Here is a 113055-nt window from a genome sequence, read left to right as displayed (position 1 = left end):
AAAACTCTCCCCGGTAGCGTGCGAGTGGGTCGCTTGCGTCTCGCGTCTCCGCATAACCGCGTGTGAAATCTTGAACCATACCATTTCCCCCTTTGACTATCGTGCCATGCTGACAAAAGCGTAGCAATCGGACGCATACGTGTCAACACGGACCGACGCATCGAGACAGCAATAGAGCCGCCATGAAATCGGCGGCTCAGACAAACTCATTTGATTTTTTTGATGTTCTCTTGACGCAACAAGCTGAACAGCGTGTACACCATCAAGATTAGAATGATCGTGAACGGCAGGGCCGAGATCAAGGAAGCGGTCTGTAGCCCCTCGAGTCCGCTCGCGATGAGCAGGACAGCGGCGATGCCACCGAGCAAGATACCCCAGACGATGCGGACGGAAAGCGGCGGGTTCAAGCTTCCGTTCGTTGTCATACTGCTGATGATGTACGTCGCCGAGTCGGCCGACGTGATCAAGAACGTGAGAATCAATAAAATCGACAAGATAGACAGGATGAAACTGAACGGCAGCTCGGCAAACGTGACGAACAAGGCGCTCGTGACGTCGGCATCGACTGCCTGGGCGATCGATGTCCCTTCAAACAAGTCGAGATGAAGGGCGGTTCCGCCGAACACAGCGATCCACATGAGCGCGATGAACGGTGGTACGACGAGCACACCGACGATGAATTCGCGAATCGTACGGCCTCGTGAGACACGAGCGACGAACGCTCCGACGAATGGCGACCAGGCGATGGCCCATGCCCAGTAGAAAATCGTCCAGTCCCGTACCCACGTCCCTTGTTGATAAGGTTGGAGACGGAGACTATAGCGGATAAAGTTTTGCAAATAGTCGCCAAGCCCGAGCGTGAACGTCTCTAAGATGAAGATGGTCGGACCGGCGAAGAAGACGAACACCATCAATACGAGTGCCGTTCCAAGGTTGATGTTACTGAGCCATTTGATCCCGCGATCAAGACCGGTCGTCGTCGACGTCAAGAACAAGGCGGTCAATACGACGATGATGAGGACTTGGACGAGTGCCGTGTTCGGCAACCCGAAGACGCTATTCAGTCCGCCATTGATTTGCAGGACGCCGAGCCCGAGCGACGTCGCGACACCCATGACCGTCGCGATGACGGCAAAAATGTCGATTGTTTGGTTGAGCGGTTGTTTGTAAGGCCGCTCTTTGATGAGCGGAGATAAACTTGTCGAAATCCGTCCATCTGTATTCCGGCGAAACTGGAAGTAGGCGATGATCAATCCGACGATGGCGAAGACGGACCATTGACTGACGCCCCAGTGAAAGAACGAATAGGCCATGGCGAGTCGGGCTCCCTCGACTGTCAGTTCAGTCGTATCCGCATATGGGGGCGTGATGAAGTGACTCATCGGTTCAGCAACGCCCCAAAAGACGAGCCCGACCCCAAAACCAGCTGAAAATAACATTCCGATCCAAGTGAAGAACGGGTATTGTGGTCGGTCGCTGTCTGCCCCGAGACGAATCTTTCCGTACTTGCTGAAAGCGAGGAAGATTAAGAAGAGGACGAAAAAGAAGACGGCTAGTAAGTAGAACCAACCGAACGACCGGGTCGTGAAGTTGAAGATACTGCCGGCGATGTCAGCAAATAATGTCGGGCGAATCGCACCGAATAAGACGAGCAGGGCAATGATGCTCGCAGAGATGTAAAACACACGATTCAAACGCGGCTTTCCAGGTGAGATGTTCATAAAGAACTCCTTTCCGAACGGACAAATATTATTGAGAACTAATAATAAATTCCCTATTTTTGAAAGTGGGAAACCGGAGTTTTCATTTACTGTGCAATCTGACAGTTGAGACTGAGCAAATCAGGGAATTAGAATGGAGACAAACATGCTGAAAGGAGAGAATTAAATGAAATTGATTGCCATCGACTTAGACGGGACGTTATTGTCGCGCACCGGTGTCATCACGGAAGCGAACCAACAAGCAATCCGGCGACGCCAGGAGCGCGGTGATTTGGTCGCCATCTCGTCAGGACGCTCAATCCATGATATCGAGGAAATTTTGAAGCGGAGCGAGTTGACGTGCCCGATCCTTTCCGGGAACGGGGCGATCGCATTTTATGAAAATGAACGTATTTACTATCACGCCCTCCCGAAACAAGTCGTTCAGGAGTTATGGGACGTGGCGCATGAGCATGATACGTACGTCGAGTTTTATACGAACGCCGGTGTCAAAGTGTTGCGCACGGGTACCGACTTGTTAAAAGGCGAATTAGATGAGGTGTTGCCGCACGACCAGTCGTTCACCCGAGAGTGGGGCGAGCGGGAGATCGAGATTCAAAATGAACAGTTCGGCCTGACGTACGTCGATACGATTGATGAGATTGATTTTGAAGCCGATGAAGTGTACAAAGTGTTCATCTATTCGTTCGATCGTCGTAAGCTGCATAAGCTACGGAAGCTTTACGAGCCGCGGACTGATATTTTGATCACGACGGCGGGATGGACGAAGATTGAAATTGGACATCCGAAGGCGAGTAAAGGCATGGCGCTGAAGCAGCTCGCCGAGCATCATCAGATCCCGCAAGAAGAGATCGTTGCGATCGGGGACAACTTGAATGATATCTCGATGTTCGAGGTGGCGGAGACGAGAATTGCGATGGGCAACGCGGTCGATCCGCTAAAAGACATCAGTACCCATATTACGAAAGACGCCGAGGCGGATGGAGTCGCGTATGCGCTTGATCGTTATGTATGAGCTGAAATTTTGAAGAAATGGTGAACTAGGGTTCGTCGCTGGGCAGAACGGCTATTGTATTAATGTAGTCCTCATTCAACGTGTTGAGCTGAAAGGGGGCAACGAATGAAACAAAGATTCAGTCGTTGTTTGGCCGAGGCCGGCTCGGTGAAACGAGAGACAGCATGTCAGAAAAATCGACCTGTGTGACCGTCCTTCATATCCGATCTGTCGTCCACCTTGCGTATGTTAAAATGGCAAGGGGCAGACAAACATGATGCTTTGGGGAAGCAGACGTCAACAGGTATCGATTTTTCTGGAAACAGAGGTGAGCAGGACGAGGTTCGTGACAGATTTCATTTTTCACAGTCGAAGTGTCGGTAACATGCCAATCCGGAACCGATTTTTTGCTTCTGTGCCAGGCTATATCGACCTCTAGACGAACGTACGCTCAGAAATCATTGCGTGAATCGCGTCGATTTTCTAGCACGTATTTGACCAATCCGCTGGGACGGTCGATCGAGATGTTTCTCGATCGGGTGAAAGTCCGCTTTTTTAGAAAATGCTCACCGTTAAGCGCCACACGTGTGGCGCTTTTTCTTAGGTGATGGGTGAAGGGGTGAATCTATGCCGAAATTGTACTGGCTCGGCACGTTCGTGAGCGGACTGCTGCTCATGTCAATCGGAGAGGCGAGCGCGGTGCCGCGCGTCGTCCCGTATTTTTTGATGGCGGTCGGTGTGACCGGCTTTTTAGTCCAATCCTGGTTCGAACAAAAACGACGCCGTTGACACGGCGTCGTTCGTCGTTAAATCGATTCAAGCAACTGATTGAGCAGCGTATCGATGTCAGCTTGGAGCGCATCGGCTTGTCGTTGCAGCGTCATCAGTTCCTCGACGTCGTTCGTGTCGTTCATTTGAGTGAGTAGACTCTGATGATCATCTTCGAGCTGGTTCAATCGTGCCTCGTCGGCCGCGGTATCGACGGGCCGTTGCGGTTTGGCTATTTTGGCTTTCGGTTGCGAGACGGGTTCAGCGATGTGAGGTTCAACCCGTTTTTCAAGCGCGTAGGCGACATTTCCCGGGAAACGGGTGATTGTTCCATCGAGCCAATACGTGATTGGGAACAGTTTGTTCAAGAAGTACCGGTCATGGGAAACGACGACGAGCGTTCCGGTGAAGCGGTCGAGTGCTTCTTCGAGCGCCTCGCGCGCTTCGATGTCGAGATGGTTCGTCGGTTCGTCGAGAACGAGCACGTTCATGTCCTCGTGCATGAGGACCGCGAGCATGAGCCGCATCTTTTCACCGCCGCTCAAATTGCCGACCGGTTTGAACACGCTCGCTCCATAAAACAAGAACTGGGCGAGCAACTGTCGTGCCTTGCCCTCGTCGACGGCGATCCGGTCTCGGAACGCCTCGATCAATCGATGCCCGTCGTCGAACTGGACGTGCTGGGACAAGTAGCCGATTCGGGCCCGTTCCGCCCGGCGAACATCTCCGGAAGTCGGCTCGAGCTCGCCTAGCAATAGCTTCAAGAGCGTCGACTTGCCGCTGCCATTCGGTCCAACGATGGCAATCCGTTCCCCGTGACCGGCGTAGAACGAGACGTTTTGAAACACGGTCTGATCATACGTGACAGAAGCGTCTGTCACTTCAAACACATCACGCCCGGTTCGCCCGCTCGCGGAGAACGTGATGTCGGGCTGAATCGCCTCGAGTCGCGGTTTTTTGATCGTCTCGATCCGAGCGAGCGCCTTTTCCATCGATTTGGCGCGGCGGTAGAACTTTTCGTTCGGGGGATTGCCCTCGTTCGCCCATTGCCGCAACTGCCGGATCGTCTCTTTCATCTTCTTGATTTTCTTTTGTTGCTCGGTGTAGGCATGGAATTGGTCGAGCAACAGCTTCTCTTTTTGAGCGACGAACGAGCTGTAATTGCCGTCAAAACTCGTCAACTCACCGTCCTCGCATTCGACGATTCGTGTGGCGACGGCATCGAGGAAGACCCGGTCGTGCGAGACGAGCAGGAGCGTCGACGGGCTGTCCCGTAAGAACGACTCGAGCCAAGCCATCGCTTCTAAGTCTAAGTGGTTCGTCGGCTCATCGAGGATGAGCAGTTCCGGTTCTTGCAGCAGTGCCAAAGCGAGCCCGACCTTCGTCCGCTCGCCGCCGCTTAACGTGTCGAACGGGCGGTCGACAAACCGCGTGAGGCGGAGCCCGTCGATCATAGCGTTCACTTTTGAGTCGATTACATAGCCGCCGCTCTGCTCGTATCGGGTTTGGAGCGCTCCGTACTTATCTAATAACAGTTCAAGTTTATCGCTTGACGCCATCTCTGCCTCGAGCGCATGCATCGCCTCGCCGAGCCGAATCAGTTCGGCGAACGCGGTGTAGAGCACGTCGCGCCCGCTCTTGTCCGGATAGGCGGGCAATTGTGCCAAATAACCGATGTTGAGCCGTTGTTTTCGATAAATCGTGCCATCGTCCGGCGCCTCGGTGCCGACGATCAAATGGAGCAACGTCGTTTTACCGCTGCCGTTCCGTCCGACGAGTCCGATCCGCTCGCCTGCGTTCACGTGAAGATTGGCATCAACTAAGACGGCGTGGCCACCGAATTGTTTTTGAATATGTTGCATGTCGATCAACATGTAAGTTCCTCCTAAAGTCGAGGCCTATCAAAAAAACCGAGCGCAAACAAGCGCTCGGTAAGGAAGAGAGGCGCTTCGTCGTATTTTCAACAATGTCTAAAACAGGACAGACGGGTCCTATGGTTAAGCAACATCGTGAAAAATCGCACGCAAAATGTACAAATGTTCAGTTGACCAGTGCGTACGTCCGACAAAGTTCACCTTTCTCCCTCCTTTCGATCATCGATACAACTAGTGTAAGCGATTTCTTGAATTTCGACAACGGTTGAAAAACAGGAGTTCATTCGATGGACGTCGTATTAGTTAGGAATCAAAGGAGGGATGAAGATGCGCAAGGAATGGCTCGGTGCCATCAGTTTGGCGCTCGCCGCTAGCATTTGGGGCGGGATGTACGTCGTCAGTAAGTATGCGCTCGGGTTCATCGAGCCGTTCACGCTCGTCTGGATGCGCTACGCCGTCGCGTTCATCGTCTTGTTCGCGGCATGGTCGTTGTTCGGTCGTGAACAAGTGAGGCGCGAGGATTTGAAATGGATCACGCTCGTCGGTGTGATCGGTTACGTCGCCTCGATCTCATTCCAATTCATCGGCACGAAGCTGTCCGATGCCCACACCGGTTCACTCGTGACAGCAGCGACGCCGGCGTTCATGGTGTTGTTCGCCCGGTTGATTTTGAAAGAGCAGCTCACACCTGTCAAAATTGGGTCACTCGTCTTAGCGACGCTCGGCGTCATCATCGTCGTCGGCTGGCACGTCGATGGGACGTATTTGCTTGGCAGCCTCGTCTTGGTCGGTGCCGCCATCACCTGGGCGCTCATGTCCGTGTATGTCAAAGTCGCCTCGCAAACGGTCTCGTCTCTGACGATCACGACGTTCGCGATTGGGATCGCCTTCGTCTTGATGACACCACTCATGGGGCTAGAAGTCGTGCAGTCTGGCGTTCCAGACATGACGAGCGTCCTTTGGCTCAGCGTTTTATACGTCGGCATCATCTCGACGGCCGGGGCGTTCTTCTTTTGGAACAAAGGACTCGAACTGATGGATGCGAGCGTCGGGTCGTTGTTCTTCTTCTTTCAGCCGCTCGTCGGAGGTTATCTCGGTTGGCTCGTTCTCGGCGAACAGCTCGACCGAAACTTTTTCATCGGCGCTGCCTGTATCGTCACGGCCGTCACCTGGTCGACACTCGTCGAACGGCGCCAAAAGCGTCGCCTCGACGTGACGGCTTCATACGAACGAAACATTTTATAACACGAACGGTCGGCCCAATGAAGGGTCGACCGTCTTTTTAAAATCCGTGGTCATCCAATTTGTCCTGGTCGCGCTTCATCTCGAGTTCGAGCCGCTGGATTGCCAGCTTTTCTTGCTCGACTTTGAGCCGCAGCTCCTCGATGCGGGCTTTGCGCGTCTTGATGATTGTGTCCGAGGCGATGGCGATGACGGCGATGATCATGATGTAGAAAAAGAAATCCATCTGATTTTTCCTCCTCTCAGCGTCTGCTGAACAAGTCTGTGACTAGTTGTTGGGTGAGCAACGCCTCGCGTCCGTCCGTCAAAATCGGGGTATCGTCAGTCAGCGCCGTGATGAAGTGATCGATTGCTCCTTGGAAGCCGCGTTGCGTGAGCAACGTATCCCACGAACCAAACGTCTCGGTCGAATGCGTGCCGTGCTCGAAGCGATTGAGCGTCACCATTTCATCGACCGTCAAACGGAGTCCGTCCTTGATGGCGACGAGCCCTTCGTGATTGACGCCCGCCTTGCGGTGCATCGACGTCGTATGCAGGCCGTTTTCATCTTGCCAGACGTGACGTGCGAAATGGAGTCCGTTCGATGCGGTCGTCTCGATCTGTCCCGTCACGAGCCGTAAGTCACTTCCGGTAAAATAGCGGAGCGTGTCGACGACGTGCAAGTAATCGTCGAGTAACGTGAACCGGTAATCGTGTCCGCGCAAGCCGTCCCCTCGGTGCTTGACGAAGTCGAGCGAGTGGAACGGGGCCGCTGCCTTCACTTGATTATACATCGGGGCGAAGCGACGGTTAAAGCCGACCATCAGCTTGCGGTTCGTACGTTCTGCCGTTTCGACGAGCCGTTCGGCCTGTTCGACGGTTGCGGCGAGCGGCTTGTCGACGTACACGTCGACGCCGTGCGCGAGTAAGTAAGAAACGACCTCGTAATGCGTCTCGGTCGAACTATGGACGAACGCTGCATCGACGGACGAGGCGAGCGAATCGAGTCCCGTGAACGATTCCATCCGATATGCCCGACAAATTTCATCCCGTTTAGCCTGTGTCGGAGAGTAGGCGCCGACGAGTTCGAACGAGGTGCTGTTCGTCAAGATGGGCAAATACGCTTTTTGGGCGATGCCGCCGAGGCCGACGACACCGATTTTCGGTTTTCTCATATGTACCACTCCTTTCTCTCATCATAACGAAAAAAGAACCGGATGACACCTACGCTTCACGCGTAAAGTCATCCGGTTCTATGTCAGAGACTGGCACTTAACACGATGTCGCCCTCGGGTGTTTGATTGCCCCGTTCAGGCTCTTTCGTGACGGCGACCGTGTCCCAATCTGTCGCTGACTCGGTCGAGTCGAGCGTATAGATGACGGTACCGTTGCCTTTATCGTCTGTGACGAACGCACCGGTCGGAATCGGAGATTCGTCCTTGAGCAACCAGACTTGATACACTTCGTTCGCCTCGAGCGGTGCGAGGCCGTTCGTCTGGACGATGAGTTGGCGATCGCCGTCTTGTTCGGCCAAGTAGGCGACCCCTTCTGATTCGCCTTCGAGTGGCACCGTATCGGTCAAGGTAATCGCGGTCGGCTCGTCTTGATTCATCAACAGATAGCCGTTACCGACGAGTGAGAGGACGAGTGCGGCCGCGAGTGCGAGCGCTCCCCACGAAGACTTCTGCTTCTTACGGGTTTCCGTGAACGGTGTGACGGGAGCCGGTTCGGCTTTGACGAGCTTCGGTTCAGTTGTGTCTTCGGCAAAGACGTTGTCGAGGATGCGAGCCTTCATGCCGCTCGGTGGTTCGGTCGGCTCAGAGAGGAACGCGACGCCTCCGACGAGTGCCTCGAGTTGTTCGAGTTCTTCTTGGCACGTTTGGCATGTTGCTAAATGTGCCTCGAAGCGAATCCGTTCGTCTTCCGTTAAATGTTGGTTGAAATAGTCGATCAATTGGTCACAGGCGTTCATCGTTCCACCTCCTTATCTATATCGTCATGGGATAGATGTTTTCGTAACTGTTTCAGCGCTAATCGAATCCTTCCTTTTACGGTACCGAGCGGGATGTCGCACGCATCGGCAATTTTCTGCTGGCTGAGACCTTGGAAATACATGAGCCGGACGACTTTTTGTTGCTCGACCGGCAACTCGGCCATCGCCGTCTCGATTTGGGCCCGTTCTTCTTGCCACTCGACCTCGGTCTCGACAGAAGGGGACGGGGAAGGAATCGCTTCAGCATATGATTCATCGAGCTGTAAATCGGGTTTGCGTTTTCGAATCAAGTCGATCGTGACGTGTCGGCTCATCGTGAACAGCCACGATTTGAACTTGCCTTTCGACTCGTCGTACACACCGCCGCCGCGCCACAGCTTGATGAAGACTTCTTGCATCGCTTCTTCGGCGAGATCGCGGTCTTTCGTCAGTTGCATGACGAACGCGTATAAGATTCGTTCGTAGCGGTCATATAGTGTTTCGAGCGCTTGCTTGTCTTTTTTCCTGACGCGCTCATACAATTCAATATCAGTCATGGCGTTCTCCTTTACTCATGAAGGGAGTCCCTTGTATTTATCTAACGGATAGAATCGTCAAATGGATGCCTATTTGATTATGACTATTTTGTGAATAGTCGTATGTATCCATCGTGTTCAACGTGAACACGTGGAAGTTGCATCCCCGATTTGACGGAAGAGTCGTAAATTCAAGTAGGTGAGCAGCTGATGTGTCGCGTAGCTGAAGAGCGCCGCCGTGACGAGTGTCATGACAAGCGCGGGCCCGTTTGACAGCGACTGATGCCAGAACGGATACGTCCGCACGCCGGACAAAAAGGCGAAGACGAGGGCGAAACCGATCAGGATTCCGCTATACTGACAGTAGTACCGACTTAATCGATTTTTCATGTCGCTCATTCCTTTCGTCCTTTTACTATACGAGATGGGGTATGACGACACAAGGAGGATGACCATGAAACGATTTACGAACGAGGGGCGGACGTTCGTCTGTTTTGATTTCGACGAGACGTATTTCCCGCATGCGTGTACGGCTGAACAGCTCGAGCACTTGCGGCGGCTTGAAGATTTTCTCGAGCAGCACTCCCATCGGTTTTCGACGATGTGGGTGACGGGGAGCTCGCTTGAGACGATTGCTGAGAAGGTGAGGCGGGCCGACATGCGCTACTTTCCGCATCGGATCGCCTCGAGCCTCGGGACAGAGTTATACCATGTCACAACTGCAGGAGAACTCGAGCTAGACTCGAACTTCCAGTCACTGTTCCCGTCTGATTTCTCTCGCCGTGTCGAACAGGTCGTGACTCACCATGCGCTCACGATTGAGCCGCAGACGAACATGGGGACGAACGCGTGGATGCACAACTATTATTACTTCGGTGAAGATGAAGTCGAGCTAGAGCGTATCCAAACGGCCGCTCGTGATTTTGGGATCGCGGTCAACGTCAGTCGCTGCAATCCGCTCGCCGGAGATCCCGTCGGGGCGTATGATATCGACTTCATCCCACGCGGAGCCGGGAAGACCGCCGCGGTCGATTACGTCTGTACCCGCTGTGCATTTCAAGTGGGCGAAGCGTATGCGTTCGGTGACAGTGGAAACGACTTGGCGATGTTGAAGCACGTCGGTAACGGATACGTCCTCGGCAACGGGACGGAGCAAGCCAAGTCTGAGCACGATCGTGTGACCGCGGGAAGTTATGCGGAAGGAATACTAGAGGTGTTGATGCGGTTTGTGCAGGAGACACGGTCGCACTAGTTCACTTCATGCACTTTAAGCGAAACGGAGTGCCGATTGTTGCGCGCTCGCGAGCAAATGGGACCGAACCGTTCTCGTGGAAAAATCAAATGAGACGTGACTGTGCCAAAGATCGGTGAACACGGTCACGAGGGCGGCTTCCGCCAAGTCAGGGCGTGTCGTCAAACGCAGTGTGACGGCGTATAATATGCGTTCGTAACGGTTGTATAGGAGTTCTAAAGCGAGGGCGTCTTTTTGTTGGATGCGTTCGTACAATTCGCGGTCGGTAATAAATGACATTGTAAACTCCTTCAGAGGGTCCAGTTCTCTCATGTTTTGGTCGCGGTGGTCAATCGGCTAAATAAGTAATGATTATATTTCACTAATCACCGCGCCGTAAACGGTTACTTTGACCGCGGAGCACATTCAAAAACACCCGAAGAACCGTTTATGCGGGTCTTCGGGTGTTTTAGGTCAAAATGAATGATAGCAGTGGGGGCAGGTTTGGCTACTGCCCGGTGCCCGTTTGAACGTCTGTTTACAGTTCGGGCACGTGACGGTCTCGCTCTCTTGACCGAACAAGCTTCCGCGGTTGAATAAGACGTCTTTCAAGTTCGGCAACGCCTTGGCGGCAAAAATCATGGAAATAAATAAGAAGATGGCCAAAACGGCCAACATGACGTATGTCATGACGGGCGTACCCCTTTCACAAAAGATTCGTTTCTTCTAGCATACGGGAAATTACTCAAACGTACACCTTTAGATTAGAAACGGGAACAAATGTTCTGTATAATGAATGTAACAAAGGAGGGGGCAGGATGAAGGATGAAGTGACGCGTTGGATGCGGATGGGCCGGGTCGTCGAATTGATGTATGTGGATCGTCACGGGATCATCTCGAAGCGACGGGTCAAGTTGATGAAGCTACAAGGGGAACAAGTAATCGCATGGGACATCATGAAGCAAGCCCGGCGGACGTTTTGCATCGAGCGCATCCTCGCCTGCCTCCCGATGGTCGACCGGAAATTTGGAGGAGAAGAGGGAGTCGGATGACGCCACTCCCCAAATGTTCGGCGCCGGCAGAACGCGCACTGCCGCCTCTACTGATACGCTCGAACAACTCACGGCTTATCCGAGAATGAAGATCGCCGTGATGCATGGTGTCGGACCGAGTGTGTTTCGATTGTTAAAGAGTGCTTTCGCTGAACAAGGACTTCGGTTCACGGATAGCGAAATGAATTCCTAGTCCCGTTATGGGCTAGGAATTTTCTAGTTAGACGTATGTTTTCCTATGAAAGAGGGAAGTAATATATTTGTCATCTCTATTTCAGCCTAAAATCTAGTACCATGACGATAAGGTTTGTTAACCTAGCGACACCCATGAGAAAGGAAGTACACAGCATGAGGACGAAACATTTATCCGCCATTCTAGGAAATGAGATGGATGATATCGAATGTGATCCATGGGTGACCGGAATTGAAACAGATTCCAGAAAGGTCAGTCCAGGGAATTTGTTTATATGCATCCGTGGTTATACGGTGGACGGACATGAATTCGCCGAAGACGCTGTCTCTAAAGGAGCGAGCGCGGTGATTTCTGAATCTCCGCTTGACCTCGAGGTGCCAAACATTGTCGTTGCCGATACGAAACGAACGGCCGGAGTGGTGGCGAGCGCGTTTTACGACCACCCGTCCCATCGGATGCGAATTTACGGCGTCACCGGTACGAACGGGAAGACGACGACTGCTACGTTAACATATGATTTATTTCGTTTATCAGGACGTCCGGTCGGGATTGTCAGTACGATTGGAGCCCGTTATAAAGATAAGAAGTTAAAGACGCCTAACACGACGCCAGAAGCCGTCGTCTTGCACCGCATCTTGGCCGAAATGGCAGATGCCGGGGTGACCGACTGTGTCGTCGAAGTATCGTCGCACGCCATGATGGAAGGGCGCGTCGAAGGAGTCCGCTTCCATGCGGCGGCGTTTACGAACTTGACGCACGACCACCTCGACTACCACCGTTCAATGGATGAATACGCACGGGCGAAAGCGCGTCTATTCGAACAAGTTGAAACTACGGACGGCGACGCCATCATCTTGAACGCGGAAGACCCGGCGAGCGAGACGATGGCCGCATTCGCACCTACACGGCGGAAAGTCATGTACAGTACGCACGCAGACGTCCCGGCCGATATTCAAGTCATCTGGCTAGGTCACACCGTCCGCATCAAAATGAACGCGATGACAATCGAAGCACCTGTTCACTTTATGGGATCGTTCAACGCTGCCAACTTGGCCGCGGCCATCGGTCTCGTCTCGACGTCGGAGCTCATGCTTCGCGCGATTATCGATAATGTTCCAGGGCTCACACTTCCGAAAGGTCGTCTCGAGCGGCTTGACACGGAAGATGCGGAGATTTATATCGACTACGCCCATACACCGGACGGGCTTGAAAAATGTCTGTCCACTTTACAAAAAGGGGAGCGGCAGCTCGTCGTCGTCTTGAGCGCGGCCGGAGACCGTGACCCGACGAAACGGGCTGAGATGGGACGCATCGCGAGCCGCTATTCGGACGATTTGATTGTGACGGTACATGATGTCCGAACCGAAAATCCGAAGCAAATCATTGACGGGCTGCTCGAAGGGATCGACGCGGACACGCATTATGTGACGTTTGAAGCACGAAGAGACGCGTTGCACCATGCGGCCGTGCAAGCGCTCGACGGCAAGCGCATCGTCGTCGTCGGAAAAGGGCACGACCATGTCGAACGTGTCGGCAGCGAAGCGATCCCGTTCAATGAATCGGATATCTTGTTAGAAGAACTGAAAAAATTAAAAGGCCAAGAACCGGCCGTTTGAATTTCATTACCAAGCATACAGAAGAAGGGCTGAATCGTTGGATTCAGCCCTTCTTTGACGTTTAGTCGTTCATGCGGACGACGGTCCGGCCACTCAGCTCACCGCGCATCATCGCCTCGGCTTGACGCGGGACGTCATGGAGCGGGATCTCGTGCACCATCTGGTTGAGTACGTGCGGTTCGATCAGCTCGTGTAGACGCTCCCACGCCGTCACTCGTCTTGCGACCGGCTGCATGACCGAATCGATGCCGACGAGACGGACGCCTCGCAGGATGAACGGGTAGACGGTCGCAGGAAGTTCGTGCCCTCCAACTAGTCCACAAGCGGCGACGGTTCCTTCGTATCGGGTTTGGCTTAAAATATTTGCGAGTGTGTTACCACCGATCGAGTCGATCGCAGCATCGAACCGTTGGCGAGCGAGTGGTCGGGGGGGTCCTTCCAATTCACTGCGTGGTATTGTCTGTTCAGCACCGAGATCAGTTAAATAAGATGAATCTGTTTTTCCAGTCGAGGCAATGGCGTGATAGCCGAGTTTATGGAGCAAGGCAATCGAGAAACTTCCAACTCCTCCGGATGCTCCCGTGACGAGCACTTCTTGACCGGGATGAACGCCTTCGTGTTCGAGTGCCTCAATCGCGAACATGGCGGTCAGTCCGGGTGTCCCGATCGTGATGGCATCTCGCATGTTCATGCCTTTCGGTAATTTCACGAGCCAATTTCCTGGAACTTGTGCAAACTGGCTGAAGCCACCGAAATGACGCTCACCGATGCCAAAGCCGGTCGCGATGACTTCGTCCCCAGGCTTGAAATCAAGATGATCAGATTCGGTGACTTTCCCGACAAATTCGCAGCCTGGGATGAACGGATAATGGCTGACGATTTTGCCCGATCCGGTCAATCCGAGGGCGTCTTTGTAGTTGAGTGCCGAATAATGGACCTCGACGAGGACGTTGCCGTCCTCTTCTTTAGGTAGTGAGTCGAGCTCGACCTCAGTCACCTCGGAATGGAGTCGGTCGTCACGCTTGTCGAGCACGAGTGCTTGAAATGAGTCGTTCATTGTAAATTGGCCCCTTTCTGTATGGCAAATCTGTTCCCTTTGTATCATTACCCACTCTGGAAAATATATACGCGAATGTTTCGTTATAACGAGGTGTGGAATGGTACAATGTAGTAGATTCAATTAGAGTGAGGAGGAATGAAGCATGCGGCACGACGACTATGAGTTTGATGAAGAAGTAGAAGTAGAAGAAGGCGAATTGTTCAACGTATACGACATTCTGCCACCAGATGGAACTATTCTCGAAATGGCGACTGCCGAAGAGATGGTCCGCGCGGCGGAGCTTGAAGCGACACATAACGCGCTCGAGCGAATCCAAGAATCAAACTTCCAGTTGTCAGGAGTAACGTTTAAAGAGTTACTGACAGAGTTCGAACGATACGAGCAAGAATCGATGGAATTCTGGACGGGCGTATATAGCCGACTGCGCATTCCATGGGCATGGACGATTCGAATCGATGTGGCCAATGGCCCGATTCACGTCGTCAATGATCGTGACATCTTTATCGATGAGGCAGACTTCGAAGAGTACGATTTTGAAGAGTTTGCCGATGATGACTTTGAAGATGAGACCGATAACCAAAACTGAATCCAAAACGTCTTTCCCTTATTCAGAAGGGAAAGACGTTTTTTTGACTTCGCTCATGTCCATACGCATACGCATCACTTCCGTGGCACCGAACCAGAGTCCGACGCTACACAGCAGGGACACACCGCTCACCAACGCTCCGACGATCGCGATATCTCCAATCATCGTGAACGATAGCACGAGGCTGAATATCCCGAAAAACAGCAATCCTCCCGCTATAGTCTTCATACATCACGCCACCCTTTCTCATTTGATTTGACTCTAGTGTAGCCGGTCAAACGAGACAGGGTTGGTCTATTTTTATACCTGGTTGAAAATTAGATGAGGTCGTGGATGGTATACGTTTTTCCATTGACAAACGGCTTGTCGATCAACTGCTCGACGAGGACGCGGCCGACCGTCTCAGGCGAGCGGAGTTTTCCTTCCGTCTCGTAAGCTTGAAACTGTTCGACATCTTGAAACGCTTCTCGTGAAGACGCGCGGATCGTCTGTTGCATGGATGTGTCCATCACGCCCGGGTTGAACAAGGCGAGGCGATGTCTCGTTCCTTCTAGTTCGAGCGCGACGGTCTCACTAAAGTGGTCGAGTCCAGCTTTCGTGCCGCAGTAGGCGCTCCACCCCGAGATCGGACGTTTGGCGGCACCTGACGTCACGTGGATGAGCGAGACGGGCACATCGTAAGCGAGGACGGCGTTCGTGATCAGCATCGGGGCGAGCAGATTCGCCTGAACGTGAGCGGTGAGCTGCTCCGTGTCGAGGTGGCCGGCCCGATGAATCGGTTCGATCAACGCCGCATTTTGGATGATGAGTAGCGACGTGGCGTCAGCGATGTACGGCTTGATTTGGTCAAGGGCTCGAAGTGTACTCGATACGTCGGATAAATCGACTTCGATATGTTTGAACGTTAAATCGCGTGATTGCGAGCGTGATAGGTTGATGACGTCGTAGTTTCGTCTCGACAGTTCTTCGGCGACAGCACGGCCGAGACCGCGTGACGCACCGGTGACAAGGGCAAGTTTCAAATAAATTCTCTCCTATTCGTGAATCGTTTTTCGAAAACCGTAGAAGGGGCGGAAGTTCAAGCGTTCATAATACGTATGCGAGGAAGCGCTCGCGAGCATCTCGAGTCGTGTCTCAGGATAGAGTGCATGGACGTGTGTCAATAACCGTTCCCCGAGGCCAAGCCGGCGGTGCGAAGCAGCGATGAGCAACTCGCACACGTAAAGGCTGACTTTTGTGTCGGTCAAACCGCGAAGATAGGCGATCACGTGTCCCGTTTCAGACTCGATGACGAAAGCGATGTTCGAGCGGCGCCATGCTTCTTTTGTCAACTCATCTTGACGAACGAGCTGGTGCCAGCCCTCAGCTTCGTTCAACGCTTGAATCTGTTCAAAATCTCGTTCATCGTAAAGACGGATGATCATCAAGACGCACCCACTTTCACTTCAATCGCTTTCATCACATCAAACGCCCCCTCTGACTCGTTCGAACAGACGACAGAAGTGACTTCTAAAGCAGGGTAATAGGCGGAATGGAAGCTGACACCGGGATCGTAGCCCATCACGTGATATTTGAATACCTCTTCGTTAGGTTCGAGTTGAATCCAGACGCCATACCCGTAATGTCCGCCCCGGTCATTGACGGTCACGTGAGGTGTCAATAACCGCGTTGTCATCTGTTGACCGAGAAGACGATGCCTGAGCAACGCGTCCCATAGTTTGGCCATGTCGGCCACCGTCACGAACGCCCCTCCGTCCGAACCGCCTTTGACGGGAATAGAGTACTGGTTTGTCCGCCATGAACCGTCCGGATTGTTGATATAGCCGAGCGCCGTATCGGCAGGCAGGGCGTCAAGCGAGAAGTAACCGGAGTCGGTCATGCCGGCCGGTGTGAAGACGAACTGTTCGATGTAATCCGAGAACGTCAATCCGCTCGCTTGTTCGACAATGAGACCGAGCAAAATGTAACCGGCGTTATTATAGTGGAATTCGCCGATTTCATGTTTCATTGACTGTTGCTGGAACATGGGCAAAAAGTCGCTCAATCGTCTTAGCTGATACATCGGACGTTGTTGCCATAACTCTTCAAAGTCGTCCATGACGGATTCATCAAAATAGTCCGGGATGCCTGACGTATGAGTGAGTAACGTTTCGACTGTCACACGTGTATCAAACTTAGGTAAATCAAGGGATAGACAGTCTCGGAGCAGCGAAGTAAACGCCAGCTTCCCTTGTTCGACGAGCTGACAGATGGCGATCGCCGTGAACAACTTACAGCCAGAGGCGATCCCGAACCGAGTCACGTCACGGTTTGGCAGTTGTTCGGAACGATTCGCATATCCTTGTTGGCGTTCGATTAATAGGTCATGCTTTCGGACAGCGAGACATGTGCCTGAAAAAGCGGATGAGATTTCAAAATCTGACCAATTAGTATTCATGAGTGGACCTCCGACGTTTGGCTGTTCCTTTCCGTTTCTAAGTATGTAAATCATACCATTACACATTAACCTAAATAATGGAAAAATGATAGGTGTCATTCTTATGGTGAGGCGATTTTGCAGATGAAAAAACACCGTTCGAACTGATTCATTTCAGCAGGAACGGTGTTTTTGTAAAGAGGCAGGTCACCCGCCGCTCGCTTTTTCTTCGATCTCGGTTTCGGTCGTTCCAAGGTTGTTCAAGTACACCTCGTATCTCGGGAGCCAGTACCGGTACGATACCCAGACGAGACCGCTCGTCGCGGCGAACAATGTCAGCGTCGCTGGCCAGAACCAGCCCGAGACGATCCCGTCCGCATAGGCGAGACCGATCGGAGAGAAGACGAAGTAGACGAACACCATCGAGGCGACGAGGATGATTGACGTCGAGATCGCATGACGCCAAGGTTTCACCCGACCGAGGTCGATCCGGATCGGCTTGATTTGTTGCATCGGACGCAGTTTGGCGAACAACAACATGATACTCGTCTCGATGACGAACAAGATGCCGTAGATGTGGATGAAGTTGATGCCAAGGTCAAATCCGAACCACTGTTTCATACCCCAGACTAAGAAGTAGTACGTGATGACGTGGAAGCCGATGACGATTTTAGCGGCGATCGGCGGCACGCGCTTGACGAGCATGCCAATCAAGACGACGACGAGAATCGGGATGTTGAAGAAACCGGTGAAACGGCGAATCAAGTCCCAAAGACCGTCCGGCGCGTACATCAAGTTCGGTGCGACGAAGAACGAGACGAGCGCGACGAACGTCCCGAACCATTTGCTGACCCGGATCAAATCTTTGTCCGAGGCATCGGGTTTGAACTTCGGTTTATAAATGTCGAGCACGAACAGTGTGGCGATACTGTTCAGCAATGAGTTGAACGAGCTGAACACCGCGCCGAGCAAGACGGCGAGGAAGAAGCCCATGAGCCACGTCGGTAACAAATCGGCGATCAAACTCGGATAGGCGAGGTCTGCCTTGTCCATGTTCGTGCCGTATAAGTGAAACGCGATGATGCCTGGAAGCAGCATAAAGATCGGAACGAGCAACTTCAAATAACCGGTGAAGAGGACACCTTTTTGTCCTTCGGCGAGGTTTTTAGCCCCAAGAGCCCGTTGAATGACATATTGATTCAACGCCCAGTAGAACAAGTTCGCGAAAATCATTCCGGTGAAGATGGATAGGAATGGCACCGAGTCGTTCGATGACCCGATCGCGTTCAACTTTTCAGGGTTCGACGTCGCGATCGTCTTCATCCCTTCGACGACGCTGCCGTCACCGAGTGCGATAAAGCCGAGCGTCGGGACGAGGAAGCCGATGATGATGAGCCCGATGCCGTTGAGTGTATCCGACACCGCAACGGCGCGGAGGCCGCCGAAAATGGCGTAGATAGCGCCGATGATACCGATGAACCAAATGACGAGCCAAAGTGACTGTTCAAAGCTGATTCCGAGCAGTTCGGGCACGTCGAAGAGCTGAAGGACCGCGAGGCCGCCGGAATAGAGCATCGACGGAATCGTGACGCACATGTAACCGAACAAGAACAAGAGGACGGTCAAGCGCCGGACGTCCTCGTCATAGCGTTGACTTAAAAACTCAGGAATCGTCGTGATCCCGATGCCGAGAAAGCGTGGCAGTAGGAATAGTGCCATGATGATGGCGGCAATCCCGGCCGTCACTTCCCATGCCATCGCCGACATGTTGCCGGCGAACGACTGCCCGTTCAAGCCGATCAACTGCTCGGCCGATAAGTTTGTGAGCAGGAGTGACCCGGCGATGAAGAGACCGGTCAGCCCGCGACCAGCCAAGAAATAATCATCGGCGCTGTCGACTTTTCCTTTTGTCAGGCGATAGGATACGTAAGCGACGAGTCCCATGAATAAGGCTCCGGTCACTAATATGTATATAACTTGTTGAATCGTCACTATTTATCCCTCCTTGTATTACTTCTTATCTATAAGTACTTTTCGTAATTACCCGCCTGGCACGATAATTATTTCCCATCATCGCTTTTGTAAACAAACCGTAACAAAGCTCACACGAAAAAAGACACCTGAAACGTCAGGTGTCAGAAAAAGCGAAGCAATGAAGTGGCGACAGTGAAGTAGATGATCAATCCGAGATTGTCCACGACCGTCGTGATGAATGGACCCGAGGCCACGGCCGGATCGAGTTTCAGGCGGTTGATCAAGAGCGGGACGAGTGTACCGACAATCGTGGCAACGCTCAGTGAGGCGAAAATCGACAAGCCGACGATCATGCCGATCAAGGCGCTATCGTACAGGACCGTGATGACCCCGAAAATAACGACCATACAGGCGAGTCCAAGCAGGACACCGGTTCCGAACTCCCGGCGAATCATCTTGGCGACATTTTTCCGATTGATCGTGCCGAGCGCAATCGAACGTACGGCGACGACGAGCGACTGGGTGGCGGCGTTTCCGGCCGATCCCATGACGAGTGGCATGAAGACGGCGAGCAAAACGATCGTCTCGAGCGTATCTTCAAATCCACCGATCGTCGATGCGGTGATCATCCCGAGGAACATGAGGCTGATGATCCAAGGGGCACGTTTTTTCGCTGCCTCGACCGGGCCCATGTTGATGTCAGACGAGCCTTTCGTCGCGGACAGCTCTTCAAAGTCTTCGGTCGTCTCGCGTTCGATGACGTCCATGACGTCGTCGACGGTGATGATGCCGAGCAGGTGATCATCGCTATCGATGACCGGGAGCGCGAGCAAGTCATACTTTTGGACGGTTCGGGCCAAGTCTTCTTGATCGGTCATGACGTGGGCCGAAACGACCCGCCGCCCCATGATGTCAGCGATGAGATGGTCGAGCGGGGAAACGATCAAATCACGGAGCGACACAACGCCGACGAGACGTCGGTCTACATCGATTACATATAAATAGTAAATTGTCTCAGCTTCAGGACCGAGGTCACGCAACTCTTCGAGTGTCGCCCCGATCGTTTTGTCGGCCTGTAACACGATGAACTCGGTCGTCATGATGGCACCGGCCGTATCATCTGGATAGCGCATCAAGTCTTTGACCTCGGTCGCCTCGGTCTCGTCCATCTGTTCGAACAGTTCGTTCATGAAATCGTCCGGAAGTTCGGTCATGAGGTCGGCGGCATTATCCGAGAACATATCGTTTAAGACGCTGACCGCATACGGGCGTGGCATTTCTTGGATGAACTGCTGTTGTTCATCGAGCTCTAATTTTTCAAATAAATCGGTGTACTCTTCAGGTGATAAAGCGCTGTATACAAACGCCCGATCGGGTTGGTTAAGTTCGATGAAGATGTCGGCCTGTTCACCCGGGTGAAGTGTTAAAAACACGTCGCGGAAATCGACCGGATCCCCTTTTTGGATGAGCGCTGTCACTTGGGCTTCATGACGCGCGCGTTCTGTACGTTCGATGGCCATCGACTCACTTCCTTTTCTAAAGTCATTTTTCGTATCCTGTCGTTATCGTACCTTAATTTGAAAAGAAAAAATAATGGATTTTATTCACAGTTCATACATCGTGTATCCATCCCAACCGTTGCTCTCTCCTTGTTCATTGATTCACAACCGTTTGTTCATTCAGTTTGACTTATATTGTATCCATTTTTTTGTGGAATCGACCACAATCAGAACGTCGGAATTACCCGCCTCGGAATCGGGTAAGTTGATAATGTAAGGGTAGAAACACACCCGAATCACTAGGAGGAAGCGAGATGATATCGATGACGGATCAATTGACCGCACGGGATACAACGCTGAAACATCCGATTCACGTGTATTCAGAAATTGGTGAACTAAGGACTGTACTATTGAAGCGTCCAGGACGCGAACTTGAAAATTTGACGCCGGAGTATTTGGAACGACTCTTGTTCGACGACATTCCACATTTGCCGGTCATTCAAAAAGAGCACGACTACTTTGCGAGCGTGCTACAAAACCGGGGCGTCGAGGTGCTCTATTTAGAAAACTTGATGGCAGAGACACTATCGCTGCCTGGCGTACGTGAACGATTCGTCGCCGACATTCTTTCGGAATCAAAATCAAATATTAACGGTTCATACGAGACGCTCAAAGAGTATTTACTCGCTTATGATAACGAACAGTTGATCGAGACGGTCATGGCCGGTATCCGTAAAACCGAGATCAAGCGCGAAAAGCGCCGTCATCTGCACGAGATGATCGAGGACACGTATCCGTTCTTTCTCGACCCGATGCCGAACCTGTACTTCACGCGCGACCCGGCCGCGGCGATTGGGAACGGCTTGTCGATCAATCGCATGAAAGAACCGGCGCGTCGCCGCGAATCACTGTTCACGCAATATATTATGAGATACCATCCACGCTTTGCGAAGCATGATATCCCGATCTGGTCGGATCGTGACTATCGGTTCGCGATGGAAGGCGGGGACGAACTCGTCCTATCAAAAGAAGTCGTCGCCATCGGGATATCGGAACGGACGACCGCCCAAGGAATCGAGCGCGTTGCCCTCAACTTGCTCGCGAACGGGGGCACGTTCAAGAAAGTCATCGCCATCGAGATTCCGAAGTCGCGTGCGTTCATGCACCTTGATACCGTCTTCACGATGGTCGACCACGATAAGTTCACGATCCATCCTTTCATCCAAGGACCGGGCGGCAAGATGAACATCTTCGAGCTGACGTTGAACGCGGAAGGTGAGCTGCACATCACGCAACACACTGATTTGTTGAAAGTGTTGAAATCGGCTCTCGGCCTAGAGGAAATCGTGTTGATCCCATGTGGTGGGGGCGACCCCATCGCTGCGGCGCGCGAGCAATGGAACGATGGGTCGAACACGCTCGCAATCGCCCCAGGTGTCGTCGTTACGTATGACCGGAACTACGTGTCGAACGAGCTGCTCCGTTCAGAAGGGGTCGAAGTCATCGAAATCATGTCGAGTGAGTTATCACGAGGCCGTGGAGGCCCGCGTTGTATGAGTTGTCCAATTATCCGTGAAGATATTTAACGAGGAGGAGACACACATGTCCACAACGTTCAACTTTGATTTGAAAGGTCGTCATTTTTTATCGCTTAACGAGTTTTCGCGGGACGAACTGAACTACTTGATCGACTTATCAGCAGCGTTCAAACGTCAAAAGAAACAAGGGATTCCCCACCGGATTTGTGAAGGCAAGAACGTGGCGCTCTTGTTTGAAAAACCGTCGACACGGACGCGCTGTGCGTTCACAGTTGCGGCAATCGACCTCGGCATGCATCCTGAATACCTCGGGAAATCGGATATCCAGTTCGGAAAAAAAGAATCGGTCCGTGATACGGCGATCGTGCTTGGACGCATGTTCGACGGCATCCAATTCCGTGGCTTCGCTCACGAAACGGTGGAAGGTCTTGCACGGGATGGCGGGGTCCCGGTTTGGAACGGTTTGACGGACTTGTATCATCCGACGCAAATTTTGGCCGACTTCTTAACCGTCAAAGAACAAAAAGGTGATTTGGCTGGCATTCGTTTCGTCTACGTTGGAGATGGACGCAACAATATGGGCAACACGCTGTTGATCGGTGGTGCCAAAGTCGGCATGGACATGCGAATCTGTGCGCCGAAATCGCTCTGGCCGTCTGACGAGGTCGTCGATTACGCGCGTTCGGTCGCGGCTGAAACAGGAGCACGCATCACCTTGACGGAGAGCATCGACGAAGCTGTCGCTGATGCGGACGTCATCTATACCGATGTGTGGGTATCGATGGGCGAAGAAGCTGAATATGAAGAGCGGATCAAGCTCCTTCATCCGTACCAAGTGAATATGGACATGGTCGAGAAGACCGGAAATAAAGACGTCATGTTTCTGCATTGCCTGCCGGCGTTCCACGATTTAGAGACCGAGGTCGGGCGAGCGATTCATGAACAATATGGACTGAAAGAGATGGAAGTGACCGACGAGGTGTTCCGCAGCCGCCATTCATACGTGTTCGATCAGGCGGAAAATCGGATGCACACGATCAAAGCCGTCATGGCGGCGACACTCACCGATACGTTTGAATGGCTCGAACGCTGACGAACGAGGAGGCATGTCCTCCTCATTCGTACTAAACGGAAGGGATGAGTTATATGTCTACTAAATTAGATCATGACTCAGGTGGTTCGGCTGGTGCAAGTCCTGGCAAAAAAGATCAACGGTTAGGTCTTGGTGCACTGACAGCCCTCGTCGTCGGTTCGATGATTGGAGGGGGCGCCTTCAACTTGGCGGCCGATTTGGCCCAAGGCGCGAACGCCGGAGCTATTTTGATCGGGTGGGTCATCACCGGTATCGGGATTATCACGCTCGGTCTCAGTTTTCAGAACTTGACGATGCGTCGCCCTGATCTAGACGGCGGGGTATACAGTTACGCTCGCGCCGGATTTGGCCAGTTCGTCGGCTTCAACTCGGCGTGGGGCTATTGGTTATCCGCTTGGCTCGGTAACGTTGCCTACGCCACACTATTGTTCAGTTCGGTCGGTTACTTCTTCCCGATCTTTGAAGGTGGTCAAAACATCGCCTCGATTATCGGCGCCTCCATCATGTTGTGGCTCGTACACTCGTTGATTTTACGAGGCATCCACGAAGCATCGATGATCAACATCATCACGACAATCGCGAAACTCGTTCCGATTTTTGCCTTTATCACCATCACCTTGTTCTTCTTCAATATCGATAACTTCACGTTCGACTTTTGGGGCCAAGGCGGCTTCTCGTGGGGCAGTGTGAGAGACCAAGTCGTGTCGACGATGCTCGTCACGCTTTGGGTATTCATCGGTGTCGAAGGGGCGGTCGTCTTGTCGGGCCGGGCCCGTAAGCGCTCGGACGTCGGGAAAGCGACCGTCATCGGCTTACTCGGTACGCTCGTCATTTACTTGCTCATCTCGATCATGTCACTCGGATTGCTGAACCCTGAGAGCGTGGCGAACGCTTCGCAACCGGCGATGGCGTACTTGCTCGAATCGGCTGTCGGACCGTGGGGCGCGATGCTGATCAACGGGGGCCTCGTCATCTCGGTACTCGGTGCTTGGCTTGGATGGACGTTGCTTGCGGCGGAAATCCCATTTGTCGCCGGTAAAGACGGTGTCTTCCCGAAATGGTTCACGAAAGAGAATAAAAATAACGCACCGGCCAATGCACTCTGGCTCACAAACGGGTTGATTCAGTTGTTCCTCTTCACCTTCCTGTTCTCAGACGCTGCTTATAACTTTGCGTTCTCACTCGCTTCGAGCGCCATCTTGATCCCGTATGCGTTCTCGGCGTTCTACCAAGTCAAAGTCGCCAAAAACGGGATTGGCTATGATGCCGGGGAACGTCGGACGCGTGACCTTATTATCGGTGCGGTCGCCTCGATTTACGGGATCTGGTTGATCTACGCGGCCGGTATCGACTATTTACTGCTCACGACACTTCTGTATGCACCAGGGACGCTGCTCTATATTAAAGCGCAGCGTGAGAACGGAATTAAGACGTTGACGAAAACCGAATGGATCGTGGCTGGTATCTTGACCGGACTCGCGATCTTGGCAGTCGTACGGATTGTATCAGGCAACATCTCAGTCATATGATCGGGGGAATCGAGCATGCGTAACAAACGAGTAGTCATCGCCTTAGGCGGGAATGCGATTCAACAAGGAAAAGATGCGACGGCGGGCGCTCAAATTCGGGCCGTCGAGGCGACGGCCCAGTCGTTGGTCGCCCTTATCGAAGAAGGCGTCGACGTCATCATCACGCACGGGAACGGCCCTCAAGTTGGAAACTTGATTTTGCAACAGGCGGCCGCGGACAGTGCGGCGACGCCGGCGATGCCGCTCGACGTCTGTGGGGCGATGACGCAAGGGATGATTGGGTATTGGTTCGAGAACGCCCTCACGAAGGCGCTTCGGTCGCGCGGCCTCGAACGTTCCGTCGCCCCGATCGTGACGCGGTGTGTCGTCGATTCGAACGACAGTGCCTTCAGTCACCCGACGAAGCCGATCGGTCCCTTCTATTCAGAAGCGGAAGCGTCGGTGCTCGAACGGTCGACAGGTCATGTGTTCAAAGAAGATGCGGGCCGCGGTTATCGCCGCGTCGTACCAAGTCCGTACCCGACAGCGATTTGTGAGCATACGGTCATCCGTGACCTCGTCGACAACGGCCACATCGTCGTCGCGTCCGGCGGTGGCGGGATTCCCGTCATCGACACGCCAGACGGATACGTCGGGGTCGAGGCGGTCATCGATAAAGACTTTGCCGCCGCGAAGCTCGCGGAACTCGTCGAAGCGGACATGTTGCTCATCTTGACGGCCGTCGAGCACGTCTACGTCAATTTCGGGACGACCGAGGAAGCCGCGTTAACCGAAACGACAAACGAGCAACTCGAGACGTATATCGCCGAAGGTCAGTTCGCACCGGGCAGCATGTTACCGAAAGTTCGGGCCGCCTTGCAGTTTGCCGAGTCGGGAACGGGACGCGTATCCGTCATCACGTCGCTCGAGCAGGCGCACGCTGCTGTCCGAGGAGACGTTGGGACGAGAGTCCGGCTCGCTGCGACGCTCCAACAATGATCAACGCCGTAGACATCTCGTCTACGGTTTTTTTTGTGCATAACGCGGACTGGCCGTTTTTGAACCGCGAACAAGGGGAAGGGTTGTTGTATGTCAAACCTGACATTGCTATCATCATCTGTGTAAACGGTTGCAATAATATGGGGGAAGGATGTGACGAAGAGCGGCAACGCTCGAACTTATGCGTCTATTTGAACAGGAGAACGTATACACAAAGCAAATGAAGCCACTTGCAGATGAACGTGCCGTCGTCCAAGGGAGCTGCTATCGCTTCACGGTATTGACGAGCCAGTTGATCCGGATGGAGTACGCCGAGGACGGTGTGTTCGAAGATCGACCGACCCAAGTCGTTTGGAACCGGGACTATGACGTCCCTGACTTCCGGATCATCGAGGACGAGAGTGAACTGCAAATCATCACCGATCACGTTCATCTGTATTATACGAAAGGACCGTTCGCGCCGAACACGCTCTACGTCGACGTGAAAGGGAACTTTAGTACGTACTATAGCCGCTACACGTTCAACGGCCCGGAACGGACGCTGAAAGGGACGGCCCGAACGCTCGATCATGTCGATGGAGCGACCGAGCTCGGGGAGGGGATCGTCTCCAAGCAAGGCTATGCCGTCATCGACGACTCGGACTCGTTTCTCATGACAGACGACCGCTTCGTTGAGCCGAGACGAAAAGGCATCCATGATTTGTACTACTTCGGCTACGGGCACGAATACAAGCAAGCGCTTCACGATTTTTATAAGCTGACAGGTCCGACACCGATGTTGCCGCGAAAAGCACTCGGCAACTGGTGGAGCCGCTACTGGCGCTATGACGAGACCGAGTACAAAGGCCTCATGCGTCGGTTCAAAGAGGAAGACATCCCGTTCTCGGTTAGCGTCATCGATATGGACTGGCACGTCACCGACGTCCCTGAAGAGTACGGGAGCGGCTGGACCGGCTACTCATGGAACAAGAATCTGTTCCCGGACCCAAAAGGCTTCTTGACGTGGTTGAAAGAAGAGAACCTGCTCGTCACGCTGAACTTGCACCCAGCCGACGGGGTCCGGGCGTTCGAAGACCAATACGTGGAGATGGCCGAAGCGATGGGGCTCGACCCGTCGAACGGGGATCGCATCCCATTCGATTTCTCTGATAAACGCTTCATCCAAGCGTATTTTGAACAGATGCATCATCCGCACGAGGTAGACGGCGTCGATTTTTGGTGGATCGACTGGCAGCAAGGGTCGACATCGAAAATGGAAGGGCTCGACCCGATGTGGATGTTAAACCATTATCATGCGGCCGATATTTCCCGGGACGGAAATCGTCCGCTGATCTTCTCGCGTTATGCCGGACCGGGAAGCCATCGCTATCCTGTCGGTTTCTCGGGAGATACGCTCATCTCTTGGGCATCGCTTGCGTTTCAGCCTTACTTCACGGCGACGGCGTCGAATATCGGTTACGGTTGGTGGAGCCACGACATCGGCGGGCATTACCGAGGGTCGAAAGACGATGAGCTCGCCGCGCGCTGGGTCGCGTTCGGGGTGTTCAGCCCGATTATGCGCTTGCATTCGACGTTCAGTATCTTTAACGGCAAAGAGCCGTGGCGCTTCGGTCTCGAGTCCGAAAGGTCGATGAAGTCGTTTTTACGACTCCGCCACCAACTCATCCCGTATTTGTACACGATGAACCGGCGTAATCATCAGGATGCGCTCCCGCTCATCCTCCCGATGTATTACGATCATCCCGACGAAGAAGCGGCGTATGGCGTGCCGAATGAATACTACTTCGGCAGTGAACTCGTCGTATCACCGATCGTCGAGCCGATGAACAAGCGGCTTCACGTCGCGGCGACGAACGTCTGGTTGCCGACAGGCGATTGGTTCGACTTCTTTACGGGTCATCGCTACGAAGGTGATAAGTCGATCCGAGTGTTCCGTGGGCTTGACGAACAGGCCGTGTTCGCGAAAGCTGGAGCGATCGTCCCGCTGGCCGCTCATCGCTCTGGACGCAACGACACCGACAACCCGACCGATCTCGAAGTCGTCGTCTTCCCAGGGGCATCGAACACGTTCACGCTGTATGAGGATAACGGGACCGACCGGGCTTATGAGACCGGAGCTTACGCCGAGACGACGTTCACCCTCGACTGGGACGAGCGCAGCCTGCACGTTCATGTTACGGGTGACACGTCCGTCTTACCGTCAGACCGGACCGTCACATTACTCGTACGCGGGGTGACCGGTTCGGGTGAGTATAAACCGGAGACGCAGACGTTACGACTCGAACTCGGTAAAATTGATGAGGAAGTGACGGTGTCGCTCCCTGTCGAGGTGACGAACAACGGTCATCGACTGGAGCGCCTGTATCGCTTCATTGACCGCGCCGAGATATCTTACGATTTGAAAGACCGCCTCTACCGGATGGCGGCGTCGAAGACGAGACTCGAAGCGTGGCTGTTTGATCTCCATGCGCTCGAACTCGAACGCGATTTGCAAGATGCGATCATGGAATTGATGCTCGACTGAGGAGAGGGGGCAACCCCTCTTTTGTCTTGTCAGAAAACTGTCGGAATTTGAAAGCGTTTTCACAAGATGGGTCTCGTATACTAAAAGAAAGATGAACAGTTCGGGAAGCGAGGGATTGATCATGAGACAGCAATGGACAGTCGACGATTTAAGACAACTCGATATCTTCAATAAATGCACGAGCCGCGAGCTAGAGAGCTTGCTACCGCACGTATACTGTCGGACGTACCGCAAAGGGCAGCTTTTATTCATGGAAGGCGACCCGCGTGAGCGCGTCTACTTTTTAATCAGTGGGTATGTGAAGCTCGAGCGGTGCAATGAAACGGCGACCCATCAATACACCGACTACTTGAAGCCGAAGCAGCTGTTTCCGTACCGGGGACTGTTGACGGAAACGTATTACCAACATTCGGCGGAAGCGCTGACCGATATTGAAGTCATTTATATGCCGACGGATCGCTTTGAAGCGCTTGTCTCAAGAAATGCGACGATGCTCTTGCATATCGTCGGTCAGATGAATCGAATCCTTGACCTTCACGAACGCCGTGTTCAGGAAATCATCACGCCGAGCGCGAGCGACCGGGTGATCAATACGATCCATTACTTGATTGAAGACCTCGGAGAAAAAGAAGCCGACGGTGTGCGCGTACGTTGTCCGTTCACGACAGTTGAAATCTCGAGACTGTCGGGGACATCGCGCGAGACCGTGTCCCACATCTTGTCGCGACTGCGAAAAGAAGACATTCTCCAGTTCGACGCCCGTCAACTCGTGACGTTGCACCCTGAGTATTTCGAACAAGCGACACACTGACGCCACGCTGCATTCGTGGCGTTTTTTTTGCACGTCTCGATAAGCGAAGCGTTCGCTATGGACACTTACATCAGTTATAATTAGTGAGAATCATCACAAAGAAAAATTGTCATGCACGTTTAGAAAGGATGAACGCAGTGAAACGACTGCAAGCTCTCGCTTTGGCCGAGAAAGGACATATCGTCGGGCTCGTCATCGCCGCGGTGATGATCGGGTTGTCCATCTTGGCTCAGGCTTATTTGATCGTCGACGTCGTCGACCGAGTATTTTTAAAAAACGAATCGTTCCAAAGTGTCATCCCGTCTCTAGGTTGGCTCGTGCTCGCGTTGCTCGCACGTGCCTTGTTCGGGTATGTCTCGGGACGTATCGGTGCCAACTTGTCGGAACGGGCGAAGCGGACGCTTCGACGTCAACTGCTCGACCGCTACACATCGAATCCGATCGAGACGTCTCTATCCGGACAGTCCGGGAAGAAAGTCAGTGTCTATATGGATGCGGTCGATGAGGTCGATGCTTACTTTAGCCAGTACTGGCCCCAAGTCATCCAGACATCGATCATCCCGCTGCTCATTCTCGTCGTCGTCTTCAGTCAGCACTGGATCTCAGGTGTCATCATGATGGTGACCGCGCCGTTCATTCCAATCTTTTTCATCATCATCGGTATCGCGACCCAGAAGAAGTCTGAAGAGCAGATGGAGAAAATGAACCAGTTCTCGGGGAAATTTTTAGACGTCCTTCAAGGATTGACGACACTCAAGCTATACGGACGTGCCGAGCAAGAAGCGCAAGCAATCGAGAAGAGCAGTCTCGACTTCCGGGACGCGACGATGGTCGTCTTAAAGACCGCTTTCTTGTCAGGGCTCATGCTCGAGTTCATCTCGATGCTCAGCACCGGCGTCGTCGCTTTAGAAGTGGCGCTCCAGATGGTCGTTTGGCAAAACTTGACGTTTTTCGCCGGCTTCTTGATTCTCGTCTTGGCCCCGGAATACTATTTAGCGATCAAAGACCTCGGCAGCGCCTTCCATACGGGGCGTGGCAGCATGGGTGCGGCCGATCGCATCTTCGAGGCGCTCGACGCCCCGGACGATCGTATCAAATGGGGAGACAGACCGCTAACAAACCGGACGCCCGAACTCGTGCTCGATGCGGTCTCGTTCCAATATGAAGGGGGTCGCTTCACGCTCCACCCGCTGAGCGGGGTCATCCCGGCACGGTCACACGTCGCCTTGGTCGGCGCGAGCGGATCAGGCAAGACGACCGTGTTGAACGTGCTGTCCGGTCTTGTGAAACCGGACAGCGGCCGCGTCCTCGTCGACGGGGAGCCGCTCGAATCGTTCACCGATACGTCTTGGTACGGTACAATCGGGTATATTTCGCAAAACCCGTATTTGTTCGCCGGGAGTCTCGCCGCTAATATCGTCCTCGGTGAGACGGCGGACGAGACTGACATCATGCGGGCGGCTGAAGCCGCCGGCCTCGTCGAGGTCATCGCCAATTTGCCGGACGGGTTGAATACCGAGCTCGGAGAAGGCGGTTACGGATTGTCCGGTGGTGAGCGGCAACGCCTCGCCCTGGCTCGTGCCTTCTTGAAGCGTCCAGGTATCATCTTGTTCGATGAACCGACGACCGGTCTCGATTTGGTGACCGAGAGAATCGTTCGGCGCTCGATCGAGGAGTTGTCGCGTGACGCGACGCTTGTCACGGTCGCGCACCGTCTCCATACGATCAAGCAAGCGGACGCGATTTGGTTCATGGACGAGGGGAACCTCGTCGCGAACGGCACACATGAACAGTTACTCGCTGTCCCGGCCTACGCCGACTTGTTCACGTTACAGAAAGGGGTGAGAGGATGAACTCACTTTGGACGATCACAAAATGGATGATGAAAGAGAAAAAGGATATCATCCTCTCGATCTTCTTCGGTTATACGGCAGGCCTCGCGGCTGTCGCCTTGTTCGCGGCGAGTGGATATCTCGTGTCGCGGGCCGGCCTTGTGCCGCCCCTCTATGCGCTCATGGTACCGGTCGTCCTGATCAAGCTGTTCGGCGTCATTCGGGCGGGGAGCCGCTACCGCGAACGCTTGGCGTCACACCGGGCGACGTTCACGATTTTAAGCGAACTGCGCGTCCGGTTTTATCGCCAGCTCGAACCGCTCGTGCCGAACATCTTCGCCAAATACCGGAGCGGGGACTTGCTCGCCCGTGTCGTCGGAGACGTCGAAAGCCTTCAAAACTACTTTTTGCGGGTGTTTTATCCGCCAATCATCTTAGTGCTCGTCTTCTTGAGCACGATCTTCTTCGTCACGTTCTTCTCGATGACGGTCAGCCTTTGGCTCGTGTTCGGGGTGTTCGTGACCGGCTTTTTGATTCCGATCTTGTTTGCCGGCATCCGAGCGAAGCATGACCAGGAAATTAGGGCCTTGCGCGGCGACTTGTCGAGCGGGGTGACCGAGATGATGTACGGGTACCGCGATTTATTGTTGCACGACCAGCTCGGCCAGACCCGTGACGACTTGCTCGCTCGAAGCGATTGTTACGCCGCCGCACAGCGCCAAGACGTGACGAACCAGTTCTTCAACTCGTCGCTCGTCGTCGCCGCGTCACTGCTCGTGTCGTGGGGCGTGCTCGCGATCGGTGCCTACCTCGTCGTCGATGGCGAACTGGACGGCCTGTTCTTGGCCATGCTCGTCATGATGTCATTGACCGCGTTTGAGAACGTGACACCGATGGCGGTCTTCCCGGGTCACTACGCCGATAGTAAACAAGCGGCAAACCGCTTGCTCGAGGTCGTCGAACCAAGTGATCACCTCGTGGCGGCAGAAGCGGCCCGTGACGACATAGCGCTTCAGACGGCACCTGACATTTCGTTTGAACGCGTAAGTTACCGCTATCCGGATACGTTCCGTGCCGTCCTAGACACAGTTGATGTGACGTTACCTCGCGGATCGAAGACCGTGATCGTCGGTCCGAGCGGGTCTGGTAAGTCGACGCTCCTGCAACTGTTGCTCGCGTTTGTAAGGCCAGAGACAGGCGAAGTACGAATCGAGGGTCAGCGCTTGAATGAGGTCACACAAACATCGGTCTGGTCTCAAGCGAGTGTCGTCATGCAAGAGAACCACTTCTTTTTCGGTACCGTCCGAGACAACTTGGCCCTTGCCGGAGACTTCTCCGATGACGAGATGGAGCTGGCGCTGCGAAGCGTCCGCCTCGGTTTCGCGCTCGATGAGCCAATGCTCGAGAAAGGGGCGAACTTGTCCGGAGGGGAACGGCAACGGCTCGCCATCGCCCGGGCGTTGTTGAAGAACGGGTTGCTCTGGATTTTAGATGAAGCGACGTCGGCGTTAGACGCGCGGACCGAATCCGATGTGTTCGCTGAAATCTTCCGGAAGGCGGACGAGGCGACACTCGTCATGGTCAGCCATCGTCTGACCGGGCTCGAACGGTTCGACCAAATCATCGTCATGGAAGCAGGTCGCATCATCGAGTCAGGGTCATACGACGACTTGATGCGCGCCCGCGGCATGTTTTATGAGTTGAAACAAATTGAACAAGATGTGTTCGCCTGAACGAAAAAAACGAGCGGCTCCGTCGGAGAGCCGCTCGTTTTTATATGGCAAATCTGGGTGCAACAAATGGGGGTTGTCGCAATGCTTTCAAAAAGAGTGTCGTGGAGGGGAATCCACGGGCCGTAACAAGTTTGGGGAACGGTTACGTCCAGCTGTGGCAGCTACAACTCGAGTATAAGTGATAACGATTCTCATTGTCAATTAGAAAAATAAAAATAAACCGCAGACGGGATGTCTGCGGTCGAGGTCATACGAGTCGAGTCAGTTTGACGGGACGCCTTTACTGAGTGTAAAGCGGATCAAGCTGAACAAATAACGGATGTAGAACAAGGCGAACGCGTAAAATACAGCGACTGCCGGTGCGTTCAATTCGACACCCGGGATGTTCATGAGAAACTCCAAGATGAGAATCGACAGCAAGAAGACGTAGAGTCCAGCATCGAGATAGAGCGGCATCAGCTTGCCGCGTTGATGCCAAAACGTCCGGACGAGCGGGGCGACGATCATCCCGATGATGCGCTCGGCGAAGCCGATGCTAAGCACGGCGATCATAAAGGCGGCTACCGTCTCGAACGTCACAAGTTTTGAGAAGGCAAACATGGACATAAGCAGGAGCGGCCCGATGAAAATCATCATCGAAAGGGACGTGCGTAAAAAGATGAGTAGGTTCTGTTTGATTGTGTCGACTCCCCCAAAGAGCGACTGTCGGAACGTCTTGCCACGTTGATAGTCGAGGACGAACGATCCCACGAACATCAATCCGAATAGCGATAACAATATTGTCATGAAATGTGTTTCCCCTTTTTCTAGTCAAATCTATGATTAATTATGTTTATTCTAACCAAAGTCTAGCCTAGTGTACCGATTCGCTAGTTGAAAGTAAAGCGGGAAAACTGTCAAAGTTAGTAAAGTTTTGAGAACGTTATCGGCTTCATCAAGCCAAAATGAAACGGTTTCGTCCAGATTCTTTTGCGTGGTATAACGCTTCGTCGGCATGCTTCAAAACGCTATCGACTTCGATATCGTTCGAATGGCAGGCTCCGAGCGAGACCGTGATGTGAAGCGTGCCTGCACTCGTCTCGAATGGGAACGTCGAGACTTTTTCTCGTATAGATTCGGCGAGACGGGTCACTTCGTCCTTTTTGGCGTTCGGCATGACGATCAGAAATTCTTCACCACCGAAGCGACCGACGAGATGTCGGTCGTCACTTTCGGTGACGAGCAACATGCCGAGCTCGCGTAGTACGTCGTCCCCGACATCATGACCGTACGTGTCGTTGACGCGTTTGAAGTGATCGATATCGACGAGGATGAGGGCGTACGCTTCCGCCTCGACGGTCAAGTTGGCCATCGCCTCATTCAACAGACGGCGGTTGGCGATGCCGGTCAAAGCGTCGGTACGGGCGAGTTGCTGCTGATGCTGAACGTTCTCAAAGTGGCGTCTCAGCTCTTGGAGCAAGCGATAAGCGGCACAAGCCCCGGCGTAGATCATAACGATATAGACGAATAAAATGGGATAGAACAGCTCGAGCGGGAGGGCATAGTAGAGCGCCGAACCGAACGCGGCGACGCTGATCGTCGTGAAGACAAGGAGCGTGTTACGGGTGTTGTCGAGCTTGAGCCGCAACAGACTTGTCGGCAGGACGAGTGCGACCATCGTCGCGATAGCTAAGTAAAATCCGACGTATTCGCCATCCGTTATCATGAAAAAACGACCGATGAGAAACAACATACCGGCGACGACACCGCTCATCCATCCGCCGAACAAGACGGCGAGCATAATCGGGATGGAACGAAGGTCGATCAATATTTTTTCGAGATGAAGCGCGTTCGCGAGCAAAATCAAGGCGATGAGACCGCTCTGGATACCGAGCAGGATACGCAACTTTAAAGGTGACTGCGGCGTAATTCGAGGCCGGTTACGAAACGGCAAGAATGAGATGGTGAACAGGGTGAACAGAATACAAAGGTTGATGAAAAAAGAGTTGATGATGGTGAGCATACACGTGTCCCCTTGTGCGAGATAGAAATCATTAATTCAAGTATGACAACTGTGAATCGCGATGAATCGTCAAACTGTTACCATTCACGCCATTCCTCCGTGACGTCTTCATCGGTTTCATACCCGGCGATGGCTGCACCGGCTCGGATGAAGTCGTACAGCTCTTCACGCTCGAGCGTCTCGATAAAATGGTCGTGCTCTTCGTCGAGGCCGTTCAAACGCAGGACGACATCGCGGACTGCCGATAGGATCGAGGATTCTGTGCCGTCGGAATGTACCAACGCGCTCGTATAACGCCGGAGCGCGGCGTCGACAGCGAGGATCGCCGACAGCGTATAGACGTCGTCGCCTTCGTTCAGCCGGTCTTCCCACAACAAAGTCGGGCGGTTCGCCCACAACTGGTCAAAATCCATGGATGGGTCCTCCTTCTGGCCGTGATTGTATCTTCCTCTCTATAATAGCAAAAAAGTTTGGTATGATAGATGAAAAGGGGGACTGTCCGTGCGTTATTGGGATCATTTTAAACGAGCGTTCATTCCGATCGCGCTCATCTTAATCGGTTTAGCCATCTTTTACACATTATCGGCACGAAACAACCTGGTGTTGACCATACTCGGGGCAGCGATCGTCGGTGTGATTTTATTTTTAGTGATGCGCCATATGAACCGGGTCGAAGACTGAAGACGAGAACACGTTTGGGGTTCTCGTTTTTTGTTGTCGGCGTGCTTTTTTGGGTACACTACATAGTAAGGAGGGATTCATTATGGCAAAAGCTACATTTGCGGGAGGCTGTTTTTGGTGCATGGTCAAACCGTTTCATAAATACGAAGGTGTCGAACGAGTCGTGTCCGGTTACACAGGCGGACACGTCGACAATCCGACATACCAACAAGTCTGTTCGGAGACGACGGGTCATCTAGAGGCGATCGAGGTGACGTTCGACCCGGAGGTCATCTCATACGATGAGCTGCTTCGGATTTACTGGCGACAAATCGATCCGACAGACGGGGGCGGACAGTTCAACGACCGCGGCGAATCGTATCGACCGGCCATCTTCTATCATTCGGAAGAACAACGGGACGCGGCCGAACGCTCGAAGCAAGAAGTCGAGAATTCGGGACGGTTCGAACGTCCGATCGAAGTCGAGATCCGTCCGGCCAAGACGTTTTGGGAAGCCGAGGACTATCATCAAGACTACTATAAGAAAAATCCGTTCCGCTACGAGATGTACCGGGTCGGCTCGGGTCGCGCCAAGTTTGTGAAAGAGGCGTGGAGCGATAAGAAACAAAAACAGGAACTGAAAGACCGTCTGACACCGATGCAGTTCAAAGTCACGCAAGAGAACGGGACCGAACCGCCGTTTCAAAACGAGTATTGGGATGAGGAACGGGAAGGGCTGTACGTCGATGTGATCGATGGTACGCCGCTCTTCACGTCCCGTGACAAATTCCAGTCGAACTGTGGCTGGCCAAGCTTCGCGCGACCGATCGAAGAGAAGCGGCTCGATGTGAACATGGACACGACGCACCACATGGTCCGGACGGAAGTGCGTTCGAAGCATGCCGACAGTCACCTCGGTCATCTATTTGACGATGGTCCGAAAGAACTCGGCGGCTTACGCTACTGTATCAATTCGGCTTCGCTCCGATTCATCCCGAAAGAAGAGCTCGAGTCTGCGGGATACGGGGAATACAAACATCTATTCGACGCATGAAGGGGAGACAGCCATGTTCACATCCGTCAAACAACAAATTCGCCGTGATACGATCGCGACGGTTCTAGATTATTACGATCATTCGATCCGGAACCTGACCGAAACGGCGCGGCGTGAAAAGTACGACAAGATGAGTACGAGCCCGTTCTCGTTCTTTCGCGGAAGCTCGCATTTGTTCTATTACGATTTTGCGAAAGTACCGCTTGCTTTCGACACGAGCGAGGCCTATCCGACGTTCATTCAAGGGGATCTTCACTTTGAAAACTTTGGGGTGTTCGGAGACGGGGCTGGGACGATCCTTTATGATGTGAACGACTTTGATGAGGCGTACCTCGGTTCGTATTTGTTCGATGTGCTCAGAATGGCCATTTCTGTCGACTTGTTCGCCGCCGAATCGGGCTTCGATTCCAACGAAGCGATTGAAGTATACGCCGAGACGTATGCGCTCGCCATCAGACGGTACGCGAAAGGGAAAGACGAAGACGTGCAGTTCACGAAAGCGAATACGTCTAAAGCCATCAAAAAAGTGATCAAGAAGGCAGAGAAGAAGCAAGACGCGTTCATGTCGGAACGGACCGAAGTCCGGGACGAAGAACGTTACTTCGCGACGAGCGATGACTTAATACCGGTCAGCGAGAAGACGGCGACGAAAATCAAACAGGCTTGGCCTGAGTATTTGAACTCGTTGTCGGGAGAGCATCGCCATCACGCCGATCATTACGACATCAAAGACATCGCCATTAAACGCGAGAGCGGGACGGCCTCGATCGGGCTCGAACGTTACTATATCTTGATCGAAGGGGCCGACGAGGAACATGACGAGGACGTCATCTTAGAGATGAAGCAAGCGCAATCGGCCGTCCCGTCCTTGTTTTTGCCGACCCATCCGTTGTTCGAGGACGGCCTGTCCCATGAAGGTGCGCGGGTCATCGCTGCCCAACGTGCCATGGTGCATAGCCAAGACCCGTATCTCGGTTACTTCACGATCGACGGCAACGAGTATTATGTGCGGCAACGTTCGCCCTACAAACGGAAAGTGAAAGCGAAGCACATCAAGAACGAATCGTCGCTGATCGAAACGTTAAAAGTCCAAGCCGAGATCACGGCGAAAATCCATGCCCGGGCCGATGCGGACGCGAACGTTCTCGAGTATGAGGCGAGCGAACAGATTGCGGAAGCCATCGGGGACGCGCTGCCGTTGTTCGTGCGTCAAATCTCACGCTGGGCTCGTTTTTATGCCAATCAAGTCCGTTTCGATTTCGAGGCGTTCACATCATGGGTCGAGACACGGTCTGAATCCGACTGAGCCGAGCAAGACACTTGCGGCGAGGGACAGGTTTGCTTCAAAATGAGAGGGAAAAGGATGTGTTCGACCTATGATCACTGAGCAACAAGTCATCGCGCAAATGAAACACGTGATGAGTCAAATCGAACAGTCGAGTGGAGAGACGCAAAAGCGCCATCTGGCCAAGTTGATGGGTTACTGTGAGCTCATGTTGGCGGAGACGACACCCGCCGCACCTGTCGCACAGGCACCTGTCGTCTCGGCGGAGCCGAAGCAACCGTTAGACCGGCAAATGGCCGCATTCCTCGGCATCCCTCTAGAGGATGAAGACGAACCTAAAACCGATTCGCTGCTCGATTTCTAAGCTGTGCCCTCGTGGCATGGCTTTTTTTATGAGGCGTCCACATTGACTTATATACCATAGGGGGTATAATGGAGATACTAAAACTTTTAAACAACGGAGGCGTGCCCATGCTTGATTTTTTGTTTGTCGCAGTGGTGATCGGATTGATTTATTTTTGGTGGACGAAGCGAAACAGCACGAAAACAGTATCGACGGACGAGTTGAAGCGAAAGATTGCGGAAGAGCGCAACATTCAACTGCTCGATGTGCGGGAGCCGCACGAATATAAAGGCGGGCACATTAAACAAGCGAAAAACGTACCGCTCTCAGGGTTCGGTAACGCGGCAGCACAATACCCAAAAGATAAAGAACGTCCCGTTTACGTCATCTGTCAAAGCGGGATGCGGAGCCAACGGGCAGCGGCGATGCTGAAGAGTGCGGGCTATACAGACGTCTACTCGGTCAAAGGCGGCATGAGCTTCTGGCGCGGCTGAGCAACAACCGGTTGAACGATTTCGTTCAGCCGTTTTTTTGTGGGCTGATGTTTCTACTTTTGATTTGGAAGCGAGTCTGCTACGGTAGGAGAATAGGAAAGAGAGAGGGGATACCGACATGGCAGTCATTTTATTCGATATCGATGGGACGCTCGTTGACACGACCGTTCCGATGACGAAAGCGATTCACGAGGCGCTCGAACAGCTTCCGCATCTTGAAAAGCCGAGCGAGGACGCGGTCCGGTCTGGCTACGGTTTGGCTGGGGACGCCTTTTGGGAGCACGTCATCCCGGAGGCGACGCGTGAAGAGATCCGTCTCATCCGCAAACTTCGTCACGAGACGCTCGAGCAGGCGATGGCGGGGCAAAACGTCTTGTTTGACGGCATCTACGACATGCTTGAGACGCTTCGCGCGAACGGGCATACGTTGACGACGGCAAGCAACTGTGGCGTTCACTATATGAACTTGATTCTCGATACGCAAGGCATCCGTCAGTTCATGACGGCACCTGAATGTCTCGAATCGGTTGGTGGCGAGAAGAAGGCCGATATTTTGACGGCGCACCGCCTGCGCCACGGAGATGCACATTATGTCATGGTCGGTGACCGCAAGTCGGACGTCGAAGCGGGCCGGGCCCATGATTTCCCGGTCGTCTTGACCGGATTCGGCTTCGGGAACGAGGACGAGTGGGCGCTCGCCGATTATGTGATCGCGACGCCAAACGATTTGGTGACGTGGCTCGACAACTGAAAAAACGCCTGTTGAAAAAATTCAACAGGCGTTTTTTTTATAGTCCAAGCGAAATATATTTCACTTCTAAAAACTCTTCGATGCCGTGATGACCGCCTTCACGGCCGAGACCGCTCTGTTTCCATCCGCCGAACGGCGCTTGCGGGGTCGAAGGCAGGCCATCGTTGACGCCGACAATCCCGTATTCGAGCGATTCAGCCAAGTAAAGGGCCTCGTTAATATCTTGTGTGAAGATATAAGACGCGAGGCCGAACGGCGTGGCGTTCGCCCGCTCGATGACTTCGTCGAGCGTGTTGAACGAAGCGATCGGGGCGACGGGCCCGAACGTCTCCTCGTTCATGCAGAGCATATCTTCGTTCGCATAGCGGACGACGGCCGGGCGGACGAACAAGCCGTCAAGCTGTTCGCCGCCCGTGATCTCACCCCCACGGATTTGGGCGTCCTCGAGGTGCTTCATCACTTTCTCGACCGCAGCCTCGTCGATGAGCGGACCGATGTCGATGCCGTCGTCGAGCCCGTTCCCGACCTTGAGCGCTTGCACGGCCTCGATGAACCGCTCCGAGAATTCGTCGACGATCGAACTCTCGACGTAAATCCGATTGGCGCAGACGCATGTCTGTCCACCGTTACGGAACTTGGTCGCGATCGCTTGCGGGACGGCCTTGTCGAGGTCCGCTTTCGCCGTGACGATGAGCGGGGCATGGCCACCGAGCTCGAGCGAGATCTTCTTCATCGTGTCGGCGGCACCGCGCATGAGCGTCTTGCCGACTTCGGTCGACCCGGTGAACGTCAGCTTGCGCACACGTGAATCGTGCTGCCAAACGTTGACGATACGAGCGGCACTGCCGGTCACGAGATTGATGACACCTTTCGGGAAACCGGCCTTCTCGGCCAATTTGACGAGTTCAATCGCTGTGAGCGGTGTCGCCGAGGCCGGTTTCAAGACGACGGTGCAACCGGCTGCTAGAGCCGGTGCCAATTTGCGGGTGATCATCGCTGCCGGGAAGTTCCATGGCGTGATGGCAGCGATGACGCCGACCGGTTGTTTGATCGCGAAAATACGTTTCTCGTTTGAAGAAGCAGGGATCGTCTCACCATAGACGCGTCGTCCTTCCGCGGCATACCACTCGATGAATCCGTTGGCGTAACGGATTTCGCCGATCGCTTCTTTCAGCGGTTTGCCTTGTTCTTCGACCATCGTTCGCGCGAGCGCTTCCGTCTCTTCATCGATCAAGCGATGCCATTCGAGCAGTAGGGCGCCCCGGTCTTCGGCTGTCCGCTGCTGCCAGTCTTTTAAAGCGGCCTGGGCCGCGTCGACAGCGAGGCCAGCCTCGGTCTCGTCACTCTTTGTCACGGTTGCTATTACGTTACCGGTCGCCGGATTTCGGACCTCGATCGTCTCATTCGTCTCGATCCAGTCACCGTTAATGAAGTTGTTCTCAGCTCGCATCGTGTTCTCCCCTTTCATCTAGGTCACATTGTAAAAGTACCCGATTTCAAAAAACATACACAATTTTACAAAAGGGAGAGGTAAACATGTGGATTGTCGTCGTAGGCTATCTCGTTGGTAGCATGCTCGGCGGGCGATTATACGGGATGGTGAGTGGTCAAGATTTGGCTTCGAGCGGATCGGGGAATGTGGGAGCCCGGAACGCGTTACGGAGTGGCGGTATTTGGGCGTTTCTTCTCGTCTATGGCTTTGATGTCTTGAAGACAGTACTCGTTCTATCATTGAGTGGTTCCTTTTTTTTTGAGACGGCGCTAGCGCTGACGCTCGGACACATTTATCCGATTTGGCATATCCGAACTGGTGGGAAAGGATACGCTGTGTTTTCTGGAATTATTTTAGCGTATAACCCGATTTGGTTCGTGGGAGGGCTTTTGCTTTTATTACTTCTCATTAAAATAACGCGCAACTCGCGCGAAACAGGGCTCGTCATGTTGTTTCTGCTACCTCTTGCCGCTTGGGGAGATACGACGGATTTCGTATTGGCGGTCATGGCTCTTGCAGTCATCTTGTATCATCACATAAGGGGGACATCACATGGTTGAATTTCGAAAAGCGATGCCGAATGATGAGGAAGCGATTCACCGTTTGAATTATGAGACGTTCGTGGAAGAAATCCCGCAACATCAAGTTAACTTGGAGCGTCGTCTCGTCGATCGTTTCCATAATACGAATACATACTGGATTGGAGAAGCGGACGGGAAACTCGTTGCGATGTGTTCTATTCGTGACGAGCACCCGTTTTCGCTAGAACAGAAAGGAGTTACTCTACCACCGGGCGAGTGGATCGAGGTCCGGCTATTGGCCATAATTCCAGCCTACCGTAACACTCGGACGTTTGCCGGACTCATGCGGGCTATGCTCGCTGAGGCGATTGAACGTAATGTGGAAGGGATTGTGATTAGTGGAACGATCCGCGAACAGAAATTGTATCGACGGTTCGGATTTATCCCTTTCGCAGATCCGGTCGGGCCTGAGGAGGCACTATACATTCCAATGAAGCTGACGCGCGCGGCATTCATGGGGTCTGAGACCGCTCGAACGCTGCGTCCGAAGTTGCTCCTCGCTGGACCTGTCGAACTATCGAACGCGGTGCGCGCAGCTCTTGCCACCCAACCGTTATCACATCGTTCGGCCGAAGCAATTCGTGTACTTCGTTCGGTCGAGACAAAACTGAGTACACGCATCAATCTACCGCACATATACACATTGTCAGGGAGTGGGACAGTCGCAAACGATGCAGTCGCGGCGCAATTGACCGGCCGTGGCTTGATTTTTGATACGGGTGAGTTCGGGCGACGACTTATCGATCATGCCAGACGAGCGCGTCTCGAGTTTGATGTCCTGACACTCGAAACCGGTAAACGTCTCCCGGTGCAACAGATCGAGCGATACAAACCGGACTGGATTTGGACGGTCCATTGCGAGACGTCTACTGGAAAGTTAGTTGATGTGGAAGGATTGCGTCAGTACGTACACCGGCGCAAAACCATACTCGCAATTGATGCGATTAGCACGGTCGGGACGTTTGAGACGGACTATGCTTTCGCAAACATGGTGACGTTTGTATCAGGAAAAGCACTTCGTAATGCGCCTGGGCTAGCCTTTGTCGCGATGCGGGATCGCCCCATCCCGAACTCGTCGATTCCACGTTATCTCGATTTGGCGAGCTATAATCCAATCGCCTTCACACAATCCGTCCCACTCATTCAAGCTATGGATATTGCGTTGGACGAATTGACTGAAAAAGAGGTGAGTACCCATCAATCCAAGATGGATGTTTGCCTGAAGGAACTGCTAGGTCGGGGCGTAGCAATCGAAACTGGGGACGATCAATCGCCTGGTATTTTATCGATTATGTTACCGGAAGATCGGTCCTCGATCGAATTGGGACGACAATTAGCATATTACGGTTATCACATTCAGTACGAAAGTATGTATTTACAACAGTTGAACTGTGTCCAGGTCTCGACGATGGGATGGACGACCGAACGGGACATGCAACAAGTCGCTGCGTATATCGGGAGGTGGCTCCAGAAAAAAACCGTCACTCAAATGAGTGACGGGATCAGACACGAAAATCTTGACGGGCCAAATGGCGAATCTTTCGACCGAGGCGTCTTGAATTAAAGTAGGCGACGACGGCGACGACACCACCCGACCAAAATAGCCATTCGTCAGGTCGGATGTAGCCGAACAGACCGACGAGCAATCCGAGAACAATGACACCCGAGTTGAACGTCTGGCGATGGAGCAATTCTTTCGATTCGAGCTCGCGTTGGAACATCGCCTGCTCAGACAACCGTTTCCGGGTCGGCTCTTTCAAATAGTTCTCGAGCAACGGCGGTACGTTCAACAGTTTCTTGCCGTAGTTGAGCGCCGTCATGACGTAGCGGTTTTGGATTGTCGTCCCGTCTGATTCGAGCCATTGAATCACGATTGGTTTACCGAGCGTGAACAAATCGATTTTCGGGTCGAGAATCTGTAAAATCCCGAGCAACGTCGAGGCGGCACGACCGAAGAAGGCGAACTCGGCCGGCAGTTGAATCGGCTCGTTCTTCACGAGCAGTTGGATATCTTGGAGTACTTTTTCGATCAATTTCGTATCGACCGTATTAATGTCGGTCTCTAAATAGAATGTGACCGCTTTTTCGATCGCTTGGCGGATGTTATGTTTATTCGCTGTCGGCAACAAGAAGCGCAAGTCTTCGAGGGCATCGACGACACCGTCGTAATCGAGCGAGATGAACGCCTGCAAGATCTTCCGTATCGTCGCCATATCTTGCGCGGTCGACGAGCCGACCATGCCGAAGTCGAGCAGGATGATCGTTCCGTCGGCCCGGATCTGGACGTTCCCAGGGTGAGGGTCGGCGTGGAACTGTCCGCCGAATAATAGTTGTTCCGCGGCCATCGTAAATAGTCGTTCGGCGAGAGCGGAGCGGTCGATATTGTTTTCTTTTAAGAACGCAATATCGGTGATGCGACGGGCGTCGACCCAATCCATCGTCAATACCCGATTCGTACATAAATGGTCGTAGTAGCCCGGGATATAAACATCTGGATTTTCAGCATATTTCGCTTTGAAATACAGCGCGTTTTTTAATTCGGTTTGGAAATTTAGTTCATCCCCGATGACAAAAATCATTTGGCGATATAAGCTATCTAAGTCGGTCGATTTGGCGAGCGGTGTCCGTTTGAGCATCGTCGTGACGATTCGCATCGCTTTGAAGTCGGTACGGATGATTTTTTCGATGTCCGGGCGCTGGATTTTGAGCGCGACCCGTTTCCCGTTTTCAAGAAGCGTGGCCCCGTAGACCTCGCCGATCGAGGCGGAGGCGACGGCGTCGATGCCGACGTCTTTCACGACTTGGGTGTACGGTACGCCCCATTCGGCTTCGAGGATGGCACGAGACTTGTCCCAACCTGACGTCGGTACGCGGTCGACGAGCTCTGACAACTCATTAAGGACGGACGGCGGCAGCAAGTCGGCCCGGATCGACAAAAATTGACCGAGCTTGATCAACAGTCCCTCTAGGCGGAGCGCGTTACGTTTATACTCGCGGGCGAGCTGCAACATGAGCGCCTCGTACTCTTCCGGAGAGGCGAGACCCTGCTGCTGTTTGCGAGAGAATGAATAAATCTTAATGATGAATCGGGCGAACATTGTGACGATGATCCATATGCGGAACAAGGCGATTCGTTTCATAAAAATACCGACATCCTTTACAAGCAGTCGCTCGACTGATCTGATTTTTTGTATCTTTACTTTACCATATAATGCTTTCGAGAAAGGGCAAGGGATGTTTATGGAGTGGGAATTATTGAACGTCGTCGGAACGATTGCGTTCGCGGCGAGTGGAGCCATCATCGCGATGGACGAAAAATACGATATTTTTGGAGTTTGGTTGCTCGCCTTCACGACTGCTTTCGGCGGCGGGGCAATCCGCAACGTCTTGCTCGGCAACCCCGTCAGTTTGATTTGGCAACAAAACGATTTATTTATTCTCTGTTTTCTCGTCGCGCTCCTCATCTTCCTGCTCCCGAGCGTCGTCTTGCCGCATTGGGAAAGATGGGGCGTCATCGTCGATGCGATCGGCTTGGTCGCATTCTCTTTCCAAGGGGCGCAAGTGGCCATCAAATTGGATTTGCCGTTGTCAGCAGCGATTGCGGCAGCCGTCCTGACCGGAGTCGGCGGTGGTGTCGTCCGCGACTTGCTCGCGGGGCGCAAGCCGCTCGTCTTGCAGGCGGAAGTGTACGCGATTTGGGCAATCATCATCGCGGTCGTCACGTACTACTTCCGGCTCGAAGGCGGACTTCCGGTGTATGCGTTATTGATTGTCGTCGCGGCGCTTCGAGTGATATCCTACTATCGGAAGTGGAATTTACCAGCACGAAAAGTGAGATAAGGGGGAAACCATATGAAATTATTACTCATTACCGGTGCTGCCTTGATGGCACTCGGTGTCGCGCTCGGCGCGTTCGGGGCCCACGCATTGAAAGAGCGTCTGGCACCGAACATGCTCGCGAACTGGCAGACGGGGGTCTTGTACCACATGATCCATGCGATCGGCATCATTGCGCTCGCTAGTATTTTGACGAAAGTGAGCATCAGTCAATTCAACACAGCCGGTTGGCTCATGTTTGCCGGCATCCTGTTCTTCTCGGGCAGCTTGTATGTCATGGCACTTACAGGTATCACGAAACTTGGTGCGGTCACACCAATCGGTGGTGTTCTTTTCATCGCGGCGTGGGTGTTCGTCATCATCGGTGCGTTCAAACTTTAACGAAATGTCCATCGAGCGTTAACACTTCGTCTGTATGATTAGACGTGTGAGCCCCCTCGATTTCACACCCGCAACGAACATTCGGTCAGTCCTGTCATCTTCGCCTTGAGCGAGAAGTCAGACTGACCTTTTTTACGTTTTTTGGAAATGGATGAGTTTAGAAAAAATGCTGGAATATGCTTTTTTGAAATAAGGTAAATGATTTGCTATTTTCAGCTACTATGACAGAAACGTTTCAAGCCATAAAAAATCGAAAAAACGTTGAAATACAAAGAAGAGGGAATGCCAACGGCTTTCCCTCTTCTTTGTCGTAATCAAAGTGAAATATAACTTTAACAGGAAAACATTCGAGACTTCGATATAATTAGCCGTGTTGAAACTGAAAAATTAATCGTTTTTGTTACATAGCAAAACGACCGACTTAAATAGAGTATGTAAAACTAGACCGTCAAATTAGAAAGGATGTCTGCATTGATCAATTGGAAACGTACTGTCTCGACACTTACGCTAAGCGCCTTGCTTCTCGGCACGCACTCGGTAGCCGATGCCTCGACGACAATCAAAGAAAAACAAGAGCAACAGAAAAAAGTTAAAGAACAACGCAATAGCGTCAAACAGAATCAATCGAATACGTCTTCGAAAATCGAACAGAACACTAAAGAAATCTCGAAGGTACAAGAAGAAGTCAATAAGATGGACGCTCAGCTTCAAGACATCATCTACGACGTAGCGGCGAAACGCCAAGAAATCAAGCGTACCGAGATGAAGATTGAAGATCTCGAAGCGGACATTAAAGGTTACGAGAAAAAGATGATCGCTCAAGAAAAAATGATGAAAGAGCGGATGGCCACGATGCAAACGAACGGTGGCGGTTCAATCAACTGGGCAGAATTTATCTTTGGATCAAAAAACTTCTCTGACTTGATCACACGCATGATTACGGCTGGTACGATCCAACGTAGCGACCAAGAGTTGTTCAACGACTACGAAGCGACACGTCTGTCTCTTCAAGAAGCACAAGCCGCACTCAAAGCAGAGCGGGCCTCACTTCTAGAGCAACAGAAAGCACTCGAAGTGCGTCAAGCCGAACTCGAGAAGAAGATGAAACAGCGTGAAGCTCGCATCAAAGAACTCGAAGAGAAAAATATCGAATTTGAAACGCAAATCTTCGACCTACAAGAAATCGAAGCGACGTTGATCGCTCAAGAAGAAGCGATTGCAGCTGAAATCGAAGCACAGCGCCGTGAAGAAGAAGAAGCGCGTCGTCGTACGGAAGAGGCAGCACGTCAAGAAGCGGCTCGTAAAGCTGAAGAGGCACGCCAAGCTGAGGCTGCCAAAGCAGCGGCCGCGCAACAAGCCGAAGAAGCGAGAGCTGAAGCTGCACGTCAAGAAGAAGCGGCTAAAGCTGCTGCTGCACAAGCTGCTGCTCAGAAAAAGCAGAACAGTAATACTAATTCCCAGTCATCGTCGTCTTCAAACCAAACGACACAAAATAATGTGACAGCTTCTAAACCGGCTGCACCACCGGCACCTAAGCCTAAGCCAGCACCAAAGCCGACACCAAAACCGGCACCGGCTCCTAAACCGGTACCGACTACGCCGACAGCTTCGGCACCGGCACCATCGAGCGCGAAATTCATTCAACCGACGACTGGTCGTTTCTCGCAAGGTTTCGGACCGGCAAGCGGACAGTTCGGCTATTCGTTCCATAACGGTGTCGATATCGCCGGACCAGTCGGTACACCGATCCGGGCTTCGGCAACAGGAACGGTCATTCGGGCTGGATGGGGTGGCGCTTATGGGAACCACGTCATGATCGCCCACGTCATTGGCGGTCAAGTTTGGACGACTGTCTATGCGCACATGAACTCGGTATCAGTTAGCGCTGGTCAGCGTGTGACGCAAGGATCAAACATTGGAACGCTCGGGAACACTGGAAACTCTTCAGGCCCGCACCTTCACTTTGAAATCCACCAAGGCAGCTACTCATACTCGTCTTCGAGCGCCGGTAGCACCGTCAACCCACGTCAGTTCTTCTAATCCTAAACAAACGAGCACTCGTCAATCGCGACGGGTGCTCGTTTTTGCGAAAAAATAGTGCCCATCCATTGCGGATAGGCACTATTTTTAATTAGCTTGCTCGATGTCGTCTTGTTTTGTGTCAGTCTTACGGAATCGCTCGCGAACGAGATAGATGATCGTTAAGCCGACCAACCATGGGATCCCGAACTTGAGTAAGATGTTGAAATCGGTAAACCATGTCGTGATCATTAAGCTGAGCAGCAGACCGGCACCTAGGAGCGGTAAGAACGGATAGCCAATCATACGGACAGGGAGTTTACGTCCCGTCCATTTTTTGCGGAAGAATAAGTGTGAGACGAAGACCATGAACCATGTGAAGATCGCTCCGAACATCGAGATGCCCATGAGGAACGGATACGACGTCTCCATGAATACTTGAAGCAGTGCCGCGAGGACGATCCCGCCTGTCGAAACGAACAAGGCAGGCATCGGAATCCCGCTGGTGCTTACTTTTTTGAAGATACGCGGTGCGTCGCCGGCTTCGGCGAGCGAGTACATCATGCGCGTCGAGGCATACAATTGCGCGTTCATCGCCGACAAGGCGGCGACCAAGATGACGAAGTTCAAAATGCTAGCCGCGCCAGGCACGTCAAACTGCTGCATGACGAGGACGAATGGGCTTTGATCGATACCAGCCTGCTGCCATGGGATGAGCATGAGCATGATGGCGATCGTAATCAAATAGAAGAACGTCAAGCGGAACACGGTCGCCCGCAGCGCCTTCGGTACGGCGCGGTCCGGGTCTTTCGCCTCGCCGGCCGTGACGGCGACGAGCTCTGTCCCGAGGAAGCTGAAGAGCGAGATGAAGATCGTCACCCACATGCCGTAAAATCCGAAAGCGAAGAACCCTTCATTTCCGGTCGTGATCGATTCGATCGGTGAGCCCGGTTGACCGAACAGTGCGGCCGCACCGAGGACGATGAAAAGAATGATGGCAGTGACTTTGATGAATGATAACCAGTATTCGGTTGTCCCGAACGTATGGACGTGCCGAGCGTTGACGTAGATGAGCAATCCGCCGAACACGGCGACCCAGACGAATCCGTTCACATCCGGGAACCAGTAGCGCATGTAAATCGCGATTGCGCTCACTTCGACCCCGATTGCGAGGACGTTGGCGATCCAGTACGAGTAACGGACCAAGAAGCCGGCGAGCGGATGGACATAACGCTCGGCGATCGTGCCGAACGAGCCTGAAGTCGGATGAGCGACGGTCATCTCGGCGAGACAACCCATGAGCAAGAGGACGATAAACGCCCCGATGGCGTAACTGACGAGCACGCTCGGTCCTGCCGTTTGGATGGCGAGGCCGCTTCCGAGGAAGAGGCCCGTTCCGATGGCGCTGCCAAGCGAGATCATCGTGAGCTGTCGGGTCGACAGTTCACGTTTTAGTTTGCTAGTTTCCAAAGTCAAATCTCCTTTAGTTGAGTGAAGTGTTGTTGGGGACGACTATAGCAGACAAAAAAATCACGTGTCAACTTGCGACGTTCTGAAACATGCGGTCGATTCGTCCGCACTTATAGAAGCAAAGTTTTTTTTGCACACTTTTGTTTGACAGGATGAATCGGGAACGGTATAGTACGAGTTAACTTAACTGAAACGAACAAAAGCGTCGACGAAGAGAAGTAACGACGGTCCCCGCATGACAGAGAGCTGATGGTTGGTGTGAATCAGTATGTGGGACGTCGCGAATGGACTTCCGAGCTCTAAACCGAAATTTTTAGTAGGCTTTAGCGGGTTACCCACCGTTATCACGGGGAAGCGGATGATTGTCCGTGAAGTGGGTTCGACATGAACCAACGAAGGTGGCACCACGGGGTTACTCGTCCTTCTCATAGCGTGAGCTGTGAGTTGGACCGAGTGACCCTTTTTTGTTTTTTAAATTGAATCTTAAATCGATGATTGAGAAGAGTAGCGTGAAGAAGTCTCGTACAGAGAGTCAGGGGTGGTGGGATCCTGACCGAGACCGTCACGTGAATGGGCTCATGAGAGCACGGCTGAATGTTAGTAGGCCGTGACGGCTTCCACCGTTATCAGGATACGATGTGATAGCATCGGAAAGTGGGATCGATTGATCCAACGAGAGGTGGCACCGCGGTCCATACCGTCCTCCATACGACAGACGTCGTATGGAGTTTTTTTATACCCAAATCGCTTAAGGAGGAACGGACATGTTAACACGACTACTGACGAACCAAGTGACGACGACCGAGATGAAACAGGCGGCTTCCGAGTTGTTTCAAGCGGATGAAACGCAAATCACCGAGGTGCTTCTCGCATTGAAAGCACGCGGCGAGACGGCCGAAGAGATGGCGGGGCTGGCCGATTATATCCGTGAAGCGGCGACGTTCCCGGAGACGACGCTCCCTGTGCTCGACGTTTGTGGGACCGGCGGTGACGGAGCGAACACGTTCAACATTAGTTCGACCGTCGCGTTCGTTCTCGCCGGACTTGGTATCCCGGTCGCGAAACATGGGAATCGGAGCGTGTCGAGCCGGTCGGGTAGCGCCGATGTGCTCGAGGCGTTGAATATCCCGATTGTCCAAAGTGCTGACGACGTGTTAGCTGAACTTGAGCGGACGAACTTGAGCTTCTTGTTCGCCCAACATGTCCACCCGATTATGAAACATGTCATGCCGGTGCGAAAACGGCTCGGGACGGCGACGATCTTCAATCAAATCGGTCCGCTGACGAACCCGCTCAAGCCGAGACGGCAATTGATCGGCGTCTACCATCCAGACTTGATTGAGAAGATGGCTACGGCGATGCGCCATCTCGGAGTCGAACGGGGCATGGTCGTCCATGGGGCCGGCGGACTCGATGAGGCGAGCCTCGTTGGTGCGAACGAGGTACTCTTCTTTGACGGAGAGCAGACGGCACGATATCAAGTCGACCCGCGAGACGTCGGGTTGATGCGGGCACCGCTGTCGGCGCTACAAGGTGGTACACCCGAAGAGAATGCGAAGACGCTCGTCGCCGTTTTGAACGGCGCGGCAGGACCGGCGCGGGACGTCGTCTTGTTGAATGCGGCACTCGCATTATGCACATACGGCGCCGTCAAGACGTTACGTGAAGGTGTGGCCGAGGCGAGCCGAAGCATCGACGAGGGCCACGCCGTCCGCGTCCTTAAGCAACTACAAAAAACGGAGGTGGGCGCATGAGCTACTTGACGAAAATTATTGGGACGAAAATCGAAGAGGTCAATCAGATGCAAGACGTCACGGTCACGGCGACAGAGCCGATCTCGTTACAGAGGCTGGTCGCGGACGGGTTTCATATCATCGCGGAAATTAAGCGGGCGTCCCCATCAAAAGGCGTGATTCGAGCCGAACTGGATGTGGCCGAACGGGCTCAGGTTTACGAACGGGCCGGTGCGACGATGATTTCGGTGCTGACGGATACGACGTACTTTAATGGGTCGTTCGATGACTTACGCCAAGTCGCTGACGCCGTCGATATCCCGGTCCTGTGTAAAGACTTCATCATCGATGAACGGCAGCTCGATCGGGCGAAAGCGGCCGGCGCGAGCGCGGCGTTGTTGATCGTCGCGGCGCTGCATCCGACTCGCCTGCACGCGTTGAAGCAACACGCACGCCTGATCGGCCTCGACGTGCTCGTCGAAGTGCACGATGAAGCCGAGCTCCAGACGGCGCTCGAACTTGAGGACGTGCTGATCGGCATCAACAACCGGAACTTGAAGACGTTCGACGTATCGCTTGAGACATCGATTGAATTGATGAAGCGTTATCCGAACGTGGCGTTCGTCAGTGAGAGCGGAGTCAGCACCGGCGAATCAGCGAGCCGACTGCGAGACGCGGGAGCCAAAGCCATTCTCGTCGGAGAGGCGCTTATGCGACAGGATGACCCGACGGCGTTGATTGAGGAGCTGAAGACGTGTTCGTTAAAATATGTGGATTAAAAACAGAAGCAAGCGTGACGGCGGCGGTTGAAGCCGGGGCCGATGCGATCGGCTTCGTGTTCGCGAACAGCTCACGCCAAGTCGATGTGACGACGGCGAAACGGCTACGGCAGTTGATCCCGAATCACGTCCGTGTCGTCGGAGTGTTCCTCGACCCGACGCTTGAGGAGGTCGAGACGGCGATCACGTGTGGATTGACGGATATCCAACTGCACCGGCGCACGTTGCCGTTTGAATCGTTCCGGCAGTTCAATCTGCCGATCATCGAAGCGAGTAGCAAGACAGAGGCAGATATCGTCTTACTGGATGCACCGACGCCCGGAAGCGGGGAGACGCTCGACTGGTCACAGTTGGAACGCCCCAAGCGAACGTTCTGGCTCGCCGGTGGTTTGACGGCCGATAACGTGAGACAAGCGATGCATGACGTACGGCCTGACGGGGTCGACGTCTCAAGCGGTGTCGAGACAGATGGAGAGAAAGATATCGATAAAATTCGCACGTTCATCAGACGTGCCAAGGAGGAAACACCATGTACACACAACCAGTGAACGGAAAGTTTGGCCCGTACGGAGGAAAGTATATACCGGAAACACTCATGCAAGCAGTTGAAGAACTCGAGGTGGCTTATGAGGAAGCGAAGTTAGATCCTGAATTTCAAGAACGCTTCGACGAGTTGCTCAGCGAATACGTCGGACGGGAGACGCCGCTCTACTATGCGGAGAACATGAGTCGACGCCTCGGGACGAACGTCTACTTGAAACGTGAGGATTTGAACCATACCGGTGCCCACAAGATCAACAACACGATCGGGCAGGCGCTTCTCGCCAAGCGGATGGGGAAACAGAAAATTGTCGCTGAGACCGGTGCCGGACAACATGGTGTGGCGACGGCGACGGTGTGCGCGCTGCTCAACTTAGAATGTACGATTTTCATGGGTGAGGTCGATGTCGAGCGGCAAGAGTTGAACGTGTTTCGGATGGAACTGCTCGGGGCGACGGTCATTCCGGTCAAGTCAGGCAGCCGAACATTGAAAGATGCGGTCAACGAGGCGTTACGCTACTGGGTCAAACACGTTGACGATACGCACTACGTCATGGGCTCTGTACTTGGACCACACCCATTCCCGACGATGGTACGTGACTTCCAAAGTGTGATCGGAACAGAGACGCGGCGTCAAATTTTAGATAAGACCGGACGCTTGCCGGATGCCGTCATCGCTTGCGTCGGTGGTGGCAGCAACGCCATGGGGATGTTCTACCCGTTCTTGAATGACGAGGATGTCGCCTTGTACGGTGTCGAGGCAGCAGGAAGCGGCGTCGATACGGACAAGCATGCGGCGACGCTCACGAAAGGTGAGGTCGGCGTGCTCCACGGCTCGCTCATGTACGTGCTCCAAGATGGGGCCGGACAAATCCAAGAAGCGCACTCGATCTCGGCCGGCCTCGATTATCCTGGGGTCGGACCAGAACATAGTTTCTTGAAAGACATCGAGCGTGTCCGTTACGCGGCGGTCACCGATGAGGCAGCGTTAGAGGCATGTATGTCACTCAGTCGACATGAGGGCATCATTCCGGCACTCGAGTCGTCACATGCGCTCGCCTATGCCGAGACGCTCGCCGCGACGATGGACGAGGACGATTTGCTCGTCATCTGTCTGTCAGGCCGAGGCGATAAAGATGTGCATACGATTCGAGAAAGGGTGGGACGGAAATGAGCTTAGAGACAGCGATTCGAAATAGAGACGGGGCAGCGTTCGTCCCTTACATCATGGCCGGAGACGGCGGACTCGATCAACTCATTCCGACGATCGAACGGCTTGAAGCGATGGGCGCGACGGCGATCGAGCTCGGGATCCCGTTCTCAGATCCGGTAGCGGACGGGCCGATCATCGAGGCGGCGGGGATGCGTGCTCTCGCGAACGGCGTGACGCTCTCTAGTGTGTTGGATTATTTAATAGAAGGAACTGAGCGTTTCTCAGTCCCGATCGTCCTCATGACATACTTGAATCCGGTGTTCCGGTTCGGAATCCAACCGTTCTTCGACCGTGCGGCCGCATGCGGCGTCAGCGGTGTCATCATCCCCGATTTGCCGTTCGAAGAGAGCCTCGAACTATTCGCAGGGATCGAACGGAACGGGGTCGCGGTCGTCCCGCTCGTCACATTGACGAGTAACAAACAACGAATCGACACGATCTTAAGTCAGGCCGAGGGGTTCGTCTACGCGGTGACGCTCAAAGGGACGACCGGAAAAGTCGACGCGTTCCCGGACGAACTGCTCGCCCATTTGCGCTCGTTGACAGAACGGTCTCCGGTCCCGGTACTCGCCGGATTCGGTGTCCATCGGGAAGACCAAGTACAAGCGCTCGGTGAGGCGTGTGACGGGGTCGTCGTCGGCAGTTTCATCGTCGAGGCGCTCCACGCCGGACGCGAGCAAGACGTCGCCGATTTGATCGCAGCGGCGCGTCGAGTCAAAGCATAAAACAAGGACCGTGCCTCGGGCACGGTCCTTGTTCGTTCATAGCTCGACGCGTTCAAGCCCGTCTTCGCCGAACTTGCGATCGAGTTGGTCGTGACGATACGTCGAGGCGAGGACGTACAATAAGTCGCCCGGCTCAATTTTCGTTTGACCCGTAGGCGGGATGAGGTAGTCTTTGCGGACGATCGCATTGACGACCGTGTTCGGCGGTAACGTGATGTCGGCGAGCGTGCGTCCGATCATCGATGACGTTTCTGTCGCCACGTACGGAACGAGCTGATGCTGCGACTGTTTACTCGACACGAGCGCGATCGTATACGGTGAGCGAATCTTATCCGGCCCGAGCAGGTTCAGTCTGGCCGCGAGCGGTGTGAGCGTCGTTCCTTGAATCAACGCGCTCGTCACGACGACGAAGAAGACGGCGTTGAAGATGAGTTGGCTGTTGTCGATCCCGGCGATGAGCGGAAACGTCGCTAGCACGATCGGGACCGCTCCTTTTAGGCCGGCCCAGGAGATGAACAGTTTTTCCTTATGCGTGAACGGCATCGCGATCGTCGATAAGTAAACGGCGATCGGACGGGCGACGAACATGAGGAAAAATGAAATCAACAGCCCTTTCCAAATGAGTTCTGGGTCGAACAGTTGTTTCGGATAGACGAGAAGGCCGAGGATGACGAACATGATAATTTGCATGATCCAAGCGAGCGCCTCCGAAAATTGGACGATGGTCACTTCGTGGGCGGTGTGGGCGTTCCCGACGATCATCGCGGCAAGATAGACGGCAAGCAAGCCGCTGCCGGCGAAATAGGCGGCCACTCCATACGTCATGAACGCCATCGAAATCATGAGGACGGCGTGCAGGCCGCTCGACTCAAGGCGCAAGTGATTGAGCATGAGCCGTGACAGGTTCCCGAGCATGTACCCGGCGAACGCCCCGACGATGATCTGGAGGATGAACATCCCAATGCCGTCCCAAATCGTCGTGTCCGGTTTCAACATGAAGTCGAGAGCGAGGATCGTTAAAAACATCGCCATCGGGTCATTCGTGCCGGACTCGGCTTCGAGTGTCGCGCCGACTTTCGGTGCGATATTCTTTCCTTTAAAGGCGGCGAATACGGCGGCAGCATCGGTCGAGCCGATGATGGCACCGAATAGGAAAGACTCAATCCAGTCGAAACCGAATACGAAACGAACGGCTACGGCGACGAATCCGGCCGTCAATAAGACGCCGATCGTCGCGAGCGAGGCGGACGGAGCGAGGACACTCCGAATCGAGGCCCATTTCGTCTGCAGACCACCTTCGAACAAAATAACGATCAGAGCGGAGATTCCAATCATCTGGGCAAGGTTCGAGTCATCGAAGAAGATTAAGCCGGTGACGTCACTGCCCATGACCATGCCGATCCCCATGAACAGAATCAACGCAGGAAGGCCAAAACGGGTGGACACGCGCGTGGCCAAAACTCCCGCGACGAGGAGGAGACCGAACAAGAGGATTGAAACGTCTGTACTTAAAATAGGTGCAGTCAAACACATCACTTCCCTTTGAAATTGTCACTTTTCACATAGATTATTAAGTTCATTATACCATGAAACCGTTATGAAATAAGAATGAACGTATCGTCAATTATGCTAATTGGAATAGTCGGATATCGGTGTGGTACATTAGGAGTATCAAAGGGGGATTCATATGGCTAAAATTCACGTCTTGCATGAAAACAATGAGTGGACGGACCATCTCGTCAAACGGCTCGAGGAGTTATCGCTTCCATATGAACTGTGGCATTTAGATGAAGGAATCATCGATATTGAAGCGACGCCGCCAGATGGTGTGTTCTATAACCGGATGAGTGCGTCGTCACATACGCGCGGGCATCGCTACGCGCCAGAGCTGACGGAAGGGGTACTTGCCTGGCTCGAGGCGAACGGACGGACCGTCTTCAACGGGACACGGGCGATTCGCCTCGAAGTGAGCAAGGTCAACCAGTATACGGCGCTTCGTCAAGAAGGGATCCGTGTGCCGAGGACGATCGCTGCCGTCGGAAAAAAACAAATCATCGAGGCGGCCGAGAAGCTTGGCATGAGCCCGTTCATCACGAAGCATAACCGGGCTGGTAAAGGGCTTGGCGTGCAGCTGTTCCATTCGATTGAGGCGTTGAAAGGGTATGTGTACGGACCGGCGTTCGAGGACTCGGTCGATGGCATCACGCTCATCCAACAATATATCGAAGCGCCGAAACCGTTCATCACGCGCTGTGAATTTATCGGCGGAAAGTTCCTCTACGCGGTACGGGTCGACACGTCGGAAGGGTTCGAACTATGCCCGGCGGATGCGTGCTCGATTGAAGACCAATTCTGCCCGGTCGGCGAGACGCCGCCGGCCAAATTTGAAATCGTCGACGGGTTTGCCGATCCGATCATCGATCAACTAGAAGCGTTCTTGGTAAAAAATAATATCGCAGTCGCGGGGATCGAGATTATCGAAGACCGTGACGGTAACGTCTATGCGTACGACGTCAACACGAATACGAACTATAACTCGGACGCGGAAGCGAAGGCAGGTCAATACGGCATGCTAGAACTCGCGACGTTCCTTGGCGACGCGCTTCACGCGAAGACAAAATAAGGGTCAGGCTTTCGCCTGACCCTTTCGCTGTGTATGTTGTAATTGTTGTTCAAATCGAATTTGGACTAGCTCTGCTGTCGGGGTCATTCGTTCAATGAACGAATCTAAACGTTTTGCAGTGTCTCGATCTGATTCCTTGAACACGCGCATCGTTGTTCACCTCATTGATCATTGTTGTAAGTGCCTCTACAACGATGTTTCCCGAGGGGGTCGATGCGTAAACCTCAATCAACCGAGGAATGTGCCGAGTTCTTCTTTTGGAAGGATGTTTCCGACGTAGAAGTCACCAAACTCCCCATATTTGGCGCTGACTTCATCGAAACGCATCTCGTAAACAATCTTCTTAAATTGGAGCGAGTCTTCCGCGAAGAGCGTGACGCCCCATTCCCAGCCGTCAAATCCGGTCGATCCGCCGATGAACTGCTGGATCTTGCCGGCATAGCTGCGGCCGATCATGCTGTGACGGTACATGAGGTCTTTCCGCTCGTCCATCGACAGCGTATACCAGTTGTCCTCGTCACGGCGCGCCTTGCTCATCGGATAGAAGCAGATGTGGGCTGCTTTCGGCAACGTCGGGTACAAGCGCGAGCGGATGTGCGGGTTCTCGTATGGATCTCCGTCACCAGAGCCACGGTACATGCCGAGCTCGATGACCGAGACGTAAGAGTACGATGGGATCATATAGTCGTACAGTTTCGTCTTACGAAGGGCGAGTTCGACTTGCTCGAGCTCTTTGAACGTCGGACGAAGGACCATGAGGACGACGTCCGCTTTTTGACCGAGGATTGAATAGAAGGCGTGACTGCCTTCTCCGCGTGTTTCGACGTCTTCAAGCGAGGCGAGGAAGGCGACGAACTCCTCAATCATTTCTTGACGCGCCTCTTTGTCGACTGCTTTTAGGCGTGTCCAATCGATCGAGCGGAAATCATGGAGCGTATACCAACCGTCTAATGTGGCGGCTGCGTGCTGTGTTTCGGTTGTCGGTGCTGGACGTTCTGACATGAAAAAACTCCTTTCAAGACTTGGCTTCGCTGTTTATTTTACCACAGACACTTTACCGCCTGGCAAATTTGGCGCTGTCTGTGAGGGTAATCACAATCGAGACCGGGGAAAGGAAAAAGCGGACACAGAAATGTAAACGGCTTCACAGCAACCTGTATCAGTCATAAATACATAACTGTTCTATTCATATAATGACTGATTTCAAGCGATTTATGACGATATGGGCAGAATAGTTTATTTTAAAAAAAGGACTGTGTATAATAAAACACGCATACGGACAATTGTGTCCTAAAGAGAAAACATAGATATCTTCCAATCGAAAAGGAGTTCACTTACCATGAAATTATTTGACACGTTGAAGCAAAAAGTCAGCCCGATTCGTCCGACCATCGTCTTAGCAGAAGGCGTCGATGAGCGCGTCCTTGGAGCTGCAGTCCGTTTAAAAAATGACGGCATGGTCAACCCAATCGTCGTCGGTCCGAAAGCGGACATCGATGCAGTCGCAGCGAAACACGGCTTTGATATCTCGAACTTGACACAGTACGACCCAGCGACATACGAAGATATCGACACGCTCGTCGAATCGTTCGTCGAACGCCGTAAAGGCAAAGCGACGGCTGAACAAGCTCGTGAATTGTTGTCGTCAGATGTGAACTACTTCGGTACGATGCTCGTCCATACGGGCAAAGCGGAAGGTCTCGTCTCGGGTGCGATGCATGCGACGGCCGACACGGTCCGTCCGGCACTTCAAATCATCAAGATGCAAGAAGGCATCAAAAAGACGTCAGGTGTATTCATCATGGTACGTGACGATGAGCAATACGTCTTCTCGGACTGTGCGATCAACATCGCACCGGATGCGGCCGACCTTGCCGAGAACGCCTACTTGTCAGCGTTGACGGCGAAGACGTTCGGCATCGAGCCGCAAGTCGCGCTCCTCAGCTTCTCGACGAAAGGTTCGGCGAAGTCGCCTGAAACCGAGAAAGTCATCGAAGCGACGCGTCTCGCCAAAGAGAAAGCGCCAAACCTTCCAATCGATGGTGAGCTTCAGTTCGACGCAGCGTTCGTCCCGAGCGTGGCAGCGAAGAAAGCACCGGGCTCTGACGTCGCCGGTAACGCCAACGTGTTCGTCTTCCCGAGCCTCGAAGCCGGGAACATTGGCTACAAGATGGTTCAACGTTTCGGCGGATTCGAAGCGATCGGACCGATCTTGCAAGGTCTCAACAAGCCAGTCAATGACTTGTCGCGTGGCTGTAATGAAGAAGACGTCTATAAATTGACGCTCATCACAGCGGCACAAGCGATTGACGAGCGCAACGAAGCGTAAGTCAGAAGCATCTTCCCACAGCGGAGGATGCTTTTTTTGATGCGTAGTTGTAAACTATTGGAAAAGGAGGCGGTCACATGGAGGAGATTGAGGGAGCCATCACTTTACCGGAAGGACATCGCTACGCCATGTTCGGCGGTGGAGATGATTTTCCGATTAAAACTTACTATGAGGGTGTGTTTGAAGAAGTGTTCGTCGCGTACCATCCGTTTCTCGGACCGATAGAAGATCCTAAAGCAATTGACCGATATGTCGAGATGAACAAAAACGAAGTGGAACAGCATTTTCGTGCCGTCGCATGGGAAGATATGCGCCGCCAACTTGGTTTTGAAGACGTCAAACGTATCGATCACGCACTCCGAACGATGATTGGGGCGTTGAAACCGCATGCCGAAGATAAAGAAGGCGCAAATCGAATCATCGAATTTTGCGAGCGCGAGAATTTACTCCCACCTGGCGAAGGCGAGCTGTCTGATTTCTTAAAGAATCGGGTATTAAGGGCGCTTCTGGAGACGGGAGAAGAATGGATATGGAGCGGCGACGAGTTTTGTACGGAGCGCCATCTTATCAACATTCGAGAAGTTCTTGCAGCCGATACATGGGACATGAATCATCGCACGTTTTTCGGCTATCAGCATGATTGGCTCATCGTACCGCCGTGGGATAGCCACTTCACTTTATTTTGCGGCAGTCAGTCTTGGGTAAGTGACATGGTCGAACGTTGTGGTCTGAAAGGTTTCTACTGCGATGACGAGACGACCATCAATTGGAGTTTGTCCGACACGAAACTGAGGTAAACTAGTAGGGGATAACAATTTAAGGGGGAAACAGCATGCAAAGCATCCATGCAACCGAATTACGTGAAAAGCTTGAGAACGGGGAGTCGCTCCACATCATCGACGTGCGCGAACAAGACGAGTACGACGCGGGCCATATCCCGAACGTGCCGCTCTATCCGCTGTCTGAATTCCCGGGCGTGACCGAGAAGCTCGCGCAAGACAACGTCTATCACGTCATCTGTCGCTCGGGCGGACGCAGCCAGACGGCGTGCGACTATTTGGAATCGGAAGGGTTCAAAGTCGTCAACGTCGAGGGCGGCATGCTCGCTTGGGACGGTGACGTCGAAGCGTGATGCTCGACAATCCGTGGGTCGTCATTCCGCTCTTGATCGTCCTCTATTTGACGGTGTACGCGTTCGTGAAGCGTCTCGACTGGAACAGATGGCGCACCATCTGGGCGGTGTGGATCGTCCTGATCGTCCTTTTGTTGACGATCCGCCTCATACAAAGTGTGTAAAAAAACGAGTGAAGCCAAGTACATGGCTTCACTCGTTTTTAGTTGTCACGTTTATCGAACGTGATTGACGCGATCGCGTCGTGCTGGTGGATCGACTCTTCGTTTCGGCATTCGACGAAGAAGTTGACGACTTGTTTCATCTCGTACAAGTCGGCTGCAATCAAGCGGACCATATCTTCTACGAAACGTGGGTTTTCGTAAGCGATTTCTGTAGCCCGTTTCTCATCCGGACGTTTTAAGACCGGGTGAAGTGGTGCCGATGCGTTCGACTCCGCCGCATCGAGCAATGCGAGTCTCCAGTCGAAGCCGTCGAGCGACGCTTCGTCAAGACCGGCTTCGATTGTGATGTAGCCGCGCTGGTTATGGGCGCTGTATTCGCTGATCTCTTTTGAACATGGGCATAGCGTCGTCACGTTGATGACGAGACCGACCGTCACGCTCGCCATACCCGTCTCGAGGTTGTACGTCACGTTGTGCATGACGTCAGCGTTCATAAGACCGCTGAGGCCCGTCGCCGGTGCTTTCCGGCTGAAGAACCATGGGTAGCGGACCGTCAATTGACCTTCCGTTTGTTCCATACGCTCGGCGAGTTCTTGGGCGAACTCGATGAGCGAGCGGTTTGATAACGTCCAGCCTTGCGTATGGTACGCGTCGAGCTGTTCCGTCAAGCGGGACATGTTGATGCCTTTACGATCTTGGACGAGTGATGTCGTTAATTCAAACGTTGCGACCGTCGCTTGGATGCCGTCTGGAGTTTCGATGTTGACGGGATGTTTGACGTTCGAGATCCCGACGCTGTCGAGTGCGAACAAGAAGTTCTTAGGTGTATTTTGAAGATCGACCATTTTATCTTTTTCTGTCGGTTTCGTACCTTTGACCGGCGGGACCGAGCCGAATAGTTTATGTCGTTCTGCTTTAGTAGGTAAAGCGACATGGCTTGTAGACATAATCGGATTCTCCTTTTTTAAGAGGGCAAATGACCGCCACTCGTTCTTGTTAGGATTTTATCACGAAATGGATACAAACTGGGTATCATTTTGCTTCGCGAACGTGCTTTGAACCTGCTCCGCGGAAAAAACTTCAGACATTGAATAAAAGAAGATTGATTTAATTTGCGCACGGGAATAAAATGTTCCTGTGAACTTAAAAATAGATCACTGTTAAATATGAAGGAACACAAACAAAAAGGGGATGTTTTAATGGATTGGCAGTTAATCCTGCAGTACGCCTGGATCATCGTCGTACTCGTCGGTCTTGAAGGGCTACTATCTGCAGACAACGCGCTCGTGTTGGCCGTCATGGTCAAGCACTTGCCGCGGACAGAACAGAAGAAAGCGCTATTCTACGGTTTATTAGGAGCGTTCGTCTTCCGCTTCATCGCATTATTCTTAATCTCGTTCTTAATCAACGTCTGGCAAGTCCAAGCACTCGGTGCCCTTTACTTGATCGGGATGAGCGCGCGACATCTATATATGACGTATAAGGCGCGCAAGATGGATCCAAGACAAGACCTCGCTGCCGAGGCGAAAGAAGAGACGGCAATTACCGAGAAGCCGGTCACGAAAAAAGAGTTTTGGTGGACGGTCGTAAAAGTCGAGTTCGCCGACATCGCTTTCGCGGTCGACTCGATCTTGGCAGCGGTCGCACTCGCAGTCAGCTTGCCGCCGCTCGGTCTTGGAGAGATCGGTGGAATCGACTCAGGTCAATTCTTCGTCGTCTTGACGGGTGGACTCATCGGGGTCATCTTGATGCGATTCGCGGCCCGCGTCTTCGTGAAGTTGCTGCATCAACGTCCGACACTGGAGACGGCCGCCTTCCTCATCGTCGGCTGGGTCGGTGTGAAGTTGACGGTACTCGTCCTCGAACACCCTGGCTTCAAGGAATTGATTGCCGGTACACCGTTCGCGTTCATGGGTCTTCCAGACGGTTTCGTCCACTCGTTAGGTTGGACACTGTTCTTCTGGTCGGTCATGGTTGGGATTGCTGTTTGGGGTTGGTTCTCTTCCAAACCGACAGCGGTCAAGCATTAAAAAAAATCCTGTCTTTCGCGTATGCGGAAGGCAGGATTTTTTGTTAGGCAGTCACGTCTTGCTTCTCGTAGATCGGCACCCAGCCTTCTGTTGTCACGAAGATGCGGACGGCGACGACTTGGCGGTCGTCTTGGAGCGTGAAGTAGTGGCGCGTGTTCACCGGGACCGAAATCAAATCGCCCGGATTGAGTTCGATGTTGAAGTAGCCACGTTCGGCGTCGTCGATGGCGAAGATGCCGTGCCCGCTGACGATGAAGCGGACCTCGTCGTCCGTATGATGGTGTTCCTTTTGGAAGTTGACAAGCAGTTCGTCCAAGTTCGGTGTCGCGTCAGACAGCGAGATGACGTCGGCCGTTTGATAGCCGCGGCGCTCCGACACGTCTTGAATCTCGTCACGGAACGTTGCGAGGATGGCTTGCTTGTCGTCGTCCGTCAGTTCGTAGTTTTCTTGAAGCGCGATCGGAAGTTTAGCGATGTCCCACTGCTCATACAGGATACCACGCGATTCTAAAAATACGTTCACTTCAGTTTGGTCGACGAGACGCTCTTCAGTTTGTTGAAAATAGACAGTTGCCATAGATAGTTCCTCCTTATGAATGGACGCCTAAGGCGCGTAGTTTTAGCGTGTAGCTGAACAAAAATTCGTATGCTTCTAAATAGCGCTTCGCCGCAGCCGGCGTCTCGCCCCAGACCGTGATGCCGTGATTACGGATGAGGACGGCACCGGCGCTTGAATGGACGTGAGGCGCGAAGGCGGCCGCGAGCGTCGGGATGTCGGCATGATTGTCGATGATTGGGACCCGGACGACCGCGTCCTCTTCCCAATACCCGAGTGCCTTGATGATCTCTTGCCCCGTGAAGACGACCTCACCGTTCACGGCATGGAGCTCGGAGATGACGTTGTTGTCGACCGTATGTACGTGGAGTGAACACGCCGCCGCGGTCTTGTTGAACACCTCGACGTGTAACAGCGTCTCAGCGGACGGTTTACCAGTTTGTTCGCCAAGTAACCTGCCGGCCGCGTCGACGAGGACGAAATCGTCCGCGGTCCGTTTTCGTTTATCGCGTCCGCTCGCCGTGACGAGGAAGGTCAGCGGGTCGTCGGAGACACGAATCGCCAAATTGCCACTCGTTCCGGGGAACCAGTCGCGCGCGGCGAGTTCGTCTTTAATGTCGGCGAGTTCAAGCCAACGTGCGGTCACGCTCATACGTGCACCTCCTTCATGTGATGGGTGATGTCGTCGAACGTCTCGAACGGGGCGTAGGCGATGCCTTCTGCTTCACAGAGCGTGATGAGTTGCCCACGGGCGTAGACGAAATCGGCCCGTTTGGCGATCTCGAAGTCGGTCACCGAGTCACCGATGACGATCAAGCGATCAACGGGATCGACGATCGTCCGGGCGATTGTCGGTTTGCAGCAACCACAATCATTCGTGCAATGCGCGTCACAGGCGTAGGGCCAGTCGACGCGTACCGTCTCGCCTGAGAAGTCGGCGACGTTACAGTAGATGTGGTCCGGCGCGACGTGGTCTTGCAAGATCGGGTGCACGAAAAAGTCCATGCCGCCGCTGACGACGTCGAACTTCCAGCCATGTTCTCGGATCTCTTCCAAAAATGCTGGGAAACCTGGGCGCAAGGTGATGCGGTCCAGCAAGTAGTCACGGTACGCCGAAGCGTCAGCGCTCGGCAACAGCTGGAACATCTGCCCGACCCCGGAGCGGATCGAGATGTCTTGAGCGAGCACATCGTCTTTGAGCGCGTGCCATTCGGGCGGTGCGAACGCCCGCATCAAAGCGATGATGTTGTCCTCGGCCGTGATCGTCCCATCGAAGTCACACAAGATGTGAATCGTCATTGTTTTGACCACGCCTTTAACGCGGCCTCGAGCTCGTTCGTCTGGCTCGCCACGCCCAATACTTGCTCAATCGCTTGTCGGAACGCCCGGGCCCCGGCGGCCGCGCCGTCTGGGTGACCGTGGATGCCGCCGCCGGCGTTGATGACGACGTCTGTGCCGAAATCACGGATGATGTCCGGGACGAGCCCCGGATGGATGCCGGCCGACGGGACCGGTAGAATCGGCTTCGCCCAGTGCGGCCGAGCACTGCTATCCCGAATCGCGAACGCCTCATCGGATGGTGTCGCAAGTGAACCGTATGGGGACGGGAACAGCGTCAAGTCGGCCCCCGCGAGGCGGATCAATTTTCCGAGCAAGAGCGAGTGGCTGATCGAGCCGGTCAAGGCGCCGGCGAACGCCGGGTGCGCCAAAATCGGGACGTTAATTGTTGGATCGCTCGCGAGTTCGCGGAGTGTGTCGAGCCCGTATGTATAGACGTTGAACAACAGTGCCGTCGCGCCCGCCTCGATCAAGCGGAGCGCTTGGTCACGCAGCCCGAACACCGGACCGCTGAGCGTGATGGCATAGAGCGAACGTTTCCCGGTCGTTTCGAACTGTTCTTGGATGACGGCCGCTCCGATTTTAGCTCGTTCAAGCGACGGAGTGAGCGGGTTGTCGTATAGGATTTCATCATCTTTGACGATGTCGATGCCGCCGGCGAGCTGGTCTCGAAGTTGCTGTTCTAAGAAGCGTAAATCACGGCCGATGATCCCTTTAAAGATGCTCATGACGAGCGGGCGATCATGGACGTCGAGCAACTCACGAACGCCTTGAACACCGAACTTTGCTCCGGGGAATTCAGATGCAAGCGTTTCGGGTAACGTTAAGTCGATCAAGCGTACCGAGTCATCGAGCGATAATTTCCCGAACGTCGTCGTCAAGATGGATGAGAAGTCGGGCGTGACGTTATGGAGCGGATAACGGATTGTGAAGCGGCTCGTCGTTTCCGTATGCGTCGTTGAGACGATCTCGCCCCGATACGCCTTTAATTGTTCTTGCTCTAGGTGAGGCAGTTCCGTCCACGTGCCGACGGTCAGTTCGAGGGCGATTTTCTCGGCGACAGTCGCGACGCGGTCCGTCCGGCTGATTTCATATGTGGCAGTAATACTCATGTTCGTTCCTCCTTCCGGTCAAACAAAAAATGACCCCATGCCGAGGCAAGAGGTCATCATAAAAAAATGAACTCTTATCTCTCAGCTTACGCTGCAAGAATTAGCACCGTGCCCAATCGGGTCGGTTGCTGCGACATCATCGGGCTTGTCCCCTCCGTCTGCTCTTGATAAGAATGTATTTTGAAGTTGTGAAATTTAATTGAATTTTGTCACACAATATCCGGTTCGTCAATTCCTTTTTTTGAGAAAAAAAGTTTGAGTTCGTTGTTACCATATATGCATAAAAAAAGTGACCGTTGCTCCAGCAAATTGCCGTTGACAAAGGTGGGGTCGAGTCCGTATTATTCATCACAACAAGTTCACACAATCGAATACGACACTCTTATCGCGAGTTGGCAGAGGGAATTGGCCCGATGACGCCGCAGCAACCGACCAGTAGGCACGGTGCTACATCCACCAGACATACGTCTGACAGATGAGAGGAACAACCGTTACGGCTGTGCCTCTTTCTCGCGGAGAAAGGGGCTTTTTTTGTGGGGAATATACCGAAAGGGGAAACAGACATGGCTTATCAACCATTTACAGAACAGACAGTCGTCGAGCACGTCAGAACGTTAGGGTTACTCGAAGATGGGGGCATCGCGCATTGCGAGGAGATCGGGGACGGCAACTTGAACCTCGTCTTCCGCATCCGTCAAGGCGAAACGAGCCTCATCGTCAAGCAGGCGCTACCGTATGCGAAAGTCGTCGGCGAGAGTTGGCCGCTCACACTTGAACGGGCGTGGATCGAGCAGCTCGCGTTGCGCGAATTCGCCAGCGTCGTCCCGCGTTTCGTCCCGGTCGTTCTCGGCAGTGACCGGACGCTCGCCTACACGATTTTAGAAGACTTGTCCGACTTTGATATCGTCCGGACGGGCTATTTGGAAGGGAAAACGTATCCTGAACTTGCCCGTCACATCGGTGAGTTTTTAGGACAGACGTTGTTTGAGACGTCCGACTATGCGGCCGGCCCGATTGAGAAGAAGCGGAAAGAACGGGATTATTACAACCCGGAACTATGCGATATCACTGAAAAACTGATCTTCACCGATCCGTACAAAGATGCCGAATCGAACAACATCGAAACCGCGCTCCGTCAGGACGTCGAAGCGCTTTGGCGTGACCAGAAATTGAAAGTGGAGGTCACGAAACTGAAAGTCGGTTTCGTCACGAAACACGACGCGCTCTTGCACGGGGACTTACATACAGGCAGCATCTTCGCGACGCAACAAGAGACGAAAGTCATCGATCCGGAGTTCGCTTTTTATGGACCGTTCGGCTTTGACATCGGGCAAATCGTCGCCCATTTGACGCTATCGACGTTCCATGACCCACTCAAACGGTTCGAACGGTTCACGGACGTATTGACGGTATGGGAGACGTTTGAGAAGACGTTCCGGACGAAGTTTGAGACGGCGGTCGAACCGTTCAACACGGACGGATTCGTCGATGAGCTACTTCAAACCATCTTTAGCGACACGATCGGCTATGCCGGATGCGAACTGATTCGCCGCGCCATCGGCCTCGCAGGAGTCAATGACCTCGAGACGTTACCGGAAACGGTCCGGCTCGAGCGGAAACGGGAAGCGCTCACGCTCGGCACGACGCTCATTAAACAGCGCCACGATATCCGTTCGATCGATGATTTAGTGACGCTGTTAGCGGGGGTACGCGTATGACAGTCCAAAACATTCGCTTCGACCCGAACCGGGACGAGCTCGTCATTTTAGACCAAACGTTACTGCCCCATGAGGAGCGGTACGTGACGATCGCGACGCTCGAACAGGCGGAGCACGCCATCGAGACGTTACAAGTCCGAGGCGCGCCGGCCATCGCCTATTTCGGCGCATTCGTGCTCGCGAAAGAAGCGGTCCGGCTTCAAGATGACCCGGACTTCACACGCCGGCTCGACCTCGTCGGCCGTCGGTTGATCGCGACCCGTCCGACGGCGGTCAATCTGCAAAACGTGATCGAGTCGCTTCTCGGATTCAACGTCGGAGACGACTTTGAAAGGATCGCGACTGACATCAAACATCGGGCCATCGCGCTGTTCGAGCGAGACGTCGACACGTATCGGGCCATCGGGGAGCATGCGCTCACGGTGCTGCCAGCAGGGGGGAACGTCTTAACGATCTGTAACGCCGGGGCGATCGCGACGTCGCGTTACGGGACTGCGCTCGCTCCGTTTTACGTCGGGAAAGAGCGAGGTATCGCGTTTAACGTCTTCGCTTGTGAGACGCGGCCGCTCCTCCAAGGGGCACGCCTGACCGTCTGGGAACTCGACCAGGCCGACATCGACGTCACGCTCATCACCGACAATATGGCCGCTTGGACGATTCAGGCGAAAGGGGTCGACGCCATCATCGTCGGCGCTGACCGCATCACACGGACGGGTCACGTCGCCAATAAGATTGGCACGCTTCAGCTCGCCGTCCTGGCTAAACATTACGGGATCCCGTTTTACGTCGCGGCCCCGCATTCGACGTTCGATTTGACGGCGGACGATGTGATTCAAATCGAGGAGCGGAGCGCGCTAGAAGTGACCCATATCGGCGGACAACCTACGGCGCCGGTCGGGATCACCGTCTTTAACCCGGCGTTTGACGTCACACCGCCTGAACTGATCACCGGACTCATCACCGAAGCGGGCGTGTTCGAGCCGAATGAAGCAGCGATCACACACCATGTAGGGGGAACGGTTCACGTGTGAAACAGCAGCTCCGTGCTTGCCCGAACGATGAAGTGTGACCGTCTTGGTATGAGACGGGAATGGCCAGATTTACTTAGTCGACAAAGGCACCGGGCAGCAGAAAAGCCCTCAGAATCTATCCTGAGGGCGCTTTTTGCGTTCTAATGCGATGAAGTCGAACGTACTCCCGTTCGTGTCTTGTTGAAACGAAGCCACTTGTCGAAACCCGCAAGCTTCATACACGCGAATCGCCCGCGCGTTGAACGTGGCAACCGACAAGGTGATACGATTTGGGTCGAACGTAGATTCGATGAAATCAAGAATCGAGGTGACGAACGCTCGTCCGGTCCCGTTTCCGGTCAGACCTGGCTTCATGCCTAAACCGAGGTCAATCGTATCGGCGTCTGTTTGATGCACGCTAACGAAACCGACCAGTTCGCCATCGTTCGTGATGGCGAATACCGATTGCCCTCGTTGTTCGGTGTCTAAAAACTCGGCCAAGTCGTCTTCGTCAGCCTCCATATCGTAAAAAGCATACTCTCCATCGTAATGCCAACTGAAGGCGATTGTTTCGGCCTGCGCTTGTGTCATCAAAGCGAACTTATACGTCATAGTGATTTCCTCGTTTCAAAAGGATAGATAGGTGCTACACTTTCGATAGTACCATCAATTCAAGAAGTGAGGTGACCACATGGGAATCAAACTAGATATGGTCGGCATCGTCGTCGAGGATATGAAGCGAGCGCTCGACTTCTATCGGCTGCTCGGACTGTCGATTCCAGTATCAATGAACGGGGAAGCGCACGTTGAAGTTGACGAAGGCGGCGTCCGGCTCGCCTTTGACACAGTCGAGGTGGCGGAGTCGGTGTATGGGGAATGGAAACCGGCATCGGGGCATCGGGTCGAGCTCGCTTTCCTGTGCGACAGCCGTGAAGCGCTCGATACACTGTTTGAAGCTATCTTCAAACAAGGATACGTGATTCATCGTGAGCCGTGGGACGCGTTTTGGGGACAACGTTACGCCATCGTCGTCGATCCGGACGGGAACCTCATCAGCCTATTCGCGTCATGACAAAACCCTCGCCGGAAAACTTGGCGAGGGTTTATTCGTCTCGGGTTTCGCCCCAAGAGCAGAGCGCCTTCATCGCTGGTTGCAGGCTAAACGCCTCCTCGGTGAGGGAGTATTCGACGTGGAGCTGTTTGTCGGTCGAATAGTCGTCGCGTCGGACCATGCCGAGCTGTTCGAGTTCGCGCAGTTGGTCGGTCAACACTTTGCGGCTGACGTCGGGGATGGCGCGCTGAATCTCCGAGAAGCGGCGCGGGCCGGTCTCGAGCGTGCAGTACACTTGTGGACGCCATTTACCGCCGATGATGTCGAGCGCCTTGTTGACGGGGAACGGGGTCGTCATGTTCAGTTCGCCTCGCTTTCGGGTAGTTACTTCAATGTGCGTACTTTTTTTCTTGCTACGATGAAGGTATCTTATCGTTATCGACCCAAATGAGCAACCAAAAAGGAGCGGATCAATTTGACTTATCCACGTACATTCTCACATATCGGGCTATCAGTCCCCAGTGTGACGGAAGCAGTGAAATTTTATGAAGACGTGATGGGCTGGTACACGATTATGCAACCGTCGGACGTCGTTGAGGATGACTCACCGATCGGCGTCATGTGCACCGACGTGTTCGGCCCGGGCTGGGGCAAGTTCCGCATCGCCCACATGTCGACCGGTGACAAGATCGGCATCGAGCTGTTCGAGTTCCCTAACAACGAGAAACCGGAGAATAATTTTGAGTTTTGGAAAACAGGCATCTTCCACTATTGCGTCCAAGACCCAGACATCGAAGGGCTCGTCGAGAAGATTGTCGCCCACGGTGGCAAACAACGGATGCCGATCCGCGAGTATTACCCGGGCGATAAGCCGTACCGGATGGTGTACTGTGAAGATCCGTTCGGCAACCTCGTCGAGATCTACTCGCATTCGTATGAACTGACATATTCGGAAGGAGCGTACTAATCATGAAAGCATGGCTACTTGAACAACCTGGCTTAGAAAATATGCACCTCGGGGACATCGAACGACCGACCCCGGGCGCGGGCGAACTGCTCATCAAAGTCGAAGCGGTCGCCTTGAACCCGGTCGACTATAAAGTCGGCACGAACGGCAACCCGAACTGGGCATACCCGCACATCCTCGGCGTCGACCTCGTCGGCGAAGTCGTCGAAGTCGGCTCGAGCATCGCCAACATCATCACCGGCTCACGCATCGCCGTCCATACGAGTCTCGCGAACAACGGAGGTTTCGCCGAGTACGCTGTCGTCGACGCGCGTGCTTGTGCCGTCGTACCGCAAGACGTGAGCGACGAAGCGGCAGCAGCCATCCTCTGTGCCGGCATGACGGCGTATGAAGCGGTCATGCAGAAGCTGAACACGCGCGATAAAGAGACGATTCTCGTCCACGCCGGAGCGGGCGGGGTCGGCGGCTACGCGATTCAGCTCGCGAAAAAGCTCGGTCTCAAAGTATTCACGACGGCATCGCCGGAAAACTTTGAATGGGTCACATCACTCGGCGCCGACGTCGCAATCGACTACAACGTCGAGGACGTGACGGAACGAATCATGGAACTGACGGACGGCCGTGGTGTCGATCTGATTTTGAACACGGTCGGCCGCGACGTGGCGACAGCCGATCTCGATCGCCTCGCGTTCAGCGGACAGCTCGCTCATATCGCCGGTCCGCCTGACATGTCGAACATGAAAGGGTTCACGCTGTCACCATCGATCCATGAAGTCGCCCTCGGTGCGGCCCATGCGAGCGAAGACGAGCGCGCGATTCGCAACTTGGCGTATATGGCTGAGGAGTTGATGAAACTGCTCGAAACGGGTGAACTGAACGACCTCGTCACCGACGTATTGCCGTTCGACCGCTTGAAAGACGGACTCGAACAGCTTCAGACGCGGAAAGTACGAGGCAAGTTGATCGTCCGCGTACGCGACTAAATCTTGGCCTCTTGTCTCGTGACAAGGGGCTTCTTTTGGAGGGGATGACATGGATTTACGGACGTCATATCAACAGACGACGCATCAACTGAGCGGGCACGGGAAACGGAACGTCGGCGTCTTACAGCGCGCGTTCGAGCAAGCCGACCCGGAGCAAACGAGCGACCATTATGGGACGGGTGAGGTCATCGAACAATTCGAACAAAAGCTCGCCACGCGGCTCGGGACGGAAGCCGCTGTTTTCTTTCCGAGCGGCACGATGGCACAACAGATTGCCTTACGCATCTGGTCAGACGAGACGGCTAATCGAAGCGTCGCCTATCATCCGCTCTGTCACTTGGAGATTCATGAACAAGACGGGTTGAGACAGCTGCATCACCTCGAGCCGCTTTTGATCGGGGGAGCGGACCGATTGATGACGCTTGAAGAAGTGAAGGCATTACCGGACGTCGCTTGCCTGTTGGTCGAGTTGCCGCAACGTGAGCTCGGCGGTTATTTGCCACCGTTTGATGAGCTTGAAGCGATCAGCCGGCACTGCCGGGATCGGGGGATTCATCTGCATCTCGATGGGGCCCGCCTGTTCGAGACGTTACCATATTATGAGAAGACGGCCGAAGAAGTATGCGCCTTGTTCGATAGCGTCTACGTCTCGTTCTACAAAGGGATCGGCGGTGTCGCCGGGGCGATTTTGGGCGGACCGAAAGCGTTCTGTGACGAGGCAAGAATCTGGAAACGGCGCTATGGCGGCGACTTGATCGGCTTATACCCGTACATCACCCCGGCCGACTACTACTATGAGCTCAGGAAAGACCGAATGGGAACGTACTACGAACATGCCAAAGCGCTCGCAACCCGGTTCAATGCGCTCGACGGTGTCTGGACGACGCCGGATGTGCCGGTGACGAACATGTTCCACCTTCATATGAATGGGGACGCAGAAACCGTCTCGAATTGGATCGAGCGTGTCCAAACGGAGACAGGCATCGGCATCACCGGGTACGTCGTGCCGCATGACGGTCATTGTTCGACCGAGATCAGTGTCGGGGATGCGTTTTTAGACATCGATACGTCTCGGCTCGACAAGTTGTTCGAGGTACTCTCCCATCAACAATAACAAAAGCCCTGAAGAAACAATCGTTTCGACAGGGCTTTTGTTGAGGAACGATGCTTACGCGGCCTCAAGTTTGGATACGTTTTTTCGTAGTGAAAGGTGTTTGACCGACAGTGTGATGAGCCATTGGATCGTCTTCGCTTGGACGAATACGAGCGGTGACAAGATGACGTAGTGCATCAGACTATGCGCTGTGATGAAGTCGTTTTGAACGAGTCCCCAGTGGACGAAGAACATACCGAGGACAACGTAGGCGACACCTGGGCAGATGAGGCCGAAGCTCGCCGCGCCATCAGGCTGTTCGTTGAAATAGTCGAGACGACGCAATACACGGAATCCGATCAAGCCGACGGCAGTGCTCGCCATGAACAGGAAGCCGAGTACGACGAACAGTAGCGCCGTGTTGACATGTGTCTCGAGTAGCCGGTGCGACACCATCGAATAGATTCGAACGAACGTGATTCCAGTGAGCGTGAAGATCGGAATCAGTAACCAGACGGTCGGTGCGCCAGGTTTGGCCAGACCTTTCGCCAATACGGCACGTAAACTCATACCGCCGAAGAAGAGGAGGATACCGCTGACGAGCGCTAAGAACAAGAGGGAGGCGACCGTCGATGTGACATAGACCCATGGTGTCGTCGACATCGCGGCAGGGCTCGCTAAACCGACAGCGACCATGACAAACGCGAACGCTCCTAAAAATTGTCCGAATTGATTCAAGTTGTCGACCGGGAATTTACCGTTCGCCATAACGTTGGAGATGTACTGAACATAAAGCACGAGCGCGTAGACGCCGATTGCCAAGAATGCGAGCAAGGCGAACGGGAAGAGTGATTGGACGTTGGCCCATAGTCCAGGGACGAACAAGGCGCCGAGAATGAACACGACGTTGACGCTCATCGCGTATGTAAGCGGTTCGGCCATGACCGCCACTTCACCCGGAGTGCCTTTGAGAGCCTGATAAGCCGACGTTCGCTTGTACGTGTGGAACGAGCGGACGTTCCAAATGAGCAGGCGGAAATGGTTCACCGCGAGCGCCAAGATGATGAGGGAGACAGCGACAACGAGAATTTGCGCAGTTCCTCCTTTCTCAAACGTGGCCCGCAAATGATCGAAATGGGGGAGTGGTGAATCCGGATGCGGAATCAAAAACATGAAATACATAAAGAACGAGACGGCGAGCCCGCCGTTACCGAGTGCTGATAAGAAGTAGAGCGGATGATAAGGTCGTTGTGTCATTGTGAAAAAGTCCTCCTAAAAAATTAGATAACCAATTTATACCCCCTATGGTATAATGGAGTCAATACTTTCCTCGTCAAATGAGGGGAATCCCCTATGCCGTTTTGATGAGGAAATCACGTCGGGTGAAGTGATTTAACTCACAGATTGACCCAGGAAAACAACTGGGGCACTTCATGACTAGATGACGACGATCATAGTTGCGTCCTATAGTCCGGGAGAAATTGAGGGACTTCCCCTATATAAGTTGTATGCGCTTTCAACTATGCTGAAGGCGTGGGTAAGTTCACTGAATTGACATAATTTTGTCGGTCATCTACGGAAACGAAAGGGGAATTGCTTTATGCGTACTCATTATCGAGTTGTCATCGTCGGAGCCGGTACCGGAGGGATTAGCGTCGCTGCTCGCCTGCTTCGTGAAAAACATCATTTAACCGATGAGGTTTTGCTGATCGACCCTGAAGAGAAACACTACTATCAACCACTTTGGACGCTCGTCGGAGCCGGTGCCGCGAAAAAAGAAGAGTCGGAGCGAGACATGGCGACACTCATCCCAAAAGGTGCAAAATGGCTTCAGGACAAGGTGATCAGCTTCGACCCAGAAGCCAATCAAGTCGAGACGGCTGTCAACGGGACGATTTATTACGACTACTTGGTCGTCGCGTCGGGGATTGAAATCGATTGGGGTCGGATCAAAGGGTTAGAAGCAGCGCTTGGGACGAAACAAGTATGTAGCAACTACTCGTATCAACACGTCGACTACACGTGGGATACCCTTAGGGGTTTTGAGGGCGGGACCGCGTTGTTCACGCACCCGGCATCACCTGTGAAGTGTGGCGGGGCCCCGCAAAAAATTATGTATATGGCAGAAGATTACTTTGTGAAAACAGGTGTCCGCGATAATAGTAAGATCGTCTTCGGATCGGCCAACCCGGCTATCTTTGACGTTGCCAAATATCGGACGGCGCTCGAAAAAGTACTCGAACGAAAACGGATCGACACACATTTCCGTGTCAATTTAATCGAAATTAAAGCAGATGACAAAGTCGCTGTCTTTGAACAGTTAGATAGCGGTGAAACGTTCGAGATGCGCTATGACATGATTCACGTCACGCCACCGATGCAAGCACCGACATTCATTCGAGAAAGCAAGCTTGCGGACGCGGGTGGATGGGTCGATGTCGATATGTACACGCTTCAACATAAACAGTATAAAAACGTCTTCGGACTCGGTGACTGCACGAATTTACCAACGTCGAAGACCGGGGCCGCGATTCGGAAACAAGCGCCCGTCGTCGCTAAAAATGTGGGTGACCTCATGTATGGTCAAGTCCCGGTCGCGTCGTATGACGGCTACTCGTCTTGCCCGATCGTCACAGGTTACAACAAACTCATCTTGGCCGAATTTGATTACGAGAAAGTTCCACAAGAGTCGATGCCGTTCAATCAAGCGAAAGAACGCCACAGCATGTACATCTTGAAAAAAGACTTTCTTCCAGTCATGTATTGGAACGGGATGTTGAAAGGGACGATGTGAGAAAGGGGGAGAAGACGATGGAACGTACACCAACGAAAGAACAGACATTAGAATCTGTGTTGACGCGGCCGGACGTCGAGCAAGCGCTCGTCTCCCTCGTCGAACGATTGCCCGAGATTGAGAAGTCGCTTCGCCGCCTCGAAGACGCCGTCGATTTCGGGATGGCGACGTTGAACGACCAGCAAGTGAGACAAAAAGTCGACACGCTCCTCGACTCATCGAATTTACAGGTCGAGACGCTCGAGGCGGCGGTCAAGCTCGCCGAGAAGTTGCCGATGTTGCTCCAGGTGACGAACCAGCTTGAACAAGTGCTCGCCTTCGCACAAGACGTCTACGCGGACGAGCAGACACGAGAACTGATCGGTCAACGGGTCGATGAATATGTCGCACCGGTAAAAGAAAAAGCCGACGCCACGCGCACGATGCTCACCGAAATCCGAGCACGGGCCGAACGCGACGACCGCAACATCACGTTGTTCTCGCTCGTTCGTTGGCTGAAAGAGCCATCGGTCCAGCACGGCCTCAAGTATATGCAGGCGACGGTCGAAGTATTGTCCGAACAAACAAAAAAATAATGAACCGGTCCGGACGTGAATGCATCACGTCCGGTTTTTGTATGCTCAAATAGTTGGCAACAATTACCCGCGGGGGTATGATGGGGGAAACGAGAAGGCAGACAGAAAGGAGGGGGCGGATTGGCACTTCAAGATTTTGAACGCCAGATCTTAAATGTCCTAAAAGACGGGGTCATCGTGATGGACCATGATCGAAACATCATCACGATGAACGAGGCAGCCGAACAATTGACCGGGTGGCGGCTAGGAGAACCTGTCCCGTACTGTTCATTTTGTCAACGACGTGAAATCGGTCCGGACGAAGATCGATGCTACTTGATCCAACATGAGCGCTCCCCGTACTTCACGTCAGAGATGCCGACATATTCGGGAAAGATGGTCGACGTGGAGATGAATACGGCGCGAATTTTGAACGATCCGATATCGGGTGCGACGTACTATTTGCTCGTGCTTCGCGATTTTACGGAACGCAAGCGCCGGGAAGCGCATGCGCTTCGCGAACAGATGGTGCGGGAATTGATTCGAGCCCGGGAGGAAGAGCACGAACGGCTCGCCCAAGAACTCCACGACGGGGTCGGTCAATCGTTGTTCAGCATCGCCCTCGCCCTCGGTGCGCTCCAGTCCGATGTATCCGACCCAGACAAAAAAGACTACATCGAATCCGTACTCGCCGAAGTGGGCCGACTGATCGATAACGTGCGCGGCTATTCGAAACAACTGCGCCCGATCGAGCTGGATCAATTCGGACTCGGCTCGGCGTTGAACGTGTTAGTTGATAGTTTTGCCACCAGATACCCGCTCGTCACGTTTCGGACCGACATTCGTTTAGCTGACCGCTATGAGCGCGTCATCGAAATCAACGTGTATCGCATCGTCCAAGAGGCGCTCGTCAATAGCATGAAGTATGCACAGGCGAGTACGATCGATTGCCGCATCGTCGAGCATGACGGACAAATCGATGTGCTGTTTAAAGATGACGGGAACGGGTTCGATCAACAACGAGTGGCGAAAGGATTAGGGCTTCGTCATATGGAAGAACGGACGAAAACGATTCACGGTACGTTTACACTCGAATCAGTCATCGGACAAGGCACTGAAATTTCAGTGTCCGTTCCGATTGAGCGAGGTCGCTATGACACCGATTGATGTGCTGATTGTCGATGACCACGAACTCGTCCGGCGTGGATTGAAGTTGATGTTTCGTCCCTATAAAGACATCAACGTTGTCGGGGAAGCGGCCGAAGGGACGACAGCCATCCAGGAAGCGATGCGGACGATACCGGACGTCGTCTTGCTCGACATCACGATGCCGAACGGACTCGACGGATTTATGACGGCAAAAGCGTTAGCGCAAGAAGTACCGACCGCCAAAGTCATCCTGCTCACGATGCACGATGAGGAGCTTTACATCAAACGCGCGCTCGAGCTCGGTGTGCCCGGCTATTTATCCAAAAATAGTGATCCGGCCCAGCTCGTCGACGGCATCAAGCAAGTGATGGAAGGGAAGCGTTACTATGCAACGTCTCTGTCGGAAGCGTTTATCGAGAAAGCAGCATCGCAAAAGACAGAGTCGGTGCTGACGCGGCGTGAGTCGGAAATTGTACGTTTGACAACGCTCGGTTACGGAAATATCGAGATTGGAGAGAAACTCGGCATCAGTCCGAAGACGGTCGAGAACCATAAAGGACGCGTCATGCAGAAACTTCAAATCAAGCATCGACACGAGCTCGTCCAGTTCGCGTTGAAAAATCGGTTGATCGACTACGACGGCTAGAAAGAGGGGAAGTTATGAAACTAGATTTAGAGAAGACGGTCGATTCACAGTACATTCAACAGCACCTCGCCAACGAGCGGACGTTCCTCGCCTGGATCCGGACGGCCATCACCGTCATCGGGATCGGCTTCCTCGTGACGAACTTTCATTACTATCGAAGTGAGAACTTGAGCGGGGCCGAGCATCAACTGATCACGGCGATCGGCATTTTGTCGATCATCTTCGGTATCGCGACGATCCTCGTCGGGACACGGTCGTACTTGAAGAAAGTGCACACGATCAACTCGCAGCAGTTCAAGTCGGCGAAGATGAGCCTCGTCGCGCTCGCCATCGGGATGGTGTTCATCTTCACGCTCATCTTGATTGTCAGTTATTTTCTGTTTTAACAAAAAACCGCCCGCATCTCAACCGAGGTGCGGGCGGTTTTGGTTATCTCGAGACGATGGCGTTGAGACGATCGAGTTGTGACGAGAAGCCTTCGACGGCGCCCATTTCGACGACCTGTTTGAGAGCAGCATCGTCTGTGAACTCGGAGCGGCTGACGAGCAACGTCCCGTCCGGAATGTCGATAAATTCGTTCGTGATCGTCATGACCGGGAAGTCGGGATTGACGTTCCCCGCCTCGTCTGCAAAAGCATCAAGGTAGACAATCCGGGAATGGGGATCGATTTCAAGGAACGTCGCCTTGCCCCATGACTCCATCCCGACATAATCGACTTGGTCCTCATCGACACAGGTCATGCAATAATGCCATGTCCCACCCGGTTCAAACTCAAACGTGCGGATGTCTGTTTTCCATCCCGCAGGTCCCCACCACGCCTCTAAGTGAGCCGGGCTTGAGAATGCCTCGAACACGAGCTCACGTGGCGCTTTGAAACTCCGCTCAACAACCAACGTCTTACCTTCGACGTGCGATTTGACCGTTCCCATTTGAAAGACTCCTCTCTAGAGAAAGTACGGTACACCGACTTGAAACGATGTAGTCCTTATTCCCGAATTGAGCGTCCTTCCAACCTGATCAGTCAAACAACAAATCGAGCACCGTCTCGCCGATGGGACGTTCTTTCCCTTCGTACGGGAAGGAATGGATATGGATGGCCGGGTTGAAGTTCAATTCGATGATGCCGTAGTCATTTTCTGCGTCAAGCGACGGGATCATCATATCGACGCCGCAAATCGTGGCACCGATTGCTTTCGCCGAATCGACCGCGACCTGTTTATAAAAGTCAGAGATTTGGTCCGTATAGTCGATGCTGTCGCCACCTGTGCTAATGTTCGAGTTCTCGCGCAAGAAGACGCGTTCGCCGTCAGCGAGGACGCTGTCAGGAGTTTTGCCTTGCGGACGCAGGAACGATACGACGATGTCGTCGATCTCGATCTTCTCGAGCGGTGTCTTATAGCCTTTGCCGCGGAGCGGATCCTCATTTTTCTTCGCAACGAGCTCGCGGATCGTCGAGACACCGTCCCCGGTCACATTCGCCGGGACGCGGTGCAAGATGCCGGCGACCTTATCACCGATGACGAGGAAACGATATTCTTTCCCCGGTAAAAACGTCTCGAGCAAGACGACGTCGTCGAACGTGTTGGCATGGCGGAACGCCTCGAGCGCCTCGTCGAGCGTCGTCCCGTCTTTGAAGATGTGGATGCCGATCCCGAAGTTCGTCGATTTCGGCTTCAGGACGATCGGCTGAGCGGAAAACTCGGACCAGACGTTACGCAAGTCGTCTTCACTGCGCAACTCGACACCCCCAGGGACGTGGATGCCGTGTTCGGCGAGCACATGTTTTGTCACCGTCTTGTTTTCCATCATCAGCACCGACACGTAGTTATCTTTCGACGTTTTCGTCGCTTGTCTGACGTACTCGACCCGATTGCCGTGACGAAGACGGATGAATTGGTCGTCCCGGTCGACGACATCGACCGCGTAACCTCGTTTTAAGGCCGACTTCATCAAAATTTGCGTCGACAGTTCCATGTCCGTATAGCCGTGCATCCGGAACCGGTTGGCGAACGCATCTTCATAATACGTCTCGGCTTGGCGGAGTGACCAGGTCGTATAGCCTTCGTCGGTCATGACTTTTGTCAGCCGGGCCGAGTAGGTCGCTTCGACGTTGTTAATCCGTTCCCGGACGGACGCGAAGACGTCAGCAAAACCGAGGTCGTGTTGCGCGTTGAACGACTCGATGTCAGCGACGAGGTCACGGGCGAACGTTTGCAGAGCGACCGGCTCGCCATCACGTTCGAGGACGAGTGACGGCGATAGGCCCTCTTTGGCGACGAGCTGTTGGTTACGGAACGCCTCGGCTTGCCAGTCCGCGAAGTCAGTCTCGTCTTTCAACGCTAAATAGAGCAAGAAGACGTGCAGGAATCGCAAATCATCGAGTGCGATACCGGTCTTCTCGAACGGATTGAGGTCGATGTTGCGAATCTCGATATAATCGATGCCGTTCTTCTCGAGCCGGTCGAGGTCATTTCCGCCGCGTGACGTCTTCAGTCGAATCGGCGAGTACAGCTCGTTCGGGTTGGCGATGTCGCCTTTGGCGATCAACCGGCGGACGCTACTCGCATAGTCTGGGAGCGTCGCATAGTTCGGATAGAGCGGTTCGACGTTCGTATAACCGCAGTCACTATTTCGGTACGACAGCGCCGTCGTATTCGAGTAGACGTCCTCGTTCAACGCCTGCATTTGGCTGACGCAGCGTTCCTCGTAGCTCGTATGGACGGCAGGCGTTCCGCCGAGCAAGTAGACAGCGAGCCAGCGCAGGCGCAAATAGTTGCGGACGAGCTTCAAATAGAGCTCGTTTTTGAAGCGGTCATATTGCTCGGGAGACCCTTCATATAACGCGGCGATCAACTCGTCCGAGAACGAGAAGTTGAAATGGATCCCGGAGATGAGCTGTTTTTTCGCCCCGTACTTTTGAAGCAGATGTTCACGGTAACGGCCGGCCTCAATACCGGAACTGCCGAAGTCGGCGAGCGGGATGACGCCGCCGTCCGGCAACGGGCACGGCATCGACTGTGGCCAAAGCCGCTCGTCGCCGATATTTAGCGCCGTGATGTCATAAAGCGTCTCTAAAAAGTTATGTGCCGCTTCGACGGTCGGGAACGTCGGCGTGATCAGTTCGATCTGGCTCTCAGAAAAATCGGTCGTAATATACGGGTGCGTCGCTTTGTCACCGAGACTTGACGGATGTTTCGTCACGGCGAGCGTCCCGTCTGTTGTCACACGTAGCATTTCGCGTTCGATCGCGAACCGTCCGCTCGTGAGAAGTTGCTTGGATAATTGCTTAAATCGCTTCTGCAAGTGAAGTCACTTCCTTTTTCTTTAGTCGAACAAACAGTGCCGAGACGAGCCCTTTGACGATGCTCGAGATGGCGATGCTCCACCAGATGGCGTCGATGCCGAGATACGGCTCGAGGAGGATGGCAAGCGGGATCCTCGCGACGGTGAAGACGATAGAGATCATCGCCGGGATCTTCGGCAGCCCGAGTCCTGAGAAATAACCGTTCCCGATCATCTCGAGCGAGGCGAAGATGAGGGAGACGCTGATGATACGTAAATAGCTGGCCCCGATCTCGATCGTAGTCGGATCATCGACGAAGGCGCGGATGAGCACGTCCGGGAAGAAGAGGAATACGAGCGTGATTAGCCCGGTATAGAGCATACCGAGGTGCGTCGTCACGCGATACCCTTCGTGCACGCGTTCAATCTGTCGGGCGCCGATATTTTGGCCGGTATAGCTCGCAATCGCCCCGTTCAGTCCGCCGATCATCATGTAGGCAATCGACTCGATCTGTAGGCCGATGCGCTGGGCGGCGATCGCTTCCGTCCCGTACGATCCGATCATGCGGGCGAGAAGAATGCTGATGACGGTAAAGAGGACGCGTTGGGTCGCCATCGGGAAGCCGAGGCGAACGATCTCTGTATAGTCGGCGCGAACGGGTTCGACCGTCTCGTCCCAGTCAAAGAGCGCGCGAGCCCGATGCCAGAAGAAGCCGAACATGACGGCGTTGGCGACGAGTGTCGCCAGACCGGCCCCGAGCACGCCGAGACCGAGCGGATAGATGAAGAGCGGCGACAAGATCATGTTGAGCGTGACCCCGGTCGCATTGATCCGCATCGCCGCCGTCGTATTGCCGAAAGCGCTGAATATGCGGGCGTACAGCAAGTTGAAGAACGAGAACAACAGCATCGGTGCGCTTACGAGCAAGTAGCTGTAAGCGAGCCGCTCGACGGTTGGTGCGTTCATATTCAAAAAGCCAATCAGCGTCTGACCAAAGGCGACGAGGAGCGTCAAGAAGAACAGGCCGAGGACGAGGTTACCTCGTTTTCCGGCCTTGACGTAACGTTGAATCAACTGTTGGTCCCGCCTGCCAACGGCTTGCGACACTTTGATGCCGGCGCCGACGACAAGTAACGATTGAATCGCCTGGCCGAGCATAATATAAAAACTGGCCGCACCGATACTGGCGACGGCGTCGCTACCGAGCGCACCGACCCAAAACATATCGACGAGACTATACGTGAACTGTAAGAGCGAGCTGCCGACGAGCGGAAGGGCGAGCGCCAAGATGACGCTCTGCACACGTCCGGTCGTCAAATCGACGGTTTTCACAAGACAAGACTCCTTCAACGAATTAGTATATAACCATTTAGTTATATATAAGCACGACGAGCCAAAATTGGCAATCACGACGCCCGACTCGACGAAAAATCGACACAAAAAAAGGAATTCGAGGTGAATTCCTTACTGTCTGTAAGCGCGGATCCATGTCGTCATATACACGAGCGTCGCGATGACGAGCGTCGAAGCGAGCGCGAATACCGGATACGTCGGCCAGGATTCCTGGAAGACCGGATAAAAGAAAAATGTGAGCATGAACAACGGTACCGAGATGTTGAACGAGACGTAGGCCGCTTTCGTCGCTTTCGCCGTGATCAACGCCTCGCGTTCGTCGACTTCGCTGAACTCGGTCATGCGGACCGACCATTGGCCGAAACTCATCTTTTGGTTCGGGCGTGTCTGGAACGAGTATACCGTCCAAACGATAAAGAAAATGATCAATAATAAGAACGGTAAAAAATTGAACTCTAGCTTGAACACTCCGGCTTCAAAGGACGCCATCGACTGTGTGACTCCTGAAGCGAATGACACGATAGCGAACGCCATCAGTATATACAAGATGATGCTCGATATTGATTGAACGATGATGTGTTTCATTCTGTTTCCTCCTCAATCGTAAAAATCGATTCGACCGGTTCCTCGAACACGCTGGCAATGTGCATCGCCAGTAGGAGCGACGGGGTGTAGCTCCCTTTCTCGAGCGAGATGATCGTCTGTCTCGTCACGCCGACCTTGGCCGCAAGGTCGCCTTGAGTCAATTGATGCCGGGCCCGCAACTCTTTGACGCGATTGACTAATGGCATAGCGCCACCTCATTTCTTGTTTCTATTCACAGTGTAAAGCAAACTTTACTTAATGTAAAGCTGACTTTACTTATTTACGGGTGGTACAATAGAATCAAATGTGAAAGGGGAGAGGTCGATGAAGGCGATTTTAGGACATCATCACGTCTCGGCGATGACGGGGAATGCCAAGAAAAATTTACGATTCTACACGGAGATTCTCGGGATGCGGCTCGTCAAAAAGACAGTCAATCAGGACGATCCGTCGATGTACCACTTGTTTTATGCGGACGAGACGGGCGCACCGGGGACGGATTTGACGTTTTTTGAGCTACCGTTTCTCGGGCAGACGTATCGAGGAAGCAGCAGTATCTCACGGACGGCGCTCCGGGTGCCAGCAGGGGCGTTGCCGTACTGGCTTGAGCGGTTTGCTGCGTTCGGTGTGCTGCATGACGAAGTGACGGACGTGCTGGGCCGGCCGACGCTCTACTTTGAGGATGAGGAGGGGCAACGGCTCTGTCTCGTGGAAGGTGGTACGGGTACGCCATGGAGACAGGGACCAGTCCCTGTTGACGCTGCCGTCTTCGGTCTCGGATTTAGCGAATGGACGGTTCGGCGGCCGGAGAAGACGGAACGGGTGTTGACAGAAGTGCTCGGCTATCGCTTCTCGACCGAGTTCGAACGTGACGGTCAAGCGGTGCGTGTCTTTGAGACGGGCGACGGAGGTGTGGCGACGGAGATTCATCTCGTCGGTCGTCCCGATCTACCGTCGGAACGGCCAGGACGGGGCAGCGTCCACCACGTCGCGATTCGCATCGAGGACGATGGCGAGATGGGGCGTTGGGTTGAGCGACTCGATGCGTTCGGCATTAGCCATTCCGGGCTGATTGATCGCTATTATTTCAAGTCGATTTACTTCCGCGAGCCGAGTGGCATCTTAGTCGAGCTCGCGACCGATGGACCGGGGTTTGCGACCGACGAGCCGGTCGAGACGCTCGGGGAACGGCTGGCGTTGCCACCGTTCTTAGAGCCGAAACGAGCGGAGATTGAGAGAAAACTGAAGCCGCTATAAAATGCTGTGAGGCGAATAAAGGTGAGAGGATGAACAGGTTGGACGATTTTATCGAGCTGACATCCCATGAGCTATATGCTCAAAAAATCTTGAAGCGATGGTGGTAACCACTATACAAAGCGCAGTCACGTTTGAGAGTCACCTGTACAACAAAAGCCGGCGGACTAAATGTCCGTCGGCTTTTGTACGCCAAGTAACAGCGCTAGTTCATTCGTCCGGTTCGCCATAAGGTCGGCGATTGTGTAGCGGTCGAGCACGTGCAGGAAAGCGAGCATCGCCTCGTTCAAGACGCTCCGAAGGTCACACGCCGGTGCGATGACACAGCGGCCTTCGCCGAAGCATTCGACGAGCTCGAGCGGCTCCATCGTCCGGACGACGTCACCGACGTTGATGTCTTCCATTGGGCGGGCGAGCCGGAAACCGCCGCCGCGGCCGCGGACCGATTCAAGATAGCCGTGTTTGCCGAGCTCATAGACGACTTTCATGACGTGGTTCTTTGAGATCTGGTATTGGTCAGCCACTTCTTGGATCGTCACGAGACGATGGGAGAAGGTGGCGCTGTACATTAATGTTCGGAGTGCATAGTCGCACGTTTGCGTGAGCCGCATGATCGTTCACCTCTTATCCGTCCATTGTACAGGACATTCCTCGAAAGCGCGATGTCCGGAGATGTGAAAAAAGCGTGGCGGAATCGAGGCGGAAAGTTGAACTTACGTTTAAACAAGTATTTTATATATTGCTTTTACCGTGACGAAACTCACATAATGTATGTGTACTTTCAAAAAGGGGGAAATATTTATGTTAGATCAACAAACGATTGAAATTGTCAAAGCGACGGCACCGGTCTTGAAAGACCACGGTGTCGCCATCACGAGTCATTTCTATAAGCGCATGTTCGCAAACAATCCAGAAGTTCGTCAGTTCTTCAACCATACGAACCAACAACGCGGCCGCCAGCCAGAAGCGCTCGCCAACGCCGTCTACGCGGCCGCCGTCCATATCGACCGTCTCGAAGCGATCTTACCGGCGATCCAACCGGCGCTTCATAAACATCAAAGCTTGAACATCCGCCCGGAACATTATCCGATCGTCGGCGCTAACTTGCTCGGCGCAATTCAAGACGTTCTCGGAGAGGCGGCGACGCCTGAGATCATCGAAGCTTGGGCAAAAGCGTACGGTGTCATCGCCGACGTCTTTATCTCGCTCGAGAAACAAATGTACGCCGATGCACCATGGATCGGCTTCAAGCCGTTCACGGTCGCTGAAGTCATCGAAGACACGCCGGAAGTGAAACGGTTCCGTCTTGTCGCGAACGACGGTGTCGTTGGTGTGGCTATTCCGGGCCAGTACATCTCAGTCCAAGCCCGCATCGAGGGTGAAGAAATTTTACATCACCGTCAATACAGCGTCGTCGAGACGACAGAAGACGGCTACTGGATTGCGCCGAAAGCGGAAGGGCTCGTCTCGAACTGGCTTCACGAGCAAACAGTCGGCACAGAGATTCCGATGAGCGCGCCAGCAGGCGAGTTCACGATGGAAGACACGGACCGTCCGCTCACGCTCGTCGCTGGCGGGATCGGTATCACACCGCTGTTCAATATGGCGAAGACAGCGCTCCGTCAAGGTCGCTCGGTCACACTGTTGCACGCCGCCCGCAGCACGAACCTCCGTCCGCTCGGTGAAGAGCTCGACGAACTCGTGAACGAGGGACTTCAGCTCATCACACACATCGACGAGGTGTCTGGCTGCATGAGCGCGACGCAGCTTACAGCACTCGATGTCGACGGTCATGACGTCTATACGTGTGGCCCGACCGCGATGATGGAGACGGTCGTCCAAACGATTCCACAAGCACGTTACGAGTTCTTCGGTCCATCGGCCGTGCTCGCCAAAGCATAAGAAAAGACGATTGCGAAAACAGTCGTCACATCACCGCGAACCGGTCATCGGTTTGCGGTTTTATAATTCTTCCGCGTGCATCACATTTCTGTCGCCGTCAAGCGTCTCAAGTGTCTTGAATCTACCCCGTTGTGATTCATCGAGCGTGATCAAGTAAGACATGACGTATCCTTCGTCTCGAGGGTCGTTCACGGTGTATGTCTCGCTCCAATCCGAACCGCTTAGTCGCACGTAAGCCACATCTTCCGGTTTTTCGTTGAAGCGAATACCGATGTATTCATCAGTCGTATTGCCAAAGTGAATCGAATCGAACGGTTTTTCTTCAATCGTGTCCCATGTCGACGCGCTGAAGCCTCCATCTGAATTCATGATACCGAGACCGAGAATCGTCTCGTCTTCATTCGTAAATAAGACGACGGTGCTGCCTTCTACGTATGTGTACCAGCCTTGGGCGGTCATGTGCTCATGCAGTTTTTGTTGCGCCTGTGCCAAAGGTTGTTTTCGTTGCTCGTCCTGATAATACCCGACGCCGGCCGTGACTGAAATGGCGATGATGATGATCATACCTGTAAGGAATAACGCGAGTCCTCGTTTTGACATCTTGCCCCTCCTTGTTCAGTTTTTCATAAGTCGATGGAGTCAAGTACTTGCTCATTTTGATCTAACGTTTGAAGGATCCAGTCGGATGTTGGACGGTTTCGCAACTCGATGATGTGTGTGTCAGCATAGTCACTATCTTCGGTACGATTGAGGATGTGTTGTTCTTGTATACGATCTCCGATGATACGGAGATAGGCAACGTTCTGAGGTTGTTTGTTAAGGCGGATGCCTAAATAGTTATTGGACTCGTCACTCGAATAGATATAGTCAAACGGATCCACGTCGAGGGTCTCTATAGTTCCGTAACCGTAGCCGTCCACACTCATTTCAGCGAGGCCGAGCATGGTCCCATCTTTATTTGTGAAGAGGGCAAGTGTCGCGTCATCTGTTTTGTGATATTCGTATGCGTGAAAATCATTGTCTGCCAGGTAACGTTTCAATTGGTGTCTCTCATAAAAATAACTACCGATTCCTGAAAAAATGACGACAATCGCGATGCAAATCACTAAAGACCAAATTAGTTTTCGTTTGAACATCCAATTCTTCCTTTCTATATGAAACAGCCCATGTCTCTACCTGAGCGCATGGGCTGTTTGTTTAGTACGTCAAACTCGCGGCGACGATGATGCCGACGACGAGCGAGGCCGAGAACAGGCTGACACCGACGGCGAGGTTGCCGTTTTCGACTTCTTTCTCCAAGTTTACGCCAGGCGTGAGCACGTACTCAAACGTCCAAAAAGCGAGCACTTGGGCGAGGATCCCGACGAGTCCCCAGATGAAGGCGTCGAGCAGGTTGACGCTGTTCGCCCAAACTGTGTAGATGACGATGGCGAGGCCGAGCGCTTTGCCCCAAAGTTTGAGGGCGACGGCGACGTTGCCAGCTTTGATGAGTTTTCGTTCCGAATATTTTGTCGTCAGGGCGAACACGACGAGTCCTGCTAAAATAAGTCCGAACCCGGTACCGAGGTGAGCCAGGAAGCTCAAGATTGAATCGAGCGTGATAAATGTCATGTGTTAATCTCCTTCGTGAGTTGGTGTGCCGATGGCTAGGTAGTAGGACTGGTTGTTCGTGATCATGCTTCCGGCCCGGGCGCCGAGCGCCGACGGGTGGCCGTTCAGACAAAAGCAGCCGATCATGTAGTGCGTCGCAAGCGGACCTTTGACCGTGTTCGTCGTTCGCGTCGGTAGCTCGTTGAATTGTTGATACACGGCTGTTTCTTCGGCATACGTCTGCAGTACTTCTTTATGGAACGGGACGCCGTCTTCGGTATACAAAATGACCGAGTCGCCTTCACGTCCGAAGGCGGGTTTTTGCACGTAAGCGCTCTGGCCTAAAAATGGGTCCGCCTCGAGATAAGTCGGTAACAAGTGAGTCCGGATGACCTGGCGCTCCGCTGTGTCAAAATATGTATCCGTCTCATACAGTTCCCAAATGAGCGCTTGGACGCCTTTGGACTGCATGAGAAATGCGGACAACGGGTTGAGGAGCGACACGTGCTTCGCTTGATTCAACTCGAGCAGCCGGATGCCGATCAAGTCGCCGTTCGGCGCCCGGTCGTCGACCAAGTGCTCGATCGGATACGTCTGGCGGTACAAGACGTCGACCCGTTCGCCCGACGGGGTATAGACGCCGTCTACGTCGACGAGCAACCGGTCGAGCGGGACGAATTCTGACGGCAAGTCGAGCGTCTCTTGGAGGAAGCGGGTCGTCCATTTGTCCTCGATGTTGTCGTCATGTGACGTGAAGACGATTTTTGGTGTCCCGTCGCGATTTAATCGTTGCCACGCCGCGATGACGGCTTTACGGAGTTCGGTCTTCAGCTCGGCTGTCGCGTTCGCGTTCGGGTCGTTGAGTCCGAACGCGGTCGTAACATACCGGTTCACATCGAACAGTTCTTTGATGAACGTCGGCGTGTCGGCGTTGAACTCCATCAGTTTGATCACACCGTCTTTGACGATCCAGTCATAACGGCCGATGATCGTCTCTTGCGGGAGCGCTTTGTCACGCAAGAACGGCAAGCTCGCCTCCGGATAACCGAGCAGACGGAGCGTCTCGTCTGGGAGCGTCCGCAACAATCGATTGGCTTTCCGGAAGATGGCATCGACGGCGCGCGTCGCTTCCCGGATGCGGTCGACCTCGTCTTGCGTGTAGACGAGGCAATCGTAGAGTGCATATTCTTCGTCGTTCAAGTCGGGCCAAAAGTAAGGGATTTGGCCGAACAAGTCGTGCCGATTCATCCCCCGAAGCCGCCTTTTGAGCCGCTGCCGAGTCCTGAGTTTGACCCTGAATTCGATCGGTTCGGCGTGATGCTGCTCGCGCCACCGTTCGAGCGGTAGTTTTTATAAGCGGACGAGTTTTTTAGCGAACTCTTTGAATTGAACAGACTGCCGAGTAAGAAGAAGCTCCCGAAGTGCGGGGACCGTCTGTCGTCGCAGTAATATGATTCCGTTTCATCGTCCCATTCCCAGTCGTCACACTCATAGCCGGTTGGCTCTTCCGGTAACGTCGCTTGTTGCGTTTCGTCCGTACCGCACGCCGCGAGTGACGCTGTCAAGACGGCGGCCGAGAGACCGCTTAAAATCTTCTTGCTTGTTTTCATGTTGTTTCCTCCAGTGTATAGCCAGTCGGGGTGACATAGATGACGTAGACGCCACGGTCCTCGTCCGTCTCGGCCGAGTCGCGCGCATATTCGTTTCCGGCGACGTATAAATACTCGCTGCCGAGCATGGCGAGCGCGTCAAGGTGGCGGTCGACGAAGTACGCTTCGAGCAGCGGGTTGTCGAACCGGTCGTCGAGCGTACGAATCTCGACTTTGATGTCGTCAGTTGCTTTCTTATCCACAGGTCCTTCCGTGTATCGGTCGACGTAAATCAAGAAATATTGATCGCCTTCGAGCGCGGACGAGCGTTGTTTGTACGTCATGCCGTCTTTGACGAAAAATTCGCATTCGCGTCTAGCAAGTACTTCATCAAGCCCGAGCGATGTATAATGGTAAAGTGGCTCGAACGAGATCTCATTTTTATAGAGTCGGTATTCTAAAACGATGGAGTCCATAGGTCAGTCCTTTCTTTTTTCTTTCTATACGGAACCGAACACAAACGGGTTTCGTAAATCAATTGAGTTGTCTCTAGTATATAGGAGAAAGGGAGTGATTTCAGTGCATATCTTTTTTCGAGTGTGGCGCGGGTTATCGAAATTATCGTTTCTGAACGTCGTGTTGGCATCACTCGTCATTATTTTGACCGGTACCGTCCTCGGTTACTGGCTCGAGCCGGAGACGTTCCCGTCGATGTTCGATTCGTTCTGGTGGACGATGACGACGCTGACGACGGTCGGTTACGGTGATTTCTTCCCGTCAACGGTTGCCGGGCGTTGGCTCGGCATTTTCCTGTTCCTGTTCGGGATCGGGATTATCGGGGCTTTGATCGGAAAACTCGTTGAGGTCGGTGCGACGTTTCAACGTTTAAAACGGGAGGGAAAGCTAGTGTATCGAGGAGAAGGGCATTACGTCTATATCGGTTGGTCGCCGAAGACGAAGAAAGCGATCGACGAGGTGCTCAGCTATGAGCCGAAGGCGGAGATCGTGTTGATCGACCAATTGAAAGAAGAACCGTACGATCATGACAACGTCCATTTTGTCCACGGTGACCCGTCCGATGAGGCGGTGCTCCTGCAGGCGAACATTTTGAAAGCACGCCGGGTCGCCATCTTCGCGGATGCGCAGATCAGCGAGACGTTGCTCGCCGACGGGAAGTCGCTATTGATCGCGTCAGCCGTCGAGGCGCTGTCGTCGGAACGAAATGTTGACCTACATACGGTCGTCGAAGTATGCGAAGAGCGGAACATCTCAAAGTTCAAACACGTGCGCATCGACGACTTTATATTGGCGAACGATTCGGTGTCGCTCCTCATGGCGAAAGCGACGTTACAGCCGGGCACGACATCGATTTTCCGGCAACTGCTCAGCAAGCAGTCCGGTGGCAACATTCAAGCGCTCGCGCCGAGACCCGAGTGGAAAACGGTCCGCGAAGCTGTCGAAAACTTGTTGCGCCAGGGCGTCACGTTGATTGCCGTCAACGACCGTCTCGATTTCGCGACGGCGCTCGACACAACGCTTGAGCCGAACGACACGCTCTACATCGTCTGTCATGACGATGCGTGGGAACGTTTAAAGCAAGGAGGAATTTGATGCATAATGGAACGTTTATCCGCAAGATGACACGTATGCAAAACGTGCAACGGTGGGACGAATACGCGCCGCACTATCACGACAACGCGGCGAGCCATAGCTTCCGTGTCGCCGTCTTCAGTTTAATCGCGGCCTATTATGAAGAGAACAACGGACAGGACGTCAACTTGCTCGATGTGCTCGGCAAGGCGTTGTTCCACGATATGAACGAGGTGCAGACCGGCCCGATCATGCACCGGACGAAAAAAGAGCCGACGCTCAAAGAACATATCGAACGGATGGAACGGACGGCGAGCCTCGGGTTGGTCGACTTGTTGTCACAGTCGCTCCGGCCGCACTTTTATCGTTTTCTCGTCGAGGCGGAGGACGATTCGTTCGAAGGACGGATTGTCGACGGGATCGATTCGTTCGATGCGATGCTGTTCGTGCGGCGTGAAGTCGCACACGGATCGCCACACTTCGTCGAGAAGCTCAAAGAGATGAAGGCGGTGCTCCGCGACCATCCGCTCGAGTCAGTCCGCTGGCTCTATGAGCAAGTCGAAGCGGAGACGGACGTCGCGACGTTCATCGAGAACGTCATGCGGATGGATAGCGTCCGGCGCTGGAAAGGCCGCTTCAACACGATTGACGACAACGACGCCATCCACGGCTTTCGGGCGGCGGGCCTCGGTCTGTTCAGCGGCTTGCTCGAGCGTGAGAAGTACGGGGTCGAGGTCGATGTCGCCGAACTGACGGCGCGCTTGCTCTGTCACGACCTCGTCGAAGGCGTGACCGGGGACGTGCTCGGTCCGGTGAAGCACTCGACGGCCGAGACGGGTGCTGCGTTCGAAGCGTATGAACGGGCCGAGAGCGAGGCGTTATTGTCGCTCCTCCCGGAATACATGCAACCGGCGTTCCGGCGTTACATGGCCGATTCGAAAGACGCGACGTACGAAGGGCTGCTCGTCGATATGATGGACAAGCTTGACGCCTTGATCAAGATGAACATGGAGCGGAAGATGAACGGGGCCGAGTACGAAGTCACGTACCGGGAACAACTCCGGAAAGTCCAGTCGCGCTATGAGAATCCGAGTATGATTTTCTTCCTTGCCTACATTTTGCACGATCTCGATTATGTCACGAGCTAAACGAGTCGCAGACGACCTGTCTGCGGCTTTTTTTATATCATTCATTGACATATATCATTCAACGATATATATTAGGAGTAAGAAGTATATCGATGAATGATATAGGAGGCGAGACGATGCCACGGAACGATACGATCGGGCTCGGGGAGTTGACCGATAGCACATTTTACATCTTGCTCGCGCTGACCGAGCCAAGGCACGGGTATTTGATCATGCAGTTCGTCGAAGAGTTGACGAACGGGCGGATGCAAATCGGTCCGGCGTCGATGTACACGATCATCAAAAAACTCGTGAACGCTTCGCTGATCGAACCGCTCGACGGGGACGGCAAAAAGAAGAGTTACATCATCACGGACATCGGGCGCGAGTTGTTACACGAAGACGTGAAACGGCGCCAAGCGATGGTCGACGACGCACGTTTCATTTTGGAAGGGGAGGGCCACAGATGAACCGAAAATATATGGCGAGTTGGGGCCTCGCGTTCGCTGAAGAGCGTGAGATGGAGAAGTTGGGACGAATGGCCGCGCGGGGTTGGCATTTAGAGAAGTTCGCACCGCTTGGCTATACGCTCGTCGAAGGGGAGCCGGTGGACGTCCAGTATAGTCTCGATTATCGTAAACGACCGGACGAGGATTATTTCGAGCTGTTCCGCGCGAGCGGCTGGGAACACGTCACGTCGAGCGGGGACGAGATTCACGTGTTCAAAGGTAGTCCGGACGCGCGACCGATCTACTCGGACCGTGAGACGACACACGAGAAATACGCTCAAGTCGAAGGACAGATGGGGAAAGTAGCGTTGGCACTGCTCATCTTATGGATCGGCCTGTTTATATTGCTTGAACTGGATTGGTCGGGACTCGTCGAGACGGGACTGATCATGGTCCAGTTGCTCGTCACGATCGGACTCGTCTTCACAGGTCTCCCGTATTTAGGCTATCTCGTGAAGCGAAAACGGCTCGATCGCAAAGGATGACTAGGCGGATGGCACAAGCCATCCGTTTTTGTTTTGGACGACTGAACTATTCAAGAAAAAAATAGTTAGGTGCAGAGAACTGTTTTTCGGAAATCCTCTGTTCAACTAAAGCGGAATCGTTCATGATAATTAATGAAAGCGATTGCATTTAATTCGATAGGAGGAAAACGCATGATGAAGAGACGACAAGGGTTTGCGGTCATCGCTGGAGTCACGGCGATTGCGCTGCTTGCCGGGCAACCGGTCGCACAAGCGGCGACACCACAAAACGGCACGATGATGCAGTATTTTGAATGGTACGTCCCGAACGACGGCCTGCATTGGAATCGGTTATCGAACGACTCGCAGAACCTGAAAGATATCGGTGTGACGACGGTGTGGATCCCGCCGGCGTATAAAGGGACGTCGCAAAACGATGTCGGTTACGGGGCGTACGACTTGTATGACCTCGGTGAGTTCAACCAAAAAGGGACCGTCCGGACGAAGTACGGTACGAAAGCGCAGCTCCAATCGGCGATCTCGAACTTGCGTGGTAAAGGTATCGGTGTCTACGGCGATGTCGTCATGAACCATAAGGGCGGCGCCGACTACACCGAGTCCGTCCAAGCGATCGAGGTCAACCCGTCGAACCGGAACCAAGAGACGTCAGGGGAATACGGCATCTCGGCCTGGACCGGCTTCAACTTCGCGGGCCGCAACAATACATACTCGCCGTTCAAGTGGCGCTGGTATCACTTTGACGGGACCGACTGGGATCAGTCACGCAGCTTGAGCCGGATCTACAAGTTCAAGAGTACGGGCAAGGCGTGGGACACGGACGTCTCGAATGAGAATGGCAACTACGACTATCTCATGTATGCCGACGTCGACTTCGAGCATCCGGAAGTCCGTCAAGAGATGAAGAACTGGGGCAAATGGTACGCCGACTCGCTCGGGCTCGACGGGTTCCGCTTGGACGCGGTCAAACATATTAGTCACGCGTACTTGCGTGAATGGGTGACGAGCGTCCGGCAGACGACCGGCAAACAGATGTTCACCGTCGCCGAGTATTGGAAGAACGACCTCGGCGCCATCAACGACTACCTCGCGAAGACCGGTTACACGCATTCGGTGTTCGATGTGCCGCTGCACTATAACTTCCAGGCGGCCGGCAACGGCGGTGGCTTCTATGACATGCGCAACATCTTGAAAGGCACCGTCACCGAGCAGCATCCGACGCTCGCCGTGACGATCGTTGACAACCATGACTCACAACCTGGGCAGTCGCTCGAGTCGACGGTCGCCAACTGGTTCAAACCGCTCGCCTACGCGACGATCATGACGCGCAGCCAAGGTTACCCGACGCTCTTCTACGGAGACTACTACGGGACGAAAGGGACGACGAACCGGGAGATCCCGAACATGTCGGCCTCGCTCCGACCGATCATGAAAGCACGTAAAGACTTCGCCTACGGGACACAGCACGACTATCTCGATCATCAAGACGTCGTCGGTTGGACACGCGAAGGCGTGAGTGACCGGGCCAAGTCGGGTCTCGCGACGATTTTGTCTGACGGACCGGGCGGCTCGAAATGGATGTACGTCGGCAAGCAGAACGCCGGTGAAGTGTGGAAAGATATGACGAACAACAACAATCGTCTCGTCACGATCAATAGCGACGGCTGGGGCCAGTTCTTCGTCAACGGGGGCTCGGTGTCGATTTACACTCAACAATAACGAATTCGAACAGAGGGACGCCATCCGTAATGGATGATGCCCCTCTGTTTTCATGTTTGCAGTAGACGTTGCACGAGCTTCGTATTCCACATCCCGCGGGGCAAGGGTAACAAACGAAAGTTCGCCATTTCTTCAGGTTCGTCGGCCCCTTGTGCGGGTATCGGATGATAAAGGATGATGATCACGACACCGACCGCCATGGAAGGGAACAACGAACACCACGACGTCTTCCACAAGCTGACGAGACGCATCGTTGACGAGAACCAAGTCATTATCGTGGAGACGCTGAAGTTGATTCAGGACGCCGGATGGGGCGAGCTTGGTCCATAACCGTTGCTAACAAGAGCGCGGTCTTCCCAAGCAGCGCCGACTTCAGGTTGCGCTTCACATAAGTGGTGAGTAGTTCACAAGCGTATACTTTTCTGGTGTAATACATGGTATAATTACCTGGTATTAGTTTAGGTGGGGAAAATAATCATATGGATACTATGAATTCACCTTCACGCACGTCGGTTGTCGGTTTCATTTCATATCATCAATTTAGAAGCGTCGTGAACGCTGTCGAATTCAAGGAGGCTCACATATGAGTAAAGAAAAGATTGCCCAGCTACGTAAACACGTCTCGCCCTTTGAAAAGGCAGATGTCAAAGTCAGTGTCCGGCAGATGATCAACACGATCCTGCCGTTCCTCGTCGCCTGGTTCCTTGCGTACCAAGCGCTCGAAGTGTCGATGTGGCTCACGATCCCGCTCGCGATCATCGCAGCCGGGTTCGTCGTCCGCATGTTTATCATCTTCCATGATTGTACGCACGGTTCGTTCTTCAAAAACAAGAAAGCGAACGCCGTCGTCGGAACGATCATGGGTGTGTTGACGCTGTTCCCGTACGAGAAGTGGAAGCGGGAGCATTCGATCCACCACGCGTCGAGCGGTAACCTCGATAAGCGCGGTGTCGGTGACATTTGGGTCATGACGATCGAGGAATATGTCGAGGCCTCGAAATGGACGCGTCTTCAGTACCGCCTCTATCGCAACCCGCTCGTCATGTTCGGTATCGGACCGTTGTTCTTGATTCTCGTCACGAGCCGGTTTAACCGCAAGGACGCTCGGAAAAAAGAGCGGATGAACACGCATGTCATCAACCTCTCGCTCGTCGTGCTGTACAGTCTGATGATTTATTTGGTCGGCTGGCAGGCGTTCTTGATCATTCAAGGGACGACGATGTTCACGGCCGGTGTCCTCGGGATTTGGCTGTTTTATGTCCAACATACGTTCGAAGACTCGTATTTTGAAGATGAGAGCGAATGGGATTACGTCAAAGCGGCGATCGAAGGCAGTTCGTATTACGAGTTGCCGAAAGTGTTGCAGTGGGTGACAGGCAACATCGGCTTCCACCACGTCCACCACTTGAGCCCGCGCGTGCCGAACTATAACCTCGAAAAAGCGCATACGGCGACGCCGCCGCTACAAAAAGCGACGACGATCGGATTGTTCTCTAGTTTAAAATCGCTTCGTTACAAATTGTACGATGCGAACAATATGACGTTCGTCACGTTCCGCGACATTAAGCATCTGTTGCGCGACCCGAAGACGACTTTATAAAAAATGTCCCGCTGAAGCGCTTCAGCGGGACATTTTTAGTTCACATATTTTAGCGTTTCCAGACCCAGTCGTCACTCTCATACTTTTCAACTAAGCGAGCGATCTCATCTTGCTGTTCTGACGTGAACACGAGCGGCTCGAACGTCAGTTGAAACGCGTCGCGGAACCCTTCCTCGAACGCCGCAGCGACTTCGTCGAACGTCACGAAGCGGCCGAGCGTCTCGTTCAAAGCGACCGCTTTGCTGCTGAACCGTGCTTTCGCTTGTGCTTTCTCGTCTGCTTCCATCTTAAAGCAATCGAACAGGACATCATCGTCGATCGATAGTGGGATCGACCCGTGCTGTAAGACCGCCCCTTGGTGCCGGACTTGAGCACTACCCGCCACTTTACGGCCGTCGACGGCAAGTTCGTAGTAAGAAGCGGCGTCGAAACAGACGGCCGACTTCGGTTTCCGCAATACTTCACGGTCGTCTTCGGTCAACGGTACCGAGAATTCGGCCGGGACACCGAGCGCTCGGTAGCCGCGCCGGACGCCTTCGGTCAACAGGCGATAGCTCTCGATGACGTTCGTCGGGAGTGTCGGCGTCGTTTCGGGCAAGATGACGCTATACGTCAATTCGTCGGCGTGTAAGACGGCCCGGCCCCCGGTCAAGCGGCGGACGACGGGGATGCCGTTCGCTGCGAGCGCCTCACGGTCAAGGTCACGCGTCGCCCGTTGGAAACGCCCGACGCTAATTGCGTGCGGGGCCCATGAATAGAAGCGGAGCGTCGGCTTCAGCTCGCCGCGGGCGACCCAGCCTGAGACCGCTTCATCGATCGCCATGTTTTCAGCCGGGGCGAGTGATTGTGTCGTTAAAATGTGCCATGTTGTATCAGTCATCGTGTCTCTTCTTTCTCTCAATCGATTGGCAACATCGTATGGCGACGTGCCTTATGGACTTGTTCGTCGGCGTGATATGACGAGCGGACGAGCGGACCGGCCTCGCAATGTGAGAAGCCTTTTGACAAGGCGATTTCTTTCAACTCGGCAAACTCGTCCGGGTGGTAGTAGCGCTCGACGTCGAGGTGTTTCTTTGTCGGCTGTAAATATTGACCGAGCGTCAAAATATCGACGTCATGGGCCCGGAGGTCGTCCATCGCTTGAATCAATTCTTCTCTTGTCTCGCCAAGACCGAGCATGATCGACGACTTCGTCGGGATGTCCGGATTCAATTCTTTGGAACGTTTTAGGAATTCAAGGGTGCGGTCGTACGTCGCTTTGGCCCGGACTCGCGGCGTCAAGCGGCGCACCGTCTCCAAGTTATGGTTCATGATGTCCGGCCCCGCGTCAATCAACGTCTGGAGTGCCGAGAAGTTGCCCATCATGTCGGACGGCAATACTTCGATCGACGTTTCCGGGTTCATCGCGCGTATGGCGCGGACCGTCTCGGCGAACACGGTCGCCCCGTAATCGTTCAAGTCGTCGCGGGCGACGGCGGTGATGACGACGTGTTTCAAGTTCATGAGCCGAACCGACTCGGCGACGCGTTTCGGCTCTTCCCAGTCGAGTTCGTTCGGTTTCCCGGTCGTGACCGCGCAGAAGCGGCACGCCCGTGTACAGATGCTTCCGAGAATCATGAACGTCGCCGTGCGGCGGACGGCCCAACACTCATGGATGTTCGGGCATTTCGCCTCCTCGCACACTGTGTTCAAATTCTTCTCCCGCATCATCTTTTTAAGGCCGGTATACGTCTCGTTCGTATTCAATTTGATTTTCAGCCATTCTGGTTTTCGTTTCAGTTCCCCTCTTGCCACTTCGGATTCCCCCTTTATCATGTCAACCCCTAACGAAATGAGTTTACCAAAAAACAAATGAAAATCGAACCACTCAAATTATTGGCTTTGCCAATACAGGTGGAACGTGTTCCAAGACAGGTCAAATGTTTCAAAATGGTTACGCTTTCATCAAAGTCATTGTTTCCCATTTTTTGAATTGCTATACTGACGTTGACCACCTGAATAATGACCATATGTAACTGATTCGATCAGGCATGGGGTGAACGAGCGTTGGTGAGGCAACGCTTATTCCTCCATGCCTTTTCGTTTGTGGTCGGGGGAACTTTCAAAAAGGAGTGAAAACATGAACAAAGTACTGAACTGGACAGCAACACTCGGATTGACGACAGCGTTACTCGTCTCGTCCGTCCCGATGGCAAACGCGGTCGTGGCAGAGGAGACGCCGACACAATCGATTGAAGCACGGGTGAACGCGCAACTCGAGGCGATGACGCTTGAACAGAAACTCGGACAGATGATCATGCCAGACTTCCGACTTTGGAACGGGGCGAACCATACGGCACTCGCGCCAGATGTGGCACGGGTCATCGACCGGTTCGACCTTGGAGGCGTCATCTTGTTCGCGGAAAACGTGACCGAGACCGAACAGACGACGAAACTCGTCCACGACCTGCAAGAAGTCGTCAAGCAAGACGACAGCAACGACATTCCGCTCTTCATCACGATCGACCAAGAAGGCGGGATCGTGACTCGGCTCGGAACCGGCACGAACTTGCCGGGGAACATGGCGCTTGGGGCGACGCGGAGCAGCCAATACGCGTATGATGCGGGGAACATCATCGGGTCAGAGTTGAATGCGCTCGGGGTGAACGTCAACTTCGGTCCGGTCTTAGACGTCAACAACAACCCGGCGAACCCGGTCATCGGGGTCCGCTCGTTCTCGAGTGATCCGGAACTCGTCGGTGAACTTGGCTCGGCGATGACGCAAGGGATTCAAGACCAAGGCGTTGCCGCGACGGCGAAACATTTCCCGGGACACGGCGACACGGCCGTCGACTCGCACTACGGCTTGCCGATCGTCGATAAGTCACTCGAAGACTTGCGCGGGCTCGAGCTGTTGCCGTTCAAGCGGGCTATCACGGAAGGTATCGATATGATCATGACGGCCCATATCGGGATGCCACAAATCGAGGACGAGGTCGTCAACTCGCCGCGCGGCACGTTCCCGCTCCCGGCGACGCTCTCTGACGACGTCATCACCGGCGTCTTGCGTGACGAGATGGGCTATGACGGCATCGTCATCACGGACGCCCTCAACATGAAGGCGATCACGGACAACTTCACAGAAGCCGAGGCGGTCATCAAGACGTTTGAGGCGGGTGTCGATATCGCCCTCATGCCGACGATTTTACGGTCGAACGCGGACGTCGTGAAACTTGAGACGATCTTTGAAGACGTCATGGCGGCTGTCGAGAGCGGCCGTTTGCCAGAAGCGAAGATCGATGAAGCGGTCGAACGGATCTTGAAGCTGAAAGCGGAACGCGGCATCTGGAGCGAGTCAATGGATACGACGACGCTCGAGGCGAAACTCGCGGAAGCAAATGCGGTCGTCGGTAGTGCCGAGCATAAAGCGACAGAACGTGAGATTGCCGAAGCGGCCGTCACACTCGTGAAGAACGACGACAAGACACTTCCGTTCAAACCGAAAAAAGAGGATACGGTGCTCGTCATCTCGCCAGCAAAAGATCAGACCGACAGCATGGTCAAGACGATCAAATCGCTTAAAAAGAACGCGGGCAACATGAAGCAAGTGAACGTCATCACGGCGAACTATACGGCGTCGACACCGCACCTTGACCAAAACCCAGATTTAAAACAAAAAGTCGAGGCGGCCGACTACATCATCGTCGGCTCGAACGTCAACAACAGCGCCAAGCTGAAAGCGACGTCAGCGGACAATTATGTTCCGGCAGAAGTGTTCCGCTATGCCAACGAGACGGGCAAGAAATCGGTGTTGCTCAGCCTTCGTAACCCGTACGATGTGGCCGTCCAACCGGATGCGCCGGCCCAGCTGCTCATCTATGGCTTCAAAGGTGACCCGAACGGACCGGACTCTGAAGCAGGTAATGGCAAATCGGCTGGACCAAACCTTCCGGCTGGCATCCGCGCCATCTTCGGTGAAGTCAAACCAGGAGGCAAGCTCCCGGTCGACGTCCCGACGTTTGAGAACGGTATGTTCGGTGACGAACTCCACTTCGAATTCGGTGACGGCTTCAAAAACTGGAATAAATGAAAACAGCGAGCGCCCTTGAGGGTGCTCGCTGTTTTTAGTTTTAGTTTACGCCTCGAAGTAACTGACGACAAGGAGTCCAGGACCTGTGTGCGCGCCAATTGCCGAACCGACGATCGTCTTCGTCACGCTGGCCGGATTCATCTGTTCAAGTAGCAATGCTTCCAACTGATCAGCTTTGGCCGGGTCATCCCCGTGGCCGATAAAGATATGATGTCCTTCGATGAGCGGTTTTGACTCGGTCATCCACTCGACGATGCGCCGCATCATTTTTTTATGACCGCGAATCTTTTCGATCGGGACGAGCTTACCATCTCGGACAGTGAGCAGCGGTAAAATCGTCAACAAGTCCCCGATGAACGCGCTCGCTCTCGAAACGCGGCCACCGCGCATCAAGTACTCGAGCGATTCGACGGTGAACAAGTGGCGGATCTTCCCGACGAGCGACTCGGCGTAGGCGATCGTCTCCTCGTACGAGTGGTCTTGGCCGTATTCGGCGACCGTTCGGACGAACAATCCTTGTCCGACCGACGCGGTCCGCGTGTCGAGAATATGGAACGTGCTGTTCGGGTATTCTTCTTTAAGCAAGTTCCCGACCATGACGGCCGTCTGATATGTACCGGACAGTTCGCCCGAGAAGGCGAGGTAAAGGAACGGGATCTCAGACTCGAGATGTTGACGGAAACAGCGCTCAATCCGGGCCGCCTCGATTTGGAACGTCTTCGGCGTCTTGCCGACACGCATCGCGTCATATACTTCTTTCGGCTGAATCGTCTCTCCGTCTAAAAACTCTTCGTTGTCGATGATGACCCCGAGCGGTAACATCTCGAGGCCGTATTCGACGATCTGGTCTTGCGTCAAATCAGCACCGGTATCGGTTATGATTTTGAACATGGTTGGATCACTCCTCTAGTAGTTGGTGTTCAATGTCGCGGATCGGTTCGTTTCGCTGCCACATGCGATCGAGCTGAACGACGAGCGTCGCTTGTTCGTCTGTGTCGAGCGTTGCCGGGACGAGTCGGCTCGTCTCCCCGAGCACGTCATAGGCGCGGCGGAGCACATCGTTGACGGTGAGCGGGATGTGAAGCAAGTCTTCGAGCGACGCCATCGTCTCCGGGACGATGGCCGGGTACGTGAATCGTGTCGCTTCGCCTTGGATGGCACGGTCGTAAAAGTCACGGATGAGGGCGGCACGAGCGCTTCCGCTCTTGCGGACGCTCAAATAAATTTGGACGGCGACACCGCCACGGACACGTCGCTGCGAGATGCCGGCGAACTTTTTACCGTCAATCGATAGATCGAAGCTACCCGGGCAGTACGAACCGACGATTTCTCCAGGCACGATTTTGTCCGTCACGTCTTTGAACATATGTTGAATGAGCGACGTCATCGCCTCATAGCCGCTATCGATTTGAATGCCGTCATTCTCGGGTAGAATAAGAGATAAGTTCAATACATCTTCGTCGAGGACGACCGCAAGTCCTCCCGAGTTACGGATGACGGGACGATAGCCATGTTCATGCAGCAGTCGAATCCCGTCGCGCAGATGAGGCAGCCGCGCGTCTTGAATCCCGAGCACGACTGTGTTCAGATGGACCCAGGCCCGAAAGACGGCGCCTTGGTGTTTTGTCGACGCGCACAGCGTATCGTCCGTCGCGAATGATTGCTCGGCTTGAAACGCCGCACCGAGCGATGATTGGTCGATCAGGCGGTAGGTCGGTTGCCGTAAAAGTGGATGGATCATATGCATAATTCCTTTTCAAAAAATAATGTCTTCCTCATTATAGCATGGAGGGAACGACTCGGAAGAAGTCGAATCAGTACAATACATAAAACGCAGGGGGCACCAACATGTACACATCACGAGGTCAGCTATCTGGGTCAAAAGTGTTTAAAGACCCGGTCCATCGCTATATATACGTCTACGATCATCTCATTTGGGAGTTGATCAACACGAAAGAGTTTCAACGGTTACGTCGGATCAAGCAGCTCGGGACGTCGTTTTTGACGTTCCACGGGGCTGAACACACCCGATTCCACCATTCGCTCGGCGTCTATGAGATTGCCCGGCAGTTGATCGACCAGTTCCGCGACTATCCGGAATGGGACGACCGCGACCGGGAGCTGTTGCTCGCGGCGGCACTGTTGCACGACGTCGGGCACGGCCCGTTCTCGCACGCGTTCGAGCACGTCTTCTCGGTCCGCCATGAAATCTGGACGGAACGGATCATCTTAGGGAACACGGAAGTGAATAAAGTCCTCTCCGAGATGGGCGTCGGGTTCCCGGAAGAAGTCGCGGCCATCATCAACAAGACGCACCCGAACCGGCTGATCGTCAACATGCTCAGCTCACAGCTCGACGTCGACCGGATGGACTATTTACTTCGCGACGCCCATTTCGCCGGCGTCAGTTACGGGAAGTTCGACCTCGAGCGGATGCTGCGCGTGTTGCGGCCGGACGAAGATCAAATCGTCGTCAAACAGTCGGGGATGCATACGATCGAAGACTATATCATGCGGCGCTATCAAATGTATTGGCAAGTCTATCTGCATCCGGCGACGCGTTCGAGTGACTTGTTATTAAAAGCCGTGCTCGAGCGGGCCCAAGAACTGCATGAATCGGGTTATGTGTTTGAGATGACACCGAAGCATTTCTTGCCGATCTTCAACCATGACGAGATGACGCTCGAACACTATTTGAAGCTCGACGAGACGATCGTCTACTTCTATTTCCAAGAATGGATGGACGAGGCAGACCCGATTTTGGCCGATCTGGCGAGCCGTTTCGTCAATCGTCGCCTGTTAAAGTACAAAAATTTCCCGGAAGCGAACCGCGTCCGCTATATGGATCGGTTACGGTCGACGATGGAAGCGATCGGGTTGCCGACGCGCTATTATTTGCTCGAGGACCAGCTCAGCCAGCTGCCATATGATCTATATAAAGGACACGGCACGTACGAAGGGATTTACCTGCAGATGAACGACGGCGACCGTCGCGAGATTTCAGAGGTGTCGATGCTCGTCCAATCGATTTTGAATTCGCGACAGTCGGACGAGAAAATCTATTACCCTGAGGACGTGCTGTTGAACTTGAAAGACCACGCCTCAGAAAAATCATGGATGTTGTCAACGTTACGCGGCGATTGAATCGCTTGAAAAGGATGTGACACCATGGGGATTGGGACGCTCATCGGCGGAATCGGCATCTTTTTGTTAGGGATGATGCTGTTGACCGATACGTTGAAAAGCTTGGCCGGGGAAAGACTGCGAGAGCGGTTGAACCGCATGGCGGAAGGACCGGTGGCAGGGGCGTTTCTCGGTGCGACGATGACGGCGTTGTTCCAGTCTTCGACTGTGACGACGCTCATGACGATCAGTTTCGTCAGCGCAGGGCTGTTGACGTTCACGCAGGCGCTCACGCTCGTCATCGGGGCGAACGCCGGTAGTGCGACGACGGGATGGATCGTAGCGCTCCTCGGCTACAACGTCGACATTCGGGAGCTCTTACTGCCGCTCATCGGCGTCGGGATGGCGCTCCGCTTGATCGGACGACGGGTCAAGCGGATTGGGATGTTGCTCGTCGGTCTCGGACTTGTTTTTGTCGGCATCGGAACACTTCAAGAAGCGATGCGGGAAGTCGTCACGTTCTCGTTTTCGGGCTGGGACACCGACACACCGCTTCATCAATTAGCCTTGCTCGGCACGGGCCTGTTCATGACCGTCGTCTTGCAATCGTCGAGCATCGGTCTCGTCTTGACGATGACGGCGCTCGCGACCGACACGGTGACGCTCGCGCAGGCTGCATTCCTCGTACTCGGGCAGAGTGCCGGGACGAGTCTTGTCGTCGCCCTCGGCTCGCTCGGAGGATGGAAATCAGCGCGGCGCATTGTGCTCGGACACGTACTCGTTCATAGTTCGATTTTGTTGATTGGCTGGCTGACGTTCCCGCTCTTGTTTGGTGTCGTCAATCGCGTGGCCGACTGGTTGAATTGGAATGAGCTATTGCGGCTCGCATTGTTCCATACGTCGTTTCACTTGCTTGGCGTGTTGACGTTTCTGCCGTTTTACGAAGCGTTCAGCCGGCGGTTGCTCAAATGGGTGCCGAGTCGGTCTGAAAAGCTGATCCGTTTCCTCGACCCGAACATGTCGCGGATTCCGACGGTCGCACTCGAGGCGGCAAGACGTTCGTTGATTGAAATCGAGCGCTATCTCGGAAACGAGACGAAACTGTTATTGACGGAAGCGCGCAAGCGGGAGGACGAGTTGCAGCTCGTCGAGAAGACGCTCGGTGACGTCCGGGTGTTTTTGAGCACGATTCAATTGGAAGAAGGACAGGGCCGCAACGACTACGGACAACACTTGTCACTGCTCCATACGATCGACCATTTGGAGCGCTGGCTGTTCGTCCTGCGCGAAGTCGATCCCGTCGACGCCCTCCGCGACACTGACTTTTTAGTCGCACGTCAGCTCGTCTTGCACGAGCTCGAGCTTGTCGATGCCCTCAACCATCACACGCCGCCGGAGGATTCGAAACAATGGAAGACGGCGTCGAAGCAGCTCGCCGAGTACCGGAAAGCGCATCGGGCCGAGATGTTAGAGGAGACGGCGGCGAACCAGCTTGAAATGGAGCAGACGATTCGCAAAGTTCAAGCGCTCCTTTGGCTCGACCGGCTTGGTTATCACGTCTGGCGGGCGACCCGGCACTTGATCAAGCCGACCGTCCCGAGCGAGCGGTTCGAAGTGAACTTAGAAGACTGAAAAAACACCCGCGCGTCCAACTGGATGCGCGGGTGTCTGGCGTTATTTTTTGTCGGCGTGCATGACACCGGCTTGACCGTAGTTCGTCGCGTCCATCTCTTCGATGAAGACGGTGATGTTTTCTTTCGGTGCGTTCGTCGTCTCTGAGACGGCGTCCGTCACTTTCTCAATCAAGGCACGTTTCTGTTCAACAGTACGGCCCGGGAGCATTTTTACGGTAACGTATGGCATATCATTTCCTCCTTTTCTAGTTCTCTTCTATTTTAGAGAATCACTAGTCGAGAGGAAAGCGGAAAATCAATGGAATGCAGCTTCGATGATGTGAGGCGCACTCGATTTCGACAAGTTTTTGTGCACGACGCGCTCTGGTTTCGTCCGCAACTCGTCACGGAACGAGTTGGAAAGCTCGGCTTCTCCGATGACGACAAGCGATTCCCAGTCGTGTGCACCTTTCATCTGTTCGACAGTTTGGGCGAGGTCACGGTAGAACCGACCGAGGTTTTCGGCAAGTCGACGATCGAATTTATCGACTTGCGAGCTGCTCGACGCCATACGGTCACCCGAAGCCGTCCCTTCAAACCGAACCCACTCCTCGGTCTCAGGGTCGAACGCGAATTCGAACGTCGCATCGATGTGCCCGAGTGAGGTATCGAGTACCGTCACGTGGTCGAGGTTCGTCAAAATAATACCGGTGGACGGAAATTTTTGTTGTAACGCCTCGAGTGGTTCAAGTACTGGCTTCGTTTCCCAGTGGAACGACGTCTCGACATCGTGTTGAAGGTAGTATGTTTCAAATAAATCGTTTTCTTCCGAAGCAAAAATGATTAGGCTTCGCGCCAAGTCGTTCCGGTGTTTGCCGAGTTCCTGATCGACTTGCTTACGTACTTTTTTGAAGTTCTTCAGTTGCGTCTCGTTACCGGACGCCTCTAAATATTCACCGATTCGCTTCAAACCGTTCTTCAAGTGGATTGACCAGTCGCCTTGTTGGTTAGGTCCTGTATTAAGGTAGACCGATAGCACACACTTGTCCTTGCATTCAATCTGACGTAATTGTTTCAAGTCGCTTGCTAATCCCATCTTAATTCCTCCCTAAAGTAAACGTTCTCTTAACCTGTTTCCTACTTGGTTAGGACTCAAACACCGAACACGATGGGAAAATGTGAAAAAGCAGGTGCGAAACGAGATGAATCCGGGTAAGTAACAAGACAGACTAGCAGTAGGAGGAACAATCGTATGAAATGGAAAGGCAGACAGGCGAGTCGGAATGTCGAAGACCGACGGGGGCGAAGTGTTGGGGGGAAAGGGATTGCAGGAATCGGAGGCGGTCTTGGCCTGATTTTAGTCATCGTCTTCACGCTTTTGAACGGGGGTAACCCGGGAGACATCGTCAACAATATTGGAATCGGTGAGCCGCAGTCTTCTGAGACGTATCAAGGCTCGGCGCGGGAAGAAGAGATGGCGGACTTTGTCTCAGTCGTCTTGCGTGACACCGAAGAAGTGTGGACCGACATCTTTGCCGAGAACGGCTTGACGTATCGGGAACCGACGCTCGTCCTCTACTCAGGACAAGTCGAGTCGGCGTGTGGGATCGCTGGCTCTGCGGTCGGACCGTTTTATTGCCCGGGCGATCAGAAACTGTATATCGATTTGAGTTTCTATGACGAACTCAGTCAGCGCTTCAACGCGCCGGGCGACTTCGCGATGGCGTACGTCGTCGCCCATGAGGTCGGACACCACGTGCAGACGTTGCTCGGCACGACAGACGAGATCATGCCGCTGCGAAACGAGATGAGCGAGACCGAGTTCAACACGTACTTGGTACGGTTCGAACTTCAAGCCGACTACTATGCCGGTGTTTGGGCGCATCACGCCCAAGGCATGGGCTATTTAGAGGCGGGTGATGTCGAAGAGGCGATGAACGCGGCGCATCAAATCGGTGACGATACGCTACAAAAACAAGCACGCGGCTACGTCACGCCGGACTCGTTCACGCACGGGACGTCGGAACAGCGGAAACGGTGGTTTGATAAAGGTTTTCAAAATGGAACGATCCAAGGCGGCGACACGTTCAATACAAAAAACTTGTAAGTCTCACCTACAGGTTGAGCGCGAGCTCGGCCTTTTTCGTGTCCAAGTTGGAATGTAGGGAAAGAATCCGCTATCATTAAATACAGCAACTAGTAGCAGGAAGGGGATGACCTGATGGAATCCTTACTGAAAAAAATCGAGCTCGCCCAAGGCGAGATGACGTCCGTCGAAAAGAAGATCGCGGACTACATCTTGACCCATTCGACGCTCGTCCCGAATATGACGACGAAAGAACTCGCCCAAAAGACCGACGTGTCAGAAGCGAGCATCGTCCGCTTCGCGCGTGTCGTCGGGATCGACAGCTTCAAATCGTTCAAGCTCGCCCTCGTCAAAGACTTGGCGATCACAGAGACGATGCTGACCGACTTTAATGTCCTTCAACAAAAGGACACGCCGTACGACTCGTTCCAAAAAGTCATCCACGTGAACAAAATGGCCATCGAGGCATGTGCCGAGGCGATGGACAAACGCGAACTCGAACACGCGATCGATACGTTCGCTCGCGCGAACCGGGTCATCTTCTATGGAGTCGGCGGCTCATCGACGGCCGCCTATGACGCGCAGTACAAGTTCACGAAACTCGGCTACGCCGCTCTGACGTCGCAAGACTTTCACTACATGCTGTCGCTCATCCCGCATCTTGGGCCGACCGACGTCTTCGTCGCGATCAGCACGTCGGGCCGGACGAAAGACGTGCTCGAGCTCGTCCGGTTCGCCAAGAAAAAAGGCGTCACCGTCGTCGCCATCACCGATCTCGACAAGTCGCCGCTTTACCGCGAGGCGGACGTCCGTCTGTGCACACCGACTGTCGAACGAGATTACCGGATCGCGAGCATCGCTTCACGGATGACACAATTGACGATTATCGACACGCTCTACATGGGTCTGTTGCACCGAAAAGGCGAAGGGCTGATCGATCGTTACGCTGAGGCGCGCGACGAGATGGTGAAGCTGCGCCGGTGATTCGCCGATATGAAGCGTCAGACCGCGAACGAGTGGCAGCTTTCCTCATGAGACAACAAGCGTTCGCCGGATTGAACGCTCAGACGCTCGAATTGTTCCGCGATGAGAATTTGGCTGACTTCGAGGCGACAGGTACGGTCAGCCTCGTCGTGGAGGACGACGGGGCGATCGTGGCGATGGCGGATTTGTTGAGGCGTCACCCGATTGATGGCTCACTCTGGCTCGGCCTGCTCCTCGTCGATGAACAACTTCACGGCACCGGTCTCGCCCAGACGGTATACGATCAACTCGAGCGGGACCACATGCGTCCGTTCCAGACGACGTTCCGGCTCGGTGTGCTCCCGAAGAACGTGCGGGCCCGTCGTTTTTGGGAGCGGCAAGGCTACGTGTATGAGCAAGACTCGGTCACGGGGGATGGTGTCCACGTCCACGTGTTGAAAAAAGACATCGAATGAAGCGAACTCGGCCTCAAACGGCCGAGTTTTTTTTGTTGGCACTCGAGTCGAGCGTTTATGAAATTATAATTCTTTATTTTTTTAAATAAGTTTGACTTTTAATTTCAAATTAGTACAATAAAACTAGAGAGAAGAAAGGATGGTGGCGATGTTAGACAAATTGGCTACGGAACGACGGAACGAACGGACGATGCGCCTAGATGACATGACGGTTGAGGAACTGCTCGGCGTGATGAATGAAGAGGACCAGTCGGTGCCTCACGTGATCAAGCAACAGCTGCCGGTCATCGCACAAGTCGTAGAACGAGCGATCACATCGTTTAAACGAGGCGGACGCTTGATCTATATCGGTGCGGGGACGAGTGGACGACTCGGTATTTTAGATGCGGCAGAATGTGTCCCGACGTTCGGCGTGTCAGCGGACATGGTCGTCGGCCTGATTGCCGGGGGTGAACGCGCGCTCGTCAAAGCGGTCGAGGGAGCAGAAGATAGTATAGATTTGGCAATCAACGATTTGAAAGCGCTTCACTTGAGTCCGGACGATACGGTCGTCGGCATCGCCGCGAGCGGCCGGACCCCGTACGTCATCGGCGGACTCGATTACGCACGTGAAGTCGGTGCGACGACGGCGGCGCTATCTTGCAACAAAGGCTCGAAAATCAGCGACCACGCCGAGTTCAAAATCGAGGTCGAGACGGGACCGGAAGTATTGACCGGATCGACGCGTTTGAAAGCGGGGACGGCCCAAAAACTTGTCCTCAACATGATCTCGACGGCGTCGATGATTGGAGTGGGCAAAGTGTATCAAAACTTGATGGTCGACGTGCAACCGACGAACGAGAAATTGGAAGTTCGGGCCAAACGGATGATTGCGGAAGCGACAGGGGTCGACGAACAGACGGCCGCGCGTTATTTCGCTTCATCGAACGGCCACGTCAAGACGGCGATCGTCATGATTTTAGCCGACGTCTCCTATGCAGAGGCAGTCGAGCGATTACAGCGCGCGAACGGATTCGTCCGCGACGCGATTTAAGGGGGATTACGAGATGAAGAAAGAAGAGGTGTTGGCGCAAGCCATACTCGAGCACGTCGGGGGAAAAGATAATATCCGCCAACTCGCGCACTGTATGACACGCGTCCGGTTGGCGTTGAAAGACCCAACGAAAGTGAACATCGATGCGTTGAAAAAAATCGACGGTGTCATGGGCGTCATCGATGACGAGACGCTGCAAATCGTCGTCGGACCTGGAACGGTCAACCGTGTCGCGGATCACTTGAGCCGTGAGACGGGGCTCGCCATCGGGGAAGAGGCAGTCGATGCGAACTTGACGCCTGACGAGCGGGCGGCCATCGAGCGTCAAAAAGTGAAAGATAAACAGAAGTCACCGTTCAAACGTTTCTTGCGTCGCTTAGGGAATATCTTCATCCCGCTCATCCCGGGACTTGTCGCTTCAGGGATCATCAACGGGGCAGCGAACTTTGCCGTCAACGCTGGTGTCGACCGGACCGAGACGTGGATGCAAATTCTGCTTGTGCTCGGGAGCACGGTCTTCGCCTATCTCGCCATCCTCGTCGGGTGGAATACGGCGAAAGAGTTCGGCGGGACGCCGGTGCTCGGAGCGATTGCCGGGGGGATTTTGTTCAACCCGTTACTCGCCGACATCGTCATCTATGGGGAAGCACTCGTCGTCGGAAGGGGTGGACTGTTCGGTGTCATCTTTGCCGCTTGGCTCATGACGTATATCGAAAAACACGTCCGCCGCTTCATGCCGGTCTCGATTGATATTATCTTTACGCCGCTACTTACGGTGCTCGTCGTCGGCTTCACGGCGCTCTATGCGATCATGCCGGTCGCGGGCGTGTTGTCAGACGGCATCATGCAAGGACTGAACGCCGTGCTTGAAATCGGCGGACCGGTAGCAGGGGCCGTCCTCGCTGGCTTCTTCTTGCCGCTCGTCATGGTCGGCTTGCATCATGGTTTGACGCCGATTCACCTTGAGTTACTGAACACCGTTGGCAACACGGCGCTCTTGCCGATCCTTGCGATGGCAGGAGCGGGACAAGTCGGGGCCGCGCTTGCGATTTTCGTGAAGACGCGCAACCAACGTCTCCGCAACATCATCAAAGGGGCGATCCCCGTCGGATTCCTCGGCATCGGCGAACCGCTTCTTTATGGGGTCACGCTTCCGCTCGGTCGTCCGTTCTTGACGGCTTGTATGGGAGCCGCGGTCGGCGGTGCGTTCCAAGCGTCGATGCAGACGGCAGCGCTCGGGATCGGGGTCTCGGGTCTCTCGCTCACACCGCTCATCGACAATGGGATGTACTTGACGTATATTGGGGGTCTCGTCATCTCGTATACGGCTGGCTTCATCTTCACGTATTTCTTCGGTTTCAAAGAAGAGATGGCGGATGGGATTTAACAACCAAGGTGGCTCTTTCGAGTCACCTTTTTGAATAGGGAGGGCTGTTTTATATGAGAGGATTATCTGTTTACTTGAGCGAACCGCTGACAGAAGCGTTCACGGTGTGGATGAAACGCATGCGTGAGATCGGTTTCACGTCACTGTTCACATCGCTACATATCCCGGAAGACGATCCATCGGTCTACACGGAGCGGTTGCGTCGACTCGGCACGCTCGCTCGACAGCATGACATGGAACTGTTCGCCGATATCGCCCCGACTTCGCTCGCCGCGCTCGGGAAGACGTGGGACGACGCCCATACGCTCATCGACTGGGGCGTGACCGGCCTCCGCGTCGATTACGGGGTGACCCCGAAACAAGTCGCCGATCTGTCGAAACGGATGACCGTCGCCTTGAACGCGAGCACGTTGACTGCTGAAGAGCTCGATGAGATGAAACAGGAAGGGCTCATGACGGACAATGTCGAAGCATGGCACAACTTCTACCCGCGCCCAGAGACCGGGCTCGACCGGCAATGGTTTGACGAAAAAAATGACTGGTTGAAACGACAAGGGTTGAGCGTGCAGGCGTTCATCCCGGGAGATGGGACGCTCCGCGGACCGCTATACGAACGACTGCCGACGCTTGAAGACCACCGGCAGCTGTCGACGTTCGCTGCTTATTTAGAGTTGACGGGGAGTGTCGACCGCATTTTGATCGGTGACCCGGGACTAGCGGATGCGACGGTTGAACAGTTCGCGTCATACGGGGACGGGATGCTCGTCCTCCGGGCCGAGGCGTATACGACAATCGAGGCGGCGCTCTACCGCGTCCAGACGAACCGGATGGACCCGGCGCGCGACGTCATCCGTTCCGTCGAATCACGGGCGTATGGTCGCCCTGGGGACCGCTTGCTCGAACCGGTTGCGGCGAAACAGCGACCGCTCGGCACGATCACGATTGACAACAGGGATTACGGGCGCTATGCTGGCGAAATGCAAGTGACGAAGACAGACCTTCAAGCCGACAAGCGGGTCAACGTGCTCGGACGTGTCATCGAAGCGGATCGTCCGCTCCTTCGTTCGGTTGGACCAGGCACGAAGTTTCGAATCGAGTGGGGCTGACGTTCGCGATTGCCACGTTCCCTCGTCTTTGTGTACAGTAGAGGGGGAGGGAATGCCATGAAAGATATCAACTTTAATATTATCGCTGACGATGCGACGGACGGCCACGGCGGTTTCGGGGTCGGATCGCTCAGTTTGAACAATATGTCGCCCGTCATCATCGACGTCGAGGCAGGTACGGCAGTGATCGACATGGGTGCGATGCACGCCAAGTCGGCAATCGAGAAACGGATCAAGTTTTTGACCGACCCGGAAGCTGTGCCGAACGGTAAACCGTATTGGATCGTCTGGGTGACGGTCGGACGCAAGCCGGAAGGGTTCTACTACGGCGGCATTGCGGCTTGTGACATGTCGATTGACTTGGAGGCGCGTCGCGGGTACAAATTGCTCCCGTATCACGTCAACCAAATGGACAAGTCGCTCAAAGGACGGATCCTCATCGATATGATGGATGCGCCGTCACGGAGCGTGCTCGCGGAGTTTCTGCAACAGCATCGTCCGGAGATTTGGGACCAGTCGACCGAACTTCATACTGAACTCGCGCGTCTCGCTGCCGAGTAAAAAGATTGGACCGTCACGGTCTCCAATCTTTTTTGTTTTCTTTTGAAGCAACTTGGGAAAATGACCGTGTTAAGGCCCGCAAATCAACCGGAATTGTAAGAAAATTTAGCATTATGCTATACTAAACGCACTGTGTAAAAAAGAAAGGGTGACACGATGAGTGAAACTAAGAAAATTTTGATTGGCCTCGCCTTAGGGGTCATCGTCGGTCTCGGCCTCGCCGGCCTATCCGGTAACGTCTACGACGTGATCAATACGTACATACTATCCCCAGTCGGGACAGTGTTTTTGAACTTGATTAAAATGTTAGTCGTCCCAATCGTCTTCTTCTCGATCATTCTCGGTGTCATGGGCCTAGGTGACCCGAAAGAGCTCGGTCGCGTCGGGTCGAAGGCGCTTCTGTTCTTCTTGACGACGACAGCGCTCGCCATCGTGCTCGCGATGGGTGTCGCTTCAATTATCAAGCCGGGAGAGCGTGGAGATTTCCCGACAACTGGATTGGAATTTGAATCGACAACGACCGAAGAATCGTCGAACATCGTCCAGACGTTCGTCAATATGATTCCGACGAACCCGATCCAAGCGCTTGCTGAAGGGAACATGTTACAGATTATCGTCTTCGCGGCGTTGATCGGGTTTGCGATGATCGCCCTCGGCGAACGTGCCAAGACGTGGCGTCGCTTTGTGAAACAAGG

119 protein-coding genes, 2 riboswitches and 2 other annotated features (2 of these 123 only partly in view) are annotated in these 113055 nt (G+C 53.8%); of the genes, 68 read left to right on the top strand and 51 right to left on the bottom strand.

The features are described from left to right. A protein-coding gene (kynU, locus tag EVJ29_RS08470; protein ID WP_131490300.1) for a kynureninase crosses the window boundary here: on the bottom strand, positions 1–79 show its start. Its footprint begins 1199 nt before the window's first position; only the first 79 of its 1278 coding nucleotides appear in the window; it begins with the start codon at positions 77–79; the stop codon falls past the left edge of the window. 127 nt (positions 80–206) lie between these two features. Further along, a complete protein-coding gene (locus tag EVJ29_RS08465; protein ID WP_131490299.1) occupies positions 207–1721 on the bottom strand; it encodes a BCCT family transporter in 1515 nt (504 codons plus the stop codon). Positions 1722–1887: 166 nt separating this feature from the next. Between EVJ29_RS08465 and EVJ29_RS08460 the strand changes: the two genes are divergently transcribed. Both EVJ29_RS08460 and EVJ29_RS15490 read left to right on the top strand, forming a co-directional pair. Then, positions 1888–2736 carry a Cof-type HAD-IIB family hydrolase gene (locus tag EVJ29_RS08460; protein ID WP_070329442.1) on the top strand — a complete coding sequence of 283 codons (849 nt, stop codon included), beginning with the start codon at positions 1888–1890 and terminating at the stop codon, positions 2734–2736. Positions 2737–3342: 606 nt separating this feature from the next. Beyond that, positions 3343–3504 carry a hypothetical protein gene (locus EVJ29_RS15490; protein WP_167615757.1) on the top strand — a complete coding sequence of 54 codons (162 nt, stop codon included), beginning with the start codon at positions 3343–3345 and terminating at the stop codon, positions 3502–3504. A 17-nt stretch (positions 3505–3521) separates the two neighbouring features. Here the strand turns inward: EVJ29_RS15490 and abc-f are convergent, their stop codons facing one another. Further along, on the bottom strand, positions 3522–5357 hold the full coding sequence (abc-f, locus tag EVJ29_RS08455) for a ribosomal protection-like ABC-F family protein (protein ID WP_131490298.1): 1836 nt from the start codon (positions 5355–5357) through the stop codon (positions 3522–3524). 327 nt (positions 5358–5684) lie between these two features. Between abc-f and EVJ29_RS08450 the strand changes: the two genes are divergently transcribed. Then, complete coding sequence (locus tag EVJ29_RS08450) at positions 5685–6602, top strand: DMT family transporter (protein ID WP_070329172.1); 918 nt, start codon at positions 5685–5687, stop codon at positions 6600–6602. A 37-nt stretch (positions 6603–6639) separates the two neighbouring features. On the opposite strand, the gene EVJ29_RS08445 is transcribed toward EVJ29_RS08450, so the two are convergent. The 5 genes from EVJ29_RS08445 to EVJ29_RS08425 all read right to left on the bottom strand — a co-directional run bounded on the left by EVJ29_RS08445 (position 6640) and on the right by EVJ29_RS08425 (position 9476). Beyond that, positions 6640–6825 (bottom strand): hypothetical protein, encoded by a 186-nt coding sequence (locus EVJ29_RS08445; RefSeq protein ID WP_070329171.1) that lies wholly within the window; start codon positions 6823–6825, stop codon positions 6640–6642. A gap of 16 nt (positions 6826–6841) precedes the next feature. Then, positions 6842–7753: a Gfo/Idh/MocA family protein gene (locus tag EVJ29_RS08440; protein WP_131504967.1), complete on the bottom strand. Its 912-nt coding sequence runs from the start codon at positions 7751–7753 to the stop codon at positions 6842–6844. A gap of 83 nt (positions 7754–7836) precedes the next feature. Then, on the bottom strand, positions 7837–8550 hold the full coding sequence (locus tag EVJ29_RS08435) for an anti-sigma factor (protein ID WP_070329169.1): 714 nt from the start codon (positions 8548–8550) through the stop codon (positions 7837–7839). After that, on the bottom strand, positions 8547–9107 hold the full coding sequence (locus EVJ29_RS08430; RefSeq protein WP_070329168.1) for an RNA polymerase sigma factor: 561 nt from the start codon (positions 9105–9107) through the stop codon (positions 8547–8549). The genes EVJ29_RS08435 and EVJ29_RS08430 overlap by 4 nt, the downstream gene beginning before the upstream one ends. Positions 9108–9224: 117 nt before the next feature. Continuing rightward, the gene (locus tag EVJ29_RS08425) at positions 9225–9476 is read right to left on the bottom strand and encodes a hypothetical protein (RefSeq protein ID WP_070329166.1); all 252 of its coding nucleotides are present in this window, start codon (positions 9474–9476) and stop codon (positions 9225–9227) included. 64 nt (positions 9477–9540) lie between these two features. Here EVJ29_RS08425 and EVJ29_RS08420 point away from each other — a divergent pair, with 64 nt between their 5' ends. Continuing rightward, on the top strand, positions 9541–10338 hold the full coding sequence (locus tag EVJ29_RS08420) for an HAD-IIB family hydrolase (RefSeq protein WP_161567342.1): 798 nt from the start codon (positions 9541–9543) through the stop codon (positions 10336–10338). 15 nt (positions 10339–10353) lie between these two features. Here EVJ29_RS08420 and EVJ29_RS08415 read toward each other — a convergent pair whose 3' ends face one another. Together EVJ29_RS08415 and EVJ29_RS08410 are read right to left on the bottom strand one after the other, a co-directional pair. Continuing rightward, a complete protein-coding gene (locus EVJ29_RS08415) occupies positions 10354–10617 on the bottom strand; it encodes a hypothetical protein (protein ID WP_131504965.1) in 264 nt (87 codons plus the stop codon). Positions 10618–10791: 174 nt separating this feature from the next. Continuing rightward, positions 10792–11007: a zinc-ribbon domain-containing protein gene (locus tag EVJ29_RS08410; protein WP_236633483.1), complete on the bottom strand. Its 216-nt coding sequence runs from the start codon at positions 11005–11007 to the stop codon at positions 10792–10794. A gap of 128 nt (positions 11008–11135) precedes the next feature. On the opposite strand from EVJ29_RS08410, the gene EVJ29_RS08405 reads away from it, so the two are divergent. Further along, positions 11136–11369: a hypothetical protein gene (locus EVJ29_RS08405; protein WP_070329164.1), complete on the top strand. Its 234-nt coding sequence runs from the start codon at positions 11136–11138 to the stop codon at positions 11367–11369. A 294-nt stretch (positions 11370–11663) separates the two neighbouring features. Next, positions 11664–13178, top strand: a complete 1515-nt coding sequence (locus EVJ29_RS08400) for a UDP-N-acetylmuramoyl-L-alanyl-D-glutamate--2,6-diaminopimelate ligase (protein ID WP_330857364.1) — start codon at positions 11664–11666, stop codon at positions 13176–13178. A 61-nt stretch (positions 13179–13239) separates the two neighbouring features. Here the strand turns inward: EVJ29_RS08400 and EVJ29_RS08395 are convergent, their stop codons facing one another. Continuing rightward, complete coding sequence (locus EVJ29_RS08395; RefSeq protein WP_131464761.1) at positions 13240–14235, bottom strand: MDR family oxidoreductase; 996 nt, start codon at positions 14233–14235, stop codon at positions 13240–13242. Between the two features lie 145 nt (positions 14236–14380). Here EVJ29_RS08395 and EVJ29_RS08390 point away from each other — a divergent pair, with 145 nt between their 5' ends. Beyond that, the gene (locus EVJ29_RS08390) at positions 14381–14824 is read left to right on the top strand and encodes a hypothetical protein (RefSeq protein ID WP_070329160.1); all 444 of its coding nucleotides are present in this window, start codon (positions 14381–14383) and stop codon (positions 14822–14824) included. 18 nt (positions 14825–14842) lie between these two features. Here EVJ29_RS08390 and EVJ29_RS08385 read toward each other — a convergent pair whose 3' ends face one another. From EVJ29_RS08385 to mgtE, 6 genes are all read right to left on the bottom strand, one after another. Continuing rightward, positions 14843–15052, bottom strand: a complete 210-nt coding sequence (locus EVJ29_RS08385; protein WP_070329159.1) for a hypothetical protein — start codon at positions 15050–15052, stop codon at positions 14843–14845. A gap of 89 nt (positions 15053–15141) precedes the next feature. Continuing rightward, positions 15142–15846, bottom strand: coding sequence for an SDR family NAD(P)-dependent oxidoreductase (locus EVJ29_RS08380; RefSeq protein WP_070329158.1), 705 nt, complete (start codon positions 15844–15846; stop codon positions 15142–15144). Positions 15847–15858: 12 nt separating this feature from the next. Beyond that, complete coding sequence (locus EVJ29_RS08375; RefSeq protein ID WP_070329157.1) at positions 15859–16248, bottom strand: GNAT family N-acetyltransferase; 390 nt, start codon at positions 16246–16248, stop codon at positions 15859–15861. Next, complete coding sequence (locus EVJ29_RS08370; RefSeq protein ID WP_131464759.1) at positions 16248–17261, bottom strand: serine hydrolase domain-containing protein; 1014 nt, start codon at positions 17259–17261, stop codon at positions 16248–16250. Before EVJ29_RS08370 ends, EVJ29_RS08375 begins: the two co-directional genes overlap by 1 nt. A gap of 186 nt (positions 17262–17447) precedes the next feature. Continuing rightward, positions 17448–19232 carry a solute:sodium symporter family transporter gene (locus EVJ29_RS08365; protein WP_131504964.1) on the bottom strand — a complete coding sequence of 595 codons (1785 nt, stop codon included), beginning with the start codon at positions 19230–19232 and terminating at the stop codon, positions 17448–17450. 143 nt (positions 19233–19375) lie between these two features. Beyond that, entirely contained in the window at positions 19376–20734 is a 1359-nt protein-coding gene (gene mgtE, locus EVJ29_RS08360; protein ID WP_131504963.1) for a magnesium transporter, read from the bottom strand. Between the two features lie 335 nt (positions 20735–21069). On the opposite strand from mgtE, the gene arcA reads away from it, so the two are divergent. The 8 genes from arcA (at position 21070) to cydC (ending at position 32751) form a co-directional block, all read left to right on the top strand. Continuing rightward, positions 21070–22299, top strand: a complete 1230-nt coding sequence (arcA, locus tag EVJ29_RS08355) for an arginine deiminase (RefSeq protein ID WP_131464961.1) — start codon at positions 21070–21072, stop codon at positions 22297–22299. A gap of 16 nt (positions 22300–22315) precedes the next feature. Further along, a complete protein-coding gene (argF, locus tag EVJ29_RS08350; RefSeq protein ID WP_070329153.1) occupies positions 22316–23344 on the top strand; it encodes an ornithine carbamoyltransferase in 1029 nt (342 codons plus the stop codon). 53 nt (positions 23345–23397) lie between these two features. Next, positions 23398–24873: an arginine-ornithine antiporter gene (arcD, locus tag EVJ29_RS08345; protein ID WP_131504962.1), complete on the top strand. Its 1476-nt coding sequence runs from the start codon at positions 23398–23400 to the stop codon at positions 24871–24873. A gap of 15 nt (positions 24874–24888) precedes the next feature. Then, a complete protein-coding gene (gene arcC / locus EVJ29_RS08340) occupies positions 24889–25851 on the top strand; it encodes a carbamate kinase (RefSeq protein WP_131504961.1) in 963 nt (320 codons plus the stop codon). Positions 25852–26032: 181 nt separating this feature from the next. Further along, positions 26033–28375 carry a glycoside hydrolase family 31 protein gene (locus EVJ29_RS08335; protein ID WP_131464753.1) on the top strand — a complete coding sequence of 781 codons (2343 nt, stop codon included), beginning with the start codon at positions 26033–26035 and terminating at the stop codon, positions 28373–28375. A 121-nt stretch (positions 28376–28496) separates the two neighbouring features. Continuing rightward, complete coding sequence (locus EVJ29_RS08330) at positions 28497–29186, top strand: Crp/Fnr family transcriptional regulator (RefSeq protein ID WP_131464751.1); 690 nt, start codon at positions 28497–28499, stop codon at positions 29184–29186. Between the two features lie 128 nt (positions 29187–29314). After that, positions 29315–31039: a thiol reductant ABC exporter subunit CydD gene (gene cydD, locus EVJ29_RS08325; RefSeq protein WP_131504960.1), complete on the top strand. Its 1725-nt coding sequence runs from the start codon at positions 29315–29317 to the stop codon at positions 31037–31039. Further along, positions 31036–32751 carry a thiol reductant ABC exporter subunit CydC gene (gene cydC, locus EVJ29_RS08320; RefSeq protein WP_131504959.1) on the top strand — a complete coding sequence of 572 codons (1716 nt, stop codon included), beginning with the start codon at positions 31036–31038 and terminating at the stop codon, positions 32749–32751. Before cydD ends, cydC begins: the two co-directional genes overlap by 4 nt. Before the next feature lie 261 nt (positions 32752–33012). On the opposite strand, the gene EVJ29_RS08315 is transcribed toward cydC, so the two are convergent. The 3 genes from EVJ29_RS08315 to EVJ29_RS08305 all read right to left on the bottom strand — a co-directional run bounded on the left by EVJ29_RS08315 (position 33013) and on the right by EVJ29_RS08305 (position 35166). Beyond that, the gene (locus EVJ29_RS08315; protein ID WP_070329148.1) at positions 33013–33537 is read right to left on the bottom strand and encodes a hypothetical protein; all 525 of its coding nucleotides are present in this window, start codon (positions 33535–33537) and stop codon (positions 33013–33015) included. Positions 33538–33685: 148 nt separating this feature from the next. After that, entirely contained in the window at positions 33686–34753 is a 1068-nt protein-coding gene (locus EVJ29_RS08310; protein ID WP_131464749.1) for a diguanylate cyclase, read from the bottom strand. 77 nt (positions 34754–34830) lie between these two features. After that, entirely contained in the window at positions 34831–35166 is a 336-nt protein-coding gene (locus EVJ29_RS08305) for a hypothetical protein (RefSeq protein WP_131464747.1), read from the bottom strand. Between the two features lie 88 nt (positions 35167–35254). Between EVJ29_RS08305 and EVJ29_RS08300 the strand changes: the two genes are divergently transcribed. The 6 genes from EVJ29_RS08300 to EVJ29_RS08275 all read left to right on the top strand — a co-directional run bounded on the left by EVJ29_RS08300 (position 35255) and on the right by EVJ29_RS08275 (position 39340). After that, positions 35255–35434, top strand: a complete 180-nt coding sequence (locus tag EVJ29_RS08300; protein WP_016510109.1) for a hypothetical protein — start codon at positions 35255–35257, stop codon at positions 35432–35434. Positions 35435–35516: 82 nt separating this feature from the next. Beyond that, positions 35517–36467, top strand: coding sequence for a peptide-methionine (S)-S-oxide reductase MsrA (gene msrA / locus EVJ29_RS08295; protein ID WP_131464745.1), 951 nt, complete (start codon positions 35517–35519; stop codon positions 36465–36467). A gap of 13 nt (positions 36468–36480) precedes the next feature. Further along, positions 36481–37773 (top strand): DUF2252 domain-containing protein, encoded by a 1293-nt coding sequence (locus EVJ29_RS08290; protein WP_131464743.1) that lies wholly within the window; start codon positions 36481–36483, stop codon positions 37771–37773. Between the two features lie 70 nt (positions 37774–37843). Beyond that, positions 37844–38116: a DUF5327 family protein gene (locus tag EVJ29_RS08285; RefSeq protein ID WP_131439374.1), complete on the top strand. Its 273-nt coding sequence runs from the start codon at positions 37844–37846 to the stop codon at positions 38114–38116. Positions 38117–38223: 107 nt separating this feature from the next. Continuing rightward, positions 38224–38589: a rhodanese-like domain-containing protein gene (locus tag EVJ29_RS08280; RefSeq protein WP_070329175.1), complete on the top strand. Its 366-nt coding sequence runs from the start codon at positions 38224–38226 to the stop codon at positions 38587–38589. A gap of 118 nt (positions 38590–38707) precedes the next feature. Beyond that, positions 38708–39340, top strand: a complete 633-nt coding sequence (locus EVJ29_RS08275) for an HAD family hydrolase (protein WP_131464741.1) — start codon at positions 38708–38710, stop codon at positions 39338–39340. 37 nt (positions 39341–39377) lie between these two features. Here EVJ29_RS08275 and EVJ29_RS08270 read toward each other — a convergent pair whose 3' ends face one another. Further along, positions 39378–40790 (bottom strand): NAD-dependent succinate-semialdehyde dehydrogenase, encoded by a 1413-nt coding sequence (locus tag EVJ29_RS08270; RefSeq protein ID WP_131464738.1) that lies wholly within the window; start codon positions 40788–40790, stop codon positions 39378–39380. An 86-nt stretch (positions 40791–40876) separates the two neighbouring features. Here EVJ29_RS08270 and EVJ29_RS08265 point away from each other — a divergent pair, with 86 nt between their 5' ends. After that, positions 40877–41392: a glycerol-3-phosphate acyltransferase gene (locus tag EVJ29_RS08265; protein ID WP_131490287.1), complete on the top strand. Its 516-nt coding sequence runs from the start codon at positions 40877–40879 to the stop codon at positions 41390–41392. Beyond that, positions 41385–42977, top strand: a complete 1593-nt coding sequence (locus tag EVJ29_RS08260) for a GNAT family N-acetyltransferase (RefSeq protein WP_131490286.1) — start codon at positions 41385–41387, stop codon at positions 42975–42977. The genes EVJ29_RS08265 and EVJ29_RS08260 overlap by 8 nt, the downstream gene beginning before the upstream one ends. Here EVJ29_RS08260 and EVJ29_RS08255 read toward each other — a convergent pair. Next, positions 42916–44553 carry an ABC1 kinase family protein gene (locus EVJ29_RS08255; protein WP_016510103.1) on the bottom strand — a complete coding sequence of 546 codons (1638 nt, stop codon included), beginning with the start codon at positions 44551–44553 and terminating at the stop codon, positions 42916–42918. The two genes, EVJ29_RS08260 and EVJ29_RS08255, sit on opposite strands and share 62 nt — an antisense overlap. A 94-nt stretch (positions 44554–44647) precedes the next feature. Between EVJ29_RS08255 and EVJ29_RS08250 the strand changes: the two genes are divergently transcribed. From EVJ29_RS08250 to EVJ29_RS08240, 3 genes are all read left to right on the top strand, one after another. Continuing rightward, entirely contained in the window at positions 44648–45253 is a 606-nt protein-coding gene (locus tag EVJ29_RS08250) for a trimeric intracellular cation channel family protein (RefSeq protein ID WP_131490285.1), read from the top strand. A gap of 12 nt (positions 45254–45265) precedes the next feature. Beyond that, positions 45266–45631, top strand: coding sequence for a DUF423 domain-containing protein (locus EVJ29_RS08245; protein WP_016510107.1), 366 nt, complete (start codon positions 45266–45268; stop codon positions 45629–45631). A 462-nt stretch (positions 45632–46093) separates the two neighbouring features. Beyond that, positions 46094–47671: a murein hydrolase activator EnvC family protein gene (locus EVJ29_RS08240; RefSeq protein WP_131504958.1), complete on the top strand. Its 1578-nt coding sequence runs from the start codon at positions 46094–46096 to the stop codon at positions 47669–47671. An 87-nt stretch (positions 47672–47758) separates the two neighbouring features. Here EVJ29_RS08240 and EVJ29_RS08235 read toward each other — a convergent pair whose 3' ends face one another. Further along, the gene (locus EVJ29_RS08235; RefSeq protein WP_370252057.1) at positions 47759–49126 is read right to left on the bottom strand and encodes an amino acid permease; all 1368 of its coding nucleotides are present in this window, start codon (positions 49124–49126) and stop codon (positions 47759–47761) included. A gap of 190 nt (positions 49127–49316) precedes the next feature. Further along, positions 49317–49547: a binding site (T-box leader), on the top strand. Between the two features lie 55 nt (positions 49548–49602). Then, positions 49603–49828: a binding site (T-box leader), on the top strand. Positions 49829–49884: 56 nt separating this feature from the next. On the opposite strand from EVJ29_RS08235, the gene trpD reads away from it, so the two are divergent. Genes trpD through trpA form a run of 5 tightly spaced genes read left to right on the top strand, consistent with a single transcriptional unit; the run spans position 49885 to position 54110 of the window. Next, positions 49885–50874, top strand: a complete 990-nt coding sequence (gene trpD, locus EVJ29_RS08230) for an anthranilate phosphoribosyltransferase (RefSeq protein WP_131458837.1) — start codon at positions 49885–49887, stop codon at positions 50872–50874. Further along, complete coding sequence (gene trpC, locus EVJ29_RS08225) at positions 50871–51632, top strand: indole-3-glycerol phosphate synthase TrpC (protein WP_131464734.1); 762 nt, start codon at positions 50871–50873, stop codon at positions 51630–51632. Before trpD ends, trpC begins: the two co-directional genes overlap by 4 nt. Then, positions 51608–52180 (top strand): phosphoribosylanthranilate isomerase, encoded by a 573-nt coding sequence (locus EVJ29_RS08220; protein ID WP_131464732.1) that lies wholly within the window; start codon positions 51608–51610, stop codon positions 52178–52180. The genes trpC and EVJ29_RS08220 overlap by 25 nt, the downstream gene beginning before the upstream one ends. Further along, positions 52162–53346 (top strand): tryptophan synthase subunit beta, encoded by a 1185-nt coding sequence (trpB, locus tag EVJ29_RS08215; protein ID WP_016508329.1) that lies wholly within the window; start codon positions 52162–52164, stop codon positions 53344–53346. Before EVJ29_RS08220 ends, trpB begins: the two co-directional genes overlap by 19 nt. Then, positions 53343–54110, top strand: a complete 768-nt coding sequence (gene trpA, locus EVJ29_RS08210) for a tryptophan synthase subunit alpha (protein ID WP_131439350.1) — start codon at positions 53343–53345, stop codon at positions 54108–54110. Before trpB ends, trpA begins: the two co-directional genes overlap by 4 nt. A gap of 36 nt (positions 54111–54146) precedes the next feature. Here the strand turns inward: trpA and EVJ29_RS08205 are convergent, their stop codons facing one another. Further along, on the bottom strand, positions 54147–55643 hold the full coding sequence (locus EVJ29_RS08205; protein ID WP_131464728.1) for a potassium/proton antiporter: 1497 nt from the start codon (positions 55641–55643) through the stop codon (positions 54147–54149). 154 nt (positions 55644–55797) lie between these two features. On the opposite strand from EVJ29_RS08205, the gene EVJ29_RS08200 reads away from it, so the two are divergent. Beyond that, the gene (locus EVJ29_RS08200; RefSeq protein WP_131490283.1) at positions 55798–56733 is read left to right on the top strand and encodes an ATP-grasp domain-containing protein; all 936 of its coding nucleotides are present in this window, start codon (positions 55798–55800) and stop codon (positions 56731–56733) included. A gap of 228 nt (positions 56734–56961) precedes the next feature. On the opposite strand, the gene hemQ is transcribed toward EVJ29_RS08200, so the two are convergent. After that, positions 56962–57735 carry a hydrogen peroxide-dependent heme synthase gene (gene hemQ / locus EVJ29_RS08195; RefSeq protein ID WP_131490282.1) on the bottom strand — a complete coding sequence of 258 codons (774 nt, stop codon included), beginning with the start codon at positions 57733–57735 and terminating at the stop codon, positions 56962–56964. 337 nt (positions 57736–58072) lie between these two features. On the opposite strand from hemQ, the gene pta reads away from it, so the two are divergent. The 4 genes from pta to EVJ29_RS15485 all read left to right on the top strand — a co-directional run bounded on the left by pta (position 58073) and on the right by EVJ29_RS15485 (position 60358). Then, positions 58073–59062: a phosphate acetyltransferase gene (pta, locus tag EVJ29_RS08190; protein ID WP_070329128.1), complete on the top strand. Its 990-nt coding sequence runs from the start codon at positions 58073–58075 to the stop codon at positions 59060–59062. 77 nt (positions 59063–59139) lie between these two features. Then, positions 59140–59859 (top strand): DUF2711 family protein, encoded by a 720-nt coding sequence (locus EVJ29_RS08185; RefSeq protein WP_131490281.1) that lies wholly within the window; start codon positions 59140–59142, stop codon positions 59857–59859. Between the two features lie 35 nt (positions 59860–59894). Continuing rightward, entirely contained in the window at positions 59895–60194 is a 300-nt protein-coding gene (locus tag EVJ29_RS08180; RefSeq protein WP_016508292.1) for a rhodanese-like domain-containing protein, read from the top strand. Beyond that, a complete protein-coding gene (locus EVJ29_RS15485) occupies positions 60194–60358 on the top strand; it encodes a hypothetical protein (RefSeq protein ID WP_016508312.1) in 165 nt (54 codons plus the stop codon). Before EVJ29_RS08180 ends, EVJ29_RS15485 begins: the two co-directional genes overlap by 1 nt. Before the next feature lie 38 nt (positions 60359–60396). Here the strand turns inward: EVJ29_RS15485 and folE2 are convergent, their stop codons facing one another. Next, on the bottom strand, positions 60397–61305 hold the full coding sequence (gene folE2 / locus EVJ29_RS08175; RefSeq protein WP_016508342.1) for a GTP cyclohydrolase FolE2: 909 nt from the start codon (positions 61303–61305) through the stop codon (positions 60397–60399). A 252-nt stretch (positions 61306–61557) separates the two neighbouring features. Between folE2 and EVJ29_RS08170 the strand changes: the two genes are divergently transcribed. Continuing rightward, a complete protein-coding gene (locus tag EVJ29_RS08170; RefSeq protein ID WP_131458846.1) occupies positions 61558–62388 on the top strand; it encodes a TerC family protein in 831 nt (276 codons plus the stop codon). Positions 62389–62431: 43 nt separating this feature from the next. Here EVJ29_RS08170 and EVJ29_RS08165 read toward each other — a convergent pair whose 3' ends face one another. The 4 genes from EVJ29_RS08165 to EVJ29_RS08150 are packed head-to-tail and all read right to left on the bottom strand — an operon-like array spanning position 62432 to position 65394. Further along, positions 62432–62965, bottom strand: a complete 534-nt coding sequence (locus EVJ29_RS08165) for a cupin domain-containing protein (RefSeq protein WP_131490280.1) — start codon at positions 62963–62965, stop codon at positions 62432–62434. 13 nt (positions 62966–62978) lie between these two features. Continuing rightward, positions 62979–63596, bottom strand: a complete 618-nt coding sequence (locus tag EVJ29_RS08160) for a methylthioribulose 1-phosphate dehydratase (protein ID WP_131464717.1) — start codon at positions 63594–63596, stop codon at positions 62979–62981. Further along, entirely contained in the window at positions 63593–64243 is a 651-nt protein-coding gene (locus EVJ29_RS08155) for a 2-hydroxy-3-keto-5-methylthiopentenyl-1-phosphate phosphatase (RefSeq protein ID WP_131464715.1), read from the bottom strand. The genes EVJ29_RS08160 and EVJ29_RS08155 overlap by 4 nt, the downstream gene beginning before the upstream one ends. Further along, positions 64240–65394 (bottom strand): 2,3-diketo-5-methylthiopentyl-1-phosphate enolase, encoded by a 1155-nt coding sequence (locus EVJ29_RS08150; protein ID WP_131490279.1) that lies wholly within the window; start codon positions 65392–65394, stop codon positions 64240–64242. Before EVJ29_RS08150 ends, EVJ29_RS08155 begins: the two co-directional genes overlap by 4 nt. A gap of 71 nt (positions 65395–65465) precedes the next feature. Next, positions 65466–65568, bottom strand: a riboswitch (SAM riboswitch). A gap of 205 nt (positions 65569–65773) precedes the next feature. Continuing rightward, positions 65774–65876: riboswitch (SAM riboswitch) on the top strand. A gap of 81 nt (positions 65877–65957) precedes the next feature. Here EVJ29_RS08150 and mtnK point away from each other — a divergent pair. Together mtnK and mtnA are read left to right on the top strand one after the other, a co-directional pair. Further along, positions 65958–67112, top strand: coding sequence for an S-methyl-5-thioribose kinase (gene mtnK, locus EVJ29_RS08145; RefSeq protein WP_131490278.1), 1155 nt, complete (start codon positions 65958–65960; stop codon positions 67110–67112). Beyond that, positions 67109–68143 (top strand): S-methyl-5-thioribose-1-phosphate isomerase, encoded by a 1035-nt coding sequence (gene mtnA / locus EVJ29_RS08140; RefSeq protein WP_131490277.1) that lies wholly within the window; start codon positions 67109–67111, stop codon positions 68141–68143. Before mtnK ends, mtnA begins: the two co-directional genes overlap by 4 nt. Positions 68144–68251: 108 nt before the next feature. Here mtnA and EVJ29_RS08135 read toward each other — a convergent pair whose 3' ends face one another. Beyond that, positions 68252–68734: a GNAT family N-acetyltransferase gene (locus EVJ29_RS08135; RefSeq protein ID WP_131490276.1), complete on the bottom strand. Its 483-nt coding sequence runs from the start codon at positions 68732–68734 to the stop codon at positions 68252–68254. A 79-nt stretch (positions 68735–68813) separates the two neighbouring features. Between EVJ29_RS08135 and EVJ29_RS08130 the strand changes: the two genes are divergently transcribed. Beyond that, complete coding sequence (locus EVJ29_RS08130) at positions 68814–69194, top strand: VOC family protein (RefSeq protein WP_071398449.1); 381 nt, start codon at positions 68814–68816, stop codon at positions 69192–69194. Positions 69195–69225: 31 nt separating this feature from the next. Here EVJ29_RS08130 and EVJ29_RS08125 read toward each other — a convergent pair whose 3' ends face one another. Continuing rightward, entirely contained in the window at positions 69226–69531 is a 306-nt protein-coding gene (locus tag EVJ29_RS08125; RefSeq protein WP_070328289.1) for a winged helix-turn-helix transcriptional regulator, read from the bottom strand. Between the two features lie 117 nt (positions 69532–69648). Between EVJ29_RS08125 and EVJ29_RS08120 the strand changes: the two genes are divergently transcribed. From EVJ29_RS08120 to EVJ29_RS08110, 3 genes are read left to right on the top strand one after another with little or no spacing between them, the layout of a single operon-like run. Next, entirely contained in the window at positions 69649–70140 is a 492-nt protein-coding gene (locus EVJ29_RS08120) for a lactoylglutathione lyase family protein (protein ID WP_070328288.1), read from the top strand. A 2-nt stretch (positions 70141–70142) separates the two neighbouring features. Beyond that, positions 70143–71123, top strand: coding sequence for a zinc-binding dehydrogenase (locus EVJ29_RS08115; protein WP_131490275.1), 981 nt, complete (start codon positions 70143–70145; stop codon positions 71121–71123). Positions 71124–71172: 49 nt separating this feature from the next. Further along, positions 71173–72237 carry a threonine aldolase family protein gene (locus tag EVJ29_RS08110; protein WP_131490274.1) on the top strand — a complete coding sequence of 355 codons (1065 nt, stop codon included), beginning with the start codon at positions 71173–71175 and terminating at the stop codon, positions 72235–72237. Positions 72238–72291: 54 nt separating this feature from the next. On the opposite strand, the gene EVJ29_RS08105 is transcribed toward EVJ29_RS08110, so the two are convergent. Continuing rightward, positions 72292–73473 carry a TsoY family (seleno)protein gene (locus tag EVJ29_RS08105; RefSeq protein WP_070328285.1) on the bottom strand — a complete coding sequence of 394 codons (1182 nt, stop codon included), beginning with the start codon at positions 73471–73473 and terminating at the stop codon, positions 72292–72294. A gap of 343 nt (positions 73474–73816) precedes the next feature. Between EVJ29_RS08105 and EVJ29_RS08100 the strand changes: the two genes are divergently transcribed. The 5 genes from EVJ29_RS08100 (at position 73817) to EVJ29_RS08080 (ending at position 77745) form a co-directional block, all read left to right on the top strand. Continuing rightward, positions 73817–75010 (top strand): FAD/NAD(P)-binding oxidoreductase, encoded by a 1194-nt coding sequence (locus EVJ29_RS08100; RefSeq protein ID WP_131504957.1) that lies wholly within the window; start codon positions 73817–73819, stop codon positions 75008–75010. 17 nt (positions 75011–75027) lie between these two features. Continuing rightward, the gene (locus EVJ29_RS08095; RefSeq protein WP_131464701.1) at positions 75028–75585 is read left to right on the top strand and encodes a hypothetical protein; all 558 of its coding nucleotides are present in this window, start codon (positions 75028–75030) and stop codon (positions 75583–75585) included. A 120-nt stretch (positions 75586–75705) separates the two neighbouring features. Beyond that, on the top strand, positions 75706–76731 hold the full coding sequence (locus tag EVJ29_RS08090) for a PAS domain-containing sensor histidine kinase (RefSeq protein WP_131490273.1): 1026 nt from the start codon (positions 75706–75708) through the stop codon (positions 76729–76731). Continuing rightward, positions 76718–77359, top strand: a complete 642-nt coding sequence (locus EVJ29_RS08085) for a response regulator (protein WP_236633471.1) — start codon at positions 76718–76720, stop codon at positions 77357–77359. The genes EVJ29_RS08090 and EVJ29_RS08085 overlap by 14 nt, the downstream gene beginning before the upstream one ends. Positions 77360–77373: 14 nt before the next feature. Next, on the top strand, positions 77374–77745 hold the full coding sequence (locus tag EVJ29_RS08080; RefSeq protein WP_021066029.1) for a YidH family protein: 372 nt from the start codon (positions 77374–77376) through the stop codon (positions 77743–77745). A 43-nt stretch (positions 77746–77788) separates the two neighbouring features. Here EVJ29_RS08080 and EVJ29_RS08075 read toward each other — a convergent pair whose 3' ends face one another. The 5 genes from EVJ29_RS08075 to EVJ29_RS08055 form a co-directional block, all read right to left on the bottom strand. Continuing rightward, positions 77789–78289, bottom strand: a complete 501-nt coding sequence (locus tag EVJ29_RS08075; protein ID WP_070328281.1) for an SRPBCC family protein — start codon at positions 78287–78289, stop codon at positions 77789–77791. An 88-nt stretch (positions 78290–78377) separates the two neighbouring features. After that, positions 78378–80663, bottom strand: a complete 2286-nt coding sequence (gene gshAB, locus EVJ29_RS08070; protein ID WP_131464695.1) for a bifunctional glutamate--cysteine ligase GshA/glutathione synthetase GshB — start codon at positions 80661–80663, stop codon at positions 78378–78380. Further along, complete coding sequence (locus EVJ29_RS08065) at positions 80647–81975, bottom strand: MATE family efflux transporter (protein ID WP_131464693.1); 1329 nt, start codon at positions 81973–81975, stop codon at positions 80647–80649. The genes gshAB and EVJ29_RS08065 overlap by 17 nt, the downstream gene beginning before the upstream one ends. Positions 81976–82107: 132 nt before the next feature. Further along, positions 82108–82581 (bottom strand): hypothetical protein, encoded by a 474-nt coding sequence (locus EVJ29_RS08060; protein ID WP_131490271.1) that lies wholly within the window; start codon positions 82579–82581, stop codon positions 82108–82110. Further along, positions 82578–82787, bottom strand: a complete 210-nt coding sequence (locus tag EVJ29_RS08055; RefSeq protein WP_131490270.1) for a helix-turn-helix transcriptional regulator — start codon at positions 82785–82787, stop codon at positions 82578–82580. The genes EVJ29_RS08060 and EVJ29_RS08055 overlap by 4 nt, the downstream gene beginning before the upstream one ends. A 118-nt stretch (positions 82788–82905) precedes the next feature. On the opposite strand from EVJ29_RS08055, the gene EVJ29_RS08050 reads away from it, so the two are divergent. After that, positions 82906–83838 (top strand): ring-cleaving dioxygenase, encoded by a 933-nt coding sequence (locus EVJ29_RS08050; protein WP_131490269.1) that lies wholly within the window; start codon positions 82906–82908, stop codon positions 83836–83838. Between the two features lie 164 nt (positions 83839–84002). Here EVJ29_RS08050 and EVJ29_RS08045 read toward each other — a convergent pair whose 3' ends face one another. Then, complete coding sequence (locus EVJ29_RS08045) at positions 84003–84446, bottom strand: RrF2 family transcriptional regulator (RefSeq protein ID WP_131458772.1); 444 nt, start codon at positions 84444–84446, stop codon at positions 84003–84005. Between the two features lie 190 nt (positions 84447–84636). Between EVJ29_RS08045 and EVJ29_RS08040 the strand changes: the two genes are divergently transcribed. Further along, positions 84637–85737, top strand: coding sequence for a globin domain-containing protein (locus EVJ29_RS08040; protein WP_131504956.1), 1101 nt, complete (start codon positions 84637–84639; stop codon positions 85735–85737). A 60-nt stretch (positions 85738–85797) separates the two neighbouring features. On the opposite strand, the gene EVJ29_RS08035 is transcribed toward EVJ29_RS08040, so the two are convergent. The 6 genes from EVJ29_RS08035 to EVJ29_RS08010 all read right to left on the bottom strand — a co-directional run bounded on the left by EVJ29_RS08035 (position 85798) and on the right by EVJ29_RS08010 (position 89392). Beyond that, positions 85798–86337 carry a hypothetical protein gene (locus EVJ29_RS08035; protein ID WP_131490266.1) on the bottom strand — a complete coding sequence of 180 codons (540 nt, stop codon included), beginning with the start codon at positions 86335–86337 and terminating at the stop codon, positions 85798–85800. Positions 86338–86360: 23 nt separating this feature from the next. Next, positions 86361–86873, bottom strand: a complete 513-nt coding sequence (locus tag EVJ29_RS08030; protein ID WP_070328269.1) for a hypothetical protein — start codon at positions 86871–86873, stop codon at positions 86361–86363. Positions 86874–86934: 61 nt separating this feature from the next. Beyond that, positions 86935–87348, bottom strand: coding sequence for a DUF350 domain-containing protein (locus EVJ29_RS08025; RefSeq protein ID WP_016508299.1), 414 nt, complete (start codon positions 87346–87348; stop codon positions 86935–86937). 3 nt (positions 87349–87351) lie between these two features. After that, positions 87352–88575 carry a glutathionylspermidine synthase family protein gene (locus EVJ29_RS08020; protein WP_131504955.1) on the bottom strand — a complete coding sequence of 408 codons (1224 nt, stop codon included), beginning with the start codon at positions 88573–88575 and terminating at the stop codon, positions 87352–87354. Continuing rightward, positions 88572–88937, bottom strand: a complete 366-nt coding sequence (locus EVJ29_RS08015) for a hypothetical protein (RefSeq protein ID WP_070328267.1) — start codon at positions 88935–88937, stop codon at positions 88572–88574. Before EVJ29_RS08015 ends, EVJ29_RS08020 begins: the two co-directional genes overlap by 4 nt. After that, on the bottom strand, positions 88934–89392 hold the full coding sequence (locus EVJ29_RS08010; protein WP_016508356.1) for a hypothetical protein: 459 nt from the start codon (positions 89390–89392) through the stop codon (positions 88934–88936). The genes EVJ29_RS08015 and EVJ29_RS08010 overlap by 4 nt, the downstream gene beginning before the upstream one ends. Before the next feature lie 121 nt (positions 89393–89513). On the opposite strand from EVJ29_RS08010, the gene EVJ29_RS08005 reads away from it, so the two are divergent. The 7 genes from EVJ29_RS08005 (at position 89514) to EVJ29_RS07975 (ending at position 95943) form a co-directional block, all read left to right on the top strand. Continuing rightward, a complete protein-coding gene (locus EVJ29_RS08005; protein ID WP_131504954.1) occupies positions 89514–90527 on the top strand; it encodes a potassium channel family protein in 1014 nt (337 codons plus the stop codon). Next, positions 90527–91654 (top strand): YfbR-like 5'-deoxynucleotidase, encoded by a 1128-nt coding sequence (locus tag EVJ29_RS08000; RefSeq protein WP_131504953.1) that lies wholly within the window; start codon positions 90527–90529, stop codon positions 91652–91654. The genes EVJ29_RS08005 and EVJ29_RS08000 overlap by 1 nt, the downstream gene beginning before the upstream one ends. A 116-nt stretch (positions 91655–91770) precedes the next feature. Continuing rightward, the gene (locus tag EVJ29_RS07995; protein WP_131439291.1) at positions 91771–92103 is read left to right on the top strand and encodes a PadR family transcriptional regulator; all 333 of its coding nucleotides are present in this window, start codon (positions 91771–91773) and stop codon (positions 92101–92103) included. Then, positions 92100–92627 carry a DUF2812 domain-containing protein gene (locus EVJ29_RS07990; RefSeq protein ID WP_131504952.1) on the top strand — a complete coding sequence of 176 codons (528 nt, stop codon included), beginning with the start codon at positions 92100–92102 and terminating at the stop codon, positions 92625–92627. Before EVJ29_RS07995 ends, EVJ29_RS07990 begins: the two co-directional genes overlap by 4 nt. A gap of 174 nt (positions 92628–92801) precedes the next feature. Further along, positions 92802–94343 carry an alpha-amylase gene (amyS, locus tag EVJ29_RS07985; protein WP_442899281.1) on the top strand — a complete coding sequence of 514 codons (1542 nt, stop codon included), beginning with the start codon at positions 92802–92804 and terminating at the stop codon, positions 94341–94343. 174 nt (positions 94344–94517) lie between these two features. Continuing rightward, positions 94518–94673, top strand: coding sequence for a transposase (locus EVJ29_RS07980; protein WP_131504950.1), 156 nt, complete (start codon positions 94518–94520; stop codon positions 94671–94673). Between the two features lie 253 nt (positions 94674–94926). Next, positions 94927–95943, top strand: coding sequence for a fatty acid desaturase (locus EVJ29_RS07975; RefSeq protein WP_131504949.1), 1017 nt, complete (start codon positions 94927–94929; stop codon positions 95941–95943). A gap of 49 nt (positions 95944–95992) precedes the next feature. On the opposite strand, the gene EVJ29_RS07970 is transcribed toward EVJ29_RS07975, so the two are convergent. Both EVJ29_RS07970 and lipA read right to left on the bottom strand, forming a co-directional pair. Then, complete coding sequence (locus tag EVJ29_RS07970; RefSeq protein ID WP_131504948.1) at positions 95993–96823, bottom strand: lipoate--protein ligase family protein; 831 nt, start codon at positions 96821–96823, stop codon at positions 95993–95995. Between the two features lie 17 nt (positions 96824–96840). Then, positions 96841–97758, bottom strand: coding sequence for a lipoyl synthase (lipA, locus tag EVJ29_RS07965; RefSeq protein WP_131464673.1), 918 nt, complete (start codon positions 97756–97758; stop codon positions 96841–96843). A gap of 304 nt (positions 97759–98062) precedes the next feature. Here lipA and EVJ29_RS07960 point away from each other — a divergent pair, with 304 nt between their 5' ends. After that, complete coding sequence (locus EVJ29_RS07960) at positions 98063–100012, top strand: glycoside hydrolase family 3 protein (protein ID WP_131504947.1); 1950 nt, start codon at positions 98063–98065, stop codon at positions 100010–100012. A gap of 45 nt (positions 100013–100057) precedes the next feature. On the opposite strand, the gene EVJ29_RS07955 is transcribed toward EVJ29_RS07960, so the two are convergent. Together EVJ29_RS07955 and EVJ29_RS07950 are read right to left on the bottom strand one after the other, a co-directional pair. Next, positions 100058–100903, bottom strand: coding sequence for a DegV family protein (locus EVJ29_RS07955; RefSeq protein ID WP_070328258.1), 846 nt, complete (start codon positions 100901–100903; stop codon positions 100058–100060). Between the two features lie 7 nt (positions 100904–100910). Continuing rightward, the gene (locus EVJ29_RS07950) at positions 100911–101753 is read right to left on the bottom strand and encodes a lipoate--protein ligase family protein (RefSeq protein WP_131490259.1); all 843 of its coding nucleotides are present in this window, start codon (positions 101751–101753) and stop codon (positions 100911–100913) included. Positions 101754–101860: 107 nt separating this feature from the next. Between EVJ29_RS07950 and EVJ29_RS07945 the strand changes: the two genes are divergently transcribed. Further along, a complete protein-coding gene (locus EVJ29_RS07945; RefSeq protein ID WP_070328256.1) occupies positions 101861–103156 on the top strand; it encodes an HD domain-containing protein in 1296 nt (431 codons plus the stop codon). Positions 103157–103180: 24 nt separating this feature from the next. Then, positions 103181–104767: a Na/Pi cotransporter family protein gene (locus EVJ29_RS07940; RefSeq protein WP_131490258.1), complete on the top strand. Its 1587-nt coding sequence runs from the start codon at positions 103181–103183 to the stop codon at positions 104765–104767. A 42-nt stretch (positions 104768–104809) separates the two neighbouring features. Here the strand turns inward: EVJ29_RS07940 and EVJ29_RS07935 are convergent, their stop codons facing one another. Continuing rightward, positions 104810–104998 (bottom strand): 2-hydroxymuconate tautomerase, encoded by a 189-nt coding sequence (locus EVJ29_RS07935; RefSeq protein ID WP_070328254.1) that lies wholly within the window; start codon positions 104996–104998, stop codon positions 104810–104812. Positions 104999–105064: 66 nt separating this feature from the next. Then, positions 105065–105844, bottom strand: coding sequence for a VLRF1 family aeRF1-type release factor (locus EVJ29_RS07930; RefSeq protein ID WP_131490257.1), 780 nt, complete (start codon positions 105842–105844; stop codon positions 105065–105067). A 156-nt stretch (positions 105845–106000) separates the two neighbouring features. Between EVJ29_RS07930 and ypfJ the strand changes: the two genes are divergently transcribed. The 8 genes from ypfJ to EVJ29_RS07890 form a co-directional block, all read left to right on the top strand. Continuing rightward, the gene (ypfJ, locus tag EVJ29_RS07925; protein ID WP_131468481.1) at positions 106001–106855 is read left to right on the top strand and encodes a KPN_02809 family neutral zinc metallopeptidase; all 855 of its coding nucleotides are present in this window, start codon (positions 106001–106003) and stop codon (positions 106853–106855) included. 114 nt (positions 106856–106969) lie between these two features. Then, positions 106970–107818, top strand: coding sequence for a MurR/RpiR family transcriptional regulator (locus EVJ29_RS07920; protein WP_070328251.1), 849 nt, complete (start codon positions 106970–106972; stop codon positions 107816–107818). Next, a complete protein-coding gene (locus tag EVJ29_RS07915; protein WP_131490256.1) occupies positions 107815–108273 on the top strand; it encodes a GNAT family N-acetyltransferase in 459 nt (152 codons plus the stop codon). Before EVJ29_RS07920 ends, EVJ29_RS07915 begins: the two co-directional genes overlap by 4 nt. A gap of 139 nt (positions 108274–108412) precedes the next feature. Beyond that, positions 108413–109306 (top strand): N-acetylmuramic acid 6-phosphate etherase, encoded by an 894-nt coding sequence (gene murQ / locus EVJ29_RS07910; RefSeq protein ID WP_131464658.1) that lies wholly within the window; start codon positions 108413–108415, stop codon positions 109304–109306. A gap of 13 nt (positions 109307–109319) precedes the next feature. After that, positions 109320–110693 carry a PTS transporter subunit EIIC gene (locus EVJ29_RS07905; protein ID WP_070328248.1) on the top strand — a complete coding sequence of 458 codons (1374 nt, stop codon included), beginning with the start codon at positions 109320–109322 and terminating at the stop codon, positions 110691–110693. 53 nt (positions 110694–110746) lie between these two features. After that, a complete protein-coding gene (locus EVJ29_RS07900) occupies positions 110747–111799 on the top strand; it encodes a DUF871 domain-containing protein (RefSeq protein ID WP_131490254.1) in 1053 nt (350 codons plus the stop codon). A 57-nt stretch (positions 111800–111856) separates the two neighbouring features. Then, a complete protein-coding gene (locus EVJ29_RS07895) occupies positions 111857–112360 on the top strand; it encodes a YwhD family protein (protein WP_070328246.1) in 504 nt (167 codons plus the stop codon). Positions 112361–112516: 156 nt separating this feature from the next. Further along, a protein-coding gene (locus EVJ29_RS07890; RefSeq protein WP_071398414.1) for a dicarboxylate/amino acid:cation symporter crosses the window boundary here: on the top strand, positions 112517–113055 show its 5' end (the start). The gene runs 724 nt beyond the window's last position; 539 of the gene's 1263 nt are visible here — the first part of the coding sequence; it begins with the start codon at positions 112517–112519; the stop codon falls past the right edge of the window.

It is taken from the genome of Exiguobacterium sp. SH4S7, assembly GCF_004336795.1.
In the GTDB taxonomy this organism is placed as follows: Bacteria; Bacillota; Bacilli; order Exiguobacteriales; family Exiguobacteriaceae; genus Exiguobacterium; species Exiguobacterium aurantiacum_A.
Note: the sequence above shows the minus strand (reverse complement) of the source record. Positions and strands in the feature narration are given on the sequence as shown.

Coding starts and splice junctions, on each gene's coding strand:
- EVJ29_RS08465 (WP_131490299.1), bottom strand. CDS start 1,721: ATGAACATCTCACCTGGAAAGCCGCGTTTGAATCGTGTGTTTTACATC.
- EVJ29_RS08460 (WP_070329442.1), top strand. CDS start 1,888: ATGAAATTGATTGCCATCGACTTAGACGGGACGTTATTGTCGCGCACC.
- EVJ29_RS15490 (WP_167615757.1), top strand. CDS start 3,343: ATGCCGAAATTGTACTGGCTCGGCACGTTCGTGAGCGGACTGCTGCTC.
- abc-f (WP_131490298.1), bottom strand. CDS start 5,357: ATGTTGATCGACATGCAACATATTCAAAAACAATTCGGTGGCCACGCC.
- EVJ29_RS08450 (WP_070329172.1), top strand. CDS start 5,685: ATGCGCAAGGAATGGCTCGGTGCCATCAGTTTGGCGCTCGCCGCTAGC.
- EVJ29_RS08445 (WP_070329171.1), bottom strand. CDS start 6,825: ATGGATTTCTTTTTCTACATCATGATCATCGCCGTCATCGCCATCGCC.
- EVJ29_RS08440 (WP_131504967.1), bottom strand. CDS start 7,753: ATGAGAAAACCGAAAATCGGTGTCGTCGGCCTCGGCGGCATCGCCCAA.
- EVJ29_RS08435 (WP_070329169.1), bottom strand. CDS start 8,550: ATGAACGCCTGTGACCAATTGATCGACTATTTCAACCAACATTTAACG.
- EVJ29_RS08430 (WP_070329168.1), bottom strand. CDS start 9,107: ATGACTGATATTGAATTGTATGAGCGCGTCAGGAAAAAAGACAAGCAA.
- EVJ29_RS08425 (WP_070329166.1), bottom strand. CDS start 9,476: ATGAAAAATCGATTAAGTCGGTACTACTGTCAGTATAGCGGAATCCTG.
- EVJ29_RS08420 (WP_161567342.1), top strand. CDS start 9,541: ATGAAACGATTTACGAACGAGGGGCGGACGTTCGTCTGTTTTGATTTC.
- EVJ29_RS08415 (WP_131504965.1), bottom strand. CDS start 10,617: ATGTCATTTATTACCGACCGCGAATTGTACGAACGCATCCAACAAAAA.
- EVJ29_RS08410 (WP_236633483.1), bottom strand. CDS start 11,007: ATGACATACGTCATGTTGGCCGTTTTGGCCATCTTCTTATTTATTTCC.
- EVJ29_RS08405 (WP_070329164.1), top strand. CDS start 11,136: ATGAAGGATGAAGTGACGCGTTGGATGCGGATGGGCCGGGTCGTCGAA.
- EVJ29_RS08400 (WP_330857364.1), top strand. CDS start 11,664: ATGACGATAAGGTTTGTTAACCTAGCGACACCCATGAGAAAGGAAGTA.
- EVJ29_RS08395 (WP_131464761.1), bottom strand. CDS start 14,235: ATGAACGACTCATTTCAAGCACTCGTGCTCGACAAGCGTGACGACCGA.
- EVJ29_RS08390 (WP_070329160.1), top strand. CDS start 14,381: ATGCGGCACGACGACTATGAGTTTGATGAAGAAGTAGAAGTAGAAGAA.
- EVJ29_RS08385 (WP_070329159.1), bottom strand. CDS start 15,052: ATGAAGACTATAGCGGGAGGATTGCTGTTTTTCGGGATATTCAGCCTC.
- EVJ29_RS08375 (WP_070329157.1), bottom strand. CDS start 16,248: ATGATCATCCGTCTTTACGATGAACGAGATTTTGAACAGATTCAAGCG.
- EVJ29_RS08370 (WP_131464759.1), bottom strand. CDS start 17,261: ATGAATACTAATTGGTCAGATTTTGAAATCTCATCCGCTTTTTCAGGC.
- mgtE (WP_131504963.1), bottom strand. CDS start 20,734: ATGGCCATCGAACGTACAGAACGCGCGCGTCATGAAGCCCAAGTGACA.
- argF (WP_070329153.1), top strand. CDS start 22,316: ATGTCCACAACGTTCAACTTTGATTTGAAAGGTCGTCATTTTTTATCG.
- arcD (WP_131504962.1), top strand. CDS start 23,398: ATGTCTACTAAATTAGATCATGACTCAGGTGGTTCGGCTGGTGCAAGT.
- arcC (WP_131504961.1), top strand. CDS start 24,889: ATGCGTAACAAACGAGTAGTCATCGCCTTAGGCGGGAATGCGATTCAA.
- EVJ29_RS08335 (WP_131464753.1), top strand. CDS start 26,033: ATGCGTCTATTTGAACAGGAGAACGTATACACAAAGCAAATGAAGCCA.
- EVJ29_RS08330 (WP_131464751.1), top strand. CDS start 28,497: ATGAGACAGCAATGGACAGTCGACGATTTAAGACAACTCGATATCTTC.
- cydD (WP_131504960.1), top strand. CDS start 29,315: ATGAACGCAGTGAAACGACTGCAAGCTCTCGCTTTGGCCGAGAAAGGA.
- cydC (WP_131504959.1), top strand. CDS start 31,036: ATGAACTCACTTTGGACGATCACAAAATGGATGATGAAAGAGAAAAAG.
- EVJ29_RS08315 (WP_070329148.1), bottom strand. CDS start 33,537: ATGACAATATTGTTATCGCTATTCGGATTGATGTTCGTGGGATCGTTC.
- EVJ29_RS08310 (WP_131464749.1), bottom strand. CDS start 34,753: ATGCTCACCATCATCAACTCTTTTTTCATCAACCTTTGTATTCTGTTC.
- EVJ29_RS08305 (WP_131464747.1), bottom strand. CDS start 35,166: ATGGATTTTGACCAGTTGTGGGCGAACCGCCCGACTTTGTTGTGGGAA.
- msrA (WP_131464745.1), top strand. CDS start 35,517: ATGGCAAAAGCTACATTTGCGGGAGGCTGTTTTTGGTGCATGGTCAAA.
- EVJ29_RS08290 (WP_131464743.1), top strand. CDS start 36,481: ATGTTCACATCCGTCAAACAACAAATTCGCCGTGATACGATCGCGACG.
- EVJ29_RS08285 (WP_131439374.1), top strand. CDS start 37,844: ATGATCACTGAGCAACAAGTCATCGCGCAAATGAAACACGTGATGAGT.
- EVJ29_RS08280 (WP_070329175.1), top strand. CDS start 38,224: ATGCTTGATTTTTTGTTTGTCGCAGTGGTGATCGGATTGATTTATTTT.
- EVJ29_RS08275 (WP_131464741.1), top strand. CDS start 38,708: ATGGCAGTCATTTTATTCGATATCGATGGGACGCTCGTTGACACGACC.
- EVJ29_RS08270 (WP_131464738.1), bottom strand. CDS start 40,790: ATGCGAGCTGAGAACAACTTCATTAACGGTGACTGGATCGAGACGAAT.
- EVJ29_RS08265 (WP_131490287.1), top strand. CDS start 40,877: ATGTGGATTGTCGTCGTAGGCTATCTCGTTGGTAGCATGCTCGGCGGG.
- EVJ29_RS08260 (WP_131490286.1), top strand. CDS start 41,385: ATGGTTGAATTTCGAAAAGCGATGCCGAATGATGAGGAAGCGATTCAC.
- EVJ29_RS08255 (WP_016510103.1), bottom strand. CDS start 44,553: ATGAAACGAATCGCCTTGTTCCGCATATGGATCATCGTCACAATGTTC.
- EVJ29_RS08250 (WP_131490285.1), top strand. CDS start 44,648: ATGTTTATGGAGTGGGAATTATTGAACGTCGTCGGAACGATTGCGTTC.
- EVJ29_RS08245 (WP_016510107.1), top strand. CDS start 45,266: ATGAAATTATTACTCATTACCGGTGCTGCCTTGATGGCACTCGGTGTC.
- EVJ29_RS08240 (WP_131504958.1), top strand. CDS start 46,094: ATGTCTGCATTGATCAATTGGAAACGTACTGTCTCGACACTTACGCTA.
- trpD (WP_131458837.1), top strand. CDS start 49,885: ATGTTAACACGACTACTGACGAACCAAGTGACGACGACCGAGATGAAA.
- trpC (WP_131464734.1), top strand. CDS start 50,871: ATGAGCTACTTGACGAAAATTATTGGGACGAAAATCGAAGAGGTCAAT.
- trpB (WP_016508329.1), top strand. CDS start 52,162: ATGTACACACAACCAGTGAACGGAAAGTTTGGCCCGTACGGAGGAAAG.
- trpA (WP_131439350.1), top strand. CDS start 53,343: ATGAGCTTAGAGACAGCGATTCGAAATAGAGACGGGGCAGCGTTCGTC.
- EVJ29_RS08205 (WP_131464728.1), bottom strand. CDS start 55,643: ATGTGTTTGACTGCACCTATTTTAAGTACAGACGTTTCAATCCTCTTG.
- EVJ29_RS08200 (WP_131490283.1), top strand. CDS start 55,798: ATGGCTAAAATTCACGTCTTGCATGAAAACAATGAGTGGACGGACCAT.
- hemQ (WP_131490282.1), bottom strand. CDS start 57,735: ATGTCAGAACGTCCAGCACCGACAACCGAAACACAGCACGCAGCCGCC.
- pta (WP_070329128.1), top strand. CDS start 58,073: ATGAAATTATTTGACACGTTGAAGCAAAAAGTCAGCCCGATTCGTCCG.
- EVJ29_RS08185 (WP_131490281.1), top strand. CDS start 59,140: ATGGAGGAGATTGAGGGAGCCATCACTTTACCGGAAGGACATCGCTAC.
- EVJ29_RS08180 (WP_016508292.1), top strand. CDS start 59,895: ATGCAAAGCATCCATGCAACCGAATTACGTGAAAAGCTTGAGAACGGG.
- EVJ29_RS15485 (WP_016508312.1), top strand. CDS start 60,194: ATGCTCGACAATCCGTGGGTCGTCATTCCGCTCTTGATCGTCCTCTAT.
- folE2 (WP_016508342.1), bottom strand. CDS start 61,305: ATGTCTACAAGCCATGTCGCTTTACCTACTAAAGCAGAACGACATAAA.
- EVJ29_RS08170 (WP_131458846.1), top strand. CDS start 61,558: ATGGATTGGCAGTTAATCCTGCAGTACGCCTGGATCATCGTCGTACTC.
- EVJ29_RS08165 (WP_131490280.1), bottom strand. CDS start 62,965: ATGGCAACTGTCTATTTTCAACAAACTGAAGAGCGTCTCGTCGACCAA.
- EVJ29_RS08160 (WP_131464717.1), bottom strand. CDS start 63,596: ATGAGCGTGACCGCACGTTGGCTTGAACTCGCCGACATTAAAGACGAA.
- EVJ29_RS08155 (WP_131464715.1), bottom strand. CDS start 64,243: ATGACGATTCACATCTTGTGTGACTTCGATGGGACGATCACGGCCGAG.
- EVJ29_RS08150 (WP_131490279.1), bottom strand. CDS start 65,394: ATGAGTATTACTGCCACATATGAAATCAGCCGGACGGACCGCGTCGCG.
- mtnK (WP_131490278.1), top strand. CDS start 65,958: ATGGCTTATCAACCATTTACAGAACAGACAGTCGTCGAGCACGTCAGA.
- mtnA (WP_131490277.1), top strand. CDS start 67,109: ATGACAGTCCAAAACATTCGCTTCGACCCGAACCGGGACGAGCTCGTC.
- EVJ29_RS08135 (WP_131490276.1), bottom strand. CDS start 68,734: ATGACGTATAAGTTCGCTTTGATGACACAAGCGCAGGCCGAAACAATC.
- EVJ29_RS08130 (WP_071398449.1), top strand. CDS start 68,814: ATGGGAATCAAACTAGATATGGTCGGCATCGTCGTCGAGGATATGAAG.
- EVJ29_RS08125 (WP_070328289.1), bottom strand. CDS start 69,531: ATGACGACCCCGTTCCCCGTCAACAAGGCGCTCGACATCATCGGCGGT.
- EVJ29_RS08115 (WP_131490275.1), top strand. CDS start 70,143: ATGAAAGCATGGCTACTTGAACAACCTGGCTTAGAAAATATGCACCTC.
- EVJ29_RS08110 (WP_131490274.1), top strand. CDS start 71,173: ATGGATTTACGGACGTCATATCAACAGACGACGCATCAACTGAGCGGG.
- EVJ29_RS08105 (WP_070328285.1), bottom strand. CDS start 73,473: ATGACACAACGACCTTATCATCCGCTCTACTTCTTATCAGCACTCGGT.
- EVJ29_RS08100 (WP_131504957.1), top strand. CDS start 73,817: ATGCGTACTCATTATCGAGTTGTCATCGTCGGAGCCGGTACCGGAGGG.
- EVJ29_RS08095 (WP_131464701.1), top strand. CDS start 75,028: ATGGAACGTACACCAACGAAAGAACAGACATTAGAATCTGTGTTGACG.
- EVJ29_RS08085 (WP_236633471.1), top strand. CDS start 76,718: ATGACACCGATTGATGTGCTGATTGTCGATGACCACGAACTCGTCCGG.
- EVJ29_RS08080 (WP_021066029.1), top strand. CDS start 77,374: ATGAAACTAGATTTAGAGAAGACGGTCGATTCACAGTACATTCAACAG.
- EVJ29_RS08075 (WP_070328281.1), bottom strand. CDS start 78,289: ATGGGAACGGTCAAATCGCACGTCGAAGGTAAGACGTTGGTTGTTGAG.
- EVJ29_RS08060 (WP_131490271.1), bottom strand. CDS start 82,581: ATGAAACACATCATCGTTCAATCAATATCGAGCATCATCTTGTATATA.
- EVJ29_RS08055 (WP_131490270.1), bottom strand. CDS start 82,787: ATGCCATTAGTCAATCGCGTCAAAGAGTTGCGGGCCCGGCATCAATTG.
- EVJ29_RS08050 (WP_131490269.1), top strand. CDS start 82,906: ATGAAGGCGATTTTAGGACATCATCACGTCTCGGCGATGACGGGGAAT.
- EVJ29_RS08045 (WP_131458772.1), bottom strand. CDS start 84,446: ATGCGGCTCACGCAAACGTGCGACTATGCACTCCGAACATTAATGTAC.
- EVJ29_RS08040 (WP_131504956.1), top strand. CDS start 84,637: ATGTTAGATCAACAAACGATTGAAATTGTCAAAGCGACGGCACCGGTC.
- EVJ29_RS08035 (WP_131490266.1), bottom strand. CDS start 86,337: ATGTCAAAACGAGGACTCGCGTTATTCCTTACAGGTATGATCATCATC.
- EVJ29_RS08030 (WP_070328269.1), bottom strand. CDS start 86,873: ATGTTCAAACGAAAACTAATTTGGTCTTTAGTGATTTGCATCGCGATT.
- EVJ29_RS08025 (WP_016508299.1), bottom strand. CDS start 87,348: ATGACATTTATCACGCTCGATTCAATCTTGAGCTTCCTGGCTCACCTC.
- EVJ29_RS08020 (WP_131504955.1), bottom strand. CDS start 88,575: ATGAATCGGCACGACTTGTTCGGCCAAATCCCTTACTTTTGGCCCGAC.
- EVJ29_RS08015 (WP_070328267.1), bottom strand. CDS start 88,937: ATGAAAACAAGCAAGAAGATTTTAAGCGGTCTCTCGGCCGCCGTCTTG.
- EVJ29_RS08010 (WP_016508356.1), bottom strand. CDS start 89,392: ATGGACTCCATCGTTTTAGAATACCGACTCTATAAAAATGAGATCTCG.
- EVJ29_RS08000 (WP_131504953.1), top strand. CDS start 90,527: ATGCATAATGGAACGTTTATCCGCAAGATGACACGTATGCAAAACGTG.
- EVJ29_RS07995 (WP_131439291.1), top strand. CDS start 91,771: ATGCCACGGAACGATACGATCGGGCTCGGGGAGTTGACCGATAGCACA.
- EVJ29_RS07990 (WP_131504952.1), top strand. CDS start 92,100: ATGAACCGAAAATATATGGCGAGTTGGGGCCTCGCGTTCGCTGAAGAG.
- amyS (WP_442899281.1), top strand. CDS start 92,802: ATGAAGAGACGACAAGGGTTTGCGGTCATCGCTGGAGTCACGGCGATT.
- EVJ29_RS07980 (WP_131504950.1), top strand. CDS start 94,518: ATGATGATCACGACACCGACCGCCATGGAAGGGAACAACGAACACCAC.
- EVJ29_RS07975 (WP_131504949.1), top strand. CDS start 94,927: ATGAGTAAAGAAAAGATTGCCCAGCTACGTAAACACGTCTCGCCCTTT.
- EVJ29_RS07970 (WP_131504948.1), bottom strand. CDS start 96,823: ATGACTGATACAACATGGCACATTTTAACGACACAATCACTCGCCCCG.
- lipA (WP_131464673.1), bottom strand. CDS start 97,758: ATGATAAAGGGGGAATCCGAAGTGGCAAGAGGGGAACTGAAACGAAAA.
- EVJ29_RS07960 (WP_131504947.1), top strand. CDS start 98,063: ATGAACAAAGTACTGAACTGGACAGCAACACTCGGATTGACGACAGCG.
- EVJ29_RS07955 (WP_070328258.1), bottom strand. CDS start 100,903: ATGTTCAAAATCATAACCGATACCGGTGCTGATTTGACGCAAGACCAG.
- EVJ29_RS07950 (WP_131490259.1), bottom strand. CDS start 101,753: ATGATCCATCCACTTTTACGGCAACCGACCTACCGCCTGATCGACCAA.
- EVJ29_RS07945 (WP_070328256.1), top strand. CDS start 101,861: ATGTACACATCACGAGGTCAGCTATCTGGGTCAAAAGTGTTTAAAGAC.
- EVJ29_RS07940 (WP_131490258.1), top strand. CDS start 103,181: ATGGGGATTGGGACGCTCATCGGCGGAATCGGCATCTTTTTGTTAGGG.
- EVJ29_RS07935 (WP_070328254.1), bottom strand. CDS start 104,998: ATGCCATACGTTACCGTAAAAATGCTCCCGGGCCGTACTGTTGAACAG.
- EVJ29_RS07930 (WP_131490257.1), bottom strand. CDS start 105,844: ATGGGATTAGCAAGCGACTTGAAACAATTACGTCAGATTGAATGCAAG.
- ypfJ (WP_131468481.1), top strand. CDS start 106,001: ATGAAATGGAAAGGCAGACAGGCGAGTCGGAATGTCGAAGACCGACGG.
- EVJ29_RS07920 (WP_070328251.1), top strand. CDS start 106,970: ATGGAATCCTTACTGAAAAAAATCGAGCTCGCCCAAGGCGAGATGACG.
- murQ (WP_131464658.1), top strand. CDS start 108,413: ATGGTGGCGATGTTAGACAAATTGGCTACGGAACGACGGAACGAACGG.
- EVJ29_RS07905 (WP_070328248.1), top strand. CDS start 109,320: ATGAAGAAAGAAGAGGTGTTGGCGCAAGCCATACTCGAGCACGTCGGG.
- EVJ29_RS07900 (WP_131490254.1), top strand. CDS start 110,747: ATGAGAGGATTATCTGTTTACTTGAGCGAACCGCTGACAGAAGCGTTC.
- EVJ29_RS07895 (WP_070328246.1), top strand. CDS start 111,857: ATGAAAGATATCAACTTTAATATTATCGCTGACGATGCGACGGACGGC.